Origin of the sequence: Paraburkholderia sp. J11-2 (assembly GCF_905220185.1) — a bacterium.
Lineage (GTDB): Bacteria > Pseudomonadota > Gammaproteobacteria > Burkholderiales > Burkholderiaceae > Paraburkholderia.
This window is the reverse complement of sequence record NZ_CAJMYY010000003.1, coordinates 402,278-492,136: the sequence shown is the minus strand read 5'-3', so window position 1 is coordinate 492,136 and position 89,859 is coordinate 402,278. Positions and strand designations below refer to the sequence as shown.

Here is an 89,859-nt window from a genome sequence, read left to right as displayed (position 1 = left end):
TGGCGTTGAAATGAAAGCGCGAGTCTGCCGTTCACGAAACGACGTAGCGAAAGCCGACACACGGCCAGCTCGACTGGCCGCGGCGAGAGTCAGGCAATGTACACGCCGTGGGCTACCGGCGCTGGGTTCAGTGCCTGCGGCGAACCCTGTCAAGCACGTGATGCTCGGCTAGCCAGTGATGCATCATGCCTTCGCCGTCGTGCTCCTTCCGGTAGGCGCGCGATTCGAAAATCGATAGCCCGAGCAGAACGATCAGACCCACACCAAGACCGATCAGACCCGCAATAGTTTCGGCATCCATGGCAGCCTCCTGTCGATTGCAGCCATGTCCGCATCTTAGAACAATGTGGCAACGGAAAAAATAGCAAGTTCAGCCGCTTCGCGACCTCTCGGGAGCGCTGATCGGATCATCATTCAGAAAGGATTTGAGGCGATGCCCCGTGTTTATCTGGCCCTTGCAATGGCCGTTTTGCTTTCGGCATGCGCTGATAACGCAACGAATCACCGCCACGGCACCCCGCCGCAGGACCCGCCCGACTACCACGGCGTGCCGACCGACGATCGGCCGCCGATGATGATCGACAACCCGCCACCCGCTCAATAAGCGCCGATGCCGGGCGCGAGCACGCTCAGCGCAACTGCGCAGACATAGGGCCGATCGCGCCGCTAATGCGCGGCAGCAAGGGCGAGAGCGTCATGCCGCGCGCGGCCATGAAGACAAGCAGGGCAATCCACAATCCATGATTGCCGAGCGGCCCGACCAGCGCCCAGGACACACAAAGAAACACAGCCAGCGACACGGCCATGGCTTGCATGAGCTCGCGTGTTCGCGTGGCCCCGATGAATACGCCGTCCAGCAGAAATCCCCACACGGAAATGAGCGGTGACAGCGCCGCCCATGGGAGGAATGCCTCGGCGGCGGCACGCACCGCTGGCTGATCGGTGAGCTGAGCGATGATCCACGGGCCACAGACCCAATAAACCAGCGAAAAACCAACGGCGCCTAGTGCTGCCCAGAACAGGTTGATCTTCACGGCTTGACGGAACGCATGACGATTGCCTGCGCCGATCGCCGCGCCCACCAGCGCTTCGGCTGCATGGGCGAACCCGTCGAGACCGTAGGCCATGAAGGTCTGGAAGTTGAGCAGCAGCGCATTTGCGGCAAGGATCGCGTCGCCTTGCTTGGCGCCCAGATGTGCGAACCACCCGAACGAGCCCAATAGACAGAGCGTGCGCAAAAAGATGTCGCGATTGATCGCGACGAGGCGCTTGAGCGCCGCGGGGGCGAGCACGATTTGCAGCGCAAGCGGTGCGAGCCCGCGAGGACGTAGCCTCCACAGCACGCAGGCCCCAAAGACAAAACCGAGCGTATCTGCCGTCGCTGTTGCCGCGCCGATACCGGCGATGCCCCATCGCAACGCGTACACGTAGGCGAGCACCGCGACGACGTTCGTGAGATTGATAAAGATCTGCGAAAGCAGCGCAATGCGCACGCGCTGCGTGCCGAGCAGAAAGCCGAGCACGACGTAGTTAGCCAGGGCGAACGGCGCCGAGCCGATGCGCGCAAGGCAGTAGACCCCGGCGTTGCGTTGCACCTCGATGCTGCCGCCAATGGCCGCGAGCGTGTACCGGATCAAGGGAGCTTGAATCAGCAAGATCGCGGCGCCGATCGCGAATGCCAGGAGCAGGGCGCGTACGACATTCGCGCGCAGGGCGGGGAGGTCGCGCGCGCCGTAGGCCTGTGCGACGAGTCCGGTCGTCCCCATGCGCAGGAAGCCGAAGCCCCAAAACACGAAGTTGAAGAACAGGCCGCCCAGTGCGACGCCGCCAAGGTCGGCCGCACTGCCGAGGTGACCTGCCACAGCCGTATCGACGGCACCGAGGATAGGCTGTGTGAGATTGGCGAGGACGATGGGAAACGCGAGCGTCAGCACGCGCCGATGCCAACCTCGTTGATCGGGCAGGGCCTCGGCGCCGCTCAAGCGCGTTCCTGCACGCACACCCACGGCGAGACGACAACCGCCCACAACTCGGGCTTGCGAGCCGCGTAATCCGCTGCGGTTTCCGCCTGCATGCGTTCGACGAGGCCCGAAGACAGCCATTGCGTGACGACCGCACTATTGTCGCTGGCAATGGCCTCGGCCACGCTCACGAGGTCGAGGTCGCGCGCTACGCTCAACAGCTTGCCTTGCGCAAAGAAGCGCTCGAGATCTTGCCAGTCGATCTTGGCGGTTTCGCCGAGCAGCTTGGTGTACGTCGAACTGGGGTTGGCGTCTTCGATAGTCATGGTAGTGGGGAATTCGTTGCGGCCGATACTATAAACGATAGTCGGTCTGCCGGCCGCTGGCCGGATGGCGAACGCCAAAGCAGCGGGATTAATCACATTAATTGTCGATATCCAGGCTTTCGCCGCCAAAATACAGACAATAAGCAACATTAAATCGGCCAAACATCTGATCTAAGCGTGCTGCGAATTGATGTTTCAAATTTGTACAGCACGCCGAATAAATGCGCTGTTACGTGCGCTCGCCCACTAAAGCCAGTGGCCTCGAAAATGCACAAATCGCCATGCTTTAAACCACCGATTCGGGCTTGCGAAAAGCCCTCGAAAGCGCAATCGACGTCAGCCTGAATGTCCCGTCCAGCAAGCCTTTGCGCCATTCGACGAGTTGTCGTCTTGTGTCATTGAAGCGCGCGATTCGGTGCACCCGAACAGTTGATTCGGCGTCCTCATTCGTTGCTGAAAAGTGATGCGACACATAATCCGTGCGGCGTAGCACATTTTCGGGCTAATTAAGTGATTGCGCCGCAGGAAGCCCGTTGATAGATTGCGATTCGGCGCATGGTAAACCGGTCCTTTGCCGATATGCGCCAAACCCCCGTTAGCCCGGCGCCATGCCGGGCTTTTTTTTTGTTCATTGATCGGCTGGCAGCAACGGCCAGTGTCAGCGCGCGGGGAGTTGTCGAGTTGGATCGATCGAGCGCCCCTGGTATCGCAGCTCGAAATGCAGCATCACGCGATCGTTGTCGCTGTTGCCCATTTCCGCGATCTTTTGCCCTTGCGTGACGCTTTGACCTTCCTTCACGAACAATGCCTGATTGTGTGCATAGGCTGTCAGGTAATCGCCGCTGTGCTTGATGATTAGCAAGTTACCGTAGCCCCGCAGTCCATTGCCTGCATAGACCACGGTGCCGGGCGCGGCAGCGACGATTGGCGTGCCGGCCGCATTGACGATGTCGATGCCCTTCGAATTGCGGCCATCGAAGCCGCGGATGACCTGACCGCTAGTCGGCCAGACGAGCGAAATCGAAGGCGCGGCCGCTGTCGACGGTGCGGACGACTCCGCGGGTGACGGCGCAGCAGCCGTCTCGGCTGCATTGGCACTCTCGCGCGGCGCAGCTGCACTACGTGGCGCGCCACCGGTACGGGCGCTCGCTGTACCGGCAGGCGGCTCCACGCGCAGGACCTGGCCGACTTCGATGGCGTCGGGATTCGACAGATTGTTCCAGCGCACGATGTTCTGTACGGACTGGCGATTGCTGCGCGCGATCTTGTACACGGTGTCGCCGCGTTCCACGCGGTAAAAGCCGGGGCCGACTGGAGCCGATCCGCACGCCGCGAGCAACGCAACGAGCGCCGCACACGCAATCCGTCTGATTCCTGGTGCCAACATTGAACCTCGCATGACCTTGCCTCGACGGACCGAAGTCCGCCGCGCTGGCAAAACGCCCGATTTTAGCGGTTTTGCCAAAGCAACTGGGGTTTTGCCTGACGAATGACTGACGAAAGCGGCAGCGCCCATGCCCGTGCCGGCACCAGAGGAGGCCTGCGGGCGCGATTAGCCACCGAGCGTCTCGACGCCGATGCGCAGCGTCGCCGTCTCCGTTTGACCCGGTGCGAGCCAGCGCAGGCCGAGCCCGTTATGGATCGCATCAGGCAGGCCAAGCCAGGGTTCGACGCAGTAGAAGTCCGAGTCCGCGGCTTCCGTCCACGTCGTCACGGCGTACCAGGGGAGCGAGCCGGGCCGGTTCAGATCGATCGTCACCGCGCGGCCGAGTCCCGGTGCGACGAGGCGCACCGGCGTGGCGGGCGGCGTGGGTTCGAGCACATGGAAACGGTCGATGATGCTGGCGTCGTCGAGTCTGTATTGCGCCTTGCCGGGCTCGGGCGCGCTGATCGAGCCGTCCGCGAGTTGATGACGGCGCTGGGCAGGCGGCAAGTCGAGCGTCGTTTGCGCGCGCTGGGCGTGCGGCAGGGCGAAATAGAAGTGATGGCCCGCGTACCAGGGGAGCGGCTGCGCGCCGGTATTGGTCGCGGCGAGCGTGACTTCGAGCGTATGCGCGTCGGCGAGCCGGTAGGCCGCTTCGAAGCGAAAGGCGAACGGGTAGCCCGTGCGCGTTGCATCCGAGTCGACGAGCGTCATCTTCAGGCCGTGGCCATCGTCGTCGACAAGCGCTGCGAACGGCAGGTCACGCGCAAAGCCGTGCATCGGCAGATCGCGAACCACGCCTTGGGCGTCGCGCCAGCGGCCGATCTGGCCGTCCACACGATGGCGCCCAAGGAACGGGAAGAGCAGCGGATTGCCGCCGCGCACGCGTGCCGGTTCGGCCCAGTTTGCATTCTCCGGCCACACGATGACCGGGCGGCCGTCGACTTGCCACGAGAGCAAGCGGCCGCCGGCCCACGGCGCGAAACGCAACGTCGAGGCACCGCGGGTGAGGGTGAGGATGTCCTTTTCTGGATGAGCGTTCATGGGCGGGCCTGGAGTGGGTGGAAGGAGGGCGGCGCACATGCGCCGGGCAGGCGGATTTTGCGCTGCTTTCTCATGCGTGAAAACCCTTGTCGGGAAAGCGTGGGTATTGTTCAAGGACGAGAGTCAGCATAATCCGCATGACCGTGCGCTGGCGCACAGAGCATTTTCGCAGGAGACCCCCATGGACCTCGCAATGGCAATGAGCATGGCGCTGTTCAGCCTCTTTGTCGGCAGCAGCGCGTATTTCTTCTACAAGATGGCGCGCTGATCGCGCGACGTTCCGTCCCCCTCATCCGGTTCTCGCAAGCGCGACACGCGCGTTCGCGCCAGAATCCGTGTCTTCGCAGCCAACTTTGTTGCGACGCAGTAACTTTTCCGACAAATCCCTCTCCAGGCTTGGCGCTGCAATACGGCCCAGGCATAATCGGTGCGCTTTGCCGCACCGGCTCCGCAACGGTCCGGCCCCTTACACCATCATTACGAGGATCCGCGCGTGAGTCTCTGGTTTCTATTCTTCCTGAGCGTGTTGCAAGGCGTCACCGAACTGTTCCCCGTGAGCAGTCTTGGCCATACGCTGCTCGTGCCCGCGCTGTTCGGCATGCACATCGACAAGCACGCGCCGCAACTGCTGCCGTTCCTCGTTGCCTTGCATCTGGGAACCGCGGTCGCTCTCCTCTGGTATTTCCGTGAACGCTGGGTCGCGCTGATCAGCGGCTTCTTCAGTTCGCTGGCCGGCCGTAAGAACGACGACGGCCATATGATGTGGGCGCTCATTATCGGGACGATTCCGACGGGCATCGTTGGCCTCGTGCTCGAAAAGCGCATCGAAGCCATCTTTCACGATCTGCGCATTGTCGCGGCCGCGTTGATGGTCAATGGCGTGCTGCTGTGGTTCGGCGATCGTCTCCAGCGCGCGCGTGCACATCGTCCGCCCGAGAAGCTCACGTTCCGCCAGGCGTTTCTCGTCGGCCTCGCCCAGATCGGCGCGCTCATTCCCGGTTTTTCGCGCAGCGGTCTCACGATGATCGCCGGCAATGCGGCAGGCCTCACGGCAGAAAAGGCTGCGGAGTTCTCGTTCCTGCTCGGCACGCCGATCATCTTTGCGGCTGGCGTGCTCGAACTGCCGAAGCTCTTTCACGCGCGAGATCAGCTGATGACTGCGGTCGTGGGCGGCGTGCTCACGGGCATCGCGGCCTGGCTGAGCGTGAAGTTCCTGATGAGCTATTTCGAGGGGCGTGGGCGCCTCGCATCGTTCGGTGCGTACTGCCTGATCGCGGGTGCGATCTGCCTTGGCTGGTTTGCGCTCCATCAGCAGCCGGTTTGAATCTGGCGCGAAGGCCCTTTGCAGGCGTGATGAGCAGGGCGCGACCGCATGGGACGATCGCGGTATAATCCAGCCCCGTCTTCGTGCGGCCCGCTTGCGGCCTTGCGCACGTTCACGCGACAGTAGCTCAGCTGGATAGAGCATCGGCCTTCTAAGCCGAGGGTCGGGGGTTCGAGCCCCTCCTGTCGCGCCAGATCAAACAAACAAAAAGCCCGGCCTTCACTGCCGGGCTTTTTGCTTTTTCACACACCGCGAATCCAATCCGAATCAACGCCCTCACGCCACGAGCCGCAACGGCACCGGCTCCTCGGCCGCTTGCGCGAGAAACACCACACGGCGAAACTCATGCGGATTCGAAATGCCGGGAATCGGCGTCGCGATGAGGCCCCCACCACCAATCACGAGCGAACCGTAGTCGAATATCCGGCCAATCAGGCTTTGCTCGACCCGCACGCTCTCGATCTTCGCAAGCGTCAGCTCCACGGTGTGCCGACGCAGCGCGCCGAACTTCGCCACCACGCGTTTATTTGTCACGGCGAATTCCGTCGTCCACCAGGCGAGCAGCGAGGCGCCGAACAGTCCCAGACCTGCGACGAAAAACCCCACCGCAGCGAACGGCGACGTGCCCATGGTGCCGATGAGCACGCCCCAAACCATGAGCAAAAGGCTGAATGTGATACGCGGACCCATCGCCCAGAAGCAGGGGTGTCCCTCGCAGACGATCCTCTCGCCCGGCAGGAGAGTCGATTCGACGTATTTCACAATGACCTCCGTCAAGATTTGTGCAGTAACCAATCTGTAAGGTAGTGCATCTCGCGCAGAAGGATCCGTGGTCAAACGTCGCGGCTCAGCGCCTGGCGCCGGCGCAATAAAAAAGGGCAGCCCGAGGGCTGCCCGTCAAACCGGATGAGCAACATCCGGTCATCGATGGTCGGTTGGTGTCTCGCGCTTAGAGCTTCACGTCGAGCGCGTTGGTCAGATCGCCCATCGGCTGGGCGCCGTTGCTCTTGAGCGCGGCGTCGCGGTTCGCGAGCCCCGGCAGCGTCGGCAGCGAGAAGCGCCGCGTGATGAGGCGCAGGATCGAGGTCGTGTCGTACTGCGTGTGGTCGACGTAACCCTTCTTCGCATACGGCGAGATGATGAGCGCCGGAATGCGCGAGCCCGGACCCCAGCGGTCGCCCTTGGGCGGCGCAGCGTGATCCCAGAAGCCGCCGTTTTCGTCGTAGGTGACGACCACGACCATGTTGTTCCACTGCGGGCTCTTCTGCAGATGCGCGATGACGTCGGCGATATGTTGGTCGCCGCTCGCCACGTCCGTGTAGCCCGCGTGCTCGTTCAGGTTGCCCTGCGGCTTGTAGAACGCCACTGCCGGCAGCGCGCCTGCGTCGATCGCCTTGATGAACTCCGTGCCGTCCATGCCGCCGTCGAGCAGGTGCTTCGCGCGCGCGTCGGTGCCCGGCGCGTAGTTCGCGAAGTAGTTGAACGGCTGATGGTGGGGCTGGAAGTTCGGCGCCGTCATGTTCGCACCGTAGATCACGCCCGAGGTGCTGTTCTGCGCCGCGCTCACGGCCGCGCCCCACGCGCCGCCGTACCACGCCCACGACACGCCCGCGTTCGAAAGCAGGTCGCCGATGTTCTGCGTCGTTTGCGCGGGCATCGTGGAGGCGTTCGACGGGTCGGCCAGGTTCGCGTCGCCACCCGAAGCCGGCGCGTTGCCGCTCGGCTGATACGGCGGCTGCATCGTGTTCACCGCGTAGAAGTCCGGCGTCAGATTGCCCGATTTCACGAATTTCGGAATGCCGTCGAGCGCCGACTTCGGCGAGTTCGACGCGAGCGTGAGCGAAACGCCGTCGGCGTCCACGGCCGAGATCGTCGGCTTGGCCGGGTTCGTGTCCGCGTTCGCGTAGAACGGCGTGCACGCGCAGATCAGCCACTGGTGATTCAGGAACGAGCCGCCGAACGCGCCCATGAAGAAGTTGTCGGCGAGCGTGTATTGCTGGGCGATCTTCCAGAGCGGCAGCTTTTCTGCGCTCGTCGTGTAGTGCCCCATCACGAGACCGCCGGAGTCGGCGTAGGCCGCGAACATGTCGTTCTTGCCGCCGTGGATCTGCATCTGGTTCTCGTAGAAGCGGTGGTACAGGTCGCGCGTCGTGACCGAGAGCGGCACGTTGTAGCCTTTCGCGTCGTCGATGGCGAACGGCGCATTCGGCATGTTCTCGGTCATCGCCGCGGTCACCACGGGCGTGACGCCCGTTTGCGTGAGACCGTTCCAGACGGTCGGCAGCGTGGCGAGCACGGAGCCGTCGCGATCGAGCTGCTGCGTGCTTTGCGCGCTCAGGTTCTGCAGGCCATTGGCGCCCGGGAAGCTGCCGTACAGGTTGTCGAAGCTGCGGTTTTCCGCGTAGATCACGACGATGTTCTTCACCGACGAAAGGCCGGGCTTGCTGTTGTCGTTGCCGCCGCAAGCGGCGACGGCCAGGGTCGCCGCCGCTACCGCGATCGGCGTGGCATAGAACCACTTTTTGTTGATCATTTTTTTCTCTCTCTCGCGTTGGGGGCCCGCATGGAGGGCCGGCGCGAATGACACCGGCCTTCGGGCGAGGCGCAGTGTCGCAATCGTTTTTGACAGCGATATGTAAAAAATTACATTTAGCTTTTTTGTGCCCTTTGATTGCATGACATCTGTCTTACTGCATGTCATTTGAGCGTCACATCCCTGACATACGCTTTCGCGACTTCGATGTGCGGGTGAGCGCATCGGCATTCGCACTGCAGCGGCGCGGCGGCAAGCGCGCGTCGCGCTCAAGCTTCGGGGACCAGGCATGTTGCGTAGATTGGCGCGTCGTACGGCGCGAACATACGGTGAGACGCGCGCTCGATCGCACGGCGGCGCGCGCCGCCAGGCGGGGCGCTTCCTGATGGCGGCGGCGCTGTCGTCGCTGCTGATGGCGTGCGACGGCAGCATGTCCGGTTCCGCGACCGCCGATGCAACGACAGGCGCATCTGGCAGCGCCTCGCGTGCGCAAGACGCCAATGCGAACGCGCGCGCCGCACAGGGCGTGAAGCTGATGAAAATCGCCGCGCCCGCGCAAGGTGGACAGACGCGTGCCGAGGTCTACGCGCAGGTGCGCCGCATGACGGTGCTCGGCAAACAGATGTTCTTCGACCCGTCGCTCTCGGGCTCGGGCAAGATGGCGTGCGCGTCGTGTCACAGCCCGGACCACGCGTTCACGCCGGGCAACGCGCTCGACGTGCAGATCGGCGGCACGGACATGCGACGCCAGGGCATGCGCGCCGTGCCGACGCTCAAGTATCTGCAGGCGGTGCCGGCGTTCGCCGAGCACTATCACGACTCCGACGACGAGGGCGATGAAAGCGTCGATGCGGGTCCGACCGGCGGGCTCACGTGGGACGGCCGCGTCGATCGCGGTTCGGACCAGGCGCGCATTCCGTTGCTCTCGACGTTCGAGATGGCGAGCTCGCCGAAGAAGGTGGCCGAGGCCGTGCGGGCGGCACCATACGCTGAGGCGTTTCGCGAGGCATTCGGCGCGCGCGTCCTGGCTGACGACGATGCAACCTTCAAGGCCGTGCTGAAGTCACTGGAGACATTCGAGCAATCGCCCGAGGTGTTTTATCCGTACACGAGTAAATACGACGCGTATCTGGCCGGCAAGGCCACGCTCGGCGCCGCCGAGCTGCGCGGGCTGCAACTCTTCAACGACGAGAAGAAGGGCAATTGCGCGAGCTGCCATATCAGCCAGCGTGCAAAGGACGGCTCGCCTCCGCAATTCAGCGACTTCGGTCTGATCGCTGTGGGCGTGCCGCGCAACCGTGCGCTTACCGTGAATCACGACCGCAAGTTTTTTGATCTAGGGGCATGCGGCCCGGAACGCACGGACCTCGATCATCGCGCGGAATTTTGCGGGCTCTTTCGCACGCCGACGCTGCGCAACGTCGCGCTCAAGAAGTCGTTCTTCCACAACGGCGTTTATCACTCGCTGGAAGATGTGCTGCGTTTCTACGCGCGGCGCGATACGAATCCGGAGGAGTTCTATCCGGTGGTGAAGGGCCGCGTGCAGAAGTTCGACGATCTACCGCGCCGCTACTGGGTGAATCTGAACACGGACCCGCCGTTCGATCGCAAGCCGGGCGACGCGCCAGTATTCAGTAACGCCGAAATCAAGGACGTGATCGCGTTTCTCGACACGCTCACCGACGGCTGGCAGCCGGGGGCGCATTGAGCGTGGACTGAGCGCGCTGCGTCAGACGCCCGCGATCAGCAGGCAGACGCCGGTGAGCACGACGAAGGAGACGAGCAACGCGACCGTACCGATGCGCACCGTGGCGTCCGGCCAGCGCGGCGCGTGCTCGGTGCGCTCAGGGCGCTCAAGGTGTATTGCGAGGTTCGGGCCAGGTGTTTGCGTTTGTGGCGCGTGCGTGTAGTGCGCGACGGACGACATCAGGCCGACGCAGATGAGGGCCAGCAGGACCGCAAAGACCCTTAGGGCGATGGCGTAGGTCATGTCAGATATTCCTGATGGAGATGTAAGTGGGCGACGGACCCATCGTAGTGATCGGTGCTAGCCCTCACCATCAGATCAATCTGAAAAGAAACCGGGCGCGAGCGCGGCCTCGCTGGGTGAGCCGAAAAAAGGGCGCGTGTTATGCTTTTCGCCGAATCGCTCAGTCAGTCGAGGAGAACACAAAATGTCGAGAATGCCCCGAACCCTGCATACGCTGAGCGCCCTGGGCGCGGCGCTCTTTGTCACGGTCGGCATGGGCAACGCACATGCCGCCAACTTGGGTTTTCTGAACAACACGCCCATGTCGTTCATGAACCAGGCGGACTACAGCTCGCTGCAGAACGCTGTGCGCGATGCCGTCGAGCACAAGGCCGATGGCGAGGCCACGGCGTGGTCGAACGAGGGCTCGCGTAATGGCACGCGCATCACCTCGACCATCACGCCGTCGAATACGCAAAAGGAAGGCGACAAGACCTGCCGCGACACCGAGGTCGTCATCAACGCGAAGGGCCAGTCGATGACACTGCGTCCGCACTTCTGCCGCACGGGCCAGGGCGCGTGGGTTTTCCAGAAGCAGCACTGAGCGCGCGGTGAACGGCAAGATCGTTTCGTGCGGCATCGTGCTGCTCGATCCTGAAGGCCGCGTGCTGCTCGCGCACGCAACCGGCACGAATCACTGGGACATTCCGAAGGGGCAGGGCGAGCCCGGCGAGTCCGAATCGCAAAGCGCGCGCCGCGAGATGGTCGAGGAGACCGGCATCGAAGTCGCGGCGTCGCGGCTCGTCGATCTTGGACGCTATCTGTACCGGCGCGACAAGGATCTGCATCTCTTCGCCGCGCGCGCGAGCGCCGATGAACTCGATCTCTCGCGTTGCGTTTGCGTGTCGCTCTTTCCGCGCAGGGAGGACGGCGTGATGATCCCGGAAATGGACGCCTGGCGCTGGACCCCGCCAGGCGAAGTCGATCGCTACGCGAGCCGCAGTCTCGCGCGCCTTTTCAACACGACGCTTTCGCTCGCCGAATTGCATCGCAAACTTTAGGGCGTTCTCGCTAGCCGCTGTCGAAAAGAAAAAGCCCGCACAAATCTGTGCGGGCTTTTTGCTTGCTGGCGGGCGCGCGCCTTACTTGCCCCAGCTGTCGCGCAAACCGACGATGCGGTTGAACACCGGCGCACCCGGCTTCGAATCGTAGCGGTCGGCGACGAAGTAGCCATGGCGTTCGAACTGATAGCGGTCTTCGGGCGCGGCGTCGCGTGCGCCCGGTTCGACAAAAGCCTGAACAACGCGCTTCGAGTCCGGATTCAGCGCCTCGAGGAAGTCGCGGCCGCCCGCATCGGGCTGCTCTTCGCGGAACAGGCGGTCATAGAGGCGCACTTCGGCCGGCACGGCGTTGTCGGCGCTGATCCAGTGGATCGTGCCTTTGACCTTGTAGTTGCTCGCGCCTTCGGTGCCCGATTTGCTGTCGGGGAAGTAGTTGCAATGCACGGCAATGATGTTGCCGTCGGCGTCCTTCTCCGCGCCCGTGCATTCAACGACGAAGCCGTACTTCAGCCGCACCTTGTTACCCGGGAACAGGCGGAAATAGCCCTTCGGCGGCGTATCCTGGAAGTCCTCGCGCTCGATCCACAGTTCGCGCGAAAACGTGAACGCGCGATTGCCGCGCTCCGGATGATGCGGATGCACTGGCGCGCTACATGCCTCGGACTGGCCTTCGGGGTAGTTGTCGATCACGAGCTTGAGCGGGGCGAGCACGGCGGTCGCACGCGGCGCCTTGTCGTCGAGGTCGTCGCGCAGCGCGCCTTCGAACACGCTCATGTCGATCCACGAATCGACCTTCGTCACGCCGATGCGCTCGCAGAAGAGCTGGATGGCTTCGGGCGTGAAGCCGCGGCGGCGCACGCCGACGATGGTCGGCATGCGCGGGTCGTCCCAGCCGTCCACGTGGTTTTCGGTCACGAGTTGCAGCAGCTTGCGCTTGCTCGTGATCGCGTACGTGAGGTTCAGACGCGAAAACTCGATTTGCTGCGGCAGCGGGCGCGTGAACACGCCGGCGTCGGCCAGTTCGCTGAGCACCCAGTCGTACAGCGGGCGATGGTCTTCGAACTCGAGCGTGCACAGCGAATGCGTGATGTTTTCCAGCGCGTCCGAGATGCAGTGCGTGTAGTCGTACATCGGATACACGCACCACTTGTCGCCGGTGCGGTAGTGATGCGCGAAGCGGATGCGGTAGATGACCGGGTCGCGCATGTTGAAGTTCGGCGACGCCATGTCGATCTTTGCGCGCAGCACGTGCGCGCCTTCGGCGAATTCACCGGCCTTCATGCGGCGGAACAGGTCGAGGTTTTCCTCGACCGAGCGCTCGCGGAACGGCGAGTTCTTGCCGGCCTCCGTGGCCGAGCCACGGTTCGCGCGCATCTCTTCCGGCGACTGGCTGTCCACATACGCCTTGCCGCGCTGGATCAGCAGTTCGGCGAACTCGTAGAGCTTGTCGTAGTAGTCGCTCGCGTAGAAGAGGTATTCCTGGTCGTCCTTCTTCCACTCAAAACCAAGCCACTCCACAGCGTCGATGATGGAGTTGACGTACTCGACGTCTTCCTTCTCCGGGTTCGTGTCGTCGAAGCGCAGGTGGCACACGCCGCCGTAGCTTTTCGCCACGCCGAAGTTCAGGCAGATGCTCTTCGCGTGGCCGATGTGCAGATAGCCGTTCGGCTCCGGCGGGAAGCGCGTTTCGACGCGCTGCGCCCACTTGCCCGACTGGTTGTCGTCGTCGATGATGTTGCGGATGAAATTGGATGCCGCAGGCGCGTCCGTGCGGTCGGCGTCTTTACGTTCGGTATTCATGCGAAAAGGGAGTCGTTCGAGGGCACCCGTCAAAAGGATAAAAGCGCGTAACCGGGCACCCGATGGTGTCTTCCATTCTACCTGACGCGACCCGCCGTGCCAGTCCCGGTGCCGGATCGTCGCGCGGACCACAACAAGCGAGGAAAAAACGTGACGATGAATGAAACGTCTGTGCTGGTACTGCCGGGCTATATGGATTCGGGGCCGGGGCACTGGCAGACGCGCTGGGAAGCCGCGCACACGGGCTTTACGCGGGTGCAGATGCCCGACTGGATGCACCCGGACTGCGAGGCGTGGTGCACGACGCTCGAAGCCGCCGTGCAACGCGCGCCTGCTGGCGTGCGCCTCGCCGCCCACAGCCTGGGCTGCCTGACCGTGGCGCACTGGGCCGCGCATCACGCGAGCGCCGCGACCCGCGCGAAGGTGGCTGGCGCGCTGCTGGTGGCGCTACCCGATCCACACGGTCCCGAATTTCCGCGCGACGCACGGGGCTTCGATCCGGTGCCGCTGGCGGCGCTGCCGTTTGCGAGCGTCGTGGTCGCCAGCAGCGACGATCCGTATGGCGGCGTGGCGTTCTCCGAACGCTGCGCGCAGGCGTGGGGCAGCCGCTGGTTCGAGATCGGCGCGCGCGGCCATATCAACGCGGAAAGCGGGCTCGACGACTGGCCGCAGGGGCTCGCGTGGCTGATGTCGGCGGGGAACCGCGGCTAGCCGCCCTGGGCGTCGTGGTTACACCACGCCCTTGCCGCGCAGCGCCGCTACCTGCTCGTCGCCGTAGCCGAGCACCTCGCGCAGTACCGTATCGGTATGCTCGCCGAGCGTGGGCGGATGGCTCGTCACGCGCGGCGGAGTCTCGCTCATGCGGATGGGGTTGCCCACGAGCCGCGCCGTGCCGCCCGAAGGATGCGGCACATCGACCTGCAGCCCGCGCGCGATCACCTGCTCGTTATCGAACACTTCCGCGAGGTTGTTGATCGGCCCGCACGGCACGCCCGCGGCTTCGAGCGCGCCGATCCAGTCGGCTTTTGTGCGCCCGCGAATCAACCCGGCGACGATCGGCACGAGCGTGTCGCGATGGCGCACGCGCGCCGGATTGGTCGCGAAGCGCTCGTCGTCGGCAAGCTCGGGCTGGCCCGCCACTTCGACGAACTTGCGGAACTGTCCGTCGTTGCCCACCGCGAGGATGATCCAGCTGTCGCTCGTCTGGAATGCCTGATAGGGCACGATGTTGGGATGCGCGTTGCCCCAGCGCGCAGGCGGATTGCCGCTTGCGAGGTAGTTCGAGTTCATGTTCGCGAGCATGGCGACCTGCACGTCGAGCAGCGCCATGTCGATGTACTGGCCCACGCCCGTGCGGTCGCGGTGGGCGAGCGCCGTGAGCACGGCGATGGTCGAATACATGCCGGTCATCAGGTCGGCGATCGCGACGCCCGCCTTTTGCGGGCCGCCGCCCGGCAGCGCGTCGCGCTCGCCGGTAATGCTCATGAAGCCGCCCATGCCCTGCACGATGAAGTCGTAGCCTGCGCGCGAGGCGTAGGGCCCCGTTTGGCCGAAGCCGGTGACCGAGCAGTAGATGAGGTCGGGCTTCACTTCGCGCAGCGACTCGTAGTCGAGCCCGTATTTCTTCAACTGGCCTGCCTTGTAGTTCTCCAGCACGACGTCGCTTTGCGCGGCCAGCTCGCGCACGATGCGCTGCCCCTCGGGCGTGGCGATGTCCACCGTCACCGAGCGCTTGTTGCGGTTCGCGGCGAGGTAGTAGGCCGCTTCCGCGGTGTCCGCGCCGTCGGGCGTTTTCAGGTACGGAGGGCCCCAGTGGCGCGTGTCGTCGCCGGCGCCGGGGCGCTCGACCTTGATCACGTCGGCGCCGAAGTCGGCGAGGGTCTGTGCGCACCACGGTCCGGCGAGGACGCGGGTGAGATCGAGTACGCGAATATGGCTGAGAGCGCCCATGCTGTGTCTTCCAATGTCGTTCTAAGGCAGGCCGTGAGCGCACATGGCGCGCAGGCCGATGCCGCCCATAGTAAGCGAAAAGGCGGGGTACGCGTCAATATTCGGTACAAAGTTCCGCACTGCGGAACAAAACCGAGCGGCCCGTCGCCGCCGCACGCCATGTCGCGCCCATGCAAACCACGCGGGGCGCGCCGCCGCGAGCGCTCGGCGATCCCGTATAATCGTTCGATTCAGCATCGGGGTTTTCGCCACCGGCCGGGGCCCCGACCACGACCAAGATTGACGCACCGAACGCCCCAGGAAGGACCCAACGCACGCCATGAAAGCCGCCGACATCCGCGAGAAATTCCTCAAGTTCTTCGAATCGAAGGGCCACACGATCGTGCGCTCGTCGAGCCTCGTGCCGGGCAACGACCCGACACTGCTCTTCACCAACTCGGGCATGGTGCAGTTCAAGGACGTGTTCCTCGGCACCGACAAGCGCCCGTACTCGCGCGCCACGACCGCGCAGCGCAGCGTGCGCGCCGGCGGCAAGCACAACGACCTCGAAAACGTCGGCTACACGGCGCGCCACCACACGTTCTTCGAGATGCTCGGCAACTTCTCGTTCGGCGACTATTTCAAGCGCGACGCGATCCACTACTGCTGGGAACTGCTGACCAAGGTCTACGCGCTGCCGGCAGAGAAGCTCACGGTGACCGTCTACCAGGAAGACGACGAAGCCTTCGACATCTGGGCGAAGGAAATCGGCGTGCCGGTCGAGCGCATCATCCGCATCGGCGACAACAAGGGCGCGCGCTACGCTTCCGACAACTTCTGGCAGATGGCCGATACCGGCCCGTGCGGTCCGTGCTCGGAAGTGTTTTACGACCACGGCCCGGAAATCTGGGGCGGCCCTCCGGGGTCTCCTGAGGAAGACGGCGACCGCTTCATCGAGATCTGGAATCTCGTGTTCATGCAGTTCAACCGCGACGCCCAGGGCAACATGACGCCGCTGCCCAAGCAGTGCGTCGATACGGGCATGGGTCTCGAGCGCCTTGCCGCCGTGCTCCAGCACGTGCACAGCAACTATGAGATCGACCTGTTCCAGAACCTCATCAAGGCGGCTTCGCGCGAAACGAACACGCCCGATCTCACGAACAATTCGCTGAAGGTCATCGCCGACCACATCCGCGCGTGCTCGTTCCTGATCGTCGACGGCGTGATTCCGGGCAACGAAGGCCGCGGCTACGTGCTGCGCCGTATCGTGCGCCGCGCGATCCGCCACGGCTACAAGCTCGGCAAGAAGGGCGCGTTCTTCCACAAGCTGGTGGGGGATCTCGTCGCCGAAATGGGCGCGGCTTACCCGGAACTCGCCGAAGCGCAGCAACGCGTGACGGACGTTCTGCGCCAGGAAGAAGAGCGCTTCTTCGAGACCATCGAGAACGGCATGTCGATCCTCGAAGCCGAACTCGCAGACCTCGAGGCCAAGGGCCGTAAGACGCTCGACGGCGAACTCGCGTTCAAGCTGCACGACACGTACGGTTTCCCGCTCGACCTCACGGCCGACGTGTGCCGTGAGCGCAACATGACGGTCGACGAGCCGGCGTTCGACGAAGCGATGGCGCGTCAGCGCGAGCAGGCGCGCGCGGCAGGCAAGTTCAAGATGCTGACGCAGGGCCTCGAATACTCGGGCGCGAAGACGACGTTCCACGGCTACGAAGAAATCGTGTTCGACGACGCGAAGGTCGTCGCGCTCTACGTGGACGGCTCCTCGGTCAACGAAGTGAAGACGGGCCAGGACGCTGTGGTCGTGCTCGACCACACGCCGTTCTACGCGGAATCGGGCGGCCAGGTGGGCGACCAGGGTGTGATCTCGAACGCGAGCATCCGCTTCGCCGTTGCCGACACGCTCAAGGTTCAAGCCGACGTTGCCGGCCACCACGGTACGCTCGAGCAAGGCACGCTCAAGGTTGGCGACGTCGTGAAGGCGGAAATCGACGCCATCCGCCGCGCCCGCACCGCGCGCAACCACTCGGCCACGCACTTGATGCACAAGGCGTTGCGCGAAGTGCTCGGTGCGCACGTGCAGCAGAAGGGCTCGCTCGTCGACGCGGATAAAACCCGTTTCGACTTCGCGCACAACGCGCCGATGACGGATGACGAAATCCGCCGTGTCGAGCAGATCGTCAACGCGGAAGTGATCGCGAACGCGCCCGGCATCGTGCGCGTGATGTCGTACGACGATGCCGTGAAGGGCGGCGCGATGGCGCTGTTCGGCGAGAAGTACGGCGACGAAGTGCGCGTGCTCGACCTCGGCTTCTCGCGCGAGCTGTGCGGCGGCACGCACGTGCATCGCAGCGGCGACATCGGCCTCTTCAAGATCGTAATGGAAGGCGGCGTGGCCGCGGGCATCCGTCGCGTGGAAGCGATCACGGGCGACAACGCCGTGCGCTTCGTGCAGGACCTCGACGCCCGCATCAACGCGGCAGCGGCGGCGCTGAAGGCGCAGCCTTCGGAGCTCACGCAGCGCATCGCGCAGGTGCAGGACCAGGTCAAGTCGCTGGAAAAGGAACTGGGCGCGCTCAAGTCGAAGCTCGCTTCGAGCCAGGGCGACGAGCTCGTCGGCCAGGCGATCGAAGTGAATGGCGTGCACGTGCTCGCCGCGACGCTCGACGGCGCCGATTCGAAGACGCTGCGCGAGACCGTGGACAAGCTCAAGGACAAGCTCAAGAGCGCGGCCATCGTGCTGGCGGCGGTGGAAGGCGGCAAGGTCAGCCTGATCGCCGGCGTGACCGCCGAGGCGAGCAAGAAGGTCAAGGCCGGCGAACTCGTGAACTTCGTCGCCCAGCAGGTGGGCGGCAAGGGCGGCGGCCGTCCCGACATGGCGCAGGCGGGCGGCACGGAGCCTGCCAACCTGCCGGCCGCGCTTGCCGGCGTGAAGGGCTGGGTCGAAGCGAAGCTGTAATGCCGCGCGCGGCGGCTTGATCGCCGCTTGGCGATGAAAAAAGGGCTGTCCGTGAGGGCAGCCCTTTTTGTTTTCCGCGCGGCTTAAATGGCGTGAAGGCCTGCCGCCGTTGCTGCAGCTGCAGCTTCACCTGCTAACGGCAACGCCGCACAGCCTGTGCGTTGTGCATGCTCCGTCAGCGCGTCCTTCAACGCGCCGAGCGCGGGCGAAAAGTGGCCACGACGCCAGGCAAGCAGCGTGTCGATCTGGCCGAGCTTGCCAAGGGAATGCACCGTGACCTCGTCGGCGCTGCGTTGCAGTTCGAGCACCGAGCGCGGCGCGACGGCCACCCCCGCGCCCGCCGCCACGCACGCAACGATCGCGTGATACGAGCCCAGTTCCAGCACGCGTGACGGCCGGATGCCATGCTCCAGATACCAGCGCTCGACGTAGGCGCGATACGCGCAGCCGCGCTCGAACGCGACGAGCGTGGAGAGCGCGATATCGCGAGGCTGACGGATTGCCCGGTGCCCGCGCGGCGTGAGCATCACGAGTTCCTCGCGATAGACCGGCACGACGTCGAACACTTCGGGGTCCGGCAGGCCGTCGAGCGGCGTGGCGATCAGCGCGGCATCGATTTCGTATTCGCGCAGACGTTCGATCAGCGTGCCCGTCGTGCCCGTTTCCAGTTCGAGCGTGACCTCGGGCCATGTCTGGTGATAGTGCGCAAGCAGGCCGGGCAGACGGCTTGCCGCAGCGCTTTCCATGGTGCCGAGCCTCAGGCGTCCCGCCGGGCGTCCGGCCTTCAGCGCATGGCGCGCTTCGTCGGCAAGCGCGAGCAGACGCTCGGCGTAGGGCAGCAGGGTTTCGCCCGCGGGCGTGAGAATGAGGCGGCGGCCCTCGCGCGTGAAGAGCGGCGTGCCGAGCTGATCTTCGAGTTGCTTGATGCGCGTCGTCACGTTCGACTGCACGCGGTTGAGCTTGGCGGCGGCCCGCGTCACGCCGTTTTCCCGCACGACCGCCCGGAAAATCGCCAGTTCGGCGAGGTCCATAGTTCTCTCCTCGGGATGCATTGATTCATGATAATTCATTTTTCGTGAACGATAGAATTGCCTACGATGGTAGGCAATCGCTTAACGCAATGAACTCATGAACGACTACGTCCCCCGCGCCGCCTGCGTTTCCGGGCCACGCCCGCATGCCGGGCGCCGCGCGGCGTTGGCCTGCATGATTACCCTCGCCGTCGCCTTGGGTGTCGGGCGCTTCGCGTTCACGCCGCTCTTGCCACTGATGCTGCACGGCGGCGCGCTCGACCTGCGCCACGGTGGCTGGCTCGCATCGCTGAACTACGCGGGCTACTTCGTCGGCGCGCTCAGTTGCGTGGCGCTGCGCATCGCGCCCGCGAAGATCGTGCGCGCCGGCCTCGTGGCCACGGTGCTCCTCACGCTCGCGATGGGCCTCACCGAGCAGTTCTGGATCTGGGCGGCGGTGCGTTTCGTGGCGGGCGCGGTGAGCGCATGGACGTTCGTATTCGCCTCGCAATGGGGCCTGCGGCGGCTTGCGCAACTGGGCGCGAACGAGTGGGGCGGCGTGATCTACACCGGTCCGGGCGTCGGCATTATCGCGACCGGGCTGTTCGTGAGCGCGGCAGGCGGTCTCGGCGCGCGCGCGGGTTGGCTAGGCTTCGGGCTCATCAGCGCGCTGCTCGCCGTGCTCGTCTGGCCCGCGTTTGGCGAGGACATGCGCGCGCTGGCGCCGCGCCCCGCTGCGAGCACGACGGCCGGCACCGCGCACGACACCGGCGAAGACCGCCGCGCGGACGCTCTCTGGCTCGTGCTGCTGTATGGCGTGCCCGGCTTCGGCTACATCATCACGGCGACGTTCCTGCCCGTGATCGCGCGCCACGCGCTGCCCGGCTCGGCGTGGCCCGACCTGTTCTGGCCGATGTTCGGCGCGGCGCTGATCACCGGCGCGCTGCTGGCGGCGCGCTTCCCGCTGCATTGGGACAACCGCGTGATGCTGGCGGGCGCGTACGTGCTGCAGGCCGTGGGTATCGCGCTCGGTATCGTCTGGCCCAACGCCGCGGGATTTTCGTTCGGCAGCGTGTTGATCGGATTGCCGTTCACGGCGATCACGCTCTTCGCGATGCGCGAGGCGCGCCTTCTGCGCGGCGAGCATGCGGCCGCGCTGATGGGCTATGCGACGGCTGCCTATGGCGTCGGGCAGATCGCGGGGCCGCTCGTGGCCGCGCCGCTCGCGGCGTCGACGGGCTCGTTCTCGCCATCGCTGTGGCTCGCGGCGGGCGCGCTCGTGGCCGGGGCGCTCGGACTGCTGTGGCGGGTGTGGCTCACGCGCGAGGCGGCGCGCTAGTGTGAGCCGTGAGGTCGTGCAGAGGCGTGAAAACGGCGGGCACGCGGCATCGCACCGGTTTTGCGCGGTCGCACGCGCGTGCCGATAGCGCACTAGAATGGACGCTTTCGCGCGAGCCGCGAGCGTGCCCGCCGGGCCGCGCAGCGGGTTCGCAGCGCCATCGACCCGTGCCTTTTCCCCCATGAGCGACTACCAGTTTTGCCCGCGCTGCGCCACGCGCCTGACCGAGCGCACCGATCCCGACCACGAAGGCGGCCGCGTGCGTCTCGCCTGCCCGGACTACGCCTGCGGCTACGTCCACTGGAACAACCCGCTGCCCGTCGTGGCGGCGATCGTCGAGTACGAGGGCCGCATTCTGCTCGCCCGCAACGCCGCGTGGCCCGAAGGCATGTTCGCGCTCATCACCGGCTTTCTCGAAAACGGCGAGACGCCCGAAGAGGGCATCGCGCGCGAGGTGTGTGAAGAGACCGCGCTGCGCGCCGAGAGCGTCGAACTGGTTGGCGTGTATGAATTCATCCGCAAGAACGAACTCATCATCGCGTATCACGTGAAGGCGTCGGGCACGATCGCGCTCTCGCCGGAACTGCTCGAATACCGCCTCGTCGAGCCCGCGAAGCTACGGCCGTGGCGCGCCGGCACGGGGCAGGCGCTCGGAGAATGGATGCGCCGGCGCGGCCTGCCGTTCGAGTTCGTCGAGCGTCCGGGCCAGTGATGGCCGCAAGACGCTCGACACTTTCCCGCTATGCCTTCCCTGGATCACGCTGATGAATCGACCCGTCACCGTCGCCCGCTCCGGGTATCGTCATTTCCTGCCGATCGGCACGCGCTGGATGGACAACGATGTCTACGGCCACGTGAACAATGTCGTCTACTACAGCTACTTCGACACCGTCGTGAACGAGTATCTGATACGCGCGGGCGCGCTCGACATCGAACACGGCACGACGATCGGGCTCGTGGTCGAAACGCAGTGCAACTACTTCGCGCCGCTCGTGTTTCCCGAGCGCGTGGAGGCGGGGCTGCGTGTGGCGCGGCTCGGTTCGTCGAGCGTGCGCTATGAGGTAGGCCTCTTTCGCGAAGGCGAGGACGCACCCGCGGCGCAGGGGCATTTCGTGCACGTCTACGTCGATCGTGCCACGCGCCGGCCCGTGAGCGCGTTGCCCGATGCGCTTCGCGCGGCGCTCGAGCCGCTCGTTGTCGAGCGCTGAACGCACGTCAGCGCACCTCAGCGCGCCACACTCACGCGTTCTAGCGCCGTCATCGGGCCGAGTTGCGTGAGCGTCTGCAACTGCGCTGCGTTGCGCACGAAGAACGAACCGGCAAAGCCGAGCGAGTTCACCGAGATTCCCTCGACGCATTCCGCCGTGCGCGGCACGACCAGCATCCACTTGCGCGTGACGAGCAGGTTGTACGGCGCACTCTGATGCGCGACGCCGCCCACGTCGATAGCGCTCACGCCCGCCGCGTCTAGCAGCGCGCGATAGCAGTCGAGTGCGACCTGCGCGGCGGCGTCCGGCGTGGCCTTGTCGGGGCCGAGGTCGAGGCGCGCGAAGGCGTGGCGAAACGCGAGCCCTGGCACGATCGCGATGGGACGCGCGCCGTGAACCGCCTGCGCGCTGCCGAGCAGGGCTTCGAGGGGCGTCGCGCGAGGCCCGTCGCCTGCGAGCGGCAGCGGCACCATCTGCAGATGCTTGTGCGGCTGGCTCGCGCCTGCCGCCGCGCCGCCGTTGTAGAACGCGAGACCGTCGATCTCGCGCAGCGCCGCGATCAGCGCGGTGAAGTCAGCCGCGTCGAGCAGCGCTTCCTGCGGCTCGTAGCGGCGCGTCACGATCAGCAGGTGCTGGTCGATCACATTGAACTTGTTGAGCAGCGCGACGTGCGTGGGCGACAGGTCGCAGACAAACAGATCGGGCTCGTAAGGCAGGAACGGATCGCGCGGCGGCTGCGAGCCGGACGCAACCGGAGTCTGCGGCGTGAGCCGTGCCGTGTCCTTGCGCGCAAGATTCCCGGCCACGCGCACGTAAAAGCGCACGCCGCCATCGTCGATGAAGGTATGCGCGGTCTCAATGGGGTGGAGCGCGCCGCACGCGAGCGCGTGCGCCGTCTGCCGCTCGATGGCCTCGCGCAGTGCTGCCATGGGCGCGCTCAGGCCTTGTAGCCGATCGCACGCAACAGGTCCTTGCGCCAGCGCACGTCGTCCTCGGCCTCGACGCCGAGTGGCGGCATGCCGTCCACCACGCCGACGATGCCGCGTCCTTGATCGGTTTCCGCGATCAGCACCTGCGTTGGATTCGCGGTGGCGCAGAAGATGCGGCAGACCTCGGGCACGGCCTTGATCGTGTTGAGCACGTTGATGGGGAAAAAGCCGTCGCCGAGAAAGACGATGAAGCAGTGACCCGCGCCGATGCGCAGTGCGTTTTGCGTCGCCATCTCGATGAGCGCGTCCTGCGTGCCCGAGCGCCGCACGAGCCGCTTGCCCGACGCCTCGCAGAACGCGAGGCCGAACTGGATGCCCGGCACCGTGCCGTAGAGCGCCTCGTGCAGGTCCTCGACGGATTTGATGAAGTGGGTCTGGCCAAGGATGAAGTTGGTGGCTTCGGGCTTTTCGATCTCTACCGTGGACAGTTGCATGACGGACCTCGTGGGCGGGCGTCTCGGAAGCGCCGCATCTCGCCTCGTCTGGCCGGACATGGCCGGGATGGCTGGCGGGCGAGCGTCGGCGGCCAACAACAAGCCTAGTACGAAGTCGCGGCGAGGCAAAGCGTGTGCAGGCGCACAAAGCAAAACGGCCGGAGCCCCGAGGGGCGTCCGGCCGTTTTGCTGGGCAATGAGGCGTGCTGCAGCGCTTATGCGGCCTTCTTCGCGCGCTTGCCTTCCACGTTGGGCAGCAGCACGGTGAGGATGCCGATGAGCGGCAGGAACGAGCAGACCTTGTAGACGAAGGCGATGCTCGTGGCATCGGCCAGTTGGCCGAGCACCGCTGCGCCGATGCCGCCAAGGCCGAACGCGAAGCCGAAGAACAGACCCGCGACCATGCCCACCTTGCCCGGAATCAGCTCCTGGGCATACACGAGGATGGCCGAGAACGCCGAGGCCAGCACCACGCCGATGATGACCGTGAGCACGCCGGTCCAGAACAGGTTGGCGTAGGGCAGCAGCAGCGTGAAGGGCGCCACGCCGAGAATCGAGACCCAGATCACGTACTTGCGGCCGATGCGGTCACCCACTGGACCGCCGATGATCGTGCCTGCGGCAACGGCGGCGAGGAACACGAACAGATGGATCTGCGCGGCCTGCACGGAAAGGTGGAAACGGTCGATCAGATAGAACGTGAAGTAGCTGTTGATGCTCGCGAGGTAGAAGTACTTCGAGAACACGAGCAGCACGAGAACGCCGATGGCGCCCGCCACGCGTGCGCGCGAGAGCGCCACGTGTGGCACCTCGGCGCGCTTTTTCTTCAGCGCGGGATGTGCCTTGTACCAGCGGCCGATCTGCGTGAGCACGACCATGCCGACGAGCGCGGCTGCCGAGAACCACGCAATGCTGCGCTGGCCGTGCGGAATGACGATCGCGGCGGCGAGCAGCGGCCCGAGCGACGAGCCCGCGTTGCCGCCCACCTGGAAGAGCGACTGCGCCAGACCATGCTGGCCGCCCGAGGCCATGCGGGCGACGCGCGACGATTCCGGATGGAACACGGACGAGCCGCAGCCCACCAGCGCCGCTGCCACGAGCAGCACGCCGAAACTTGGCGCGACCGACATCAGCAGGAGGCCGCACAGCGTGAAGCCCATGCCGACGGGCAGTGAATACGGCAGCGGCCGCTTGTCGGTATAGACGCCCACCAGCGGCTGCAGCATCGATGCCGTGATCTGGTAGGTGAGCGTGATGAGCCCGATCTGCGTGAACGACAGCGAGAAGTTGTCCTTGAGCATCGGGTAGATGGCGAGGATCAGCGACTGGATCATGTCGTTGAGCAGGTGCGAGAAGCTGATCGCACCGAGCACCGAATAGACGGTGCGTTGCACCGCGGCGGGGGCGGAAGCGGCCGCGGACGAACCGGCGGCGGCGCCCGGCAGAGCGCGCTTGTCGAGACTGGTTTCCATGTTTTCGGTAGCAGCAGAGAGTTTTCAGCGGGCACCACCCCAGGCGGGCAGCGGCGACGGCATGAAAGGACATGTATAAGAGTTATGAGCGCAGTGTAATGTGTCTTGCTCGAACCGGACGGACAAGATTTGTCGAGAATCGGACACGGGCGGCACACGGTTGCCCTGCGGCCCAATGCCGCAATAGGCTGGAGCCAATACTCGAAATTGATCCGGGATTTTTGGCGTTTCATTTTGGCCATGTATAAACCGGCGATGTGCGCGCCCACGAGGTGCGCAATACGGGGCCGGAATACGAGCCGCGCCGCGCGCCGCAGGGGTAAAAGGCGGGGTTAAAGATTGCGCGACGGTGTGCCGTAGACCGGAGTTGAGGCGTAACGCACATCAAGAACGGTGGCGTTAGGCCGAACAACAATGCTGGAGACCAAAATGAAAGCAGTACCGCAAGGCGGCAGGCACGCGGGCTTCGTGCCGCTGGATCCGGCAGGCAGCGCGGCGAACGCGCAATTGCACAAGGGGGGACGCACCGGCGCTGCAACGCGCAGTTCCCGGCTTTCCGTGAAGGCCACACTGCGCCTCGCCTTCGCGCTGGTGCTGATCGGCACGCTTGCGATCGGCGCCGTTTCACTCGCGCAAATCAGCCGTCTCAACGGCTCGACGCAATCGATCTACGAACAGGGCTACGTCGCGAGCCGCGCCGCCGAGGAAGCGCGCGGTCACGTGTTGCGCGCGAGCCGCGCCCAGAAGATGTTGCTCACGGCGACCACGGCGCGCGAGCGCGAAGAACTGGGTCAGGACATCGACAAGGATCTCGGCGCGCTCGAGCGCGGCGTAAGCCAGCTGCAGCAATACGCGCAGGAGCAGGGCGGCGACGCGCTCGCACTGCAAAAGAAGCTCGCGGACGCGACCACGACGTGGAGCGGACACTTGCGCGACTTCGTGACGCTCGTGAAGCAGCAGCCGCTCGATCTCTCGCAGATGAGCTGGCAGGTGGGCACGCAGGACGTGTCGCTGCTCGTGGAGACCGGCAAGCTCGAAACGCTCGTGAACGACCTCGTTGCGCAGCGCGGCACAGCCGCGAAAGCCACGATCGAGAAGGCGGAGTTCATCTTCAAGTCGTCGTTCGTGATGATGGCCGTGGCGACCGTGGCCATGTTCGTGCTCGCGTTCTTCGTGAGCGAATGGGTCGTGCGCCGCATCGCACGGCAACTGGGCGGCGAACCGGCGCACGCCAAGGCCATCGCGGCCCGTATCGCGGCCGGCGATCTCGCCCAGCCCGTCTCGGTTCATGCGCGCGACGCGGCAAGCATGCTGGGCGCGCTGCGCGACATGCAGAAGGGCCTCTCGACCACGGTGGCCGAGATCGCCGCGAGCGCCGAGGCGATCGCCTCCGCCTCGGGCGAAATCTCGACCGGCAATCTCGATCTCTCGCGCCGCACCGAAGAGCAGGCCATGGCGCTCGAACGCACGGCAAGCAGCATGGAGCAGCTCACATCCACGGTGCGCCTGAACGCCGAGAACGCGGAGCAGGCCAGCACGCTCGCGGGCAACGCGTCGGCAATCGCGGAGAAGGGCGGCTCGGTGGTGGGCCGCGTGGTCGCAACCATGCAGGAGATCAACGACAGCGCAAAGAGCATTGCCGACATCATCGGCGTGATCGAAGGCATTGCGTTCCAGACCAACATTCTCGCGCTCAACGCGGCCGTGGAAGCAGCGCGCGCGGGCGAGGACGGACGCGGCTTCGCGGTGGTGGCGGGCGAGGTGCGCAGCCTCGCGCAGCGCAGCGCGGCGGCGGCCAAGGAGATCAAGGCGCTGATCGGCGCATCGGTCGAGCGCGTGTCCAATGGCTCGACGCTGGCGCAGGACGCGGGCTCGACGATGGACGAAGTCGTGAAGGCCGTGAGGCGCGTGAACGACATCATCGGCGAAATTTCTGCGGCTTCGCGCGAGCAGCGCTCGGGCATCGAGGAAATCAGCCGCGCGGTCACGCAGATGGACGCCGGCACGCAACAGAATGCGGCGCTCGTGGAAGAGGCGACCGCCGCGGCGCAATCGCTCGACGATCAGGCGAAGGTGCTCAAGCGCCTCGTGGGGAAATTCAGGCTGGCTTGATACTCGCAACCTCGTTGCGTGCACAACAAAAAACGCCGCGTGGTGCTGCACGCGGCGTTTTTTTATGGACCTGTCACTTCGCGTCGCGCTCGATGATCCACTCGTGCGCCGGGTCGTTGTGGAAGTGCCATTCGCGCGTCGGGCCCGCCATCACGTTCAGGTAGTACGAGTCGTAGCCATACGGGACGACGACCGGGTGATAGCCGCGCGGCACCATCACGACATCGTGGTTTTCCACTGCCATCGTTTCGTCCAGATCGCGCGCGTCGGTGTACACACGCTGGAACGCGAAACCCTGCGGCGGATTGAGCCGGTGATAGTAGGTTTCCTCGAGCGCGCTCTCCTGCGGCAAACGGTCGGCGTCGTGCTTGTGCGGCGGGTAGCTCGACGAGTGGCCCGAAGGCGTGCGCACCTCGACCACGAGCAGCGATTCCGCGGGCGCGTCTTGCGGCAGGATATCGCACACGTAGCGCGTATTCGCGCCTTTGCCGCGCGTGGAACGCTTCATCTGCGCGGGTTCGATGAGGCGAACGGGCAGCGTGCCTTTGGCGGGTGCGCTCGCAACGCCCACTTCGGCGTTGCGTTTCGCGCGCACGGTCGCTTTTACACCGGGCGGCACGTAGAGCGCATACGGCGCGGCGTCTTCGAACACGCTGTCGCGCGAGCCGAGGCTCGACCAGCGCTCGCCGCCCGCTTCGATATCGACCGCACCCGAAAGCACGACGATGCAGCTTTCGCGATCGGGTTCGGATACGTAGACCACTTCATCCGCCTCGAGCCGATAGGCGGCGAAGCCGACATAGCGCCAGCCCGCGGTGTCGGGCGTGACGCGCGCGATCGTCTGGCCCTCGCGCGCGGCCTTGACCAGCAGTGTCATGCTGCCTCCTTCGATTGGGTGTCCGTAGCATCGACGAGGGTGCGCAGCGTACGATACCCCTTTTGCGCATATTCGTACGATGGTGCGATCACCGGGTCTTGCTCGGCTTCGACGACGAGCCAGCCGCGATAGCCGTGGCGTTTCAGGCGCGCGATGATCGCGGGGAAATCGACGGCGCCGTCGCCGGGCACCGTGAACGCGCCAGCCAGCACGGCGTCGAGAAAGCTCCAGTTGCGGTTGCGCGCCAGCTTCATGACGGCAGGACGCACGTCCTTGCAGTGCACATGGCACACGCGCGCAATGTGCTTGTCGAGTTCGGCAACCGGGTCGCCGCCGGCAAACGTCATGTGGCCGGCGTCGAACAGCAGGCCCACGGCGTCGCTCGTGCGCGCCATGAGCTTGTCGACGTCGGCGGGCGTTTCGACGTAGGCGCCCATGTGATGGTGGTACGCGAGCCTCACGCCGCGCGAGAGCGTGTGGCGCGCGAAGGCGTCCACGCGCGCGGCGTATTCGTCCCACTGCTTGTCGCTGAAAAAGCGCGGCCGTTGATAGAGCGGGCGCGGCGCGCCCTGGATCGAATCGGCGACCTCGCCGTACACCATCACCGTTGCGCCGTTCTGCGCGAGCAGGTCCAGATGCTTGTCGACAGCGGCGATCTCTTCCTCGACGCTGCGCCGCGCGAGCATGCCCGAATACCAGCCGGACACGAGCGAAAGATCGTATTGCGCGAGGAGCGCCTTGAGCGCCTGCGGCTCGCGCGGAAACTTGTTGCCTAACTCGAAGCCCTCATAGCCGATCTCGCGGCCCTCGGTCAGCGCCTGGGAGAGCGGCGTCTCGCCGCCGAGCGAGGGCAGGTCGTCGTTCATCCACGACAGCGGGTTGATGCCGATGCGTACTTCAAATGCGCTCATGTGCGCTCCTCGATGTCTGTGTCGTCCGCGTTATGCATGGCCGGGTTCGTCGTCGCCGGCGGGCGCGTTTTCGTTGGATTCAGCCGCTTGCGCGCGGCCGCCGCGCTCGGCGACATGTTCTTCATAGCGCTCGCGCGCCTCGCGCACGGCCGCGCGCGCGGATACCTCGGGCACCGCGACTTCCCACCACCAGCCGCCTTCCTCAGTCGTGCGCGCGGGATCGGTGTCGATGCAGACCACGTAGGTGCGCGTCGAAGCACGCGCGCGTTGCAGCGCCGCTTCGAGTTCCGCGACGTTCGCCACGTGTTCGGCCTGCGCGCCGAGCGAGCGAGCATGCGAGGCGAAGTCGATGCGCGGCGCGCCGAGCGGTCCTTGCGCGCAGTCGTCGAACAGATTGTTGAACGGCGCGCCGCCGCATGCCTGCTGCAACCGGTTGATACAGCCATAGCCGCGGTTGTCGAGCACGACGATAATGAGCTTCGCACCCAGCATGACCGAGGTGGCGATCTCGCTGTTCATCATCAAATAGCTGCCGTCGCCCACCATCACGATGACTTCGCGATCGGGCCGCGCGAGCTTCGCGCCGAGGCCGCCCGCGATCTCGTAGCCCATGCACGAATAGCCGTATTCAACGTGATAGGCGCCGGGCAGGCCCGCGCGCCACAGCTTGTGCAACTCGGCGGGCAGCGTGCCGGCTGCGCACACGACGATATCTTCGGTGTACGAACGGCTCGACGAGCGCTGCACGGCACCAATCACATCGGCGTCGTAGGGCAGGCAATTGCGTTCCTGCGGCGCATGCGTCAGGCGCTCGACGCTCGCACGCCACTCGTTGGCAAGACGTTGCGCGTGGGCGGTCCAGTTCGCGTCGGCACGCCAGTTGATCAGCTCGTCGTTGAGCGCGGCGAGCGCCTGGCGCGCGTCTGCCTGCACGGCGAGGCCGTCGTGCTTGAGCGCGTCGAAGGCATTGGCGTTCACGCCGACCACATGCGCATTGGCGAAAAGCGAGTTCGAGCCGGTCGTGAAGTCCTGCAAACGCGTGCCCACGGCGAGCACGCAGTCGGCGTCGCGCGCCAGTTCGTTGGCGGCGGGCGAGCCCGTCACGCCAAGCGCGCCGACGTTGAGCGGATCGTCCCACGCGAGCGAGCCTTTGCCCGCCTGGGTCTCCGCCACGGGAATGCCGCGCGAGGCGGCGAGCGTCTGCAAGGCCTGCGAGGCGCGCGAATAGAGCACGCCGCCGCCCGCCACGATCAGCGGGCGTTTCGCGCGATGCAGTTGCGTGAGCGCCGCGTCGATCTCGGTCTGAATGGGGGCGGGCGCGTGGAACGTCACGAGGCGCGGCGTGAAGAAGCTCACCGGATAGTCCCATGCCATGGCCTGCACGTCCTGCGGCAACGCTAGCGTGACCGGGCCACAGAGCGCGGCGTCGGTGAGCACGCGCAGCGCGCGCGGCAGCGCCGTGAGCAACTGCGCGGGATGCACGATGCGGTCGAAGTAGCGCGATACGGGCTTGAGCGCGTCGTTGGCGGAAATGCCGCCGTCGTGCAGGTCCTCGATTTGCTGCAGCACCGGATCGGGTTCGCGTGAAACGAAGATGTCGCCGGGCAGCAGCAGCACGGGCAGGCGGTTCACATGCGCGAGCGCCGCCGCGGTCACGAGATTCGTCGCACCCGGGCCGATCGAGGTCGTGACCGCCATCATGCGGCGCCGGAAGTGCGCTTTGGCATAAGCGATCGCGCTGTGCGCCATGGCCTGTTCGTTGTGCGCGCGCAGCGTGGGCAACTCGTGCCGATGCTGATAAAGCGCCTCGCCGATGCCAGCCACATTGCCGTGACCGAAGATCGCGAACACGCCGCCGAACAGCGGCTCGGTGCGGCCCGAGCCGTCCTCGCTCGCCACGCGCTGGGCGGCGAGATAGCGCACGAGCGCTTGAGCCGCGGTGAGCCGCACGGTGCTCGCGTGCGCGCCGGACGATGCGTGCGGCGCGCTTTCCTGCGAGGCGTAGTCGCCAGGAGCGATGCGTTGGTTCATGCCGCCTTCTCCTCATGGTTGGCGTGCGTGCCGTCTGCTTCGGCGCGCGCGGCGCGCCATGCGCCGATCAGCGTTTCGAAGGCGCGGCGAGCGCGGGCGATCACTTCGTCGTCGCTAATCTCGCCGGCGAGCCACGCGAGGCTCGGCTCGTAGAAGATCGAGCGGCCTACCGTAAAGCCTCGGCAGGTGTTCGAGGCGGCCGCCGCGCGGAAGCCTTCCACGAGTTGGTCGATCGGTGCGGAGAGACCGAGCAGCACGACGCCGCGGCAATACGGGTCGCGCTCGGCGATCAGCGCGTCGATCTCGCGCCATTGCGCCGCGCTCGTCGGCTCGAGCTTCCACCATTCCGGATAGAGGCCGATGTTGTACAGCCGCTTGAGCGCGCGATAGACCGTATCGGGCGCATTCGGTTTGCCACCGAGCTTCGGCGGAATGACTTCGAGCAGCAGCTCGTGGCCGCTTGCCTGCGTTGCGTCATAAAGCGCGCGCAACTGCGCTTCCTGTTCCAGACGCTGTTCGATCGGCTCGTCAGGATGGAACTGCACAAGGCACTTCACCGTGTGGTCGATAGGCCACGAGGCGAGTGTCGTGCCGATCGAGCGGCCGTGGTCGAACACGAGCGGCACCGATCCCGGCAGCTCGACCGGGCGGCCGATCCACCAGCCGCGGCCGGTCGCGGCGTTGAGCGCGTCCTGGCCGTAGCGGTCGTCGATCAGGACGCCGATGCGTCCCTGCAGGCCGAGCGTGCGTTCGGTCTGCGCCACCGCCTCGACGAAGAGATTCTTCAGATACGCAATGCGCGCTTCGCTCACGCCGGTTTGCTGCGCCAGATCGAAGAACTGGTTGCGATGATCGAACGCGAAGCCGAGCACTTCGTCGTGCCGCTTACGCGCGGGGGTCACGCGATGCAGGCGCGCGAGCGTCGCGTCGCGATCGGGGCGGCGCATGCGCACGGGGTCGGCGGCGGCTTCGCGCAGGAAGTAATCGAGTTCCACCGGCGTCGGCATGGCGGGCGCGCAACCGTGTCGCGAGACGACGAGCGCGCCGCTTGCATTGGCCGCGCGCGCGCAGTCTTCGAGCGAGGCGTCGCGCAACCAGCCCGAGAGGAAGCCGGAGGCGAACGCGTCGCCCGCGCCGAGCACGTTGAGCACTTCGACTTCCACGCCGCGCTGCATCGGCAAATCGTCCATCGAGGCGGGTACGGCGCCTTCCACGATCTGGCAGCCAAGCGGCCCACGCTTGACGAGCAGCGTCGCGCCCGTCACTTCGCGCACGCGCTTGAGCGCATCGACGAGCGTGTCCTTGCCGCCCGCAATGCGGAACTCCTCTTCGGTGCCGATCACGAGATCGAAATGCGGCAGGATGCGCTGCAAATGCGCGCTCACGCCTTCGCTCGCGACAAAGCGCGTCTCGCCGTCGGCCTTGCCCGTGAGGCCCCACAGCACGGGCCGGTAGTCGATGTCGAGCACGGTGCGCACGTTGTTGCGGCGCGCGTAGTCGAGCGCGGTGAGGCTCGTGCGGTTCACCTGCTCGGTCGAGAAGTGCGTGCCGGTGATCAGCAGCGCTTTCGAAGAAGCGATGAAGGCTTCATCGAAGTCGCCCGAATCGACGGCCATGTCGGCGCAGTTCTCGCGATAGAAAATGAGCGGGAACGTGTCGCGGTCTTTCAGACCCAGCAGCACGAGCGCCGTAAGGCGTTCGTGATCCACGCGCACGTGGCTCGTGTCGCAGCCTTCCTTCGTGAGCGTTTCGACGAGAAAGCGCCCCATGTGGTCGTCGCCCACGCGCGTGAGCATGGCCGACTTCAGGCCGAGACGCGCGCAGCCGAAGGCGATGTTCGCGGAGGAGCCGCCCAGATACTTCGCGAACGTGGAAACGTCTTCGAGCCGCGCGCCCACTTGCTGCGCGTAGAGATCGACACCCAGGCGGCCAAGGCAGACGATGTCGCGGCTGCGCCCGGCGGCGAAGCGGCTTGGCGTTGAACGGGGCGGGGTGGATTGAGTCAGGGCCATGAGTATTCCTGTTGAGTGCTGTGCCGTGCGCGCGTGATCAGATGGTCGCGCCGTCGAGTTCGGCGATCATCTTCTGCATCTCCGCGCCGCCCGCCATCATGTCGAGCACTTCGTTCTTGCTGATGGTGTCCTTCGTGTAGGTGCCGAGCGAGCGGCCGCGATTGAGCAGCGTGAACGAGTCGCCGATCGGGTAGGCGTGGTGCACGTTGTGGGTGATGAAGATCACCGAAATGCCCTTCGCGCGCGCCGCATGAATGAGCTTGAGCACATTGAAGCTCTGCTTCACGCCGAGCGCGGCAGTCGGCTCGTCGAGAATCAGCACGCGCGCACCGAAGTGAATGGCGCGCGCGATGGCCAGACACTGTTTCTCGCCGCCCGACATCGTGCCGATGGCCTGATGCGGGTCGCGCACGTTGATGCCCATGCCGGCGAGTCGGTCCTTCGCAATCGTTGCGCTCGCATCGAGATCCATCACGTTGATAAAGCCGAACAGCTTCTTCTGCGGCTCGCGGCCCATGAAGAAGTTGCGCGCGACCGAGAGCAGCGGCACCAGCGCGAGATCCTGATAGACGGTGGCGATGCCGAGGTCGAGCGCGTCTTTGGGCGAATCGAACGCCACGGGCTTGCCGTCTACGAAATACTGGCCGGAAGTGGGCTGGTGCACGCCCGCGAGCGTCTTGATGAGCGTGGACTTGCCTGCGCCGTTGTCGCCGAGCAGGCAGTGCACCTCGCCGCGTTTCAGGCGCAGCGTGACGCCGTTGAGCGCAATGACCTTGCCGAAGTACTTGCTGACGTTCTCGAGCGCGAGAATCGTGTCGTCGTTGGCGGTGCTGGTGGTATCGGACATTTGAGCCTCCGGCTTACGATTGCGCGACGCGGCGGCGCACATAGTGATTGAAGAGCACGGCAATGAGCAGCATCACGCCGAGGAACACGCGGAACCAGTCCGAATCGATGTTCGTGTAAGTGATGCCGATCTGCACGACGCCGAAGATGAGCGCGCCGAACGCCGCGCCGATCACCGAGCCGTAGCCGCCCGTGAGCAGCGTGCCGCCGATCACCGCGGCAATGATCGCTTCGAACTCCTTCTGAAGACCGCGGTCGGCGGCGGCCGAACCGATGTCGCACACTTGCAGCACGGCGAAGAGGCACGAGCAGAACGCGGTGAGCATGAAGAGCGAGATCTTCACGCGCTTCACGGGCACGCCCACGTTCTTGGCGGCGTTGGAGTCGCCGCCGACGGCGAGAATCCAGTTGCCATAGCGGGTCTTGGCGAGCACGAATGCGCCAATGGCCACGAGCGCGAACCACCAGAGAATCACCTTGGGAACGCCCGGCACGAGCGGCTGGCCGTTGTCGAGCATCTTGCCGATGCCGATATGCGCGAGCGCGACGAACAGGCCCTTGAACGCCGTGCCGTGAAAGAGCAGATTGGTGATGAAGTCGGCTTTGGCCACGTCGCCCACACCCGAGACGATCGTGCGGTCGGCGAACATGATCGAGAGCGCAAGAGTCAGGCCGCGCAGGATGAACAGGAACGCGAGCGTGACGATGAACGAAGGCAGCCGCGTGCGCATCACGAGGTAGCCGTTCAGCGCGCCGAGCGCGGTGCAGCCCACGAACGCGAACAGAATGGAAAGCGCGATGGGCCAGTGGAAGTACATCGTGGGGATCGCCACCATCATGCCGGCGAAGCCGATCATCGAGCCGATGGAGAGGTCGAACTCGCCGGCGATCATGAGCAGGCACGCGCCGACGCTCAGGATACCGAGGTAAGCGGCGACCTGGGACCAGTTCATCACGCCGTCGAGATCGAACATGCCCGATCCGCCCGCGCCGATCGCAAAGACGGCGAAGACCAGCACGGTGCCGGAAATCGCGGCGAATTCGGGGCGGCCGAGCAGATGGCCGAACCACGATTCGCGGCGCACGCGTTCGTCGCCGGCGCCCGGCTGCGGCGTGGGCGCGTCTTGCGCGCCGCTCTCCTGAGCGTGCGAGGGGAAGTGTTTGCCGGCTACACCCATGATGTCTCCTGTATCGACCCGAGTGGGCGCATTAGCGCGTGACTCCGGTCCTATGCACGGCTTTCGGCCGTGTGAGGCGCATTCGCACCTGCGTTGGCTCAAATGCCCGAGCGCATTCCCCACAAGCAACAGCCTTGCAGTAGAAGCAACACGGTGAATGGCGCGCGGCGAGGCTGGCGAGAGGCGATGGGCATCGGAAGATGCTAGCCGCCGCCGCGCGTGGCTGACGAAAAAAGCTTAGCGGTACTGACCTGCGTACTTCACAACCTTGTCGACATTCTCCTTGGTGATGAAACCCGGACCGGAGCGGATATTCTTCGGCCCGTACGAGGGCTGCAGGCCATAGGTTTCAAGGCGCTGCTTGAACTTCGGATTCGCTTCGAGAATCTGGCGGATCTTCTGCGGGTCGGTGGTGTGTTCCTTCTTCACGATCGCGAGCACGGCCACCGGGATATAGCCCTGCAGGTACGGCTGCTGGTCGATCGCGAACTGGATGGTGCCCGCGCGGATCGCCTTGGCAATGTCATCCGAGAAGTCGAACGTGCAGAAGTAGATCTTGCCCGCGAGGCCCATCTGGTCGACGGCCTTGAGCGTGGCGGCGGCCGGCACCGGGCCGAGCGTGAGGATCGCGCCCGTGTTCGGATGGTTGCGCAGATACGCGCTCACCTTCGACTGGATTTCGGTCGGGTCCTGGCCGGAGTCGATCGTCGACGTCTTGTAGTCCACGCCGAGCGCATCGGCAAAACCGCGGCAGCGTTCGAACGACACGGCGTTGGTGGCGAAGTGGTTCACGCACAGGAACGACTTCACGCCCGCGGCCTTGGCTTTTTCGCCGGCGGCTTTCCCCGCCACATATTCAGGCTGGCCCACGTGCATGATTGCGCCGAGTTTCTCGCTCTGTTCCTCAGTGCCCGAGTTGATCGTCACGAGCGGGATCTTCTTTTGCGTGACCTTGCCGATGGCACTCTTGAGCACGTCGTAGTCGGCAATGGTGACGATAACGCCGTCATAGTTGCGCGCGGCGGCCTGTTCGATCAGGCGCGACATGTCGGCGATATCGCCGTTGGGCGGATTGCGGTAGTCGGTTTCGACGTTCCAGTCGTCATCGGCCTGCTTGATGGCGTTCTTGATCGTGTTCCACCACGAGTCGGAATCGGGCGCGTGGCTGATCAGCACGAAATGCGCGTCGGCGGCTTGTGCGGTTTGCGCGCTGAGCACGCTGGCACCGGTCAGTCCCGCTGCCAGCGCGAGCACTGCGGCCAACTTTCGGAGCATGGTCTTGCCCTTGCGTTGAGTCATTGTCTCCACCTTTCTCGGTCTGTCGTTCGTTCTTGGGGTGAGCGTCGCAGCCGCGCTTTTTACCTGCCGCTTGCTACATGGACCGAATGGACCAACTGCCGCGCTCATCGACAAGATTAGGACATCGCCTCGCGACTTGCAACGAAAATTTCATTGCAAATAAAAATGGAAAATCTGTTCCATTCGTGTGACACGCTGCCTATAATCGGCTCCGTCGGCATGCCGTGGAATGCAAGCCGGATAAGGCTTTGCGGCAATGCGGCAATCAGCGAAGGAAAACGATCATGGCGGATGACACAACCGACGCCGTAGCGGGCGTAGACGAATTGATGCAGCGCATCGCGCAGGATTACGAGGCGCTGCCGCGTCAGCTGAAAAGCATCGCGACCTACATCGAACAGCACCGCGCGAGCGTGATGATGGACCGCACGAGCGACATTGCGGCGAGCTGCGGCGTGCATCCCTCGGCGGTGGTGCGCTTTGCGCAGCGCTTCGGTTTCTCGGGCTTCTCCGATCTGCAGGCGGTGTTCCGGCAGGCGTATGCGGGGCAGGGCGCCTCGGCCACGAGCTATCAGCAGCGCATTCGCCAGCTGATCGACGCCAAGGAGGGTGAGACGAGCCCGGACATGGGCGGCGCCGTCGCGCGCGAATTCATCGGTGCGTGCCGCAGCGGGCTCGACGAACTCGAAGCGGGCCTCGACGGCGCGCAGTTCGACGAAGCCGTGAAGATGCTCGAGCAGGCCGACAACATCTACGTGATCGGCGTGCGCCGCTCGTTTCCGGTGGCGAGCTACATCGTTTATGCCTTGCAGCACACGCGCAAGCGCGTGCACCTGGTCTCGGGGCTCGGCGGCATGTATCACGAGCAGATCCGCAGCGTGAAGAAAGGCGACGTGGTGATCGCGATCAGCTTCGCGCCTTATGGCAAAGAGACACAGTACTGCCTGCGCGTGGCGCAGCAGCATCACGCCAAAACGCTCGTCATCACCGACAGCCAGCTTTCGCCGCTCGCGCGCCACGCGAACGCGCAACTCTATGTGAAGGAGGGGAGCGCGTTCGCGTTCCGCTCGCTCACCAGCACTTTCTGCCTGTGCCAGGCGCTCTTCATTGCGCTTGCGTACCGGCTCGAACTCAACGTGGAAGAATCGACCGACACCGGAGGATACGATGACTAGTGCAGCAAGCGGAGCCGCGAAAACGCTGGATGTGGCGGTATTCGGCGCGGGGCGCATTGGCCGCATTCATGCGGGCAATCTCGCGCGCCAGCCGGGCGTGCGTCTGAAGTACGTGATCGACGTGAATCGCGAAGCCGCCGCCGCGCTCGCCGCGCAGCACGGCGCACAGGTGGTCGACGTGGACGCCGCATTCGGCGACGCCTCGATCGGCGCCACGGTAATCTGCTCGAGCACCGATACGCACTCCGAACTGATCCTGAAGTCGGCGGCGGCCGGTAAGCATATCTTCTGCGAAAAACCCGTCGATTTGACCATCGAGCGCGCACGCGCTTGCGCAGAAGCGGTTCAGCGTGCGGGCGTCGTGGCCATGATCGGCTTCCAGCGTCGCTACGATCCCACGTTCGCCGCGCTCAAGACGCGCCTCGACGCAGGCGAGATCGGCACGCCGGAAATGCTGATCGTCACGAGCCGCGATCCGGGCGCGCCGCCCGTGGAATACATCAAGCATTCGGGCGGCATCTTCAAGGACATGCTGATCCACGACTTCGATATCTTCCGCTGGATTCTCGACGACGAAGCGCTGAGCGTGCACGCCACGGGCAGTTGCCTGTCCGATCCGGCGATTGCCGATGCGGGCGACATCGACTCGACGGCGGTGACGATCCGCACGAAGCGCGGGCGCCTTTGCCAGATCAACACGGCGCGGCGCGCGGCTTACGGCTACGACCAGCGTTTCGAGGTGCTCGGCAGCGAGGGCATGCTGCAGGCCGGCAACATGAAGCCGACCGAAGTGGTGGCGTGGTCGAAGACCGCCGTGGCGCAGGACGTGCCCGAAGCCTTCTTCCTCGAACGTTATCGCGCGGCCTACGCGCGCGAAATGGCGCATTTCCACGAAGCGGTGACGCTGGGCACGCCGGTGCGCACGTCGGTCGCCGACGGCCTGAAGGCGCTGGAACTGGCCGAAGCCGCCTCGCTGTCGTGGCGCGAGGGCCGTGTGGTGATACTGGGCGACTGAAACCGGTCTAACGTGGATCAAGCGAGGAGACGAGGAATGCAGGCAATCGATCGTGCCCAGCCGTTGCGCGTGGGTGTGGCGGGACTGGGGAGGCTGGGGCGGCGGCATGCGCAGAACCTGGCGTATCGCGTGCCGGGCGCGACGCTCGCGGCCGCGTGCAGTCCGCTCGAAGCGGATCTCGCATGGGCGCGCGAGGCGCTGCCCGCCGCGCGGCTGTATGGCGAATATGCAGACCTGCTGGCGGATCAATCGGTCGATGCGGTGTGGCTCGTCACGCCTTCGGCTTTGCACGCCGAGCAGATCGTGCAGGCGCTCGAAGCGGGCAAGCATGTGTTTTGCGAGAAGCCGCTTTCGCTTGATGTGGCTGAATGCGAGCGGGTGGTGAACGTGTCGCGCCGCCATGCTGACCGGCAGGTGACGATCGGCTTCATGCGCCGCTTCGATCCGAGTTATCAGGATGCCTATGCAAAAGTGCAGGCGGGTGCGATCGGCAGGCCGTTTCTCGTGCGCTCGCAAACCTGCGATCTCAACGATCCCGAAGGCTTTTTCGTGCGCTTCGCGCCGACCTCCGGCGGGATTTTTCTCGACTGCACGGTGCACGATATTGACGTCGCGCGCTGGCTGCTCGGCAAGCCGCGCGCCACGCGTGTCTATGCCGCTGGTGCGATCGCGCTGCACGAGGGCCTGCGCGAAGCGGGCGACGTCGACAACGGCGTGGCGATCTGCGAGTTCGAGGACGGGCGTCTCGCGATGTTCTATGCGTCGCGCACGATGGCGCACGGCAACGACACGTCGAGCGAGGTGATCGGCACGGCGGGGGCGCTTGCGATCGGGCGCATCCCGCGCGCGAATCGCGTGGATGTCTACGACGCGACCGGCGTGCGCAGTGTTTGCACGCCCACGTTCTTCGACCGTTTCGAAGAGGCGTTCCTGATCGAAGCGCAGGCGTTCGTCGCTGAGGTCGCGGCGCGCAAGGCGGGTGGGGCGGAGCACGACAGCCTTGGCGCGACGCTCGAAGACGCGCTGGAGGCCACGCGCATCGGCCAGGCGCTGCGCGAATCGCTGCATACGGGGGCGGCGGTCACGCTGTAAGCCGTGCCGCGATCGGGGGCAAGCGGCGGCTGGCGTGGCTGCGGTAAAATCGACGCTATTGCCAGCACCGTCTCACGCCGCGACGGTGCGCCACCGAAGGATCCAACCCCGATGCAGATTCAGGTTCACAAGGAAGTGGATGCACGCGGGCTGAACTGCCCGCTGCCGATCCTGCGCGCCAAGAAGGCGCTCGCCGACATGGAAAGCGGCCAGATCCTCAAGGTCCTCGCGACCGACCCCGGCTCGCAGCGCGATTTCGCCGCGTTCGCGAAGCAAACCGGCAACGAGATCGTGGAAAGCTCGAAGCAGGAAGAGACGTTCGTGTTTTTGATGCGCCGGCGCTAAACACCGAACGCCGAAGCAGATAAAAAAATGGCCCGCATGAGAATGCGGGCCATTTTTGTTTGTGCAGCCGGGGGCGCCTAGCCGGGGGCGCCTGTCCGGGGGCGCCTAGCCTTCCAGCACCGGTTTGCGCGTACGCAGATACTCGTCGAAATCGGCGCCGACTTCCGGGTGGCGCAGCGCGAACTCCACCGTCGCCTTCAGATAGCCGAGCTTGCTGCCGCAGTCGAAGCGCGTGCCGTGGTACTTGTACGCGAGCACCTGCTCGTCGGCGAGCAACGACTGGATCGCGTCGGTGAGCTGCAGTTCGCCGCCCGCGCCGGGCTTGATCGACTTCAGATGCTCGAAAATGCGCGGCTTGAGCACGTAGCGGCCCACCACGCCGAGGTTCGACGGCGCGACTTCGGGCGCCGGCTTTTCGACGATGCCCGAAAGCTTGACGATCGAGTCTTCCCACTCCTTGCCGTCGACAATGCCGTACGAGCGCGTTTCCGAGGGCGGGATCTCTTCCACGCCGAGCACCGAGCTATGGTAGTGGTCGAACACCTCGACCATCTGCTGCATGACGGGCGGCGTGCCGTAGAGCAAGTCGTCGGCGAGAATCACGGCGAACGGGTTGTCGCCCACGAGCTTTTCCGCGCACAGCACGGCGTGGCCCAGGCCGAGCGCCTCCGGCTGACGCACGTAGAAGCAGTCGACGTTGTTCGGCTTGATGTTGCGCACCAGTTCGAGCAGCTTGGCCTTGCCGCGCGCTTCGAGTTCGGCCTCGATCTCATACGACTTGTCGAAATGGTCCTCGATCGCGCGCTTGCTGCGCCCGGTCACGAAGATCATTTCCGTGATGCCCGCAGCCACGGCTTCTTCGACCGCGTACTGAATGAGCGGCTTGTCGACCACGGGCAGCATTTCCTTCGGGCTGGCTTTCGTGGCCGGAAGGAAGCGCGTGCCTAGGCCCGCTACCGGGAATACCGCTTTTGTCACTTTCAGCATGTCTTTAGTCCCTGTCCTGGTGCTCGTGTGACGCCGCGGGTGCGACGTCACACGGTACAGCCTTTGGCCGGTATGGCGCTCAGGCCGGCAACCGCGTGAGTTGCGCGGTCAGCTTGTCCAGCGTTGCCTGGTATTCTGCCAGTCTTTTCTGCTCCTGCTCAACGACTGCGGGCGGTGCTTTTGCTACAAAACTGTCATTTCCTAGCTTGGCCTTGCACTTCGTCACCTCATTGCTGAGGCGGGCAATTTCCTTCGACAGGCGTTCGCGTTCGGCGGCGACATCGATCTCCACCTTTAGCACGAGCTTGTCCGTTCCTACGATAGCAACTGGCGCGCCTGCCGAGGCGGCGTCGAGCGCGGCTTCGTCGGCGATGATCTGGACCTCCGAAAGCTTCGCCAGCGCCTGCGCATAAGGCGCGAACGTCTTGAGGCGCTCGGCGTTGCCCGTGGCGAGCAGCGGCACCTTGGTGGCGGGCGAGAGGCCCATTTCGCCACGCAGGTTGCGGCATGCGTCGATCACGGCCTTCAGGTCGGCGGCCCACTGCTCAGCGGCTTCGTCGATCTTCTTCGCTTCGGCCACCGGGTAACGCTGCATCATGATCGATGCCTCGCCTTCGGCCGCGCCTTGCGGGTACGCGTCGGTGAGCGGCGCCACCTTCTGCCACAGCGCTTCGGTGATGAACGGAATCACCGGGTGAGCCAGGCGCAGCACCGTTTCCAGCACGCGCAGCAGCGTGCGGCGCGTGGCGCGCTGCTGCTCGGGCGTACCCGTCTGGATCTGCACCTTCGCCAGTTCCAGATACCAGTCACAGTATTCGTCCCAGACGAACTTGTATATGGCGTTGGCCACGTTGTCGAAGCGATAGTCCGCGAAGCCCTTCGCGACTTCGGCTTCCACGCGTTGCAGGAGCGAGACGATCCAGCGGTCGGCCTGGGAGAAGTCGGTGTAGCCGCCGGGGCCGCAATCGCCGGGCTGGCAATCGCCCGGCTTGCTGAAACCGCAGTCGTGGCCTTCGCAGTTCATCAGCACGAAGCGCGTGGCGTTCCAGAGCTTGTTGCAGAAGTTGCGATAGCCCTCGCAGCGCGCGAGGTCGAAGTTCACGTTGCGGCCGAGCGTGGCCATGGAAGCCATCGTGAAGCGCAGCGCGTCGGTGCCGAACGCGGCAATGCCGTCCGGGAACTCCTTGCGCGTCTTCTTCTCGATGGTCGCGGCCTGCTTGGGATTCATGAGGCCGGTCGTGCGCTTGGCCACGAGCGCTTCGAGGTCGATGCCATCGACGATATCGATCGGGTCGAGCGTGTTGCCCTTGCTCTTGGACATCTTCTGGCCTTCGGCGTCGCGCACGAGGCCGTGCACGTACACGGTGTCGAACGGCACCTTGCCGGTGAAGTGCGTGGTCATCATGACCATGCGCGCCACCCAGAAGAAGATGATGTCGAAGCCCGTGACGAGCACGGAAGAGGGCAGGAAGGCCTTCAGTTCAGGCGTTTCCTGGGGCCAGCCGAGCGACGAGAACGGCACGAGCGCCGACGAGAACCACGTGTCGAGCACGTCTTCGTCGCGCTTCAATGCGCCCTTGTAGCCCTTGGCGTCGGCTTGCGCGCGCGCTTCTTCCTCGTTCTTCGCAACGAAGATCTCGCCGTTCTCGCCGTACCACGCCGGGATCTGGTGGCCCCACCAGAGCTGGCGCGAGATGCACCAGTCCTGGATGTTCTCGAGCCACTGGTAATAGGTCGTCGTCCAGTTCTCCGGCACGAACTTGATCTCGCCGCTGCGCACCACGTCGAGCGAGGTTTCGGTGATCGACTTGCCGGGGTTGAAGGTGCCCTCGGGCGCCGGCTTCGTCATCGCGACGAACCACTGGTCCGTGAGCATCGGCTCGATCACCACGCCCGTGCGGTCGCCGCGCGGCACCATGAGCTTGTGCGGCTGGACCGAGTCGAGCAGACCCAGCGCCTCGAAGTCGGCCACCACCTGCTTGCGCGCCTCGAAGCGGTCGAGGCCGCGGTATTTTTCCGGGGCGTTGTCGTTGATCTTCGCGTCGAGCGTGAGGATCTCGATCATCGGCAGGCCGTGGCGCAGGCCCACCTGGTAGTCGTTGAAGTCGTGCGCGGGCGTGACCTTCACGACGCCCGTGCCGAACTCGCGGTCCACGTATTCGTCGGCGATGATGGGGATCTCGCGGTCCGCGAGCGGCAGCTTCACCGTCTTGCCGATCAGGTGCGCATAGCGCTCGTCTTCCGGGTGCACCATCACGGCCGTGTCGCCGAGCATGGTTTCCGGGCGCGTGGTGGCGACCGTGAGGTGGCCCGAGCCGTCCGCGAGCGGGTAGCGCAGGTGCCACAGGTTGCCGTTTTCCTCTTCGCTCGCCACTTCGAGGTCCGAGACGGCGGTGAGCAGCACCGGGTCCCAGTTCACGAGGCGCTTGCCGCGGTAGATCAGGCCCTGTTCATAAAGGCGCACGAACACGTCGCGCACGGCGGCCGACATCTTGTCGTCCATCGTGAAGTATTCGCGCGACCAGTCGATCGAGGCGCCCAGACGCCGCACCTGGCCCGTGATGGTCGAGCCCGACTGCTGCTTCCACTCCCATACGCGCTCGACGAACTTCTCGCGGCCGAGATCGTGGCGCGAGATCTTCTGCGCGTCGAGCTGGCGCTCCACGACGATTTGCGTGGCGATGCCCGCGTGGTCCGTGCCCGGCACCCACAGCGTGTTCTCGCCGAGCATGCGGTGGTAGCGCGCGAGGCCGTCCATGATCGTCTGGTTGAACGCGTGCCCCATGTGCAGCGTGCCGGTGACGTTGGGCGGCGGCAACTGGATCGAGAAGTTCTTGTGGCCGGGCTCGAAGGTCGCGGCGGCGTAGCCTCGACGCTCCCATTCGGGGCCCCAATGGGCCTCGATCGTTTGGGGCTCGAAGCTTTTCGCTAGCGTGCTGTCGCTCATGGGTGGAATCTGCCGAAAAAAGGATGCGGAAACGTTCGATTATAAGGGGAAGTCCTGTCGGAGCCGACGTGCCAGCCGAGGCCGGGCCAAGCGCGGGCCGACGCGCGACGCCCGGGCTGCCCGAGCCGCCGCGTGCGCGCGCACTTATAATGGCGGTCTGCCATTCAACGGCGCGCCTTTGCCGCGCGCCACGTCCCTGCGGTGATGTCCCCAGGGGCACGCTCCTTTTCAGCCCATGCCCGAACTGCTCGCGAACCTGAACCCCGAACAACTCGCCGCCGTCACGTTGCCCAACGAACCGGCGCTCATTCTGGCCGGGGCCGGCAGCGGCAAGACGCGCGTGCTGATCACGCGCATTGCGTGGCTGATCCAGCAGGGCATGGCTTCGCCGTCCACCATTCTGGCCGTGACCTTCACGAACAAGGCCGCGCGCGAAATGATGAGCCGCCTTCAGGCGATGATGCCCATCGACACGCGCGGCATGTGGATCGGCACGTTCCACGGCCTGTGCAACCGCATGCTGCGCGCGCATTTCCGCGACGCGGGCCTGCCGCAGACCTTCCAGATTCTCGACACCGCCGACCAGCTCTCGGCCATCAAGCGCCTGATGAAGGGTCTGAACGTCGACGACGAGAAGTATCCGCCCAAGAACCTGCAGTACTTCATCAACAACGCGAAGGAGCAGGGCCTGCGTCCGAAGGACGTGGACGTGAGCGACGACTTCAACCGCAAGTTCGTCGAGCTCTACGAAGCCTACGACCAGCAATGCCAGCGCGAAGGCGTGGTCGACTTCGCCGAGCTGCTGCTGCGCTGCTACGAACTGCTTGCCTACAACCCGCCGCTGCGCGCGCACTATCAGGGGCGCTTTCGCGACATTCTGGTGGACGAGTTCCAGGACACCAACAAGCTTCAGTACGCGTGGCTCAAGCTGCTCGCGGGGCCGGGCAACGCGATCTTCGCGGTGGGCGACGACGACCAGTCGATCTACGCGTTCCGTGGCGCGAACGTCGGCAACATGCGCGACTTCGAGAACGAGTTCCGCGTGAAGCACATGATCAAGCTGGAGCAGAACTACCGTTCGCACGGCCATATTCTCGATGCGGCCAACTACCTGATCGCCCATAACTCGCGGCGTCTGGGCAAGAACCTGCGCACCGATGCGGGCCACGGCGAACCGGTGCGCGTGTACGAGGCGGCGACCGACTCGCAGGAAGCGGGCTGGATCGTCGAGGAGATTCGCGCGCTCATCAACCAGGGACTCGCGCGCCACGAAATCGCCATTCTTTACCGCAGCAACGCGCAGTCGCGCACGATCGAGCACACGCTCGTGAACGCGGGCGTGCCGTACAAGGTGTACGGCGGGCTGCGCTTCTTCGAGCGTCAGGAAGTCAAGCATGCGCTCGCGTATCTGCGCTTGATCGACAATCCGAACGACGACACGGCGTTCGCGCGTGTCGTGAACTTCCCCACGCGCGGCATTGGCGCGCGCTCGATCGAACAGCTGGCGGATGCTGCGCGCCTCTACAACTGCTCGATGGCTGCGGCGATTCCCTACGTCACGGGCAAGGCGGGCACGAGCCTCGGTTCGTTCGCCAATCTGGTCGCGAAGATGCGCGCCGAGACGGCGCAGATGAGCCTGCCGGAAACCGTCGAATACACGGTGCGCATGAGCGGCCTCGCCGAGTTCTATCAGACCGAGCGCGAAGGGCAGGATCGGCTGGAGAACTTGCAGGAACTCGTGACCGCGGCCACGGCGTTCGTGAGCGAAGCGGGCTATGGCCTCGACACGCCCGCACGCTCGATTCCGCTGCGCCCGGGTGCGAGCGCGGTGCCCGAGCTTGTCTCGCAGGACGGCGAGATCGAGGTGCTCGATGCGCCCACGATCACCGACCCCGCGCAGAACCCCGACGTCATGACGCCGCTCGCGGGCTTCCTCTCGCACGCCTCGCTCGAAGCCGGCGACAATCAGGCGCAGGCGGGCCAGGACGCCGTGCAGCTGATGACGGTGCACGCCGCCAAGGGCCTCGAATTCACGGCGGTCTTCATCACCGGTCTCGAAGAGGGCCTGTTCCCGCACGAGAACAGCGCGATGGAAGCCGACGGCCTCGAAGAAGAGCGCCGCCTGATGTACGTGGCGATCACGCGCGCGAAGGAGCGGCTCTATATCTCGTTCGCGCAGAGCCGATTGCTGCACGGCCAGACGCGCTACAACGTGCGCTCGCGCTTTTTCGACGAGCTGCCGCAGGAGTCGCTGAAGTGGCTCACGCCCAAGGTCGAAGCGGGTGCGCGTTGGGGCGGACGCTCCGACAACGCAGGCTGGGGCCGCGACTGGTTCTCGAAGCCGGGCGGCGCTGGCAATGGCGAGAGCGGCGGCGGCCGCCGCGAGCGCGACGCCTATATCGCGGACAAGAGCCCGGCGCCCGCGTTCGCCAACGAGCAGCGCGCAGCCGAAACGGGCTTCCGTGTGGGGCAGGGCGTGTTCCACACGAAGTTCGGCGAAGGCACGATCACGGCGCTCGAAGGCAGCGGCACCGACGCCAAGGCGCAGGTGCGCTTCAAGCGCCACGGCGAGAAGTGGCTCGCGCTGGCGGTGGCCAAGCTGCAGCCGGTGGAGTGAGCGCGCCTCAGTTTTTGACGAACCAGACGGACAACCTTCAACGATGAACTCTTCGATCCAGGCGAGCGGCACGGCCGCCCGTCCGCTCGGCGTGCTCGCCGCGCTGCCCCAGGAACTCGGCGATCTGATCGCGGCGATGCAGGCTGAATCGGGTGTCGTCACGCGCACGTTTGGCCGGCGTGACTATCACCTCGGCACGGTGCATGGCGCGCCTTGCGTGGTGACGCTCGCGCGCGTGGGCAAGGTGGCCGCCGCCGCGACCGCGAGTGCGCTGATCCATGCGTTCGATGTGGAAGCGATCGTCTTTACGGGCGTGGCCGGCGGCGTGGGCGAGAACGTCCACGTGGGCGACGTGGTCGTGGGCGAAACGCTGCTCCAGCATGACATGAACGCCGAGCCGCTCTTTCCGCGCCACGAGATTCCGCTGCTCGCGCGTTCGCGCTTCGACGCCGACCGCGCGCTCGCCGACGCGCTTGCCGCTGCCTGCGAGCGCTTCATCGCGGAGGAAGGCCCGTCGCTCGCCGCGCATTTCGGCGCAGCGTTGCCGCGTCTCGCGAGTGTCGCGCCGCAGGTGCACCGCGGGCTCGTGATCAGCGGCGATCAGTTCGTGGCGAGCGCGGCCGCCGTGGGCGCGCTGCGCGCGCAGTTGCCCGACGCGCTCGCCGTCGAGATGGAAGGCGCGGCGATCGCTCAGGTCTGTCACGAGTACGACGTGCCCTGCGCGGTCGTGCGCACGATCTCCGATACCGCCGACGAACACGCGAGCACCTCGTTCTCGAGCTTCCTCACCGATATCGCGGGCACGTATTCGACAGGCATCCTCAAGCGTTTTCTCGCCGGGTACCGCCCGCTCGCGCGTTAAGCGATCAACCGTTGTTGCCCGCGCTGACCGCCTCGCGAATCGACTGCAGCGCGGAGGCGTCCTCGATGGTCGGCAGCTCGCCCGGATCGCGGCCTTCGGCGAGCGCCGCAATCGCGCGGCGCAGTAGCTTGCCGGAGCGGGTTTTCGGCAGCATCGGCACGAAGTGCACGCGCGCGGGGCGGCCGATCGCGCCGAGCTGGCGGTCCACCGTCACGGCTAGCGCGTGCGCGAGCTTTTCCGCATCGGCGGGATGGGCGGCCGCGTTCGCGTCGCGCAGCACGACGAACGCCAGCGCGGCCTGACCCTTCACCGCGTCGTTCACACCCACCACGGCCACTTCCGCGACCGCCGCGTGCGACGAGATCGCCTCTTCGATCTCGCGCGTCCCGAGACGATGGCCCGCCACGTTGATCACGTCGTCGGTGCGGCCGAGGATCGTCACGTAGCCGTCGCTATCCTGCACACCCCAGTCGAAGGTCGAATACACCGGCTGGCCGGGCACGCTTTCCCAGTACGTCTTCACGAAGCGCGCGTCGTCGCCCCACACCGTTTGCATGCAGCCGGGCGGCAGCGGGTAGTCGAGCGTGATCACGCCTTTCTCGCCTTGCGCGCAGGGCTCGCCCGTGTGCTCGTTGCGCAGCACGAGGTCGTAGCCGTAGCAGGGCACGCCCGGCGAGCCGAGCTTTTGCGGCATGGGGTCGACGCCGCGCTGGATCGCGAGCATCGGCCAGCCGGTTTCCGTTTGCCAGTAGTTGTCGACGACGGGCTTGCCGAGCGCGTCCGAGATCCATTGCGCCGTGGGCTCGTCGAGTGGTTCGCCGGCGAGAAAGAGCGTGCGCAGGCTCGAAAGATCGGCGCAGTGCAGGAGCGCCGGGTCCTGCTTCTTGAGTACGCGAATGGCCGTGGGCGCGGTGAACATCAGGTTGATGCGGTGCTGCTCGACGAGCCGCCACCAGATGCCGCCGTCGGGGCGGATCGGCGTGCCTTCGTACATCACGGTGGTCATGCCCGCGAGCAGCGGCGCATAGATGATGTAGCTATGACCCACCACCCAGCCGATGTCCGACGCCGTGAACATCGTGTCGCCCGCGCGCCCCTCGAAGATGTATTCCATCGAAGCGGCGAGCGCCACGGCGTAGCCGCCCACGTCGCGCTGCACGCCCTTGGGTTTGCCCGTCGTGCCCGAGGTGTAGAGGATATAAGAAGGCTCGTTCGATTCGAGCCATTCGCACGGAATCTGGACGTCGTAGTGTTGCTCGCGCAGCGGCTCGTAATCGACGAGATACGGCGCGTTCAGCCGCTCGGGCGCGAGCTGGCGATCGATCAGCAGCACCTTGGGCGGCGCGAATTCGGCGCGCGCCATCGCTTCGTCCACGAGCGGCGTGTAGTCGATCACCTTGCCGCCGCGCGCGCCGGCGTCGGCGGCGACGAGCAGCACGGGCTTCGCGTCGTCGATGCGCGCGGCGAGGCTCGGCGCGGCGAACCCGCCGAACACCACCGAGTGGATCGCGCCGAGGCGCGCGCAGGCGAGCACGGCGAACACGGCCTCGGGAATCATCGGCAGATAGATCAGCACGCGCTCGCCGCGCGTCACGCCGAGCGAGCGCATCACAGCGGCCATGCGGTTCACTTCGGCGTGCAGGTCGGCGTAGGTGTAGCGGCGCTCGATGCCGGTTTCGGTCGAGACATAGACGAGCGCGTTCTGGTGCGCGCGCGACGTGAGGTGGCGGTCCACGGCGTTGAAGCACAGGTTCGTGCGGCCGCCGCAGAACCAGCGCGCGAACGGCGGGTTCGAGCGGTCGAGCACCTGGTCGAAGGGCGTCTCCCAATGGATGCGCGCGGCTTCGCGGCGCCAGAAGTCGTCGGGGTTCGCGATCGACTCGCGGTGAAAATCGCGGTAACGCATGACTGCCTTCCTCCCGTGCTGATGGTGCAGGCGGCCGGCGCGGGGACCCGGCACAGTGGTCCGGCGCAGTCGTCCGGATCTGGCGCAGTTTTTCAGGATAGTGCAGTGCAATGCATGCGGGCAACGCGGGTTCTCCCGCGGGTTCTGCCGCAGATTCTCAATGACGGCTGTACGCGGCCTTCAGCCGCGCAGGTCAGGATGCGCGAGGCGCGGCAGCGGGGCGGCGCGCCAGCGGTGCAGCCAGCCGCGCGCGGCTTCGACCGTGGCATCGAGTTGCGCGCGCACCAGGCTCGACAAGCTCGCGCCGTAACAGTCGCTGGCCTGCGGCTGCACGCCGATCAGCACGAACTCGCGCGGCGAGCGGCCGCTCAACTGCGCGCAGGCGAGCGCATCGGCGAAACCCATGCCTGGGCGGCTCGGACGACACATGTAGAGACGTTCAGCCGCCGCGTCGCCGGTGAGCACGCGAAGCGCGCCCGGCGCGAGCCCGAAATCGATTGCCGTGAGCACGATCAAACGCTGCGTGGATTCGACGACGGGCAAGAGCGCACGGCCGCGCGTGCCGCCTTCCACGAGTTCGACCTGGGCGGGGCATTGCCAATTCGTCTTCAACTGCTCTAGCGCCAGAACGCCCACGCCAGCATCGCCCCATTGAACGTTGCCGAGGCCGAGCACGACCACGCGCTGCGGCGCGCTGGTCCGGCGGTTCGCGAGCCCGGCCAGCGCGCGGTGCGCGAAGGCGCGCACCGCGCCAGGCTCGCGCGTTGCCTGCGGGATGTTGCCGATCTCTGGGGGGCGATGTAGGCGAGGGATCACGTTGAGGGTGGGTAGGGAGAGTTTGCGAATAGGAATAATCCGAGTAATTCGGGAAATCTCTGTTGATGCGTATCAATCGAGATAGGTTTTATCGTGATAAGGACAATGTTTTGCAATACTCATCGATTGGCCGTCAGAACAACGTGCGGCAGCCGCTAACACTCCGTCTGCGCGCAGCAACAAAAAAGGGGAACGCCAAACTGGCGTTCCCCTTTTGCGTGCGCTTTTGCGTCGTCCGGCTGGCGGCGCGTGCGCGGTCAGCCGGTTCCGTCGCCGTTCCATCACGTCCCCGGCTTCACCACCACCGTGCAGGTCGTGCCGGCCGCGAGCACCATGTCGTCCGGCACCTTGTCGATATGGATGCGCACCGGCACGCGTTGCGCGAGCCGCACCCAGTTGAAGGTCGGATTCACATCGGCGAGCAGTTCGCGGCTTTGCGGATTGTCGCGGTCGTAGATGCCGCGCGAGATGCTTTCCACGTGACCTTGGAGAGTGCCACCGCTCATCAGCTTGATATCGGCCTTGTTGCCCACCTTCACGTGCGGCAGCTTGGTTTCCTCGAAGTAGCCGTAGACCCAGAACGAATGGCTGTCCACCACGGCGAGCTTGGCCTGGCCCGAGATCGCGTAGTCGCCCTGGAACACTTGCAGGTTCGTGATGTAGCCGTCCACCGGCGAGACCACGCGCGTGCGTTCGAGGTTCAGCTTGGCGGCGTCGAGCGCGGCGATGGCCTGCTGATATTGCGCCTGAGCCGAGTTTGCCGTGTGCGAAGCGTTCTCGCGGTTTTCCGCCGAGACCACTTCGCTGTCCATGTCCGCGCGGCGGCGCGCGTCGTCCTGGCGCATGGTCAGCTCGGCCTTGCGCGCGGCCACGGCGGCTTCGGCCTGCTCGACGGCGATCTGATAGTGCGACGGGTCGATCTGCATGAGCAAGTCGCCCTTGTGCACGAACTGGTTGTCCTTCACGGGCAGCTCGACCACGGCGCCCGAGACGTCGGGGGCGATATTCACCACTTCGGCGCGCACGCGGCCGTCGCGGGTCCACGGTTCGTCCATGTAGTGAACCCACAGGACGCGCCCGACCAGAATGGCGACGACGAAGATGATGGCCGTCGCGATAAAGCCAATGAGGTTGCGGATTGTCATGATTCGGTTGATTCGTTCAGCGATGCATTCAGCGGCGCAATTAGTGATAAACCGCGAGGCCGAGCACGCAGCACACGACCACGAGCAGGCTCACGCGAAAGAGGGATGGGTGCCACACGACCCGATACAGGCCGGTTCTGGCCAGCACGGAATCGAGCACCCAGGTGACCGCCGCGCCCAGAATGAAGAGCAGCACGATCGCCGGGATATAGGCGTCGAGAAACGCGACGTCACGAGGCATGATTGGCTCCCCGATTGTCTTCATGAGGTTGACGGGCACTCTCGCCCTCGCTGCCCGCATAGGCCGCGAGCGGCGATTGCGGGTCGATGAGCGCGGTGCGGATGAAATGCAGATGGCTCTGGATGCGCTGCAGCTGGTGGCGCTCTTCGCGCGGCGGCGTGTCGCCACGCTCGGCCGCGCTCGCTGCATCGGGCTTCCACATGCCTTGCAGCACGCTCTGGCTTGCGTCGATGGCGTGCACGGTTGCCGCAAGCGCGGCGCAATAACGTGCCTCGCTTGGGCGCTCGAAGAGCGCGCCCACGGCCTTGAGCGTCGCGTCGATCGCCACGCGCCAAGCCGTTCCCCGTGCGTACTGCGGATGCGCGGGCAGCGTGGCCAGTTCGTGGCGCAGATCGAGCGCGGCGTTGCCCACTTCGAGCGTCGAAAAGAGCCAGCGCAGCGTGTCGCGGCGTTGCGCGTCGTCGTTGCCGGCGATCGCCGAGAGCTGGAACATCAGGTCGCGCGCGCCGCTCTCGAAGCGGTTGCGCAGTCCCTTCAGGCGCGCGCGGCAGGCCTGCACGGCGCCGCCGCGCAGGTCGGCGAGCAGTCGCCGACGCAGCCACGGCGTGGAAGGCGGCAGCAGCACGGCGAACGCGAGCGCCGAGACAGCCATCGACGCGATCAGCGCGAGCGCATCGTTCATATAGCTGCTCGGGTTGTACTGCACGACGTTGTCCGGGCCCGCGAGAAAGCACAGGAAGATGCAGTAGCCCACGCCGTAGCCCGCGTACTTCGGGCGCGTCGTGAGGAACACGCCGAGCGCAAGCGCGGGCGTGAGCGCGACGCACAGCATGGCGAAACCGTCGATATGCGGAAACACGCCGAACGTGAGAACCATGCCGACGAGCGACGCGAGCACGGTGCCGAGCGCCATCTGCGTCGCCATGCGCGAGGGCTGCGGTGCCGCCGAGGCAAGCGCGCAGGTCGCGGCGGCATTGAGCACGAGGGTCGAGCCGCTCGGCCATGCGGTGGCGATCCAGAACGCGCCGAGCAGCGTCATCACGATCGCGGCGCGCACGCCCGAGACGCCTGCTGCGATCAGGTTCGTCTTCGGCACGTAACGCGCAATCCATTTTTCGCGCGAGTGCGTGTCGACGGCGAGCGAGGCGTAGGTGGCCGTGTACTCGGTCATCTCGTGTACGAAGCGGTAGAACAGTTCCGTGGCGGTGTCGAAGTCGAGCAGGCGCGCATTGCCTTGCGCTTCGAGTTCGGCGCGCGTGGTGCGCACGCGCTTCGGCAGCGCCGAGCGGTAGTCTTCGAGTTGCTTCGAGGCGTGCGTTGCATCCGCGGCTGTGAGCACCGGCTCGCCCGCTTTCGCGAACAGCGGCGCGATCTCGCGGAAGTACGGTTCGAGCGCATCGACGGTGACCACGGAGCCGTCCGCGCGCAGACGGTTCATCAACTGATGCAGCGCGTGAAAGCGCGTGGAGACCGTCATGAACTCGGTGTTCAGACGCGCGAGGCGCCCCGAGCGCATGCGCGCGTCGGGAGACTCGAACACGGCCATGCTGCGGTTCGCTTCGAGGCCCACGACGTCGGCGACGAAGCGTGCATTGCTCGCTTCGATATGCGAACGATCGATACGGCCGGCGAGCGCTGCGGACACGTAGTCGACGAACGACGAGAAACGGCGCCGCACGTTCGAGCGCAGCAGCTCGCCCGTAAACTGCGGAAACACCACGGCGCTGACGAAGCCCGAGCAGAGAATGCCGATCGAGATCTCGCCCACGCGCGTCATGGCCGACATGAACGCGCCGTCGGGATGCTGCGAGGCCGGAATGCCGATGAGCGCCGCCGTATAGCCCGCGAGCACGAAGCCGTACGAGCGGAAGTTGCGGTTGCGCGCCGCGCCCGCGGTGCACAGCCCGACCCACAGCGCCGTCGAGACGATGAAGAGTTCCGGCTGTTGCGCGAAGAGGCCGATCAGCGCGAGCATCACGACGAGGCCCACGAGCGTGCCGCACAGCCGGTAGAAGCTCTTTGCGAACACCGGGCCGCTTTGCGGCTGCATCACGATGAACACGGTCGTCATGGCCGTGCGCGGCTGCGGCAGGTCGAGCTTCATGGCGATGCCGAGCGCGAGCAGGGCGGCGGCGATCGCCTTGAAGAGATAGATCCAGACGAGGCCGTCGGTGCGCGCCCAGTCGGCGAGCGCCGCATAGAGGCTTTGGCCGCCCGGCTGCGAAGGTGAGGAGGTGGACGCCTGCATCTTCGGCTGCCTTAGTGCGCCGCGCCCGATGCGCTGGCATCGGCGGCGTCGGGACCGGACGAAGCATGCGAGCCGTGCGGCGCGAGCAGCGCCGCGGGCATCAGCGGCACGTCGCGCGTCTTCTTGCCGTGCGCGGGCAGTTGCTCGGCGTCGGTCGGGCCTTTCGCGGCGGCATCGCTCGATGCGTCGATCATGCCGCCGCCCAGCGCGGCGACGAGCGTGGCGTGTGCGGCGAGGCGCTCGGCCTGGATGTGCGCCACGCCTTCCTGCGCGCGCAGCAGCTGCGTTTGCGCAATCAGCACGTTCACATAGTCGGTCAGGCCACGGCGGAAGCCTTCCTGCGCGAGATCGTAGTTGCGCTGCGCGGCTGAGACCGAGCGGTGCGCATCGTCTTCCTGCGTCGCGAGCGAGCGCATGCGCACGACCTGATCGGCGATTTCCTTGAGCGCGGTGACGATCGTCTGGTTGTACTGATCGACGGCGATGTCGTACGCGGCGGACTGCGCGCCGAGCTGCGCGCGCAGGCGTCCGCCGTCGAAGATCGGCAGCGAGAACGCGGGGCCAGCCGCGTAACTGCCGCTCATCGACTTGAGGAACTGGAACAGCGGGCCGGCCGCCGCGTAGCCGCCCATCGAAACGAGCAGGTTCACGTTCGGATAGAAGTCGGCCTTCGCGACGTCGATGCCGCGCGCTTGCGCGGCGACGAGCCAGCGCGCCGCGACCACGTCGGGGCGATAGCCGATCAACTGCGCGGGCAGCGCCGACGGCAGGCCCGCGGGTGCGGCGAGCGAGAGCGCCGGGCGCTCAATCGATTCGCCGGCGCCCGGGCCCTTGCCCGCGAGCGCCGCGAGCTGGTTCTTGCCGAGCGCGATGGATTCTTCGAGCGCGTCGATCTGGCGCTCGTACTCGGGCAGCGGCGTTTGCGCCTGGCTCACTTCGAGCTGGGTGCCGATGCCGCCCGCGAGACGCTTTTGCGCGAGCGCGAGAATGCGCTGCTGCTGGCCGAGCGTTTGCTTCGCAATGTCGAGCAGCGCGTAGTTCATCGACATCTCGATGTAGGTGCGCGTGACATTGACTTCGAGTTCGAGCTGCGCCGCGCGCGCGTCCGCAGCCGTGGCGTGCGCCACGTCGAGCGCGCGCTCGGCGTTGTTCTTGTCCTGGCCCCAGAGGTCGAGGTGATACGAGAGGCCGAGCGTGGCCGTGTTGTTCCACGTGTTCGAGCCCGCGAGCGACCCCGGTCCGTAGTAGATGTTGTCGGACCATTGCTGGCGCTGGATGGACATGCTGCCGTTGATTTGCGGCAGGAGCCCGGCCTGGGCCACGCCCACCATCGAGCGGGCTTCGCGCACGCGCGCCTGGGCGGCGGCAAGCGAGGGGTTGCCGGCCACGGAGGCCTCGATCCAGGCGTTCAGTTGAGGGTCGTTATAGCCGCGCCACCAGTCGCTGGCGGGCCAGCTCGCGTCGGTGTTGGCCGCGCGGATCGCCGATCCGGCGTCGAGTTGCGCGGCTTCGGCCTGCTTCGCTTGCGGTGCGATGCCCCCGGTACTGGCGCAGCCCGCGATTATCAACGAGAACGTAAGAACCGTGAGTGCGGCTAGTCCTTTCGGTACCGGAGACTGCACGATTTACTCCTTATCTTGACTATGAATCACTGTGCGTCATTATATTTTTTGCGCGATTGGTGAATAACCGGTAAGGATGCAAGGCATTTTTACGAAACATGAGACAATCGATCTTACGAAATATGAAACAATTCGTGAGTCAGATAGAGGATTGGTATGGATACGCTTCAAAACATGCGTGTATTCGTCCGGGTGGTGGAGGCGGGCAGCTTCACGGGCGCGGCGCAATACCTGAACACGACCACGGCTTACGCCTCGCGCGCGGTGTCCGATCTGGAGGCGCATCTGCGCACGCGCCTCTTGAACCGCACGACGCGCCGCATCGCGCTCACCGAGGCGGGCGAGCGCTACCTGCAGCGCTGCGAGCAGATCCTCGCCTACGTCGATCAGGCGGAAGCGGAAGCCGGCGACGCGCATGCGCGCCCCTCGGGCAAGCTCAAGGTCCATGCCATGACGAGCTTCGGCCAGCACTATGTGGTGCCGGCGGTGGGGCAGTATCAGCAGCGCTATCCCGACGTGCACGTGGAGCTGACGCTTGCGCAGCGCATGCCGGACCTGCTCGACGAGGGATATGACGTGGCCCTCGTGGTCGCGACCGATCTGCCGGATTCGGGTTTCGTGTCGCAGCGGCTCGCGAGCGCGTTCAGCATCGCGGTGGCGTCGCCAGCGTATCTGGAGAAGCGCGGCGTGCCGCAAAAACCCGCCGATCTCGCGCAGCACACCTGCCTGCAGATGGTGACGCCCGTGTTCCCGACCGCCCAGTGGCACTTTACGGGCCCCGAAGGCGAGGCCACGGTCGACCTCGGCGCGGCGACTTTCCAGGTGAACGTGGCGGAGGCGATGGCGGTGGCCGTGCGCGAGGGCATGGGCGTGGGCCTGCTGCCGATCTATTCGGCGATCAGCGGTCTGCGCAGCGGCGAGCTGCAGTGGATCCTGCCGGAGTACAAGTCGCAGGAGATGAACGTCTTTGCGGTGTACCCGTCGCGCCAGTATCTCGACGCGAAGATCCGCACATGGGTCGAACTGCTGCGCGAGAGCATGCCGTCGACGCTCGCACGCGATCAGAACGAGTTGCGCCAGTTCGCGCGCACCTGAGGCGGCGGCGCCTGCGCTTGATCAAGAGGCGCGCGCGGGCTGTGACAGCCTGTTACAGCTTGCGCAGATGGCAACACTTGCTTACGCCCGGCGGCGCGGCGGCTTGGTAAGGTAGCGGGACTGTTTCACGCAACCTTCTTTCTGCCAACACCGGGAATTGACATGGATACGCATCTGATGATCGGCATCGCCGTGATGATGGGCCTGATCGGCATCGCGGCATCGCGCGATCTGCTGCGCATGCGCCGCGCGCAGCTGCAGCCCGTGACGCTGCGCGTGCGCCGCGACGACGCGCGCATGCACTAAACCCGCAGGCGCATTCGCCTCGCTAGATGTCCACCACCTTGTCCCATGCAAAGGCCGGATTCTCCGGCTGCCCCGTGCGGCGGTCGCGATAGCCGCGCGGATTGCACACCACGCGCGTGCCGTTGACCGTGTAGTCGAAGCACGTATGCGTATGGCCATGTATCCATAGCGCGACAGGCGCGCGCACGAGCGCGTCGAGATCGCTCACGAATCCCGCCGACACCTGATCTTCCGCATAGCGCGGCGCAAGGCTTTGCCTGTGCGGCGCGTGGTGCGTCACCACGATCGTCTCGCCCGCGAAGGGCTTCGCGAGTTCCGCTTCGAGCCACGCGCGCGAACGCGCATGGAGCGCGAGCGAGTCGGCTGGCGTGAAGTCGCGCGCCAGCGCTTGCGGGCTATCGGGCCAGGACACCTGGATCAAGCCGCGAAAGTCGAGCATCACGCGCATCGCGGCCGCAATGGCGGCTTCGCGCGCGGCGTCGTCGGCGCCAAAGAGCGCGAAGTCCGCCCACAGCGTCGTGCCGAGCACGCGGAAGCGGCCCGCCGGATCGACATACACGCCGTCGTTGAGGAAATGCACGTTGTCGAGCGTGGCGGCGGCGTCGCGCATCGCCGTTTCCAGCGCGCCGAGATCGCCGTCGTAGTACTCGTGATTGCCGGGCACGTACACCACCGGCACCTGCGGATCGAACGTTTCCGCCGCCCAACGCAAACCGAGCCCGTGATTGTGGATGTCGCCCGCAAGCACGACGAGATCGGCCTGCGCATGCGGGATCGTGTCGGGCTCGTCCTGCTCCAGATGCAGGTCGGACAGCACGCGGATCTTCAGCGGGGTTTTCACCGAGTCTTTCACCGGGTCTTCCACGATTCTCGCTCCTTCGATCAGGGCAGCACTTTCCCCGGATTCATCAGGTTCAACGGATCGAGCGCGGTCTTGATCGCACGCATGAGCGCAATTTCGACCTCGCTCTTGTAGTGCATGTTCTCGTCGATCTTCAACTGCCCGAGCCCGTGTTCGGCGCTGATCGTGCCGCGATGGCGGTCCACGCTGTCGTAGACGATACGGTTGAGCGTTTTCTCGTTTTCGGCGAGGAAGCGCTTCGGGTCGCCGCCTTCGGGCGCCTGCACGTTGTAATGCAGATTGCCGTCGCCGAGATGGCCGAACGTGACCATGCGCGCGCCGGGCACCGTGCGGGCGATCTCGGCGTCGGTTTCCTCGATGAAATGGCCGATACGCGAGATCGGCACGCCGATATCGTGCTTGATGTTCAACCCTTCCTGCGCCTGCGCGAGCGGAATGTGCTCGCGGATATTCCAGAACGCCTGCGATTGCGCGAGGCTTTCGGCGACTACGGCGTCTTCCACGAGACCTTGTTCGAGCGCGTCTTCCATGAGCCGCTCGAAGAGTGCGCGTGCGTGTTCTTCGCTTTCGTTATCCGAGAGTTCGAGCAGCACGACCTGTGCGTGATGCTCCGCGAACGGATAACGCATTTGCGGGAAATGACGGCCGACGAGCTGCATGCAGAAGTCCGACATCAGCTCGAAGCCCGTGAGCAGCGGTCCGGCGTAGCGCTGCGCGAGCGCGAGGAAGTCGAGCGCCGCGTGCGCCGAGCCGAGCGCGGCGAGCGCGGTGACGCGCGCGGCCGGCAGCGGATGCAGCTTCATCACGGCGGCGGTGATGATGCCGAGCGTGCCCTCCGCGCCAATGAAGAGATCGCGCAGATCGTAGCCGGTGTTGTCCTTGCGCAGCCCGCGCAGGCCGTCCCAGATCTCGCCTTGTGGCGTGACGACTTCGAGGCCGAGACACAGCTCGCGCGTGTTGCCATAGCGCAGCACGCCGGTGCCGCCGGCGTTGGTCGACAGATTGCCGCCGATCGTGCAGCTGCCTTCGGCAGCGAGCGATAGCGGGAAGAGGCGGCCCGCATCCTTGGCGCGCGCCTGGACTTCGGCGAGGATCACGCCGGCTTCGACGGTGATCGTGTTGTTGTGCGCATCGATTTCCCGCACGCGGTTCAGACGGCGCAGGCTCAGCACGGCCTGGCTGCCGCTCGCGTCGGGCGTTGCGCCGCCCGCGAGCCCCGTATTGCCGCCTTGCGGCACGAGCGCGACGCGATGCGCGTGCGCGAGCTTCACGACAGCGGCCACTTCCTGCGCGTTGGCCGGGCACAGCACGGCGAAGGCCGCGCCCTGGTAGCGGCGGCGCCAGTCGGCGAGGTAGGGCGCGGTGTCGTGCGCGTCGGTCAGCACGTTTTGCGCGCCGATGGCGGCGGCGCAGGCGTCGAGAAAGGCTGGGCTGGCGGTCGGGGTGGAGTCGGTCATGGTGTCTCGGAGTGTCGCGCCTGCGCTGGGCTGGCGCGCGGCACGATTGTCGTGAAGCTCAAACGCCTAGTGTGACACGGCGATAGCCTTCACGCAGCGTGCGCGGTGGAGAGAGCCGCTCAGGCCGACTCGCGCTTCGCGGACTTTGCGGCAGGTTTTGCAGCACGTTTCGCGGCACGCTTGTACGGCGCGACATAGGCAAGCGCGCACGCGAAGAAGCCGAGCGAAAGTGCGACTTCCACCCAGCCGAGCCGGTTGCCGGGCGCGGGATCGGTCATGCCGCGCACGATGCCCTCCGCGAAGTAGAGCAGCACGAGCATCGCCGCCCATTGCAGCGTGTAGAGCCTGCGTCGCAGCACGCCGGGCAGCGCAATGGCGAGCGGCACCGCTTTGAGCACGAGCGCGCTGCCACCCGGGCGCAGTGGCGCGAGCCGCCATTCCCACGCGATGCACAGCAGCGTGAGCGCGGCGAGCATCGCAAAGGCGCCGAGCGCGGCGCCGCGACGCTGGGCGATGGGCTCGGTGACGCTCTCCACGCTGGCATTCACAGCCGCTGGCCTCGCTCGCTGGGCGCGAGCGCGAGCGCCGCGCGCGCCAACCGTACGCCCAGCGCGCTCGCGAGCGTCTTCTCTTCGGGGCTCAAGCCGTGGCCGCGCGCGTCGTGGCGCGCGTGATGCGAGGCGCCGTAGGGCGTGCCGCCGCCCTGCGTAGTCGTGAGCGCGCTTTCGGTGTAAGGGATGCCCACAAGCAGCATGCCGTGATGAAGCAGCGGCAACATCATCGAGAGCAGTGTGCTTTCCTGGCCGCCGTGCAGGCTGCCCGTCGACGTGAACACGCACGCGGGCTTGCCCGCGAGCGCGCCCGAAAGCCACTGGGGCGTCGTGCCGTCGAGAAAGTACTTGAGCGGCGCGGCCATATTGCCAAAGCGCGTGGGCGAGCCGAGTGCGAGACCCGCGCATTCTTCGAGGTCGCGCAGTTCGACGTAGGGCGGCCCGTCGGAGGGGATATCGGGCGCGGTGGCCTCGCAGACCGTCGAGACGGGTGGCACCGTGCGCACGCGCGCCTCGGCGCCGGGAACACTGTCGATACCCTGGGCAATTGCGCGCGCGAGCTCGCGGGTTGCGCCATGTCGACTGTAGTAGAGCACAAGAATCGGTTTCATCGGGCCTCGTCGGTGGACGGGATATTATAGGGGTTGGGTTTGCCGCCGCCGCGCGGCAGTCAAAGTGTTCACGGTGGCGAGGAAGACGGGCCAATGGATGTGCTGTCGACAGTGAAGATCGATCTGGACATCGTGAAGCGGCTCGCTCGCTTCGCGGCGCGGCGCAGCCGCGAAGATCGCATTCCGCAGGTCGCGGGCAGCCTCACGTTCACCACGCTGCTCTCGCTCGTGCCGCTCGCCACGGTTGCGTTCGCGCTCTTCACTGCATTCCCGATCTTCGCGTCGTTCCAGAATTCGCTGCAGGCTTTTCTCGCCGATCACCTCATGCCGGCGCAGATCAACAGCCAGATCTTCAAGTACCTGAACCAGTTCGCCTCGAAGGCCAAGGGCCTCACGACAATGGGCATGATCGTGCTGTTCGTCACGTCGGTCATGACCATGATGACTGTGGAGTCGGCCTTCAACCTGATCTGGCGCGTGCGCAAGGCGCGGCCGTTCGCGCAGCGCGTGCTCGTTTATTGGGCCATCCTCACGCTCGGGCCGATCCTGATCGGCGTGAGCCTGTCGATCTCTTCCTACGTGTTCACGCGTTCGGCCGTGATCGCGACCGAGCAGCACGTTTCGGTCATTCTCGACTGGATGCTCTTCGGCGCTTCGCTGCCGCTCACGGCGCTCGCGTTCGCGATGCTCTACGTGTACCTGCCGAACTGCCGCGTGCAGTGGCGCGACGCGCTGGTGGGCGGCATCGCCGCGGCGATTGCGTTCGAGGCGGCCAAGCGCGGCTTCGGCTATTACGTGCGGCGCATTCCGACCTATACGGCCGTTTATGGCGCGTTCGCGGCCGCGCCGATGTTCCTGCTTTGGATGTACCTGAGCTGGTTCATCACGCTCGTGGGCGCGATGATCACCTCGGCGTTGCCCGAAATCCGCACCGGGCGCTTTGACCGGCCGCGCTTTCCGGGCAGCGATCTGCTCGATGCGCTCGAACTGCTGGCGGGCCTCGCCGAAGCGCGGGAAGCGGGCGAGCCGGGCCGCACGACCGAGCAACTCGCGCAACTGCTGCGGCGCGACCTGGCCACGGTCACACGCCTGATCAACGGTCTCGAAGAAGATGAACTCGTGGGGCGTCTCGAACAGGACGACCGCGCGAAAACGCTGTTCCTGCTGATCGGCAATCCCGCGCGCATCACGGTGGCGCGCATCTTCGACCGCTTCGCGATCGATCGCGAGGAACTGGCGTATCAGCTCAAGTCGAGCAGCATCGACGCGCCCATGCTGCTAGGCGCGCTCGACAACGACAGGCTGTCAATTTCACTCGCGTCGCTGATTGCGACGCGGCGTTTCCCGGCGCTAACGGAAGAGCACGCGCCGGTGCTCCCGCACCCGGCGGCGTGACGGTACGGCGCGCCTGCGAGAGGCGCGCCACCGCATCCGATCGCGATCAGAGAGAGATCTTGCCGCGGCAGATATCCGCGAACATGACCCAGTCGCCCATCAGGCTGTAGATGGGGTGACGGAAGGTGGCCGGGCGGTTCTTCTCGAACTTGAAATGTCCGACCCACGCGAAGCCGTAGCCGCACACGATGGCAAGCGGCAGCCAGAGCCAGTTGCCCGTGGCGATCGCCATGCAGACGAAGCCGATCACGCCGAGCGACCCGATGAAATGCAGCCGCCGCGAAACGGGATGGCTATGCTCGCTCAGGTAGAACGGATAGAACTCCGCGAAGCTCGAAAAATGCTCGGTATGCGTGGTGGGTTGCATTGTCTCCTCCTTTCTGCGTGGGCCGCAGGGGATGGTTGATTCGGCCATTTTCCGGCGTTCCGAACGACCGTGCAACCAGGGCAGGCGTCTAAATCTCAGCCGTTGCCCACGCGCGGCACCTGCTGCGTTGCAAAAGCGTAGAGCGCGTCGAGCGTTGCATCGGGCTGCTCGGTCATCAGCGCGTGGCCCGCGTCCAGCGTGACGGTGTCCACCGGCGTGCCGGCTTGCGCGAAGGCGTCGGCGAGGGCGCGCGCCGCGCGTGGGGGCGTCATCGCGTCGCGTTTGCCGACGATCAGGCGCACCGGGCAGCGCACCTTCGCTGCACTAGCGAGGCCATCCGCGTAAGCGTTGCACGCCGCGAAATCGGTGTGGAAAAGCTGCGTTTCGCCGCGCGCGGCGACACGCTCCATCAGCCGCTGGTTCATGCCGCGCAGCCAGAAACCGGGCCCGGGGCTCGACGGCTTGGCGGCAAGCGTCGAGTGCGACCACGCGTTGACGAGCGCGATCGCCTCCGGCTCGCGCTCTCGCGCGGCTTCGAGCAAGGTGGGCGCGACCGTCATCGGAAACGCGGTGGCGAGTAGGGCGATGCGCTGCGCGCGCTCAGGATGGCGGGCCGCGAATTCGAGCGCGATGAGCGAGCCCATGCTGTGGCCGGCGACGAAGGCCTGCGGCGCGTTCACCGCGTCGAGCAGCGCAGCCACCCAGTCGGCGAGCGCGCCGATGCTCGTGAGCGCCGGGCCCGCGCTGCGCAGGTGGCCGGGCAGATCGACGGCCAGCGCATTGAAGCCGTGGTTCGCGAAATAGCGTGATTGCAGCCCCCAGACGCTATGGTCGTGCTGCGCGCCGTGGACGAACACCGCGAACGGCAGCGCGGGGTCGATCGCGCGTGAGGCCGTGTAGGCATAGACCGGCTTGCCGGCGACATCGACAATCATGACGCCTCCTTGCCGGCGGCCTTGGCCTTCGACGCTTGCGCTTTCTGCGACGCCTTCAGCGCGCGCTTGAGGTCGTCGACCAGGTCGGCGGGGTCTTCGAGCCCGATCGAGAGCCGGATCGTGCCTTCTGCGATGCCGGCGGCGGCCAGCGCCGCGGCGTCCATGCGGAAATGCGTGGTCGAGGCAGGGTGGATCACGAGCGAGCGCGCGTCGCCGACGTTGGCCAGGTGCGAGAACAGCGTGAGCGATTCGATGAAGCGCTTGCCTGCCTCGCGTGCCCCGCGCAAGTTGAAGCTGAACACGGCGCCCGCGCCGCGCGGCAGCAGACGTTTGGCCAGCGTGTAATCGGGATGGCTCGGCAGTTCGGGCCACGCAACCGATTCGACCGCCTCGTGCGCAGCGAGAAATTCGACGATGCGCCGCGCGTTCGCCACATGCCGTTCCATGCGCAGCGGCAGCGTTTCGATGCCTTGCAGCAACTGCCAGGCGGCCTGCGGATGCAGGCACGCGCCGAAGTCGCGCAGGCCCTCGCGGCGCGCGCGCAGCAGGAACGGCGCGACCGTGCTTTCCTCGCTGAACACCATGTCGTGAAAGCCCGCGTAGGGCTCGGTGAGTTCGGGAAAGCGGCCCGACGCTTCAAAGTCGAACGTGCCGCCATCCACGAGCACGCCGCCGATCGTCGTGCCATGGCCCCCAAGGAACTTGGTGGCCGAGTGATAGACGAAATCCGCGCCATGCTCGAAGGGGCGCAGCAGGTAAGGCGTGGTGAACGTCGAATCGACGAGGAGCGGCACGCCGTGCTCGTGCGCGATGTGCGCGACGGCTTCGATGTCGAGTACGTCCAGGCCCGGATTGCCGAGCGTTTCGCCGAACAGCAGGCGCGTGTTGGGCCGCAGCGCCGCGCGCCAGGCGTCGAGGTCGCCGGGCTTCACGAAGGTCGTCTCGATGCCGAAGCGCTTGAGCGTGTAGTGCAGCAGGTTGTGCGAGCCGCCGTAAAGCGCCGCCGAGGCGACGATGTGCGAGCCCGCGCCCATCAGCGTGGCGATCGCGAGATGCAGCGCCGCCTGGCCGCTCGCGGTGCCGATCGCGCCCGCGCCGCCTTCGAGCGCGGCCACGCGCTCTTCGAACACGGCGACGGTCGGGTTCGAGATGCGCGAATACACGTGGCCCGCCCGCTCCATGTTGAAGAGCGCGGCGGCGTGGTCGGTGTCGCGAAACGAGAACGAGGTGGTGAGGTAGATCGGCGTCGCGCGGGCGCCGGTGGCGGGGTCGGGCGCCGCGCCGGCATGCAGCGCGAGCGTGTCGAAACGGCTATCGGGATTCGATGACATCGTGGCGGCGCGGCCGGCGCGAACCGGCCTGGTGTCGAGGGTGAAGGGCATCGTAACACCGGCGGCGGGGCGCGGGGACGCCCGGCCAGGCGTTTTTCGGGCCCGATGGAGGGTGTCCCGCGTGGCCGCCCGCGAGGCCGCGCGGGCGGCCAGTCTTGCGCCGGAAAACCTTTCGCCACGGGTTTCGGCAGACGTTTCGGAGCGCCGTGGACCGCCCGCCGCGCGGCTTTCCTTTTAACAATCTTTCCGCTAGGATCGAATGAGGTAGGCATCTTTTCAGCATTTCCCCCATTACTAGCGGCATTCCTGGAGACACATCATGCGTGTCAGCGACATCCTCAAGGTGAAGGGCAATACGCTCTTCACCGTCACGCCCGATACTGCGCTGCACGAGGCAGTCAACACCATGGCCGAGCACGATATCGGCTCGCTCGTCGTCATGGAGTACGGCGATCTGGTCGGCATGCTCACGTTCCGCGAGATCATCCTTACGCTGCGCGCGAACGGCGGCAGCGTCGGCACCACGACGATCCGCAAGGTCATGGACGATCATCCGATCACCTGCACGCCGGAAACCGAAGTCGACGAAGTGCGCCGCATGATGCTCGAGCATCACGTGCGCTATCTGCCGGTCATGGAAAGCCGCTCGCTCATGGGCGTGATCTCGTTCTACGACGTAGCGAAGGCCGTGGTGGAAGCGCAGGGCTTCGAAAACAAGCTGCTCAAGGCCTATATTCGCGACTGGCCGGAAGAGGAACGCCAGCCGGCGCGCTGAGCGCAGCCGTCCTTCCGTCCAACGCCTGGGTTGGTCAGCATGAAAAAGCGCGCGTCAGGCGCGCTTTTTCGCGTCTGGGCCTCACGAATTCCGTCAGTGCGACTCCTACTCGATGAACGATAGACCGATGCCAGCGGCGCAGCGCGACAAGCGCAAAGCGCACCATGAGGGTGATCACGCATCGCAATTCACGCTGCTGCGCCAGCGCCGTTTCGCGCCGTTTTTCTGGACACAGTTCCTTGGGGCGATGAACGACAACGTGTTCAAGATCGGCTTTACGTCGCTCGTCACGTATCAGGCTGCGCGGTTTTCCGGCGTCGATCCGAAGACGGTCGCGTTTCTGATCTCGGCCATTTTCATTTTGCCGTTCGTGCTGTTTTCCGCGACCTCGGGCCAGGTCGCCGACAAGTACGACAAGGCGATGCTCACGCGCTGGGTCAAGACCTTCGAGATCGCGGTCATGCTGATCGGCGCGGCCGGTTTCTGGATGCACAGCGCGCCGCTGCTGTATGCGTGCACGTTCCTGATGGGCGTGCATTCCACGGTGTTCGGGCCGGTCAAGTACGCGTACCTCCCGCAGCGGCTCACGCCCGAAGAACTGGTTGGCGGCAACGGGCTCGTCGAGATGGGCACGTTCGTCGCGATTCTGCTCGGCACGATCGTGGGCGGCGTGGCGGCGGGTATCGGGGCGATGGATCCCGCGTCCGCGCATGCCGACGCTGGGCCGCCGCTTGGCGCATGGTGGCTCGGCGGCATGTGCATCGTCATCGCGCTCGTGGGGCGGGTGGCCTCGGCTTTCGTGCCGCCGTGCGAGCCGTCGCAGCCGGATCTGCGCATCAACTGGAACCCGTTTTCCGAAACCTGGCGCAACCTGCGCCTCGCCCACGGCAACCGCACCGTGTTTCTGAGCCTGCTCGGCATCTCGTGGCTCTGGTTTGTCGGCGCGACGTTTCTGGCGTCGTTCTTCAATTTCGCCAAAGATGTGATGTCGGCCGATCCCGACGTCGTGACCGTGCTGCTCGCGATGTTCTCGCTTGGCATCGGCTCGGGGTCGCTGCTGTGCGAGCGGCTCTCGCGGCGGCGCATCGAGGTGGGCCTCGTGCCGCTTGGCTCGATCGGGATCAGCGTGTTCGGCATCGATCTCTTCTTTGCGAGCCATGCGTTGCCGGCCGCTTCGCATCTGCTTTCGGTGGGCGAATTCCTGCGCACTGCCGCGCACTGGCGCGTGCTCGCCGACCTGTTCCTGCTCGCCATGTTCGGCGGCTTCTACAGCGTGCCGCTCTACGCGCTGATCCAGAGCCGCAGCGCGCCCAGCCACCGCGCCCGCATCATCGCCGCGAACAACATCCTCAATTCGCTCTTCATGATCGTCTCGGCGCTCATGGCGATGGCGCTCACGTCCGCAGGCGTCGGTATTCCGGGCATTTTCCTCACCACGGCGCTGCTCAATATCGTCGTGGCGGCGTATATCTACACGCTCGTGCCCGAGTTCCTGCTGCGTTTCGTGGCGTGGGTGCTCGTGCACACGGTCTACCGCGTGCGGCTCGTGCACACCGAGCGCATACCGGCAGAGGGCGCGGCGGTGCTCGTCTGCAATCACGTGAGTTATGTCGATGCGATCGTGATCATGGCCGAGAGCCCGCGGCCGATCCGCTTCGTCATGGATCAGCAGATCTTCCGTTCGCCGTTCTTCGGCTGGGTGTTCCGTCACGCCAAGGCCATTCCGATTGCGCCCGCTCACGAAGATCCGGCTGCGCTTGCCGCTGCCTATGATGCGTGCGCGGCTGCGCTCGCCGAGGGCGATCTCGTCTGCATTTTTCCGGAGGGCAAGCTCACGCGCACGGGCGACATGAACCCGTTCCGCCACGGCGTGACCGAAATCTTGCGGCGCACGCCGGTTCCCGTCGTGCCGTTGGCGTTGCGCGGGCTGTGGGGCAGCGCGTTCTCGCGCTTTCCGGCATCCGGGCAGGACCGGCCGCTACGACGGGGTTTGACGAGCCGTTTGACGCTCGCGGTGGGCGAGCCGATCGCGGCGGCGGACGCCACGCTCGAGCGCTTGCAGGAGACGGTGGCGGAGCTGCGCGGCGCGCGGCGCTGACGCAAGGGGCATGCGGGGCATGGGGGGCGGCAGGCTGTGCCGCCCAAACCGGCGTCGCGCCGCCTTTCGCCCGACCGCGCGGTCGGGCGTCGCCGCGCGCGGGCTGGCATAATAATGGATTCCCCGATTCACTTTGGACGACCGCCATGTCCGGCAACACGCTCGGTACGCTTTTCACCGTCACCACCTTCGGCGAATCCCACGGTCCGGCCATTGGCTGCGTCATCGACGGCTGCCCGCCCGGCCTGGCGCTCACCGAAGCCGATATCCAGATCGACCTGGACCGTCGCCGCCCCGGCACGTCGCGTCACGTGACGCAGCGCCAGGAAGAGGACAAGGTCGAGATTCTCTCGGGCGTGTTCGAAGGGCGCACCACGGGCACGCCTATCGCTCTGCTTATCCGCAATACCGACCAGCGCAGCAAGGACTACGGCAACATCGTCGAGACCTTCCGTCCCGGTCACGCCGACTACACCTATTGGCAGAAGTACGGCATTCGCGACTATCGCGGCGGCGGCCGCTCGTCGGCGCGCCTCACGGCGCCCACGGTCGCGGCGGGCGCCGTGGCGAAGAAGTGGCTGCGTGAGCGCTTTGGCGTGGAAGTGCGCGGCTACATGCGCGCGCTCGGCGAGATCGACGTGCCGTTCGTGAGCTGGGAGCACGTGCACGAGAACCCGTTCTTCGTGCCCAACGCCGACGTCGTGCCGCAGCTCGAGGACTACATGGACGCGTTGCGCAAGGACGGCGACTCGATCGGTGCGCGCGTGAACGTGGTGGCGAGCGGCGTGCCGGTGGGTTGGGGCGAACCGTTGTTCGACCGGCTCGACGCCGATATCGCGCACGCCATGATGGGCATCAACGCGGTGAAGGGCGTGGAGATCGGCGCGGGCTTCGCAAGCGTCGCGCAGCGCGGCTCGGTGCACGGCGACGAGCTGACGCCGAACGGTTTTCACGGCAACCACGCTGGCGGCGTGCTCGGCGGCATTTCGACGGGGCAGGACATCACCGTCTCGATCGCCATCAAGCCGACCTCGAGCATTCGCACGCCGCGCCGCTCGATCGACAAGGCGGGCGACCCCGCGACGGTCGAGACCTTTGGCCGCCACGACCCGTGCGTGGGCATTCGCGCGACGCCGATCGCCGAGGCCATGCTCGCGCTCGTGCTGATCGATCACGCGCTGCGCCACCGCGCACAGAATGCCGACGTCGTCGTGACGACGCCGAAGATCGCGGCCAGCGACGAGTGATGTTCGCCGGTGCGGCGCGAGCCGCACTCGTTGCGCGGGCAACAAAAAAGCCGCTTCAGGCTGACACCTGAAGCGGCTTTTTTTCGCTTGCCGAACTTACATGTTCGGATAGTTCGGACCGCCGCCACCTTCCGGCGTGACCCACACGATGTTCTGCGTCGGGTCCTTGATGTCGCAGGTCTTGCAGTGCACGCAGTTCTGCGCGTTGATCTGCAGACGGTCGCTGCCGTCGTCGTTCTTCATGAACTCGTACACCGCGGCCGGGCAGAAGCGCGCTTCGGGGCCCGCGTAGGTGCGCAGGTTCACGTTCACGGGCACGCTCGCGTCCTTGAGCGTCAAGTGCGCGGGCTGATTCTCTTCGTGGTTCGTGTTCGAGATGAACACCGAGGAGAGCCGGTCGAACGTGAGCTTGCCATCAGGTTTCGGATACTCGATCGGCTTGCATTGTGAAGCCGGTTTCAGCATCTCGTGATCGCGGTGCTGGTGATGCAGCGTCCACGGCACGTTGCCGCCCAGCAGCTTCTGCTCGATGCCCACCATCAGCGTGCCGAGATACAGGCCCTTGCTCATCCACTGCTTGAAGTTGCGCGCCTTGTACAGTTCCGTGTAGAGCCACGACTGCTTGAACGCTTCGGGGTACGCCGCGAGTTCATCGCTCTGGCGGCCGGCCTGCACGGCTTCGAACGCCGCATCGGCCGCGAGCATGCCGGTCTTGATCGCCGCGTGGCTGCCCTTGATGCGCGAGGCGTTCAGGAAGCCCGCGTCGTCGCCCACGAGCGCGCCGCCCGGGAATACGAGCTTGGGCAGCGACATCAGGCCGCCTGCGGTGATCGCGCGTGCGCCGTACGACACGCGCTTGCCGCCTTCGAGGTACTTGCGGATTTCCGGGTGCGTCTTGTAACGCTGGAACTCTTCAAACGGCGAAAGGTACGGGTTCTGGTATGCGAGACCGACAACGAAGCCCACCATCACCTGGTTGTTGTCGATGTGGTAGAGGAACGAGCCGCCATACGTATCGGATTCGAGCGGCCAGCCCGCCGTGTGGATCACGAGACCCGGCTGGTGCTTCGCCGGATCGATTTCCCACAGTTCCTTGATGCCGATACCGTAGACCTGCGGGTCCGAATCCTTGCCCAGCTTGAACTTCTCGTTGAGCTGGCGGCCCAGGTGTCCGCGGCAGCCTTCGCAGAACAGCGTGTACTTGGCGTGCAGCTCCATGCCGAGCTGGAAGTTCTCGGTGGGCTCGCCGTCCTTGCCGACACCCATGTTGCCGGTGGCGACGCCCTTGACCGAGCCATCGTCGTTGTAGAGCACTTCCGCAGCCGGAAAACCGGGGAAGATTTCCACGCCCAGCGCCTCGGCCTGCTGGCCCAGCCAGCGCGTGACGTTGGCGAGGCTGATGACGTAGTTGCCGTGATTCTTGAAGTTGTCGGGCAGTGCCCAGTTCGGCACAGATTTAGCCCCCGTTTCGGAAAGAAAAAGGAACTTGTCCTCGGTCACGGGCACGTTCAGCGGTGCGCCTTGCTCTTTCCAGTCCGGCATCAGCTCGTTCAGGGCACGCGGATCCATGACCGCGCCCGAGAGGATGTGCGCCCCGATTTCCGAGCCTTTCTCCAGCACGCAAACGCCGATTTCGGTGCCTTTTTCCGCGGCCAGCTGCTTCAGGCGGATCGCGGCGGACAGCCCGGCGGGGCCACCGCCGACGATCACGACGTCGTATTCCATCGACTCGCGTGGACCGTATTGCTCTAAAAGACTTGCGGGGGTCATCAATGCTCCTCTTGCCATTAGAATGCTTTTTTCGGGTTCGTATTGTCGGGTAACGTTCCCCGTGCCGCAACCCAACAGGCTAACATTAGCACGACCGTTCTATTCTATGGCGTCAGATTTGGTGTGCCGGTCAGGCCGCGTTCTGGCGCTTATTCACCTCTGAACAGGAACCGGAAATGGGCCGTTCGATCAATCTGGAAGGCAAGGTCGCGATGATCACGGGGGCCTCCAGCGGGCTCGGCAAGCGCTTCGCCCAGGTGCTCTCGCAGGCGGGCGCAAAGGTCGTGCTGGCAAGCCGCCGCGTGGAGCGGCTCAAGGAACTGCGCGCCGAAATCGAGGCGAGCGGGGGCGCCGCCCACGTCGTGTCGCTCGACGTGACCGACTACCAGAGCATTCGCTCGGCAGTCGCGCATGCGGAAACCGAGGCGGGGACCATCGACATCCTCGTCAACAACTCGGGCGTGTCCACGACGCAAAAGCTCGCCGACGTCACGCCCGCCGACTTCGAATACGTATTCGACACCAACACGCGCGGCGCCTTTTTCGTGGCCCAGGAGGTCGCCAAGCGCATGATCATGCGCGGCAGCGGCGGCCCGAAACCGGCATACCGCATCATCAATATTGCTTCGGTGGCGGGTCTGCGCGCGCTGCCGCAAATCGGCCTGTACGCGATCAGCAAGGCCGCGGTCGTCCATATGACGAAGGCGATGGCGCTCGAATGGGGGCGTCACGGCATCAACGTGAACGCGATCTGCCCGGGCTACATCGACACGGAGATCAACCATCACCACTGGTCGACGGAGCAGGGGCAAAAGCTCGTCGCGATGCTGCCGCGCCACCGCGTCGGCATGCCCGAAGACCTGGATGGCCTGCTGCTGCTGCTCGCCGCCGACGAGTCGTCGTTCATCAACGGTTCGATCATTACCGCCGACGACGGCTTCGGGCTCACCTGAGTGCAGGCGAGTCCGGCCGCCGGCCGGCATTCCGTTTTTTCGCAACAGCAAGAAGTTGAAGTGCAATGAGTGACTACCACCCCGTTTTTGAGATGACCATGCCGATCCGTTGGGGCGACATGGACGCGTTCGGCCATGTGAACAACACGGTCTACTTCCGCTACATGGAGCAGGTGCGGATTTCCTGGTTCGAGCATCTGGGCGTGGCCGCGGAGAGCGGCGACGGCCAGGGGCCCGTGATCGTCAATGCTTCGATGGAATTCCTCAAGCAGTTGCATTACCCTGGCGACATCGTCTGCACGATGACGGTCGGCCAGCCTGGCCGCAGCAGCTTCGACACCGGTTTCGAGCTGCGCCGCGCCGACGAGCCCGACACGCTCTACGCACGCGGAAACGCACGCTGCGTGTGGATCGATTACGCGGCGGGCAAGTCGGTGCCGATTCCCGACATGCTGCGCTCGACCATCGAGCATGCGGGCCTCGTCAAGTCCGACCGGGTAGGCTGAGCCTTACGTCGCAGGCGCGCGCCTTTACTGGCCGAGCAGCCGCTGCAGCAGCTCGGTGGCGTTGCCGGTGTCGTACTTGCGCATGAGGCGCGCACGATAAACATCCACGGTGCGCGGGCTGATATCGAGAATCCGCCCGATCTGCTTGCTGGTCTTGCCGGTCACGAGCTGCGCGGCGATTTCGCGCTCGCGCGGCGTGAGCTCGATGGCCACGCGTCGCGTCGCGCTAAGGTCTTCAAACGTCCAGACGCCCGCCGCGTGTGGCTCGGCGCGGTCGAGCGAGCGCCCCGTGACGTGACACCAGAAGAGCTCACCGTTGGCGCGCTTCATGATGCGGTCGTCGGCGTAGCTGCCTTGCGCCGTCATGATCGGCGGGATGCGTGCGCCAATGCGCTCGAACTCGTCCGCAGAAGGGTAGAGCACCTGGAACGACTGGCCGATCAGGGCCTCGCGTGCGCAGCCGAAGATCGCGGCGACCTGGTCGTTGCAATCGACGATGGTGCGCTCGCGCGCAAGCACGAGGCCGATGGGCGCGAGATGGAACGCGGTCTGGTAGTCGAGAGCGGAGCGTTCGGCGGGTTGGATTGGAGCGGCCATGGCGGACGGTGCGGGTATTGCTTTATGTAGTTTTGCGTATTGTGCCGCATCAGGGGGCCAGCGTACGCTTTGCACCCATCGGAGGGGCAGATTTCAAGGCTCGCGCAGCTCGTTAGGGCCCGTGCGAGCCTCCCGGCCGGGCTGCCGGCTTCACGGCAACGCCACCGGGGCATGACTAGAATTGAGCATCCGGACGCGCTCGACGTCCGCGCGACAAACCGGATTGGCGGATTTCCATTCGAGGAAGGGACACACTGATGAACAAGGTCTATAAAAGCGCGGCTGCCGCGCTCGAAGGCATCGTCAAGGACGGGCAGACATTCGCGGTTGGCGGCTTTGGCCTCTGCGGCATTCCCGAAGCGCTGATCGGCGCACTGCGCGATACGGGCGTGAAGGGCATCACCTGCATCAGCAACAACGCGGGTGTGGACGGCTTCGGCCTCGGCTTGCTGCTGGAGACGCGCCAGATCAAGAAAATGATCTCGTCCTACGTGGGCGAGAACAAGGAATTCGAGCGCCAGTATCTGTCGGGCGAACTCGAACTCGAATTCACGCCGCAAGGCACGCTGGCTGAAAAGCTGCGCGCGGGCGGCGCCGGCATTCCGGCGTTCTTCACGAATACCGGCTTCGGCACGCTGATCGCCGAAGGCAAGGAAACGCGCCAGTTCGGCGACAAGCACTACGTGCTCGAGCATTCGCTCACGGCCGATGTCGCGCTCGTGAAGGCGTGGAAGGCCGACAAGTCGGGCAACCTGGTCTTCCGCCGCACGGCGCGCAACTTCAACCCGATGTGCGCGATGGCCGGCAAGATCACCGTGGCGGAAGTGGAGGAGATCGTCGAGAACGGCGCGCTCGACCCGGACGCCATCCATACGCCGGGCATCTTCGTGCAGCGCATCGTGCTCAACGCGCACCCGGAAAAGCGCATCGAACAACGCACCGTGCGCGCCGCAGCCGGCAACGCCGCGAGCAACTGAGCAAGGAGACCGACCATGGCATGGAATCGTGACGAAATGGCCGCGCGCGCGGCGAAGGAACTGCAGGACGGCTTCTACGTGAACCTCGGCATCGGCCTGCCGACGCTCGTGGCCAACCACGTGCCCGCGGGCATGGAGGTGTGGCTGCAGTCGGAAAACGGCCTGCTCGGCATCGGCCCGTTCCCGACCGAAGAAGAAGTGGACGCCGACATGATCAACGCCGGCAAGCAGACCGTGACGACGCTGCCGGGTTCGTCGATTTTCTCGTCGGCGGACTCGTTCGCGATGATTCGCGGCGGCCACATCAACCTGGCGATCCTCGGCGCCATGCAGGTGAGCGAGAAGGGCGACCTGGCCAACTGGATGATCCCCGGCAAGATGATCAAGGGCATGGGCGGCGCGATGGACCTCGTGGCGGGCGTTGGCCGTGTGGTCGTGCTGATGGAGCACGTGGCAAAGGGCGACCAGCACAAGATTCTCGACGCCTGCACGCTGCCGCTGACGGGCGTGGGCGTGGTCGACCTCATCATCACCGATCTCGGCGTGATGGAAGTGAGCGATGCCGGTCTGAAGGTGACCGAGCTGGCGCCGGGCGTGACGGTGGACGAGATCAAGGCCAAGACTGGCGCGCCGCTCGATGTGAGCGCGGTGAGCTGAACGTCGTAGCGTAAGCATGATTCGCGGCGGGCGAGACTTCGGTCTCGCCCGTTTCGTTTTGGCCGTGCTTTTCGGTGCGGGTTGCGTGCGGCTTTGCCACCGATGCCGCGCGGCAAAGCCGTTTACAATCGGCCGAAAGTCTTGATGCGCCTTCGAGCGAGGATCCCGCGATGACCGAATCGACCGCCGTGCCGCGCCAGCAATATGTGCAGTGCCTGAGTCCCGCGGGCCTGCACCGCATCGCGTACACCGAGTGGGGCGACCCCGCCAATCCGCGCGTGCTCGTATGCGTGCACGGACTCACGCGCTCGGGACGCGACTTCGACCGCTTTGCCGCTGCCATGGCCGACGAATACCGTGTTGTCTGCCCCGACGTGGCCGGGCGCGGTCTCTCATCGTGGCTGCTCGACCCGCGCGGCTACGGCGTCGCGCAGTACCTCGCGGACATGGTTACGTTGATCGCGCGCACCGGCGTGGAGAAAGTCGACTGGTTTGGCACCTCGATGGGCGGCCTGATCGGCATGGCGCTCGCGGGGCTGCCGGGCTCGCCCATTGGCCGCATGCTGCTCAACGACATCGGGCCGCATATCGAACCCGCGTCGCTTGCTCGCATCGGCGAGTACGTCGGGCAAGGCGGGTCTTTCGCTACGCTTCAGGAAGGCATCGACAACGCGGCGCTTCTCGCGGCTTCGTTCGGCCCGCTCAGCGCCGGGGAGTGGCGCGAGATCAATACGCCGTTGCTGCACGAAGTGGACGGCCAGTGGCGCTACCGCTACGACCCGCGCATTGCCGAACCCTTCAAGTCGACCACGCCGGAGCAGAACGAAGAGGGCGAGAAGTTTCTGTGGCGCTCGCTCGCCGCGTTCGAGGGGCCCGTGCTTGTCGTGCGCGGAGCGCTTTCGGACCTGCTTTCGCGCGAAACGGTCACGAAGATGGTCGAGACCGGGCGCAACGTATCGAGCGTCGAAATCGAGGGCGTCGGGCATGCGCCCGCGTTCCTCGCGCCCGACCAGATCGCGATCGCGCGCCGTTTTTTCGACGGCGAGGGCCTTCGCGCGTCATAATATGAGATTCGCCGGCATATTCCGGTGCGCTTGCATGCGCGCTGGCTCGCGCCGGCCCGGAAGTCGATCGTTTTTCACTTCTCAACAGGAATTTTCATGGCAGTCATTCGTCACCACGTTGGCCCGCGTCTTTCGGAAACCGCCATCCACAATGGCACCGTCTACTTGGCTGGCCAGATCGCCGAGGACACGAAAGAGGACATCGCCGGCCAGATGCGCGAAGTGCTCGGCCACATCGACCGCCTGCTGGGCGAGGCGAACAGCGACAAGTCGCTGCTTCTCTCGGTGCAGATCTATATCGCCGACATGAAGGATTTCCCCGGCATGAACGCCGAGTGGGACAAGTGGGTTGCGCAAGGCGCGACGCCGCCGCGCGCGACGGTCGAAGCGAAGCTCGCGAATCCGGAATGCCTCGTCGAGATCGTCGTGGTGGCTGCGCAGCGCGATTGAGTGCAAGTCGTTCAGTCGGAGTAGTTTCACCGAGTGTGTTTGATCCTTTTCGTTGTCGCCCGTCCGGCATGCCGGCGGGCATCGCCTCATGAGTAGCGACACCGTTCCTCCCGCCCCCGCGGTTTCCGCCGATACCGGCGCGCTGCCGTCGCTCGACGACGCGCTTGCGTTCGTGCGCGAGCACGCCGGCGACGCACGTCTTTCCACCGGCGAGCCGCTCATCGAGCACGCGCAGGGCACGGCGTCCATCATGAGCCGGCTCAACGTCGATCCGCCTGCCGTGCTCGCCGCGGCGCTCTTCAATCTCGCGCCGCATCTCGACGATCCGGAAGCCACGCTCGAAGCGCGCTTCGGCGCGGAAGTCGCCAAGCTGGTGTTCGACGTGCGCAAGCTGTTGCGGCTTGGCAGCGTGAGCCTGCGGGCGGCGCAGCAGGCCGTGCCCGAAGCCGGCCGCGAAGGGCGCGACGCCCAGGCGGCGCGGCGCGCGCAGGTCGAGTCGTTGCGCAAGATGCTGCTCGCGTTCGCGCAGGACATCCGCGTCGTGCTGATCCGGCTCGCGTCGCGCCTGCAGTCGCTGCGCTTTTATGCGGCGGCCAAGATCACGCCCGCGCCCGAGATCGCGCACGAGTCGCTCGAAATCTACGCGCCGCTCGCCAACCGGCTGGGCATCTGGCAACTCAAGTGGGAACTCGAAGATCTCGCGTTCCGCTTTCAGGAGCCCGCTACCTACAAGCGCATCGCGAAGCTGCTCGACGAAAAGCGCGTGGAACGCGAGAGCTACGTGGCCGAGGCGATCGCGCGGCTGCAGAGTGAGCTTGCCGCCGCGCATATCCCCGCCGAAGTGAGCGGGCGGCCCAAGCACATCTACAGCATCTGGAAGAAGATGCGCGGCAAGGAGATCGACTTCTCCGAGCTTTACGATGTGCGCGCGTTCCGCGTGATCGTGCCCGACATCAAGGATTGCTACACGGTGCTCGGCATCGTGCACAACCTCTGGCAGCCGGTGCCGAAGGAGTTCGACGACTACATCTCGCGGCCCAAGCCCAATGGATATCGCTCGCTGCACACCGTCGTGATCGGCGACGACGGCCGCGCGTTCGAGGTGCAGATCCGCACGCAGGAGATGCATCAGTTCGCCGAGTACGGCGTGGCCGCGCACTGGCGCTACAAGGAGGCCGGTGCGAAGGGCTACGGCGGCCAGTTCAGCGCAAGCAGCAGCTACGACGAGAAGATCGCGTGGCTGCGCCAGTTGCTTGCCTGGAAGGACGATGTCTCGGACGGGCGGCAGCCGTGGGAGCAGTTGCGCCAGGCCACGCTCGACGACGACCACATCTACGTTCTCACGCCCCAGGCGCGCGTGATCGCGCTGCCGCAAGGCGCGACGCCGCTCGACTTCGCGTATCACCTGCACAGCGAACTGGGCCATCGCTGCCGTGGCGCGCGCGTGGACGGCGCGATGGTGCCGCTCAACACCCAGCTTCGCAACGGCCAGACGGTCGAGATCGTTTCGGTGAAGGAGGGCGGGCCGTCGCGCGACTGGCTCAATCCGCAGCTCGGCTATCTGCATAGCCCGCGTGCGCGCCAGAAGGTGCGCGCGTGGTTCAACGCGATCGAAGCGCAGGAAAACATCGCCAACGGCCGCGCGATGGTGGAAAAGACGCTGCAGCGCGAGGGCCGCACGTCGGTCAATCTCGATCAGCTCGCGGCCAAGCTCGGCTTCAAGTCGCCCGACGACCTCTTCAGCGTGGTCGGCAAGGAAGAGTTCAGCCTGCGCAATGTCGAGCACGCATTGCACGACGCGCCCGCGGCCGAGCCCGAGGAGGAAACGCCCGAACAGCTCACCAAGCGCGCGAGCGGCGCGAACGTCGCGCATGGCGGGTCGTCGGGCGTGCTGGTGGTCGGCGTGGATGCGCTGCTGACCCAGCTCGCGCGCTGTTGCCGGCCCGCGCCGCCCGACGCGATCAGCGGTTTCGTCACGCGCGGCAAGGGCATGTCGATTCATCGCAGCGATTGCCCGACGTTCCTGCGCATGGCCGACCGTGCGCCCGAGCGCGTGCTGCATACCACCTGGTCCGCCGACGTGATGGGCGGGCGCGGCCAGTCGGTCTACCCGGTCGATATTTCGATCGAGGCCACTGACCGCCAGGGTTTGCTGCGCGACATCTCCGAAGTGTTCGCGCGCGAGAAGATGAACGTGATCGGCGTGAAGACGCAGTCGCGCCGCAATGCGGCGTACATGCAGTTCACGGTGGAAGTGTCGAATTCCGCGCAGATCCAGCGCGCCTGCGTGCTGCTGGGCGAGGTGGGCGGGGTGCAGCGGGCGTCGCGCAAGGGCTGAGGCGGCCAGAATTGGCGCGCTGCAAAAAAAGCTTGCCAAGTCTGCGGGTACTTCATATAATCTTTCTTCTTCAGGCTCGTAGCTCAGCTGGTTAGAGCACCACCTTGACATGGTGGGGGTCGTTGGTTCGAGTCCAATCGAGCCTACCAACGAAATCGAGGTCGCGGCGGTGGTTTTGCCGAGGCTTCACATGCAGTAAAAAGCGCTCTGCGCTCAAGGCGACTACGGTTATGACACCGCGAACGTTTACCGAAACTACTTCGGAGCGACGCTAGTCGAGGACCTCTTTCGCCTCTGCAGTCTGGTTTGAAAAGTGAATGCGGCCCCTCGAAAGCGGGGCCGCATTTTTTTTCGCTGCGAAGTTTTCCGCGGTCTGTTCCCACGAACAATACGATGTGCCTTCGCGGCACTTCTGGAGAAAAACATGGTTGCGATACGTCTGCCCGACGGTTCGGTTCGACAGTACGATCATCCCGTCACGGTCGCCGAAGTGGCGGCTTCGATTGGCCCCGGCCTCGCCAAGGCGGCGCTCGGCGGCAAGCTCGACGGCGAACTGGTCGATACGTCGACGCTGATCGATCGCGACGCATCGCTCGCCATCGTCACGGACAAGGATGCCGATGGCCTCGACATCATCCGTCACTCCACGGCGCACTTGCTCGCCTACGCGGTGAAGGAGCTGTATCCGGAAGCCCAGGTCACGATCGGGCCGGTCATCGACAACGGTTTCTACTACGACTTCGCGTACAACCGTCCCTTCACGCCCGAAGATCTCGAGAAGATCGAAAAGCGCATGCAGGAGCTCTCGAAGAAGGACGAGCCGGTGTCGCGCCGCGTTGTCACGCGCGGCGAAGCCGTGGACTACTTCAAGAGCATTGGCGAGAAGTACAAGGCCGAGATCATCGAGTCGATTCCGGGTGCGGAAGAGATCAAGCTGTACTCGCACGGCGGCTTCACGGACCTGTGCCGCGGCCCGCACGTGCCGTCCACGGGCAAGCTCAAGGTCTTCAAGCTCATGAAGGTCGCAGGCGCGTACTGGCGCGGCGACTCGAAGAACGAGCAGCTGCAGCGCATCTACGGCACGGCCTGGACGAAGAAGGAAGACCAGGACCAGTACCTCCATATGCTCGAAGAAGCCGAGAAGCGCGATCACCGCAAGCTCGGCAAGCAGCTCGATCTGTTCCACATGCAGGACGAGTCGCCGGGCATGGTGTTCTGGCACCCGAAGGGCTGGACGCTGTGGCAGCAGGTCGAGCAGTACATGCGCGGCCGCCTGCGCGTGGCTGGCTACGACGAGATCAAGACCCCGATGATCATGGACCGTTCGCTCTGGGAAGCGTCGGGTCACTGGCAGAACTATCGTGAAAACATGTTCACGACGGAGTCGGAAAAGCGCGATTACGCGATCAAGCCGATGAACTGCCCGGGCCACGTCCAGGTGTTCAATCACGGCCTGCGCTCGTATCGCGATCTGCCCCTGCGTTACGCCGAGTTCGGCTCGTGCCACCGCAACGAGGCGTCGGGCGCGCTGCACGGCCTGATGCGCGTGCGCGGCTTCGTCCAGGACGATGCGCACATCTTCTGTACGGAAGACCAGATCATCAGCGAGTCGATCGCCTTCAACACGCTGGCGATGAGCATCTACAAGGATTTCGGGTTCGATCACATCGACATCAAGTTGTCGCTGCGCCCGGATTCGCGCGCGGGGACGGATGAGACGTGGGATCGCGCCGAGCAGGGCCTGCGCGATGCGCTCACGGCCTGCGGCCTGCAGTGGGAAGAGCTGCCGGGCGAGGGCGCGTTCTACGGTCCGAAGGTCGAGTACCACATCAAGGACGCGCTCGGCCGCTCGTGGCAGTGCGGCACGCTGCAGCTCGACATGGTGCTGCCGGAGCGCCTCGGCGCCGAGTACGTGGCCGAAGACAACAGCCGCCGCCGCCCGATCATGCTGCACCGCGCCATTCTTGGTTCGATGGAGCGTTTTCTCGGGATTCTGATCGAGCACCATGCCGGCGCGATGCCGCCGTGGCTCGCTCCGGTGCAGGCCGTTGTGATGAATATCGCGGAAAGTCAGGCCGAATATGCCGCGAATCTGGTCCAATCGTTGCAAAAACAAGGGCTTAGAGTGGTAGGCGATTTGCGCAACGAGAAAATTAGCTATAAAATACGCGAGCACACGCTTGAGAAGGTCCCGTACCTGCTTGTCGTCGGCGACAAGGAGCGTGAAGCACAAACGGTAGCCGTGCGTGCCCGTGGCGGCGTCGATCTGGGTGTCATGCCTGTCGATGCCTTTACAGCGCGTCTTGCGGAAGACGTCAAGACGTTCAGGTAAGCCACTGCGGCAGCGCGGCTCGTTTTTTTAATTTTTAGAGGAAACGTAACATCGCTACGGATAAGTCGCATCGCATCAACGGTGAAATCACTGCACCCGAGGTGCGTCTCGTCGGAATCGAGAACGAGCCGCTCGGCATCGTAAAGCTGGCCGATGCGTTCCGCATGTCGGAACAGCAGGACGTCGATCTGGTTGAAATTGCTCCTCAGGCGGTGCCTCCCGTATGCCGCTTGATGGACTACGGCAAGTTCAAGTACCAGGAATCGAAGAAGCAGCACGAGGCCAAGCTCAAGCAGAAGGTCATCCAGGTCAAGGAAGTCAAATTCCGCCCGGGTACCGATGACGGCGATTACAACGTCAAGCTGCGTAATCTCGTCCGCTTCCTCGAAGATGGCGACAAGACGAAGATCACGTTGCGTTTCCGGGGCCGCGAAATGGCTCACCAGGAAATCGGTATGCGTATGCTCGAGCGCCTGCGCACCGACCTCGATGAAGTCGGTCAGGTCGAGCAAATGCCGAAGATGGAAGGGCGCCAGATGATCATGGTGCTCTCGCCGAAGAAGAAGAAGTAATTGGCGCGCCGCGCGGTTGTTCGATGCGCGGCGGTCAAAAGCAGTTTTCAATGACGTCTTCGACGCTATTGTGTTGAAGGCGGCAAGCAGGTTCCGGAACGGCGCCCGCGCGCTGCACGTGAAGTGCGGCAAACGGGCGTTTTTCCTGAAAGCGGCGGCGAGCTTGTTTTTCAAAAAGCCAGCCAGTCGCCAAAACAAGTGGAGTGGGTTTCGAAGGGCGGAAGTCCCGGCAAGGTGTGTGAACACCGCGCCAACCGCACACCCATGTCCATCAAATAATGGAGTAGTCTGTCATGCCGAAGATGAAGACCAAGAAGAGCGCTGCAAAGCGCTTCGTGGTTCGTCCGGGCGGTACCGTCAAGCGCGGTCAAGCCTTCAAGCGTCACATCCTGACGAAGAAGACCACCAAGAACAAGCGTCATCTGCGTGGTGCAACGGCCGTTCATGATTCCGATCTGAACTCCGTGCGCGCAATGCTGCCGTTCGCGTAATCCTCAACCGATAACTCATAGGAGCGAAACATGCCTCGAGTCAAACGTGGGGTTACCGCACGGGCCCGCCACAAGAAGATCATCAACCTGGCCAAGGGTTACCGCGGCCGTCGCAATAACGTCTACCGCATCGCCAAGCAGGCGGTCATGCGCGCAGGCCAGTACGCCTATCGCGATCGCCGCAACAAGAAGCGTGTGTTCCGCGCACTGTGGATCACGCGTATCAATGCAGCGGTGCGTCAGCACGACATGACCTACAGCGTGTTCATCAACGGCCTGAAGAAGGCTTCGATCGAACTCGACCGTAAGGTTCTGGCTGACATGGCTGTGTTCGACAAGGCTGCATTTGCTGCGATCGTCAAGCAGGTGAAGGCCGCCGTCGCTGCCTGATAGCAGGTATTGCGCAGGTTCGTTGCAGCAGCGTCCGGTTGTTTCGGTGATGCTGCAACAAAAACGGGGCTCCTCACCGAGCCCCGTTTTTGTTGGTAATTACGCTTCTTGCGCCGCTTCATGCAGTGTCTTCGCGCCGTCATCGCCTCGCTCGCGTCTGGCGTGCCGTAAGCGCGGAGATGCTCCAAGTCTCAAACTCTGACGCTGAAAAGATGGGATCAATGGATCTGGACCAGATTGTTGCCGACGCGCAAGGCGCGTTCGCTTCCGCCCCCGACGTCAACACGCTTGAAAACGAAAAGGCCCGCTTTCTCGGCAAGTCCGGCGCGCTGACCGAACTGCTCAAGGGTCTCGGCAAGCTCGACCCGGAAACGCGCAAGACCGAAGGCGCGCGCATCAACGCCGTCAAGCAGCAGGTGGAAGCCGCACTCAACGCGCGCCGCCAGGCACTCGCCGACGCGCTCCTGAACCAGCGTCTCGCCGCCGAGGCGATCGACGTCACGCTGCCGGGCCGCGGCACGGGTACGGGCAGCCTGCACCCCGTGATGCAGACGTGGGAACGCGTCGAGCGCATCTTCGGCTCGATCGGCTTCGACGTGGCCGACGGTCCCGAGATCGAAACTGACTGGTACAACTTTACCTCGCTCAACAGCCCGGAAAACCATCCGGCGCGCTCGATGCAGGACACGTTCTACGTGGACGGCAAGGACGCCGATGGCCGTCAGCTTTTGTTGCGCACGCACACGAGTCCGATGCAGGTGCGCTATGCGCGCACGCACACGCCGCCTATCAAGGTGATCGTGCCGGGCCGCACGTATCGCGTTGACAGCGACGCCACGCACTCGCCGATGTTCAACCAGGTCGAAGGCCTGTGGATCGAAGAGAACATCAGCTTCGCTGACCTGAAGGGTGTCTACACCGACTTCCTCAAGAAGTTCTTCGAACGTGACGACATCAAGGTGCGCTTCCGTCCGTCGTACTTCCCGTTCACGGAGCCCTCGGCCGAAATCGACATGATGTTCGAGCAAGGCAAGAACGCCGGCAAGTGGCTCGAGATCTCGGGTTCGGGCCAGGTGCATCCGAGCGTGATCCGCAACATGGGCCTCGACCCGGAGCGCTACATCGGCTTTGCGTTCGGCAGCGGCCTCGAACGCCTGACGATGCTGCGTTATGGCGTGCAGGATTTGCGCCTGTTCTTCGAAGGCGATCTGCGCTTCTTGCGTCAGTTCGCCTGAACGGAGCGACGCACTCGCTTGCAGAGCGCGAGGCGGACGCAGCACTGGATGAAGGTGCGCGAGAACCCGCTTCGCGACGGTCACAATCTGTCTGGAACGTAAAACCAAATGCTATTCCCCGAATCCTGGCTGAGAAGCTTTGTCGATCCGAAGCTCACGACCGATGAACTGGCCCACGCGCTCACGATGGCCGGCCTCGAAGTCGAAGGCCTGAGCCCGGCCGCGCCGCCCACCACGAAGATCGTCGTGGGCCGCGTGCTCGAAGTCGTGAAGCACCCGGACGCCGACAAGCTCAACGTCACGCAGGTCGATGCCGGCACCGGCGCGACGCTGCAGATCGTCTGCGGCGCGCCCAATGTCGCGCCCGGCATCAAGGTGCCGGTGGCGCTCGTGGGCGCCGAACTGCCGCCCGCGGAAGAGGGCGGCAAGCCCTTCGCGATCAAGCTGTCGAAGCTGCGCGGCGTGGAAAGCCAGGGCATGCTGTGCTCGGCGCGCGAACTGAAGCTCTCGGAAGATCACAGCGGCCTGATGATCCTGCCGGAAGACACGCCGATCGGCCAGGACATCCGCGAAGCGCTGAACCTCGACGACACCATCTTCGAAATCAAGCTCACGCCGAACAAGGCCGATTGCCTTTCGGTGTACGGCATCGCGCGCGAAACCGCTGCGATCACCGGCGCGCCGCTGCAGGCGCCTGTGTATCCGAAGGTCGAAGTGAAGCTCGATGAAAAGCTGCCCGTGACGATCTCGGCGCCGGACCTGTGCGGCCGCTTCTCGGGCCGCGTGATCCGCGGCGTGAACGCGCACGCGAAAACGCCGCTGTGGATGGTCGAGCGCCTCGAGCGCTCGGGCCAGCGCAGCATCTCGGCGCTCGTCGACATCTCGAACTATGTGATGCTCGAACTGGGCCGTCCGTCGCATGTGTTCGATCTCGACAAGATCCACGGTTCGATGGACGTGCGCTGGGGCAAGAAGGGCGAAACGCTCAAGCTGCTCAACGGCAATACGGTCGAAGTCGATGAAACGGTCGGCGTGATCGCCGACAACCGCGAGATCGAAAGCCTTGCAGGCATCATGGGCGGCGACAGCACGGCCGTCACGCTCGACACCACGAACATCTATCTCGAAGCCGCATTCTGGTGGCCGGACAGCATTCGTGGCCGCTCGCGCCGCTACAACTTCTCGACCGATGCAGGCCATCGTTTCGAGCGCGGCGTGGACTGGTCGACGACGGTCGAGCACATCGAGCGCATCACGCAACTGATCCTCGACATCTGCGGCGGCGCAGCCGGCCCGATCGACGATCAAACCGTGAACGTGCCCAAGCGCGAGCCGGTGACGATGCGCGTCGCGCGTGCGAACCGCATCATCGGCGTGAAGATCAGTGCCGACGAGATCGCGCAAATCTTCACGCGCCTTGGTCTCACGTTCACGCGCAGCGTGGACAATGCGGGCGACGAGCGCTTCAGCGTGACGCCGCCGCCGTACCGTTTCGACATCGAGATCGAAGAAGACTTGATCGAAGAAGTCGCGCGTATCTATGGCGTCGAAAAGATTCCCGCGCTGCCGCCGGTGGCGCGCAGCGAAATGCGCGCGACCAACGAAACGCGCCGCTCGATTCACGCCATTCGTCACGCGCTTGCCGCGCGCGATTACGCTGAAACGATCAACTTCAGCTTCGTCGACGCCGAGTGGGAGCAGGACTTCGCGGGCAACGCGAATCCCGTGAAGCTGCTGAACCCGATCGCGAGCCAGCTCTCGGTCATGCGCACGACGCTGTTCGGCAGCCTCATCAACGTGCTGCGCCATAACCTGAACCGCCGCGCCGACCGCGTGCGCGTGTTCGAAGCCGGCCGCGTGTTCCTGAACGATCCGTCGATCAAGGCCGGCGAGATGGCGGTGGAAGGTTTCGCACAACCGAAGATGATTGGCGCACTCGCCTACGGTCCCGCGCTCGAAGAGCAGTGGGGCGCGCAGACGCGCGGCGTCGACTTTTTCGACGTGAAGGGCGATCTCGAAGCGCTGTTCGCATCGCTTGGCGCGGCCAAGGCGCCGCGTTTCGTGAAGGCCGAGCACCCGGCGCTGCATCCGGGACGTAGCGCGCGCATCGAAGTCGATGGCAAGTCGGTGGGTTGGATTGGCGAGCTGCATCCGCGCTGGATGCAGAAGTACGACCTGCCGCACGCACCGATGCTCTTCGAGGTCGAGGCCGACGCACTGATGGCGCGCGAGCTGCCCACGCCTACTGAAGTCTCGAAATTCCCGCCGGTCCGTCGCGACATCGCTCTTGTTGTCGATCAAAAGATCGAGGTGCAAGCACTGCTCGACGAGTTCCAGAAAGGCCTGCAAGACGAGGCTTGCCGGATTGTGCAGAGGGTTGCGCTTTTCGATGAATTTCGTGCAAAATCAAATACTTCCGGACTTGGCGCGGACGAGAAAAGCCTTGCCTTCCGGGTGACCCTGCAAGATACTGGCGGAACCCTTCAGGACGAAACGGTCGATGCGGCCATCAAGTCCCTGGTGGATCGCCTGGCTCGAGTGTATGGCGCCCGGTTGCGCGGATAAGCTCCTCGGCTCATCACGTACCGACATCGCTTTCTGGTTTGCGAGGTTGCAGATCAACTTCGCAACCGAAAGCGCGCCATTTCATAGATAGATGAACGAAATGAACTCGAGTGATTTCGAAGCCCTTCTTGCGGCACAGCGTAGCGCCATGATTCGCGACATTCCTGCCTCGTCGGCAAGCGCCACGAACGACACGCCCACGCTGACCAAAGCCGAACTCGCAGAGCTGCTGTTCGACAATGTTGGGCTCAACAAGCGCGAAGCGAAAGACATGGTCGAAGCCTTCTTCGAAGTGATTCGCGACGCGCTGGAAAGCGGCGACAGCGTGAAGCTGTCCGGCTTCGGCAATTTCCAGTTGCGCGACAAGCCGCAACGCCCCGGCCGTAATCCGAAAACGGGTGAGGCGATCCCCATCGCAGCGCGTCGCGTGGTGACGTTCCATGCGAGCCAGAAGCTCAAGGCGCTCGTGGAGAGCGGCGCCGAGGCAAGCTTCCCGCGTTGATGCGTTGAGCTTGTCTGCCCGCGGCGGTGGCAATATGGCGGGCGTGAACGAATAAGTAGAAAGAGCGGACTTCAAGGACCCAGGCGGCGACGCCTCATTGCGCAACCACCACGACGGCAAACCGGCGATGACATCGACAAGCGAAAAGGTCGTCTTGCCTCCCATACCCGCCAAGCGCTACTTCACCATTGGCGAGGTGAGCGAGCTGTGCGGCGTGAAGCCACACGTACTTCGGTATTGGGAGCAGGAGTTCACGCAGTTGAAGCCGGTGAAGCGGCGCGGCAATCGCCGCTATTACCAGCATCACGAGGTATTGCTGATCCGTCGCATTCGCGAACTGCTTTACGAGCAGGGCTTCACGATCAACGGCGCGCGCAATCGGCTCGATTCCCATGGGGCGGCGGCCGATGAAGCGGGGCAGTCGGAAGCGGTGGGTGCGCAAGCTTCTGAAGGCACGACAGCGCTCGTGGACGTCGACCAGTTGCGCAAGGAATTGCTGCACGTGCTCGATGCGCTCGGGCGTTGATACACCTCTCAGAACGCATGCATGTGAGTCGTTCACGAATTACGTGCGAAGCGGTTCTAATTAGAGAAACTCTCTGTTATACTTTCTAGCTCTCGGGGCGTAGCGCAGCCTGGTAGCGTACCTGCATGGGGTGCAGGTGGTCGGAGGTTCAAATCCTCTCGCCCCGACCAGAAAATAGAGCCCGCGTAATCGAAAGATTACGCGGGCTTTGTCTTTTGGCGCGCTGCAAAACAGGTGGCGCGATGACACCGCAAGATCCGGCTGTCAATTTTTCTCACATATCGGTGAGAATCCTTCGTTATACGGCGCGTGCCGCTCGCCTTACGATACGCGTACTTCGCGCCCGTGATACGTCGCATCGCGCGCCCGCGCGCAACCCCATACAGCGTCACTTCACATGAACCCGATCGAACTCGTGCAGCTGGTCATTCTCGCCGCCCTATGGGGCGGGTCGTTTCTGTTCATCCGTGTCGGCGTGACCGATTTCGGCGTCGCGCCGCTCATGGCGCTGCGCGTTGGCATCGGCGCGTTGTTCCTTCTGCTCGTGCTGTTCTCGCGGCGCCCTGCACGTGAAGCGCTCGGCACGCTGCGCGAACGCGCATGGCCGCTCTTCGTCGTCGGCATCCTCAATTCGGCCGCACCGTTCTGCCTCTTCGCGTGGGCCGAGCTCACGCTCTCCGCGGGCGTTACGTCTGTGATCAACGCGACCACGCCGCTGTGGGGCGCAGTCGTTGCGTATGTCTGGCTCAAGGATCGTCTGAGCGGGTTGCGTGTGGTCGGGCTGGCAATCGGTTTCGCGGGTGTGCTCGCGCTCGTCTGGGATCAGGTCGTGACGCACGCCGGCGACGGCGCGTCCTCCACGAGCGCCGTACTCGCCGCCCTTGCTGCGCTGGTCGCAGCGGCGCTGTACGGCGTGGCTGCGAGCTACACGAAGCGTCATCTCACGGGCGCCGATCCGCTCACGGTCGCTGCCGGGACGATGACGGGCGCGACTCTCGTGCTCGCGCCTATCGCTTTGGTCACCTGGCCCGCAGCGCCAGTCTCACTGCATGCGTGGGGCGCGGTGCTCGGCCTGGGCGTAGCGTGCACCGGTGTAGCCTATTTGTTGTTCTTCAGGCTGATCGCAGCGGTGGGCCCGGCGCGCGCAATCACGGTGACGTTCGTGATCCCTATCTTCGGCATTCTGTGGGGCGCGCTCTTTCTCGGCGAGCGCGTGTCGATGGGCATGGTCGAAGCGTGCGCGGCGATTCTCGTGGGCACGGCGCTCGCGACTGGCTTCGTGAAGCGCTTGCCGGGCTTCACCGCGCGTCGCAGCGGAGCAGGCGCGGAGCGCTAGCAAGACAGCGCATAGTGCGTTGCGTGCGCTGTGCGCGCCGCGCGGCACACTGCCTTGCGCGCAGGATCCACGAAATCGCGCGGCGACTGCCGTCGCGCGTTTTTCACACCTGCCAGCTTGCTCAAGCCACCGCACGCGGCGCGGCTTTGACTTCCTTCTCACGACCGCTGCGCCCAATCGGCAACGTCGCAACGATCACCGCTCCCAGCACGAGCAGCACCGCGGAATAGATGAGCCCCGCCGCATAGCTGTGCGTCGCATCCTTGAGCCAGCCCACGACGAGCGGATTGGCCGCCGAACTGATATTGCCGATCGCATTGATCACCGCGATGCCCACCGCGCGCGCTTGCGGCGTGAACGCCTGATCGGGCGTGGTCCAGAAGATCGACATCGCCGTGTACGACCCCGCCGATGCGAGGCACACGCCGAGCAGCTGCACGAGCGGTGCGCCGCCTTGCGCCGTCAACACGCAGCCAATCCCCGAGAGCAGCATCGGCGCGGCAAGGTGCCATTTGCGTTCCTGGCGCCGGTCCGAGCGGCGGCCCCACGCGATCATCGCGACGATCGTGACGAGCTGCGGAATCGTCGCGACGAGGCCCACGGTGACGTTGCTCGCCCCTGCGCTGAAACCCTTCACGATCAGCGGCGCCCACACGGCGACCATGGCGAGTGTGTTGACGAGGCAGAAGTACGCCGCCGCGAAGCGCAGAACCACCGGCGAGCGCAGTTGCTGCCAAAGGCTGCGTTCGTTCGCTGCGTGCGCCGTGGTCGAAGCGAGCGCGTCGTCGGCCGGCTCGGCGAGCGCGGCTTCGAGCGTGCGTTTTTCCTCCGCGCTGAGCCAGCGCGCGGCGCGTGGCGTGTCGTCCAGGTAGAAGAACGCCACGCAGCCGAGCAGTGCAGCCGGCATGCCTTCGAGCACGAAGAGCCATTGCCAGCCGGCCAGTCCTGCATGGCCGTCGAGCTTGAGGATATAGCCCGAGACTGCAGAGCCGAGTGCAGCCGTCACGGGCATGGCGATCATGAAGAGGGCATTCGCCCGCGCGCGCCACGCGCTCGGGAACCAGCAGGTCAAATAGAGCAGCATGCCGGGCAAGAAGCCTGCCTCGGTCACGCCAACCAGCATACGCAGCCAGTAGAGCGTGGTGGCGTTGGTGGCGAACATCGTCGCGGTGGAGGCGAGGCCCCACGCAATCATGATGAAGCTGATCCAGCGGCGCGCGCCGATGCGCGCGAGCATGAGATTGCCCGGAATGCCGCATGCGATATAGGCGACGTAGAAGAGGGTGGTGGCGAAGCCGAACTGCGTGCTCGACAGGCCGAGGTCCTTCATCATCGTCAGGCCTGCGAAGCCGATGTTGATGCGGTCGAGAAACGACACGACGAACAGCAGGAACAGGAAACCGAGCAAATGGCGCGAGACCTTGCGGGTGACCTGTTCGGTGGCGGCTGCGCAGTTTGACTGCGTTTGCGCGGACATGTGCGGCACGCGCGAAGCATGCCCTTGCGGGATTGGGCTCATGTGTCTCCTCCTAAGCACCGGGACGTGAGCGTGGCAAGGCTTATGGCGTTGTTGTTTGCCGCGGATCACAATTCACGCGGATTATGCGAGGGGCGCGCGCGCCGTCTGTCCTCAATTTGGGTACAGCCGAGCATTAAGCCCTTCATCGCGGCGGGCGTGGGCTTTCTTTTTCTCTCGCCTGTACGGCAAACGCCCGAGCGCGCGACGTCGACGTCGTTGCAGTTCGGAGTCAGACCATAACCGTCGGCGCGCCGGCACCCGAAAGGACGCGTGCTAGAATTTTTTTGCATGCCGCCCGTCGCGCGGCGCTCATCCGACCATTCGACGTACTTCCGAGCGCATGGAGGGCCCCATGCCCGCAGGCAGTCAACTGACGCTCTACACGAGCCGCAAACACAAGAAGGGCCACAAGTCCGCGGTCTCCTGGATCATTGACGCCGCGCGTGCGCAGGGTGTCTTCGGCGTGACCGTGCTGGAAGGCTACGAGGGCCTCGACGCCCACGGAAAGATGCATGCCGCTCACTTCTTCGATCTGGCCGACGAGCCCGCTGTGGTGCTGATCGTCGCCGACGAGCCCTCCATCGACGCGCTCCTCGTCACACTGGAAGCGGGTGGCGTCGAACTCTTCTATACGCGCACGCCAATCGACTACGGCCGTCTCGGCGGTGTCTGACGGCCAGCGTCTTTTCGCGCCGCTGCGCAGGCATTCGGCTGGGGGCCCCCCGTCACGCGAGTTCCGGCCAATTCCCACTACCCGTTACACTGTGGGTATTGGTGCGGTGCACCACGCGTAGCGCCGCATGACCGGCATTTCCCATAGCGACTCGCCGGGGTCGCAGACAAGGAGTGAGGAAGAGGCATGGCAATCGAAACGGTAGGGATCGTGGGCGCAGGCACGATGGGCAACGGCATCGCCCAGGCGGTGGCGGTGGCGGGGCTCAAGGCGGTGATGATCGACGTCACCGATGCGGCGCT

81 protein-coding genes and 3 tRNA genes (1 of these 84 running past the window's edge) are annotated in these 89,859 nt (G+C 65.1%); 45 read left to right on the top strand and 39 right to left on the bottom strand.

Going from position 1 to position 89,859, the window contains the following annotated elements; all coding sequences use genetic code 11:
- Positions 1 to 127: 127 nt before the first annotated feature.
- The gene (locus U5A57_RS06615) at positions 128 to 301 is read right to left on the bottom strand and encodes a hypothetical protein (RefSeq protein ID WP_321909188.1); all 174 of its coding nucleotides are present in this window, start codon (positions 299 to 301) and stop codon (positions 128 to 130) included.
- 132 nt (positions 302 to 433) lie between these two features.
- Here U5A57_RS06615 and U5A57_RS06610 point away from each other — a divergent pair, with 132 nt between their 5' ends.
- Positions 434 to 604, top strand: coding sequence for a hypothetical protein (locus U5A57_RS06610; RefSeq protein ID WP_321909186.1), 171 nt, complete (start codon positions 434 to 436; stop codon positions 602 to 604).
- Positions 605 to 629: 25 nt separating this feature from the next.
- Here the strand turns inward: U5A57_RS06610 and U5A57_RS06605 are convergent, their stop codons facing one another.
- From U5A57_RS06605 to U5A57_RS06590, 4 genes are all read right to left on the bottom strand, one after another.
- On the bottom strand, positions 630 to 1,982 hold the full coding sequence (locus U5A57_RS06605; protein ID WP_415774584.1) for an MATE family efflux transporter: 1,353 nt from the start codon (positions 1,980 to 1,982) through the stop codon (positions 630 to 632).
- The gene (locus tag U5A57_RS06600) at positions 1,979 to 2,287 is read right to left on the bottom strand and encodes a DUF2288 domain-containing protein (protein ID WP_321909182.1); all 309 of its coding nucleotides are present in this window, start codon (positions 2,285 to 2,287) and stop codon (positions 1,979 to 1,981) included. Before U5A57_RS06600 ends, U5A57_RS06605 begins: the two co-directional genes overlap by 4 nt.
- A 658-nt stretch (positions 2,288 to 2,945) precedes the next feature.
- Positions 2,946 to 3,674, bottom strand: coding sequence for a peptidoglycan DD-metalloendopeptidase family protein (locus tag U5A57_RS06595; RefSeq protein WP_321909181.1), 729 nt, complete (start codon positions 3,672 to 3,674; stop codon positions 2,946 to 2,948).
- A gap of 165 nt (positions 3,675 to 3,839) precedes the next feature.
- The gene (locus U5A57_RS06590; protein WP_321909179.1) at positions 3,840 to 4,754 is read right to left on the bottom strand and encodes an aldose epimerase; all 915 of its coding nucleotides are present in this window, start codon (positions 4,752 to 4,754) and stop codon (positions 3,840 to 3,842) included.
- Between the two features lie 37 nt (positions 4,755 to 4,791).
- Here U5A57_RS06590 and U5A57_RS06585 point away from each other — a divergent pair, with 37 nt between their 5' ends.
- The 3 genes from U5A57_RS06585 (at position 4,792) to U5A57_RS06575 (ending at position 6,271) form a co-directional block, all read left to right on the top strand.
- Complete coding sequence (locus tag U5A57_RS06585) at positions 4,792 to 5,022, top strand: hypothetical protein (protein ID WP_321909177.1); 231 nt, start codon at positions 4,792 to 4,794, stop codon at positions 5,020 to 5,022.
- Between the two features lie 225 nt (positions 5,023 to 5,247).
- Positions 5,248 to 6,078 (top strand): undecaprenyl-diphosphate phosphatase, encoded by an 831-nt coding sequence (locus tag U5A57_RS06580; protein WP_321909176.1) that lies wholly within the window; start codon positions 5,248 to 5,250, stop codon positions 6,076 to 6,078.
- A 116-nt stretch (positions 6,079 to 6,194) separates the two neighbouring features.
- Positions 6,195 to 6,271, top strand: a tRNA-Arg gene (locus U5A57_RS06575).
- A gap of 83 nt (positions 6,272 to 6,354) precedes the next feature.
- On the opposite strand, the gene U5A57_RS06570 is transcribed toward U5A57_RS06575, so the two are convergent.
- Both U5A57_RS06570 and U5A57_RS06565 read right to left on the bottom strand, forming a co-directional pair.
- Entirely contained in the window at positions 6,355 to 6,840 is a 486-nt protein-coding gene (locus U5A57_RS06570; protein WP_321909174.1) for a PH domain-containing protein, read from the bottom strand.
- Positions 6,841 to 7,027: 187 nt separating this feature from the next.
- Positions 7,028 to 8,611 (bottom strand): acid phosphatase, encoded by a 1,584-nt coding sequence (locus U5A57_RS06565; protein ID WP_321909172.1) that lies wholly within the window; start codon positions 8,609 to 8,611, stop codon positions 7,028 to 7,030.
- Between the two features lie 289 nt (positions 8,612 to 8,900).
- On the opposite strand from U5A57_RS06565, the gene U5A57_RS06560 reads away from it, so the two are divergent.
- Positions 8,901 to 10,319 carry a cytochrome-c peroxidase gene (locus tag U5A57_RS06560; RefSeq protein WP_415774583.1) on the top strand — a complete coding sequence of 473 codons (1,419 nt, stop codon included), beginning with the start codon at positions 8,901 to 8,903 and terminating at the stop codon, positions 10,317 to 10,319.
- Between the two features lie 21 nt (positions 10,320 to 10,340).
- Here U5A57_RS06560 and U5A57_RS06555 read toward each other — a convergent pair whose 3' ends face one another.
- Positions 10,341 to 10,601, bottom strand: coding sequence for a hypothetical protein (locus U5A57_RS06555; RefSeq protein WP_321909170.1), 261 nt, complete (start codon positions 10,599 to 10,601; stop codon positions 10,341 to 10,343).
- A 184-nt stretch (positions 10,602 to 10,785) separates the two neighbouring features.
- On the opposite strand from U5A57_RS06555, the gene U5A57_RS06550 reads away from it, so the two are divergent.
- Complete coding sequence (locus U5A57_RS06550) at positions 10,786 to 11,184, top strand: RT0821/Lpp0805 family surface protein (RefSeq protein WP_321909169.1); 399 nt, start codon at positions 10,786 to 10,788, stop codon at positions 11,182 to 11,184.
- A 7-nt stretch (positions 11,185 to 11,191) separates the two neighbouring features.
- Positions 11,192 to 11,641: an NUDIX hydrolase gene (locus U5A57_RS06545; protein ID WP_321909168.1), complete on the top strand. Its 450-nt coding sequence runs from the start codon at positions 11,192 to 11,194 to the stop codon at positions 11,639 to 11,641.
- 81 nt (positions 11,642 to 11,722) lie between these two features.
- On the opposite strand, the gene U5A57_RS06540 is transcribed toward U5A57_RS06545, so the two are convergent.
- On the bottom strand, positions 11,723 to 13,441 hold the full coding sequence (locus U5A57_RS06540) for a glutamine--tRNA ligase/YqeY domain fusion protein (protein ID WP_321909167.1): 1,719 nt from the start codon (positions 13,439 to 13,441) through the stop codon (positions 11,723 to 11,725).
- A 156-nt stretch (positions 13,442 to 13,597) separates the two neighbouring features.
- Between U5A57_RS06540 and U5A57_RS06535 the strand changes: the two genes are divergently transcribed.
- Positions 13,598 to 14,152 carry an RBBP9/YdeN family alpha/beta hydrolase gene (locus U5A57_RS06535; RefSeq protein ID WP_321909165.1) on the top strand — a complete coding sequence of 185 codons (555 nt, stop codon included), beginning with the start codon at positions 13,598 to 13,600 and terminating at the stop codon, positions 14,150 to 14,152.
- Between the two features lie 18 nt (positions 14,153 to 14,170).
- Here U5A57_RS06535 and U5A57_RS06530 read toward each other — a convergent pair whose 3' ends face one another.
- Positions 14,171 to 15,391: a CaiB/BaiF CoA-transferase family protein gene (locus tag U5A57_RS06530; protein ID WP_321909164.1), complete on the bottom strand. Its 1,221-nt coding sequence runs from the start codon at positions 15,389 to 15,391 to the stop codon at positions 14,171 to 14,173.
- Positions 15,392 to 15,710: 319 nt separating this feature from the next.
- On the opposite strand from U5A57_RS06530, the gene alaS reads away from it, so the two are divergent.
- Positions 15,711 to 18,338, top strand: coding sequence for an alanine--tRNA ligase (alaS, locus tag U5A57_RS06525; protein WP_321909162.1), 2,628 nt, complete (start codon positions 15,711 to 15,713; stop codon positions 18,336 to 18,338).
- A gap of 83 nt (positions 18,339 to 18,421) precedes the next feature.
- Here alaS and U5A57_RS06520 read toward each other — a convergent pair whose 3' ends face one another.
- Entirely contained in the window at positions 18,422 to 19,369 is a 948-nt protein-coding gene (locus U5A57_RS06520) for a LysR substrate-binding domain-containing protein (protein WP_321909160.1), read from the bottom strand.
- 97 nt (positions 19,370 to 19,466) lie between these two features.
- Between U5A57_RS06520 and U5A57_RS06515 the strand changes: the two genes are divergently transcribed.
- The 3 genes from U5A57_RS06515 to U5A57_RS06505 all read left to right on the top strand — a co-directional run bounded on the left by U5A57_RS06515 (position 19,467) and on the right by U5A57_RS06505 (position 21,895).
- Entirely contained in the window at positions 19,467 to 20,687 is a 1,221-nt protein-coding gene (locus tag U5A57_RS06515) for a YbfB/YjiJ family MFS transporter (RefSeq protein WP_415774582.1), read from the top strand.
- 181 nt (positions 20,688 to 20,868) lie between these two features.
- Positions 20,869 to 21,399, top strand: a complete 531-nt coding sequence (locus tag U5A57_RS06510) for an NUDIX domain-containing protein (protein WP_321909157.1) — start codon at positions 20,869 to 20,871, stop codon at positions 21,397 to 21,399.
- Positions 21,400 to 21,451: 52 nt separating this feature from the next.
- Positions 21,452 to 21,895 carry a thioesterase family protein gene (locus U5A57_RS06505; RefSeq protein WP_321909155.1) on the top strand — a complete coding sequence of 148 codons (444 nt, stop codon included), beginning with the start codon at positions 21,452 to 21,454 and terminating at the stop codon, positions 21,893 to 21,895.
- A gap of 17 nt (positions 21,896 to 21,912) precedes the next feature.
- Here U5A57_RS06505 and U5A57_RS06500 read toward each other — a convergent pair whose 3' ends face one another.
- The 3 genes from U5A57_RS06500 to U5A57_RS06490 all read right to left on the bottom strand — a co-directional run bounded on the left by U5A57_RS06500 (position 21,913) and on the right by U5A57_RS06490 (position 24,790).
- Positions 21,913 to 22,824, bottom strand: coding sequence for an ATP adenylyltransferase family protein (locus tag U5A57_RS06500; protein ID WP_321909153.1), 912 nt, complete (start codon positions 22,822 to 22,824; stop codon positions 21,913 to 21,915).
- Between the two features lie 8 nt (positions 22,825 to 22,832).
- Complete coding sequence (locus tag U5A57_RS06495; protein WP_321909151.1) at positions 22,833 to 23,318, bottom strand: adenosine-specific kinase; 486 nt, start codon at positions 23,316 to 23,318, stop codon at positions 22,833 to 22,835.
- Between the two features lie 215 nt (positions 23,319 to 23,533).
- Positions 23,534 to 24,790, bottom strand: coding sequence for an MFS transporter (locus tag U5A57_RS06490; RefSeq protein ID WP_321909150.1), 1,257 nt, complete (start codon positions 24,788 to 24,790; stop codon positions 23,534 to 23,536).
- A 429-nt stretch (positions 24,791 to 25,219) separates the two neighbouring features.
- Here U5A57_RS06490 and U5A57_RS06485 point away from each other — a divergent pair, with 429 nt between their 5' ends.
- The gene (locus tag U5A57_RS06485) at positions 25,220 to 26,902 is read left to right on the top strand and encodes a methyl-accepting chemotaxis protein (RefSeq protein ID WP_321909149.1); all 1,683 of its coding nucleotides are present in this window, start codon (positions 25,220 to 25,222) and stop codon (positions 26,900 to 26,902) included.
- Positions 26,903 to 26,975: 73 nt separating this feature from the next.
- Here the strand turns inward: U5A57_RS06485 and iolB are convergent, their stop codons facing one another.
- The 7 genes from iolB to U5A57_RS06450 all read right to left on the bottom strand — a co-directional run bounded on the left by iolB (position 26,976) and on the right by U5A57_RS06450 (position 36,056).
- Positions 26,976 to 27,779, bottom strand: coding sequence for a 5-deoxy-glucuronate isomerase (gene iolB / locus U5A57_RS06480; RefSeq protein ID WP_321909147.1), 804 nt, complete (start codon positions 27,777 to 27,779; stop codon positions 26,976 to 26,978).
- Positions 27,776 to 28,690, bottom strand: coding sequence for a myo-inosose-2 dehydratase (gene iolE, locus U5A57_RS06475; protein ID WP_321909145.1), 915 nt, complete (start codon positions 28,688 to 28,690; stop codon positions 27,776 to 27,778). Before iolE ends, iolB begins: the two co-directional genes overlap by 4 nt.
- A 30-nt stretch (positions 28,691 to 28,720) precedes the next feature.
- Positions 28,721 to 30,721, bottom strand: a complete 2,001-nt coding sequence (gene iolD / locus U5A57_RS06470) for a 3D-(3,5/4)-trihydroxycyclohexane-1,2-dione acylhydrolase (decyclizing) (RefSeq protein WP_321909144.1) — start codon at positions 30,719 to 30,721, stop codon at positions 28,721 to 28,723.
- A complete protein-coding gene (locus U5A57_RS06465) occupies positions 30,718 to 32,733 on the bottom strand; it encodes a bifunctional 5-dehydro-2-deoxygluconokinase/5-dehydro-2-deoxyphosphogluconate aldolase (protein WP_321909143.1) in 2,016 nt (671 codons plus the stop codon). Before U5A57_RS06465 ends, iolD begins: the two co-directional genes overlap by 4 nt.
- A gap of 37 nt (positions 32,734 to 32,770) precedes the next feature.
- A complete protein-coding gene (locus U5A57_RS06460; protein ID WP_321909142.1) occupies positions 32,771 to 33,580 on the bottom strand; it encodes an ATP-binding cassette domain-containing protein in 810 nt (269 codons plus the stop codon).
- A 13-nt stretch (positions 33,581 to 33,593) separates the two neighbouring features.
- A complete protein-coding gene (locus U5A57_RS06455; RefSeq protein ID WP_321909139.1) occupies positions 33,594 to 34,757 on the bottom strand; it encodes an ABC transporter permease in 1,164 nt (387 codons plus the stop codon).
- A gap of 237 nt (positions 34,758 to 34,994) precedes the next feature.
- Positions 34,995 to 36,056, bottom strand: coding sequence for a sugar ABC transporter substrate-binding protein (locus U5A57_RS06450; protein ID WP_321909138.1), 1,062 nt, complete (start codon positions 36,054 to 36,056; stop codon positions 34,995 to 34,997).
- Between the two features lie 284 nt (positions 36,057 to 36,340).
- Here U5A57_RS06450 and U5A57_RS06445 point away from each other — a divergent pair, with 284 nt between their 5' ends.
- The 4 genes from U5A57_RS06445 (at position 36,341) to U5A57_RS06430 (ending at position 39,683) form a co-directional block, all read left to right on the top strand.
- On the top strand, positions 36,341 to 37,231 hold the full coding sequence (locus tag U5A57_RS06445) for a MurR/RpiR family transcriptional regulator (RefSeq protein ID WP_158757465.1): 891 nt from the start codon (positions 36,341 to 36,343) through the stop codon (positions 37,229 to 37,231).
- Positions 37,224 to 38,246, top strand: coding sequence for an inositol 2-dehydrogenase (iolG, locus tag U5A57_RS06440; RefSeq protein WP_321909136.1), 1,023 nt, complete (start codon positions 37,224 to 37,226; stop codon positions 38,244 to 38,246). The genes U5A57_RS06445 and iolG overlap by 8 nt, the downstream gene beginning before the upstream one ends.
- A gap of 36 nt (positions 38,247 to 38,282) precedes the next feature.
- The gene (locus tag U5A57_RS06435; protein WP_321909134.1) at positions 38,283 to 39,338 is read left to right on the top strand and encodes a Gfo/Idh/MocA family oxidoreductase; all 1,056 of its coding nucleotides are present in this window, start codon (positions 38,283 to 38,285) and stop codon (positions 39,336 to 39,338) included.
- Between the two features lie 117 nt (positions 39,339 to 39,455).
- On the top strand, positions 39,456 to 39,683 hold the full coding sequence (locus U5A57_RS06430) for a sulfurtransferase TusA family protein (RefSeq protein WP_028214640.1): 228 nt from the start codon (positions 39,456 to 39,458) through the stop codon (positions 39,681 to 39,683).
- A 105-nt stretch (positions 39,684 to 39,788) separates the two neighbouring features.
- Here U5A57_RS06430 and galU read toward each other — a convergent pair whose 3' ends face one another.
- Positions 39,789 to 40,670, bottom strand: coding sequence for a UTP--glucose-1-phosphate uridylyltransferase GalU (galU, locus tag U5A57_RS06425; RefSeq protein ID WP_028208043.1), 882 nt, complete (start codon positions 40,668 to 40,670; stop codon positions 39,789 to 39,791).
- A gap of 79 nt (positions 40,671 to 40,749) precedes the next feature.
- Positions 40,750 to 43,617: a valine--tRNA ligase gene (locus U5A57_RS06420; protein WP_321909131.1), complete on the bottom strand. Its 2,868-nt coding sequence runs from the start codon at positions 43,615 to 43,617 to the stop codon at positions 40,750 to 40,752.
- A 235-nt stretch (positions 43,618 to 43,852) separates the two neighbouring features.
- On the opposite strand from U5A57_RS06420, the gene U5A57_RS06415 reads away from it, so the two are divergent.
- Together U5A57_RS06415 and U5A57_RS06410 are read left to right on the top strand one after the other, a co-directional pair.
- Positions 43,853 to 46,234, top strand: a complete 2,382-nt coding sequence (locus tag U5A57_RS06415) for a UvrD-helicase domain-containing protein (protein ID WP_321909130.1) — start codon at positions 43,853 to 43,855, stop codon at positions 46,232 to 46,234.
- Between the two features lie 43 nt (positions 46,235 to 46,277).
- Complete coding sequence (locus U5A57_RS06410) at positions 46,278 to 47,096, top strand: 5'-methylthioadenosine/adenosylhomocysteine nucleosidase (protein WP_321909128.1); 819 nt, start codon at positions 46,278 to 46,280, stop codon at positions 47,094 to 47,096.
- 4 nt (positions 47,097 to 47,100) lie between these two features.
- Here the strand turns inward: U5A57_RS06410 and U5A57_RS06405 are convergent, their stop codons facing one another.
- The 6 genes from U5A57_RS06405 to U5A57_RS06380 form a co-directional block, all read right to left on the bottom strand.
- Positions 47,101 to 49,002, bottom strand: coding sequence for a propionate--CoA ligase (locus U5A57_RS06405; protein WP_321909126.1), 1,902 nt, complete (start codon positions 49,000 to 49,002; stop codon positions 47,101 to 47,103).
- Between the two features lie 180 nt (positions 49,003 to 49,182).
- Positions 49,183 to 49,818, bottom strand: coding sequence for a hydrogenase maturation protease (locus U5A57_RS06400; RefSeq protein WP_321909124.1), 636 nt, complete (start codon positions 49,816 to 49,818; stop codon positions 49,183 to 49,185).
- A 281-nt stretch (positions 49,819 to 50,099) separates the two neighbouring features.
- Positions 50,100 to 50,963 carry an HlyD family secretion protein gene (locus U5A57_RS06395; protein WP_069268663.1) on the bottom strand — a complete coding sequence of 288 codons (864 nt, stop codon included), beginning with the start codon at positions 50,961 to 50,963 and terminating at the stop codon, positions 50,100 to 50,102.
- A 40-nt stretch (positions 50,964 to 51,003) separates the two neighbouring features.
- Positions 51,004 to 51,207 (bottom strand): DUF1656 domain-containing protein, encoded by a 204-nt coding sequence (locus U5A57_RS06390; RefSeq protein WP_321909219.1) that lies wholly within the window; start codon positions 51,205 to 51,207, stop codon positions 51,004 to 51,006.
- Entirely contained in the window at positions 51,194 to 53,452 is a 2,259-nt protein-coding gene (locus tag U5A57_RS06385) for an FUSC family protein (RefSeq protein ID WP_321909122.1), read from the bottom strand. The genes U5A57_RS06390 and U5A57_RS06385 overlap by 14 nt, the downstream gene beginning before the upstream one ends.
- Before the next feature lie 11 nt (positions 53,453 to 53,463).
- Positions 53,464 to 55,074: an efflux transporter outer membrane subunit gene (locus tag U5A57_RS06380; protein WP_321909119.1), complete on the bottom strand. Its 1,611-nt coding sequence runs from the start codon at positions 55,072 to 55,074 to the stop codon at positions 53,464 to 53,466.
- Positions 55,075 to 55,230: 156 nt separating this feature from the next.
- Between U5A57_RS06380 and U5A57_RS06375 the strand changes: the two genes are divergently transcribed.
- Together U5A57_RS06375 and U5A57_RS06370 are read left to right on the top strand one after the other, a co-directional pair.
- A complete protein-coding gene (locus tag U5A57_RS06375) occupies positions 55,231 to 56,169 on the top strand; it encodes a LysR family transcriptional regulator (protein WP_321909118.1) in 939 nt (312 codons plus the stop codon).
- 162 nt (positions 56,170 to 56,331) lie between these two features.
- Positions 56,332 to 56,475, top strand: a complete 144-nt coding sequence (locus tag U5A57_RS06370) for a hypothetical protein (RefSeq protein ID WP_199272076.1) — start codon at positions 56,332 to 56,334, stop codon at positions 56,473 to 56,475.
- A gap of 22 nt (positions 56,476 to 56,497) precedes the next feature.
- Here the strand turns inward: U5A57_RS06370 and U5A57_RS06365 are convergent, their stop codons facing one another.
- The 4 genes from U5A57_RS06365 to wrbA all read right to left on the bottom strand — a co-directional run bounded on the left by U5A57_RS06365 (position 56,498) and on the right by wrbA (position 59,956).
- Positions 56,498 to 57,304 carry a metallophosphoesterase gene (locus U5A57_RS06365; RefSeq protein ID WP_321909217.1) on the bottom strand — a complete coding sequence of 269 codons (807 nt, stop codon included), beginning with the start codon at positions 57,302 to 57,304 and terminating at the stop codon, positions 56,498 to 56,500.
- Positions 57,305 to 57,357: 53 nt separating this feature from the next.
- Positions 57,358 to 58,794, bottom strand: a complete 1,437-nt coding sequence (locus U5A57_RS06360) for an FAD-binding oxidoreductase (RefSeq protein ID WP_321909117.1) — start codon at positions 58,792 to 58,794, stop codon at positions 57,358 to 57,360.
- 119 nt (positions 58,795 to 58,913) lie between these two features.
- A complete protein-coding gene (locus U5A57_RS06355; RefSeq protein ID WP_321909214.1) occupies positions 58,914 to 59,270 on the bottom strand; it encodes a DUF2069 domain-containing protein in 357 nt (118 codons plus the stop codon).
- Positions 59,271 to 59,338: 68 nt separating this feature from the next.
- Positions 59,339 to 59,956 carry an NAD(P)H:quinone oxidoreductase gene (gene wrbA / locus U5A57_RS06350; protein ID WP_321909115.1) on the bottom strand — a complete coding sequence of 206 codons (618 nt, stop codon included), beginning with the start codon at positions 59,954 to 59,956 and terminating at the stop codon, positions 59,339 to 59,341.
- 93 nt (positions 59,957 to 60,049) lie between these two features.
- Between wrbA and U5A57_RS06345 the strand changes: the two genes are divergently transcribed.
- Positions 60,050 to 61,351: a YihY family inner membrane protein gene (locus U5A57_RS06345; protein ID WP_321909112.1), complete on the top strand. Its 1,302-nt coding sequence runs from the start codon at positions 60,050 to 60,052 to the stop codon at positions 61,349 to 61,351.
- Between the two features lie 46 nt (positions 61,352 to 61,397).
- Here the strand turns inward: U5A57_RS06345 and U5A57_RS06340 are convergent, their stop codons facing one another.
- The 3 genes from U5A57_RS06340 to U5A57_RS06330 form a co-directional block, all read right to left on the bottom strand.
- Positions 61,398 to 61,718: an Mpo1-like protein gene (locus tag U5A57_RS06340; protein ID WP_158757479.1), complete on the bottom strand. Its 321-nt coding sequence runs from the start codon at positions 61,716 to 61,718 to the stop codon at positions 61,398 to 61,400.
- A gap of 95 nt (positions 61,719 to 61,813) precedes the next feature.
- Positions 61,814 to 62,653, bottom strand: coding sequence for an alpha/beta hydrolase (locus U5A57_RS06335; RefSeq protein ID WP_321909110.1), 840 nt, complete (start codon positions 62,651 to 62,653; stop codon positions 61,814 to 61,816).
- Positions 62,650 to 63,984 (bottom strand): O-acetylhomoserine aminocarboxypropyltransferase, encoded by a 1,335-nt coding sequence (locus U5A57_RS06330; RefSeq protein ID WP_321909213.1) that lies wholly within the window; start codon positions 63,982 to 63,984, stop codon positions 62,650 to 62,652. Before U5A57_RS06330 ends, U5A57_RS06335 begins: the two co-directional genes overlap by 4 nt.
- A 319-nt stretch (positions 63,985 to 64,303) precedes the next feature.
- Here U5A57_RS06330 and U5A57_RS06325 point away from each other — a divergent pair, with 319 nt between their 5' ends.
- The 3 genes from U5A57_RS06325 to aroC all read left to right on the top strand — a co-directional run bounded on the left by U5A57_RS06325 (position 64,304) and on the right by aroC (position 68,104).
- On the top strand, positions 64,304 to 64,759 hold the full coding sequence (locus tag U5A57_RS06325; RefSeq protein ID WP_028214657.1) for a CBS domain-containing protein: 456 nt from the start codon (positions 64,304 to 64,306) through the stop codon (positions 64,757 to 64,759).
- A gap of 112 nt (positions 64,760 to 64,871) precedes the next feature.
- Positions 64,872 to 66,857 carry an MFS transporter gene (locus tag U5A57_RS06320; RefSeq protein WP_321909109.1) on the top strand — a complete coding sequence of 662 codons (1,986 nt, stop codon included), beginning with the start codon at positions 64,872 to 64,874 and terminating at the stop codon, positions 66,855 to 66,857.
- 146 nt (positions 66,858 to 67,003) lie between these two features.
- The gene (aroC, locus tag U5A57_RS06315) at positions 67,004 to 68,104 is read left to right on the top strand and encodes a chorismate synthase (RefSeq protein ID WP_321909107.1); all 1,101 of its coding nucleotides are present in this window, start codon (positions 67,004 to 67,006) and stop codon (positions 68,102 to 68,104) included.
- A 96-nt stretch (positions 68,105 to 68,200) separates the two neighbouring features.
- On the opposite strand, the gene U5A57_RS06310 is transcribed toward aroC, so the two are convergent.
- On the bottom strand, positions 68,201 to 69,874 hold the full coding sequence (locus U5A57_RS06310; protein WP_321909104.1) for an electron transfer flavoprotein-ubiquinone oxidoreductase: 1,674 nt from the start codon (positions 69,872 to 69,874) through the stop codon (positions 68,201 to 68,203).
- A gap of 176 nt (positions 69,875 to 70,050) precedes the next feature.
- Between U5A57_RS06310 and U5A57_RS06305 the strand changes: the two genes are divergently transcribed.
- Both U5A57_RS06305 and U5A57_RS06300 read left to right on the top strand, forming a co-directional pair.
- Entirely contained in the window at positions 70,051 to 70,827 is a 777-nt protein-coding gene (locus U5A57_RS06305; protein ID WP_321909103.1) for an SDR family oxidoreductase, read from the top strand.
- 65 nt (positions 70,828 to 70,892) lie between these two features.
- Positions 70,893 to 71,333, top strand: coding sequence for an acyl-CoA thioesterase (locus U5A57_RS06300; protein WP_321909102.1), 441 nt, complete (start codon positions 70,893 to 70,895; stop codon positions 71,331 to 71,333).
- A gap of 24 nt (positions 71,334 to 71,357) precedes the next feature.
- Here U5A57_RS06300 and U5A57_RS06295 read toward each other — a convergent pair whose 3' ends face one another.
- A complete protein-coding gene (locus U5A57_RS06295; RefSeq protein ID WP_321909100.1) occupies positions 71,358 to 71,930 on the bottom strand; it encodes a LuxR C-terminal-related transcriptional regulator in 573 nt (190 codons plus the stop codon).
- A 257-nt stretch (positions 71,931 to 72,187) separates the two neighbouring features.
- Between U5A57_RS06295 and U5A57_RS06290 the strand changes: the two genes are divergently transcribed.
- From U5A57_RS06290 to U5A57_RS06215, 16 genes are all read left to right on the top strand, one after another.
- The gene (locus U5A57_RS06290; RefSeq protein ID WP_321909099.1) at positions 72,188 to 72,907 is read left to right on the top strand and encodes a CoA transferase subunit A; all 720 of its coding nucleotides are present in this window, start codon (positions 72,188 to 72,190) and stop codon (positions 72,905 to 72,907) included.
- Between the two features lie 15 nt (positions 72,908 to 72,922).
- The gene (locus U5A57_RS06285) at positions 72,923 to 73,564 is read left to right on the top strand and encodes a CoA transferase subunit B (RefSeq protein ID WP_321909097.1); all 642 of its coding nucleotides are present in this window, start codon (positions 72,923 to 72,925) and stop codon (positions 73,562 to 73,564) included.
- A gap of 170 nt (positions 73,565 to 73,734) precedes the next feature.
- Complete coding sequence (locus U5A57_RS06280; RefSeq protein ID WP_321909095.1) at positions 73,735 to 74,628, top strand: alpha/beta hydrolase; 894 nt, start codon at positions 73,735 to 73,737, stop codon at positions 74,626 to 74,628.
- 96 nt (positions 74,629 to 74,724) lie between these two features.
- Positions 74,725 to 75,078: a RidA family protein gene (locus U5A57_RS06275; RefSeq protein WP_158757491.1), complete on the top strand. Its 354-nt coding sequence runs from the start codon at positions 74,725 to 74,727 to the stop codon at positions 75,076 to 75,078.
- An 88-nt stretch (positions 75,079 to 75,166) separates the two neighbouring features.
- Positions 75,167 to 77,416, top strand: a complete 2,250-nt coding sequence (locus tag U5A57_RS06270; protein ID WP_321909092.1) for a bifunctional (p)ppGpp synthetase/guanosine-3',5'-bis(diphosphate) 3'-pyrophosphohydrolase — start codon at positions 75,167 to 75,169, stop codon at positions 77,414 to 77,416.
- Between the two features lie 72 nt (positions 77,417 to 77,488).
- A tRNA-Val gene (locus U5A57_RS06265) sits at positions 77,489 to 77,565 on the top strand.
- 275 nt (positions 77,566 to 77,840) lie between these two features.
- Positions 77,841 to 79,748 carry a threonine--tRNA ligase gene (gene thrS, locus U5A57_RS06260; protein ID WP_321909091.1) on the top strand — a complete coding sequence of 636 codons (1,908 nt, stop codon included), beginning with the start codon at positions 77,841 to 77,843 and terminating at the stop codon, positions 79,746 to 79,748.
- Between the two features lie 50 nt (positions 79,749 to 79,798).
- Positions 79,799 to 80,320, top strand: a complete 522-nt coding sequence (gene infC, locus U5A57_RS06255; protein WP_158759059.1) for a translation initiation factor IF-3 — start codon at positions 79,799 to 79,801, stop codon at positions 80,318 to 80,320.
- 293 nt (positions 80,321 to 80,613) lie between these two features.
- Entirely contained in the window at positions 80,614 to 80,811 is a 198-nt protein-coding gene (gene rpmI / locus U5A57_RS06250) for a 50S ribosomal protein L35 (RefSeq protein WP_004191477.1), read from the top strand.
- 30 nt (positions 80,812 to 80,841) lie between these two features.
- Positions 80,842 to 81,201, top strand: coding sequence for a 50S ribosomal protein L20 (gene rplT / locus U5A57_RS06245; RefSeq protein WP_004192938.1), 360 nt, complete (start codon positions 80,842 to 80,844; stop codon positions 81,199 to 81,201).
- A gap of 221 nt (positions 81,202 to 81,422) precedes the next feature.
- Complete coding sequence (pheS, locus tag U5A57_RS06240) at positions 81,423 to 82,436, top strand: phenylalanine--tRNA ligase subunit alpha (protein ID WP_321909089.1); 1,014 nt, start codon at positions 81,423 to 81,425, stop codon at positions 82,434 to 82,436.
- A 108-nt stretch (positions 82,437 to 82,544) separates the two neighbouring features.
- Positions 82,545 to 85,001, top strand: coding sequence for a phenylalanine--tRNA ligase subunit beta (pheT, locus tag U5A57_RS06235; protein WP_321909088.1), 2,457 nt, complete (start codon positions 82,545 to 82,547; stop codon positions 84,999 to 85,001).
- 91 nt (positions 85,002 to 85,092) lie between these two features.
- Positions 85,093 to 85,503, top strand: coding sequence for an integration host factor subunit alpha (locus U5A57_RS06230; protein WP_028204248.1), 411 nt, complete (start codon positions 85,093 to 85,095; stop codon positions 85,501 to 85,503).
- A gap of 127 nt (positions 85,504 to 85,630) precedes the next feature.
- Complete coding sequence (locus tag U5A57_RS06225; RefSeq protein ID WP_321909087.1) at positions 85,631 to 86,029, top strand: MerR family transcriptional regulator; 399 nt, start codon at positions 85,631 to 85,633, stop codon at positions 86,027 to 86,029.
- 93 nt (positions 86,030 to 86,122) lie between these two features.
- A tRNA-Pro gene (locus U5A57_RS06220) sits at positions 86,123 to 86,199 on the top strand.
- Positions 86,200 to 86,426: 227 nt separating this feature from the next.
- On the top strand, positions 86,427 to 87,365 hold the full coding sequence (locus tag U5A57_RS06215; RefSeq protein ID WP_321909085.1) for a DMT family transporter: 939 nt from the start codon (positions 86,427 to 86,429) through the stop codon (positions 87,363 to 87,365).
- A gap of 121 nt (positions 87,366 to 87,486) precedes the next feature.
- Here the strand turns inward: U5A57_RS06215 and U5A57_RS06210 are convergent, their stop codons facing one another.
- Entirely contained in the window at positions 87,487 to 88,842 is a 1,356-nt protein-coding gene (locus U5A57_RS06210) for an MFS transporter (protein ID WP_415774586.1), read from the bottom strand.
- Between the two features lie 394 nt (positions 88,843 to 89,236).
- Here U5A57_RS06210 and U5A57_RS06205 point away from each other — a divergent pair, with 394 nt between their 5' ends.
- Together U5A57_RS06205 and U5A57_RS06200 are read left to right on the top strand one after the other, a co-directional pair.
- On the top strand, positions 89,237 to 89,557 hold the full coding sequence (locus tag U5A57_RS06205) for a DUF190 domain-containing protein (protein WP_321909081.1): 321 nt from the start codon (positions 89,237 to 89,239) through the stop codon (positions 89,555 to 89,557).
- A 186-nt stretch (positions 89,558 to 89,743) separates the two neighbouring features.
- Positions 89,744 to 89,859: the start of a 3-hydroxybutyryl-CoA dehydrogenase gene (locus U5A57_RS06200; protein WP_321909080.1), read on the top strand. It continues 745 nt past the right edge of the window; 116 of the gene's 861 nt are visible here — the first part of the coding sequence; its start codon is at positions 89,744 to 89,746; its stop codon lies off the right edge, out of view.

Bases quoted from the DNA above. Each gene is read 5' to 3' on its own strand.
- aroC (WP_321909107.1), top strand. From the start codon at position 67,004: ATGTCCGGCAACACGCTCGGTACGCTTTTCACCGTCACCACCTTCGGC.
- U5A57_RS06305 (WP_321909103.1), top strand. From the start codon at position 70,051: ATGGGCCGTTCGATCAATCTGGAAGGCAAGGTCGCGATGATCACGGGG.
- U5A57_RS06610 (WP_321909186.1), top strand. From the start codon at position 434: ATGCCCCGTGTTTATCTGGCCCTTGCAATGGCCGTTTTGCTTTCGGCA.
- U5A57_RS06210 (WP_415774586.1), bottom strand. From the start codon at position 88,842: ATGTCCGCGCAAACGCAGTCAAACTGCGCAGCCGCCACCGAACAGGTC.
- U5A57_RS06215 (WP_321909085.1), top strand. From the start codon at position 86,427: ATGAACCCGATCGAACTCGTGCAGCTGGTCATTCTCGCCGCCCTATGG.
- U5A57_RS06445 (WP_158757465.1), top strand. From the start codon at position 36,341: ATGGCGGATGACACAACCGACGCCGTAGCGGGCGTAGACGAATTGATG.
- U5A57_RS06225 (WP_321909087.1), top strand. From the start codon at position 85,631: ATGACATCGACAAGCGAAAAGGTCGTCTTGCCTCCCATACCCGCCAAG.
- U5A57_RS06615 (WP_321909188.1), bottom strand. From the start codon at position 301: ATGGATGCCGAAACTATTGCGGGTCTGATCGGTCTTGGTGTGGGTCTG.
- U5A57_RS06395 (WP_069268663.1), bottom strand. From the start codon at position 50,963: ATGACAATCCGCAACCTCATTGGCTTTATCGCGACGGCCATCATCTTC.
- pheT (WP_321909088.1), top strand. From the start codon at position 82,545: ATGCTATTCCCCGAATCCTGGCTGAGAAGCTTTGTCGATCCGAAGCTC.
- U5A57_RS06600 (WP_321909182.1), bottom strand. From the start codon at position 2,287: ATGACTATCGAAGACGCCAACCCCAGTTCGACGTACACCAAGCTGCTC.
- U5A57_RS06410 (WP_321909128.1), top strand. From the start codon at position 46,278: ATGAACTCTTCGATCCAGGCGAGCGGCACGGCCGCCCGTCCGCTCGGC.
- U5A57_RS06290 (WP_321909099.1), top strand. From the start codon at position 72,188: ATGAACAAGGTCTATAAAAGCGCGGCTGCCGCGCTCGAAGGCATCGTC.
- rplT (WP_004192938.1), top strand. From the start codon at position 80,842: ATGCCTCGAGTCAAACGTGGGGTTACCGCACGGGCCCGCCACAAGAAG.
- U5A57_RS06495 (WP_321909151.1), bottom strand. From the start codon at position 23,318: ATGCAACTGTCCACGGTAGAGATCGAAAAGCCCGAAGCCACCAACTTC.
- U5A57_RS06300 (WP_321909102.1), top strand. From the start codon at position 70,893: ATGAGTGACTACCACCCCGTTTTTGAGATGACCATGCCGATCCGTTGG.
- U5A57_RS06555 (WP_321909170.1), bottom strand. From the start codon at position 10,601: ATGACCTACGCCATCGCCCTAAGGGTCTTTGCGGTCCTGCTGGCCCTC.
- U5A57_RS06535 (WP_321909165.1), top strand. From the start codon at position 13,598: ATGAATGAAACGTCTGTGCTGGTACTGCCGGGCTATATGGATTCGGGG.
- U5A57_RS06360 (WP_321909117.1), bottom strand. From the start codon at position 58,794: ATGACCGACTCCACCCCGACCGCCAGCCCAGCCTTTCTCGACGCCTGC.
- pheS (WP_321909089.1), top strand. From the start codon at position 81,423: ATGGATCTGGACCAGATTGTTGCCGACGCGCAAGGCGCGTTCGCTTCC.
- U5A57_RS06420 (WP_321909131.1), bottom strand. From the start codon at position 43,617: ATGAGCGACAGCACGCTAGCGAAAAGCTTCGAGCCCCAAACGATCGAG.
- U5A57_RS06560 (WP_415774583.1), top strand. From the start codon at position 8,901: ATGTTGCGTAGATTGGCGCGTCGTACGGCGCGAACATACGGTGAGACG.
- U5A57_RS06585 (WP_321909177.1), top strand. From the start codon at position 4,792: ATGCGCCGGGCAGGCGGATTTTGCGCTGCTTTCTCATGCGTGAAAACC.
- U5A57_RS06530 (WP_321909164.1), bottom strand. From the start codon at position 15,391: ATGGGCGCTCTCAGCCATATTCGCGTACTCGATCTCACCCGCGTCCTC.
- U5A57_RS06515 (WP_415774582.1), top strand. From the start codon at position 19,467: ATGAACGACTACGTCCCCCGCGCCGCCTGCGTTTCCGGGCCACGCCCG.
- U5A57_RS06520 (WP_321909160.1), bottom strand. From the start codon at position 19,369: ATGGACCTCGCCGAACTGGCGATTTTCCGGGCGGTCGTGCGGGAAAAC.
- U5A57_RS06335 (WP_321909110.1), bottom strand. From the start codon at position 62,653: ATGATTGTCGATGTCGCCGGCAAGCCGGTCTATGCCTACACGGCCTCA.
- thrS (WP_321909091.1), top strand. From the start codon at position 77,841: ATGGTTGCGATACGTCTGCCCGACGGTTCGGTTCGACAGTACGATCAT.
- U5A57_RS06385 (WP_321909122.1), bottom strand. From the start codon at position 53,452: ATGCAGGCGTCCACCTCCTCACCTTCGCAGCCGGGCGGCCAAAGCCTC.
- U5A57_RS06505 (WP_321909155.1), top strand. From the start codon at position 21,452: ATGAATCGACCCGTCACCGTCGCCCGCTCCGGGTATCGTCATTTCCTG.
- U5A57_RS06450 (WP_321909138.1), bottom strand. From the start codon at position 36,056: ATGACTCAACGCAAGGGCAAGACCATGCTCCGAAAGTTGGCCGCAGTG.
- iolE (WP_321909145.1), bottom strand. From the start codon at position 28,690: ATGAGCGCATTTGAAGTACGCATCGGCATCAACCCGCTGTCGTGGATG.
- U5A57_RS06370 (WP_199272076.1), top strand. From the start codon at position 56,332: ATGGATACGCATCTGATGATCGGCATCGCCGTGATGATGGGCCTGATC.
- iolD (WP_321909144.1), bottom strand. From the start codon at position 30,721: ATGAACCAACGCATCGCTCCTGGCGACTACGCCTCGCAGGAAAGCGCG.
- U5A57_RS06485 (WP_321909149.1), top strand. From the start codon at position 25,220: ATGAAAGCAGTACCGCAAGGCGGCAGGCACGCGGGCTTCGTGCCGCTG.
- U5A57_RS06465 (WP_321909143.1), bottom strand. From the start codon at position 32,733: ATGGCCCTGACTCAATCCACCCCGCCCCGTTCAACGCCAAGCCGCTTC.
- U5A57_RS06355 (WP_321909214.1), bottom strand. From the start codon at position 59,270: ATGCTCGCCGCGCTCACGCTGCTGTGCATCGCGTGGGAATGGCGGCTC.
- U5A57_RS06490 (WP_321909150.1), bottom strand. From the start codon at position 24,790: ATGGAAACCAGTCTCGACAAGCGCGCTCTGCCGGGCGCCGCCGCCGGT.
- U5A57_RS06500 (WP_321909153.1), bottom strand. From the start codon at position 22,824: ATGGCAGCACTGCGCGAGGCCATCGAGCGGCAGACGGCGCACGCGCTC.
- U5A57_RS06565 (WP_321909172.1), bottom strand. From the start codon at position 8,611: ATGATCAACAAAAAGTGGTTCTATGCCACGCCGATCGCGGTAGCGGCG.
- wrbA (WP_321909115.1), bottom strand. From the start codon at position 59,956: ATGAAACCGATTCTTGTGCTCTACTACAGTCGACATGGCGCAACCCGC.
- U5A57_RS06330 (WP_321909213.1), bottom strand. From the start codon at position 63,984: ATGTCATCGAATCCCGATAGCCGTTTCGACACGCTCGCGCTGCATGCC.
- U5A57_RS06230 (WP_028204248.1), top strand. From the start codon at position 85,093: ATGAACGAAATGAACTCGAGTGATTTCGAAGCCCTTCTTGCGGCACAG.
- iolG (WP_321909136.1), top strand. From the start codon at position 37,224: ATGACTAGTGCAGCAAGCGGAGCCGCGAAAACGCTGGATGTGGCGGTA.
- U5A57_RS06375 (WP_321909118.1), top strand. From the start codon at position 55,231: ATGGATACGCTTCAAAACATGCGTGTATTCGTCCGGGTGGTGGAGGCG.
- U5A57_RS06270 (WP_321909092.1), top strand. From the start codon at position 75,167: ATGAGTAGCGACACCGTTCCTCCCGCCCCCGCGGTTTCCGCCGATACC.
- U5A57_RS06590 (WP_321909179.1), bottom strand. From the start codon at position 4,754: ATGAACGCTCATCCAGAAAAGGACATCCTCACCCTCACCCGCGGTGCC.
- U5A57_RS06550 (WP_321909169.1), top strand. From the start codon at position 10,786: ATGTCGAGAATGCCCCGAACCCTGCATACGCTGAGCGCCCTGGGCGCG.
- U5A57_RS06510 (WP_321909157.1), top strand. From the start codon at position 20,869: ATGAGCGACTACCAGTTTTGCCCGCGCTGCGCCACGCGCCTGACCGAG.
- U5A57_RS06435 (WP_321909134.1), top strand. From the start codon at position 38,283: ATGCAGGCAATCGATCGTGCCCAGCCGTTGCGCGTGGGTGTGGCGGGA.
- alaS (WP_321909162.1), top strand. From the start codon at position 15,711: ATGAAAGCCGCCGACATCCGCGAGAAATTCCTCAAGTTCTTCGAATCG.
- U5A57_RS06275 (WP_158757491.1), top strand. From the start codon at position 74,725: ATGGCAGTCATTCGTCACCACGTTGGCCCGCGTCTTTCGGAAACCGCC.
- U5A57_RS06415 (WP_321909130.1), top strand. From the start codon at position 43,853: ATGCCCGAACTGCTCGCGAACCTGAACCCCGAACAACTCGCCGCCGTC.
- U5A57_RS06455 (WP_321909139.1), bottom strand. From the start codon at position 34,757: ATGGGTGTAGCCGGCAAACACTTCCCCTCGCACGCTCAGGAGAGCGGC.
- U5A57_RS06540 (WP_321909167.1), bottom strand. From the start codon at position 13,441: ATGAATACCGAACGTAAAGACGCCGACCGCACGGACGCGCCTGCGGCA.
- U5A57_RS06295 (WP_321909100.1), bottom strand. From the start codon at position 71,930: ATGGCCGCTCCAATCCAACCCGCCGAACGCTCCGCTCTCGACTACCAG.
- U5A57_RS06405 (WP_321909126.1), bottom strand. From the start codon at position 49,002: ATGCGTTACCGCGATTTTCACCGCGAGTCGATCGCGAACCCCGACGAC.
- U5A57_RS06280 (WP_321909095.1), top strand. From the start codon at position 73,735: ATGACCGAATCGACCGCCGTGCCGCGCCAGCAATATGTGCAGTGCCTG.
- U5A57_RS06460 (WP_321909142.1), bottom strand. From the start codon at position 33,580: ATGTCCGATACCACCAGCACCGCCAACGACGACACGATTCTCGCGCTC.
- U5A57_RS06285 (WP_321909097.1), top strand. From the start codon at position 72,923: ATGGCATGGAATCGTGACGAAATGGCCGCGCGCGCGGCGAAGGAACTG.
- U5A57_RS06320 (WP_321909109.1), top strand. From the start codon at position 64,872: ATGAACGATAGACCGATGCCAGCGGCGCAGCGCGACAAGCGCAAAGCG.
- iolB (WP_321909147.1), bottom strand. From the start codon at position 27,779: ATGACACTGCTGGTCAAGGCCGCGCGCGAGGGCCAGACGATCGCGCGC.
- U5A57_RS06310 (WP_321909104.1), bottom strand. From the start codon at position 69,874: ATGACCCCCGCAAGTCTTTTAGAGCAATACGGTCCACGCGAGTCGATG.
- galU (WP_028208043.1), bottom strand. From the start codon at position 40,670: ATGCTGAAAGTGACAAAAGCGGTATTCCCGGTAGCGGGCCTAGGCACG.
- U5A57_RS06345 (WP_321909112.1), top strand. From the start codon at position 60,050: ATGGATGTGCTGTCGACAGTGAAGATCGATCTGGACATCGTGAAGCGG.
- rpmI (WP_004191477.1), top strand. From the start codon at position 80,614: ATGCCGAAGATGAAGACCAAGAAGAGCGCTGCAAAGCGCTTCGTGGTT.
- U5A57_RS06325 (WP_028214657.1), top strand. From the start codon at position 64,304: ATGCGTGTCAGCGACATCCTCAAGGTGAAGGGCAATACGCTCTTCACC.
- U5A57_RS06340 (WP_158757479.1), bottom strand. From the start codon at position 61,718: ATGCAACCCACCACGCATACCGAGCATTTTTCGAGCTTCGCGGAGTTC.
- U5A57_RS06595 (WP_321909181.1), bottom strand. From the start codon at position 3,674: ATGTTGGCACCAGGAATCAGACGGATTGCGTGTGCGGCGCTCGTTGCG.
- U5A57_RS06205 (WP_321909081.1), top strand. From the start codon at position 89,237: ATGCCCGCAGGCAGTCAACTGACGCTCTACACGAGCCGCAAACACAAG.